Here is a 108,815-nt window from a genome sequence, read left to right as displayed (position 1 = left end):
GGCGGGGAGACCGCCATCGACCTGCTGCCCCTGCTCGACTGGGACCGGCTGCGTGCGGCCGAACCGACCTGGGTGGTGGGCTACTCGGACATGTCGACCGTCATGACCCCGCTGACCCTCCTCACGGGAACGGCGACCGTGCACGGGAACAACCTCCTGGACACCCCCTACCGGGTGCCGGAGGGGCTGGTGTCCTGGCTCGACGTCGTCGCCGCGCCGCCGGGCCACCGCTTCACCCAGATTCCGCCGGAACGGCACCGGGCCACGGGGTGGGACGACTACGCGGAGCACCCGGACGTCCGCACCTTCACGCTCGACACCCCGGGCCGGTGGACCCGGCTGGACGGCAGCGGCGACGTGGACGTCGAGGGTCGGCTCGTCGGGGGCTGCATCGAGATGCTGAGCAACCTCGCGGGCACGCCGTACCTCGACGCCTCCGCCTTCGCCAGGGCGCATGCCCCGGAGGGGCTTCTCGTGTACGTGGAGGCCGGCGGCGACGACGCGTTCGCCATCTGCCGCCATCTGCACGGGATGCGGCTGGCCGGATTCTTCGACGCGGCCAACGCCGTACTCGTCGGCCGGACCTCGGCCCCCGACACGAGCTCGCTCACCCAGCATCAGGCCGTGACGGACGCGCTCTCGTCGCTGGACGTGCCGATCGTCGCCGATGTCGAGTGCGGCCATGTGCCGCCGTACCTCCCTCTGGTCAACGGGGCGCACGCCCGGGTCGTGCACACGTCGACGCGCAGTGAGCTGACCCAGACGCTGGACTGACCGCCGGGCCGAGCGTCGTACCAGGACACCGTGCCGGGCCGTGGCGTACACCCCTGCGGCCTGGCACCATGCATGCCCATGAGTGAACCCGGTGATCCCGAAGCCGCGTCGGCCCAGGCCGGCCGCCTGGTGCGTGAGCTGTACCCCGAGGCGCTCGGGGCCGTTCTCGGCGGGTCGGCCGCGCAGGGCCGGGCCACGGCGAACAGCGACCTCGACATCGGTGTGCTCCTGCCGGACTCCGCCGGAAGCGGCCGCCGCGTGGTGCGCCACGAGGGCCGCCAGGTGGAGCTCTTCCTCAACGCCGTGGGCGACGTGCCCGGCTTCTTCGCGTGGGACAGGGCCCGGCGGCGGGCGACCGTCGTCTTCGTCTACGCCCAGGGCGTGACGCTTGCCGACCCGTCGGGGCATGTGGCCGACACGTGCCGGCTGGCCGAGGAGATCGTCGCCCTGGGGCCACCGCCGCTGACGGCGGACCAGTGGCGCCACGGCCGCTACGTGCTCACCTGCTACCTGGACGACCTCGTCGACACCTCACCGACGAGCCGTCATGAGCAGCTCGTCCTCTCCGACCATGTGCTGCGGGAGGCCGCCGCACTCGTCACCGCCCATCGCGGTGCCTGGACGGGGATCGGCAAGTGGCTGCCCCGTCGGCTGCTGGCCGCGGATCCGGTACGGGGCAAGGCCCTGCTGGACGGCCACCTGGCCGTGGCGGAGCGGGCCGATCCGGTGCCGTTGGCCGCTGCGGCCACCAAGTTGCTGGAGGCGGTCGGCGGGCCGCTGCGCGAGGGGTACGCGCATCGGTGGGAGGCCTTCGAGGCGGGAGGCGGCCGGGCCGCCCCGCGTCGGGTCGCGCAGGACGTGGAGGCTCCGGCAGGCGGCGAGCCGGGCCGGTGACGCGGTGTCGCTCCGGAGCTCGACGCGAACTCCAGCTCTTCACGCACGCTCATGACGGCGACGCCACGGACGCCGATCCGCCCGCCGACCAGGACCGTGTCACCGGCGGCCGCGCCCATGATGCGCCCTCCTCGGATCGGCCCGTTTCAGGATCTCCGGCCGGCAGCCTGTTTCCTGGATACCCCGAGCACGCCCCGGCCGGTAAGGGCGGTATGGCCCTGTTGCCCGCGCACACCTGCCGGGGGCGGGACGCGGCACGCGGGTGGCTGGTTCGGATCATGTGAGGCCGCGCCGGCCCTAGCATGGCCGGATGAGCCGACTACCCGACCCCCACGCCCGGCGTTCCGTCCTCCGCCTGCTGGGCGGCGCCCTCGTGACCGTGCCGCTCGCGGCCTGTGGCACGGAGTCCGGTCCGCCCGCGCCGTCGCCCGCCGGAAAGGCGGGCGGATCGCCCTCGGCTGCGGAACGGGACGCCGGGCGCGCCTTCTCGGCACTGGAGAAGGAGTACGCGGCGCGGCTCGGTGTGTACGCCGTCGACACCGGGACCGGGCGCACGGTCGCCCACCGTGACGGGGAGCGGTTCGCGTACGCCTCCACGTTCAAGGCGCTGGCGGCGGGGGCGGTGCTGCGCGAGCACGGGATGGGCGGGCTGGAGCGGGTCGTGAGGTACCGCCGTGAGGATCTGGTCGAGCACTCCCCCGTCACCGAGAAGCACGTGGCCACCGGGATGAGCCTGGGCGATCTGTGCGACGCCGCTGTGCGCCACAGCGACAACACCGCGGGCAATCTGCTGTTCGACGCGGTCGGCGGGCCGCGGAAGCTGCAGGCCGTGCTCGCGGAGCTGGGGGACGACGTGACCCGGATGGAGCGGCGGGAGACCGAACTCAACGAGTGGTCTCCCGGCGCCACCCGCGACACCAGTACGCCCCGGGCCCTGGCCGAGGACCTGCGGGCGTTCGTCCTGGGCGATGCCCTCGGCAAGCCCGAGCGGGCCCGGCTCACCCGGTGGCTCCGGGACAACACCACCGGCGGCGAGCTGATCCGGGCCGGGGTCCCGCAGGGGTGGACCGTGGGCGACAAGACCGGGGCGGGCAGTACCTACGGGACGCGCAACGACATCGCCGTGGTGTGGCCGCCCGGTGCGGCGCCGCTGGTGCTGGCGGTGCTCTCCAACCGTGAGGACGCGGACGCCGCGTTCGACAACACTCTGATCGCGAGGGCGACGTCCGCCGCCGTCGGCGCCCTGACCGGGCAGAGCACTCCTTAGGGCACGGCTCCGGTCTCGGCGAGCACGGCGTCGATCTCGCCGAGGAAGTCGTCCAGGTCGCCGGGGTTACGTGAGGTGATGAGCGACCAACCCTCGGCGTCGTCGCGGACCACCGGCTTGTCGACCCAGGTGCCGCCCGCGTTGGTGATGTCGGTCCGCAGCGAGGCGTACGAGGTCAGCGTCTTGCCCCGGACGTAGCCGCCCTCGACCAGCGCCCACGGCCCGTGGCAGATCGCGGCCACCGGCCGGCCGGAAGCGGTGAACGAGCTGACGATCCGGGTGGTGGCCTCCTCCAGGCGCAGCGAGTCGGCGTTCAGCGTGCCGCCCGGGACCAACAGGAGGTCGTACGCGGCGGGGTCGACGTCGTCGAGCGTGAGGTCGGGCCGCACGGTCTCGCCGGGATCCCGGTCGCCGACGAGGGTGCGGATGTCGTCGGTGGAGAGCGCCGCGACGCTGACCTGCGCCCCGTGCCCACTCAGATGCTTCACGGGGACGACGAGTTCGTCCTGCTCGACCCCGTAGTTGGTGACGATGGCCAGGATCCTGCGGTCGTCGAGAGCGGTGGTGGACATGGACTGCTCCGTTCCTCCGGTGTCGTTCATACGGTCGTGTCGTCGGCACGGCCCACGGGGGCGCGCCCGGCCGTGATCCGGACGCATTCGGCGACGGTGTCGCGCAGGCTCCCGGTCCGCGCCAGGATCTCGCGCTGGATCCGTGCCCCGTTCCCGCGCCGGTCCACGGCGGCCAGGGCCTGCTCCGCGGCTTCCAGGTCGCCGCTGTCCTCCAGGGCTTCCCGCACATGGGCCAGCAGGGCCCGCAGGACGTCGGGGGCGGGCTCCGGCCGCAGGGTGCGGGGGTGGATCAGCCGGTCCTCCAGGCCCGACCGGCCCGCCTGCCAGGAGGCCACGCGGAGCAGGGAGGTGCTGGTGCCCGGGGGTGGCTTCCCGGCCCGCCACTCCCGTGCGGCCGTCTCCACCAGCCCTCGTGCCAGAGTGGCCAGCAGCACGGTGTCGGCCGGGTCCAGGCAGACGTCCGCGATCCTGACCTCCACTGTGGGGTAGCGGTGCGAGAGGCGCGCGTCGAAGTAGACCATCCCCTCGTCCCGGAGCACCCCGGTGCCGACCAGGGACCGCACCTGGGCGTGGTACGCCTCCGCGGAGCCGTGGACGTCCACCGGTCCGGCCGACGGCCACCGCCCCCACACCCGGCTGCGGTAGCTGCTGTACTGGCTGTCCTGCCCCTGCCAGAACGGGGAGTTGGCGCTCAGGGCGAGCAGGACGGGCAGCCAGCAGCGCACCCGGTCGAGCACGGCGACGCCCTCCTCGTCCGAGTCCACCGAGACATGGACGTGGCAGCCGCAGGTCAGCTGCTCCTGGGCGGTGAGCCCGTAGCGCTCCGCCATCCACCGGTACCGCTCCCCCGTGCCGATCGTCGGGCTGACCGGGAGCGGTGAGGTGCCCAGGGCCGCCACCGCGGCCCCGGCTTCGGCGGCGTGCCGTACCGCCTCGGCGCGCCACTGGTGGACCGAGGCGGCGAGTTCACCCAGGTCCGCGTACGGCCGCGTGGAGAACTCCAGTTGCTGGCGGTGCAGTTCCGGCTCGAAGGCCGACTCTCCGGCCGCGTCCTTCTCGGCGATCGCCAGCACCGCCGAGGACAGAGCCCGTGGCTCTCCGCTCGCCGTGTCGACCAGCAGCAGTTCTTCCTCGACACCCACCGTGCGGGCCACAGCGCTCCCTGTTCGACGATCGGCGGCGGTCAGGCGGAGAGGACGGAGTCGTCCTCGGGCCGGGCTCCGGGCAGCCGGTGACGGGCGGCGACCAGCGCGCTGTCGACATCACCCGTGCCGGTCGACACGCACAGCGTGTACGCCACGTCGTCCATGCGCTGCCGGGCCTCCTCGCCGCCGTTCTCCGCGTGCAGCACGCGGAGAACCTCGTACTGCTCGATCAGGTTGCGCAGTACCGTGGGGTGGGCCATCAGCATGCGGGCCATCCTTTCGCCGGATTCGCCGGGTGACGTCTCGCCGCCCGGGTGGGGCAACACCCCGGGTACCCGCACGTGGGCGAGCCACACACCAGGGGCGCGGAGTCCGCCGCTCCGTACCGTGCGACGCGCTCCGGACCGGTGCCCGGAGCTCCCAATATGGCCGGGCGCCGCGGGCCCCGCATCTTCTTCCGCAGCGTGGTGGCGCGGGAGGCCGGGCCAGGTGTCCGGAGCCTCACCGCGCCGGTGACTGCTTCGCCCGGCAGCGGGTACCCAGCAGAGCGCACCACCAGCCCCCGGTCGCTCCGGGGCAGTACGAAAGGAAGCTCTCATGACCGACCGCAGGCCGGAAGGCACCGCCTACACCGGGGCTTCCGGCAGCCCGCCCCCCGTACCGGCCGACATGCCGGACCAGCAGACCCAGGAGGGTGAGGACGCTCTCGACATACCGGTGCCGGACCGGGTGGCCCGCGAGGGCGGACAGCCCGAGCTGGACGAGGCCGGCGCCGGCCGGAAGGCGCCACGCAACGCGGGCGCGCACCCCGACGAGCACCCGGCCCCGGACGAGTCGACGGGCTAGCGCGGACCGCCCTTCACGCACGACATGCCGGTGCCCCGGCCCTGGGAAGGGGCCGGGGCACCGGCATGGCGTGCGTGCTCAGTGGCGTCCGCGCGCACTGCTCGACGCGCCCCCGAACAGCCTGGCCAGGGCCCGGAAGGGGAGCGTGACCACGGTGGCAACAGCTCCTCCGACGGACCGGAGCACATCTGCGATGGCCTTCAGCATGAGTCGCCCTCCATCCTCGCCCGGAAGCTTCCAGGACGTTCGGTTCGAGAGCCACCGCGTACCCGGTCCGCACCGCTCCAACCGGACCTGCGCTCGACGGGAGACGCGCCGTCGCCCGCGCGGCCCGCCGTGCCACCCGCTGTCCGTCCGGTTTGATCTCCGGGTATCCGCGCCGACGCCGTACGTGGCGGGGGGCCGGTCTGGGCGCCCCGTTCTTCGGCCGGCTCACCGGACCCATGCCGATCGCGTCTCTCTACGCGATCGGGGCCGCGGCCGGCGGAATCTCCGGGCCGCCGCTGTTCGCCGGTCTCACCGGGAGCGGCGTGGTCGCCGACGCCGTCATCGCCTTCCGCGTGGGGGCCACCCTGATGGTGGCGGCGGGCGCGGTCGCGGTCTTCTTCGCGGTGGCCGCCGAGCAGCGGCCCCTGGAGGACATCGCCACCCCGCCGTCCGCCGCCCGGTCGGATGAGGGCGATACCCTCCGCCGACCTGCGGCCCGGAACGCCCCGGAGCCCCGGAGCGGGTGCGCTCCGGGGCTCCGGGGTCGGTCAACCCGGATCAGGCGGTGGTGATGTTCTCCGCCTGCGGGCCCTTCTGGCCCTGGGTGATGTCGAAGGTCACCGCCTGGCCCTCCTGGAGCTCACGGAAGCCGGTGGAGTTGATGTTGGAGTAGTGCGCGAAGACGTCGGGACCGCCGCCGTCCTGCGCGATGAAGCCGAAGCCCTTTTCCGAGTTGAACCACTTGACGGTTCCGCTGGCCATGCCCGTACCTCTCAGCAGTGAACGGATCCGCACCGCGCGGACCCGGAGGTGATCGCCCTGGTTCTCAGGCACTGCACAGCAAAACGCCCGCGCCAGGCGCGGGCAGGTACTGCGAACCACGACATCTTCCGGCGACGCTACACGGCGGGATCACTCCTCACCAGAGAGCAACGCCATTTTGCTGTGGATCACCTTCGTCGTCACCGGCTCGTACCACACCGACTACCGTCCGTTCAGGGGCCGTCGGCGCCCCGGGCGACACCGCGCGCCCACAGGACAAGCGGCAGTTGGAGGGGCAGCCGGGCGTAGGCCGCGACCCGCTGCGGCCGGGGCCGGTGACGCCAGTCGACGGCCATCTGCACATTGGCCGGAAACACTCCGACGAGGAAGCCCGCGGTCGCCCGGGCGGCGGCCACCCTGGTCCGGGGGTGGGCGAGGCCCGCGGCCAGGGCGAGTTCGACCACTCCGCTGACATACGTCCAGGTACGGGGCTCTCCGGGCAGGATCCGGGGCACGGTGCCGTCGAAGACCTTCGGGGCGGCGAAGTGGAGCACCCCCGCTCCGCCCATCAGCCCGGCGAGCAGGACTGCGGAACGCGTCTGTCGGGACATGCTTCTCCTTCGGCGACGGGACTTACTTCCGAGTAAGTTACGGGTTCCCGGCGCGCCGCGCACCCCTTCAGGGCGCCAGCAGCCGCCAGAGCGTCAGCGCTCCCACACCGCAGACGAGCAGCCCGGCGATCAGGGCCAGCGTGCCCCGCCGCACGTTGTCGGGCTGGAAGCCGCCGAGCACGCTGAAGCACAGCCGGAACCCGTGGGCCACGGCCGGCACCCCGCACGCGGTGACGGCGAACCCGGCCGCGATGGCGTCCCACTGGTCCTCGAACGCCCGTTGGTACGGCCCCGGCTCCCGGGTGGCCAGGACGTATCCGGCCGAAGTGAGCAGGGCGGCGGGGAATGCCACCAGGCCGAAGAAGACGGTCAGTCGCCGGATCACCGGAACGACCCCCTGTCCACGGGGAAGCGGGAGAGGCGTTCACGGACCGACCTCTTCAGCCGTTCCTCCCACCGGTCCCGCTCGGCGACATGGGTGAACAGCTCCCGCATCCGGTTCACCTCTTCGACCATGGTGTGTTGCTCCTCCGCTAACCGCCGGTTCAGCGGCCGTTCGATCCGCAGCAGGAGGGCGACGCAGGCCGCGAGCGAGAGCGCCGCCACGGTCAGGCCGGCCACGACGAGCACGCCCCCGGGGCCGTCGCCCGTGGCGGCGGCGAGTGCCAGCACCGCCGGGATCAGCACCGCGAGGGAGGCCGACGCGATCCGGGGCCGGCGGACCCGGCGCCGCCGGGCGCTCAGGGCCTGGACGCCGGCCAGTCGCCGTTCCGCCGCCGCCAGCGTCCGCAGGAACGCCGCTCCGCCGTCGATCGCGGCCATGTCAGTCCCCGTTCCGCTGCGTGATGAACGACTGGAGTTCCTGGCCGAAGTGGGTGCGCAGCGCGCCGATCTGCGCGTCGTCCAGCTGGGAGGTCCGCACGGGCAGCCCCGGAAGGAACTGGTGACGGATGAGCCGGGAGGCCATCGGGAGGACGGACAGGCGCAGCGACGTCTCGCTCTCCAGGTCCCGCACGAGGGCGGCGAACGGGGACTCGCGGCGGGCCCGCCCGGGGATGTAGTGGTCGCGCGCCTCGTCGAGCCGGTCCCAGTACAGATCGCTCTTGGACACCGCGACGATCAGCCGGCGCAGCCGCTTGGCCAGCTGCCCGTCGATGATCGCCTCGACCAGGAGACGGAAGTCGGCCGCCTCCTTGCGGCGGTGCCAGTTCCGTACGGCTTCCCGGTCGACGGTGCCGTCGGCGGCGAGCGCCTCCTGGACGTCGCGCTGGGAGGCGCGCTGCCAGATCCTGTTGTGCCCCCAGCAGACGACGTGGACGATGCCGTGCGGGGAGGCCTCGCCCCGCATCGTGTCCTGCAGGGCCTGTTGGCGCTGGGTGGACAGCTGCCCCGGGATGACGGTGACGGCGGCCCGGGTGCGGCGGTTGCCGGAGCGCAGGACCGTGGCGTGCTTCTCGATGTCGGGGCTGCGGGAGCTGTCGCTGTCGCCCGTGCGGATCGACTGTATCAGCGCGTCGTACAGGACGGTCTTGCCCGCCCCCGCCTCGCCGGTGACGGCGATGGGGTTGACCGAGAGGCCGAGCCGTCCGTTCAGGGTGGCCACGCCCGGCCCGGCCCCCTGGCCGCCGCCGTCCACCGCGTGCCGGACGCTCTCCCACCGTGATCGGGTGTTCTCCCAGACGTCGGGCACGCGCGCAGCTCCCCCGGGTAGGCCGATGGGGAGATCCTATCGATCAACTGGACTCGTTGCGCCGGCACTTGCGGGATTCCGCGCATGTGGGAGAGGCCCGGGTGCGCCGGGTGCTACTGGATGAACCGGGGCAGCCAGCGTGCCTGGTAGTCGGGGTGGCCCGCGTACTCGGCGGCGAGTTGCCTCACGGCGAAGCCCAGGCCCACCGCGCGGCCGGAGCGGAAGTCCTCCGCCGGGCGGTCGGTGTCCAGGTCGGCCACCTCGACGTACTCGCCGACCATGACGCGGTTCGTCTCGATGCGCTCCAGGGTCCGCGCGGGGTTCTGGAGGGCGATGTGCTCGTCGAAGCCCCGGCCCCGCACCGTGAACGCCACCCCGCCGGTGCGGTCGTGGACCTCGCCCGGCACGTCGGCCGGGCACCGCCATCGGTCCCCGCCGGCGGCCAGTGCGACGTCTTCCTCGTCGGCGAGCCGGGCCCGGACGAAGGCCACCATGTCTGCGTTGCCGGCCATTGGATGCCGCTCCCTTGCGCTGATGGATCTCTGCACTCGATACGGGGAGCATTCTGGTGGACCGGACGCGGCGCGATCCACCTCCGCATCCGGTTCACCCCACCGTGTCCCCCGCGTCGCTCCCGGCCAGGTCGGCGAGGACCTTGTACAGGGGTTCGGTCTCCCGGCGGCGGTACTCCTGTACCGCCCAGCCGTTGCCGTCCGGGTCGGTGAAGTACATGAAGGTCGCCCCGTCCTCGGGGGTGTACCGCTGAGGCTCGGAGACCTCGACGCCCCGGCCGACGAGTTCGGCGTGCGCGGCGGTGATGTCGGTGACGCAGAGCTGGAGGCCGTGGTACGTGCCCGGCTGCGGGGTTCCGGTCGGGTTGGGCAGTCCGTCGGTGAGGGCGATCGAGCAGCCGGATCCGGGCGGCGTCAGCTGGACGACGCGGGCGCCCTCCATCACTTCGGCGTCGATGTCGACGTGGAAGCCGAGCTTGTCCCGGTAGAAGTCCCGGGCCCGGTCGACGTCGGTCACGGGAAGCACGATCACTTCGAGGGTCCAGTCCATGGGTCAGCGCCCTTTCGCGGGTCGGTCGGTGTCCGGGCCGGACGATGGTTCGTCCGGGTCGTGCCGTGGTTCGTCCAGGTCGGGCCGTGGCGTGTGCCGGTCGGGCCGTGACTCCTCCGCTGCACCGTCACCCGTCCCCGATGCGGCCGCTTCCGCTTCCCCGGTGAGCGGCGTCGCACCGCCCTGGAGGCGGGCCAGGTCGGCGGGCCGGACCTGGATGACGAACAGGGCGACCAGGGCGGCGAACACGGCGAAGCAGGCGGCGACGACGAAGGCACTGGAGACGCCGGAGGTGAGGACCTCGTCGCCCCAGGGCGGTGGCAGTTCGCCGGTCCTGCGGAACTCCAGGAGCTGGGCGGGTGTGCCCTCCTGGAGGAATCGCGGCACCTGGTCGGTCGCCTCGTTGCGGCTGGCCGTGCCGAACGTCGTGACCAGGATCGACAGCCCCAGGGAGCCGCCGACCTGCTGGGTGGCGTTGAGGATGCCGGAGGCGGCACCCGCCTCCTTCGGAGCGACGCCCGACACCGCCATCAGGGTCAGCGAGACGAACTGCATGCCCATGCCGAAGCCGAACACCAGCATCGGGCCGAGGATCGAGCCGAGGTAGGAGCTGTGGACATCGGTCAGCGTCAGCCAGCCGAGGCCGACGGCGGCCAGGAGCGCGCCCACCACCATGAAGGGTTTGGGGCCCCACCTGGGCAGCAGCTGGGAGGCCAGGCCCGCGCTGACCGCGATGACGGCGCTCACCGGCAGGAAGGCGAGGCCGGCCCGCAACGGGCTGAAGTCGAGGACGTTCTGCACGAAGAGGGTCAGGAAGAAGAACATCCCGAACATCGCCGCGGCGAGGCTGAGCATCATCGCGTAGGTCCCGGCGCGGTTGCGGTCGCGGAACATCCACAGCGGTGTGATGGGCTGTCTCGAGCCGCGTTCGACCATGATGAACACCGTGAGGAGCACCACGGCGGCCGCGAACGAGCCGAGGGTGAGCGGATCGGTCCAGCCGTCCTCGGAGGCGCGGATGAAGCCGTAGACGAGCAGCACCATGCCGACCGTCGACGTCAGGGCGCCGACGATGTCGAAGTGGCCCGGACGGCGTTCGGACTCGGGGATGTAGCGGGGGGTCGCGACGGCGATCAGCAGGCCGATGGGGATGTTGACGAACAGCACCCAGCGCCAGTCGAGCCACTCCACCAGCATCCCGCCCGCGAGCAGTCCGATGGCGCTGCCGCCCGCCGAGACGGCGGCGAACACCCCGAACGCGCGGTTGCGTTCGGGGCCCTCGCGGAAGGTGGTGGTGATCAGCGACAGGGCGGTGGGCGAGGCGATGGCGCCGCCGACACCCTGGAGGGAGCGGGCGGCCAGCAACTGCCAGCCCTCCTGGGACAGTCCGCCGAGCAGCGAGGCGAAGACGAAGAGGAGCACGCCGAAGACGAAGACCCGGCGGCGGCCGAGGATGTCACCGAGGCGTCCGCCGAGCAGCAGCAGTCCGCCGAAGGTCAGGGTGTAGGCGTTGACCACCCAGGAGAGGTTCTCGGTGGAGAACCCCAGGTCCTTCTGCATGTGCGGAAGCGCGATGTTGACGATGGTGACGTCGAGCACCACCATCAGCTGGCAGGAGGCGATGACCAGCAGCGCCAGTCCGCTCCGGTGCCGGTCAGTGGTCCTTGCCGCATCCGCGGGGGTCACGTGGGAGCCCGTCATAGTGCAGTTCGTCTCTCGTGCCGAGGGCAGTGAACCCCAGGGAGTGTCTGACAGTTCCGCGTGGGGCGGCCGGTCCCTGCGTCGGTCGGATGAACGCCCGCGTTCACCCGACGTTATGACGGAACCCGGAGCCTCGCCAATCGGGCCGTCGGAGGCCCGCGCGGGCCCTTCGCTTCACTGGAGCGCGTGGACCGCGATACGGAAGACGGCGGGCGCCCGGTGGGCCGCGGCGACGATCAGCCGCCCCGAGGACGGGTGGCCGGCGGCTCCCAGCAGAGCCGCGGTGAGCAGGCGGTAGCGTCGTGTGACCTGGGCCCACCGGCGGGGGTAGTCCTCGGGCCGACCGGTGGTCAGGCAGTCGACCGCGGCCGTCGCGGTGGCCACCGCGAGGGCGATGCCCTCCCCGGTCAGGGCATCCACGTAGCCCGCGGCGTCGCCGACGAGCAGGACGCGCCCGGCCCGCCGGCCCAGTGCCCGCTGACGCAGCGGACCGGCCCCGCGTACGGGGGTGGCCCCGGGGGCGGCCGCGAGCCGGGCCGCGAGGGCCGGGAAGGCGGCCAGGTGCTGGTCGTAGGAGCGGCGGTCGCGGCTCAGGACGGCCACCCCCACCAGGTGCTCGCCGACCGGGGTCACGTACGCCTCGCCGTGCCGGGACCAGTGCACCTCGACGTGGTCCGTCCACGGGGCGAGCGGGTAGTGGCGGCGCAGACCGTAGCGGCCGGGCCCGGGTACGGGCCGGTCGAGGCCCAGGGCGCGGCGCAGCGGCGAGTGGAGCCCGTCGGCGGCGATGAGCCAGCGCGCGGTGAGTCCGGCGGCGGTGACGGTGTGCTCGTCCTGGTGGATCTCCCCCACCTTTCCGGCGACGACGCGCACGCCGAGGGCGGCGGCCCGCTCGTGCAGGGCGGTGTGGAGTTCGGTGCGGCGGACGCCCGCGCCGGGGCCGCCCCGGAAGGCCGCCTCCGCGCTGCGCCGGCCGTCGGTGTAGCGGATGCCGCGCAGTTCATGGCCGGTGACCCGGACGCCGAGGTCGCGCAGGGCCGCGACGCCTCCGGGCATGATGCCCTCGCCGCACGCCTTGTCGACGGGGGCGGTGCGCGGCTCGACGACCACCGCCTCCATGCCCGCCGACGCGGCCCGGATCGCCGCGGCCAGTCCGGCCGGTCCGCCGCCGGCGACCAGGACGTCGATCACGCCGTCGCGTCCACGGCCGGGAGACGGGCCAGTGCCCGGTCCTCGCACCGGATCCGTACGGCCATGAGCGCGGCGTTGAGCACGGTGAACACGAGGGCGGTCACCCACGCCCCGTGGACCAGGGGCAGCGCGAGGCCTTCCGCGGCGACGGCGACGTAATTGGGGTGGGCCATCCACCGGTAGGGGCCGCCGATGACGCGGGGCAGGCCGGGGACGATGATGACGCGGGTGTTCCAGCGGGGGCCGAGCGCGCGGATGCACCACCAGCGCAGCGCCTGCGCGGCCACGACGGCAGCGACCATCGTCCAGCCGAGGACGGGCAGGAAGGGGCGTTCGGCGAGCCGGACCTCCGCCAGGCAGCCCACCAGGAGCACGGTGTGCAGGGCGACCATCGCCGGATAGTGCCCGCGGCCCGACTCGGCGCCGCCCCGGGCGAGGCTCCAGCGGGTGTTGCGGCGGGCCACGACGAGTTCGGCGAGGCGCTCGGCGGCGACGGCCAGCACCAGGAGGGTGTACCAGGTCATGCGGGCTCCCGTTCACGGTCGGGTTCGGGCGCGGGGGGCACGGGTGGCGGGCCGCCGGGTCCCTCCGGCCTACCAGCGCAGCAGCACCAGTTCGCAGCAGAATCCCGGGCCCATGGCCAGCAGCAGCCCGGGGGTGCCCGGCTCCGGCCTGCGCTGTTCGATGGTGTCCCGCAGGACGTGCAGGACCGAGGACGAGGACAGGTTGCCGACGTCGGCCAGCGAGCGCCAGGTGACGTCGAGCGCGCCGTCGGGCAGATCGAGGACCTCGATGACGGTCTCCAGCACCTTGGGTCCGCCCGGGTGGCACACCCAGTGGGCGACGTCCTTCGGTTTGAGGCCGTGCTCGTCGAGGAACTCCCGTACGTCGTCCGCGAGATAGCGGCGGACGACGTCGGGCACCGCCGGGTCGAGGACCACGGAGAAGCCGGTGGAGCCGATGTCCCAGCCCATGACGTGCTCGGTGTCCGGGTACATCCGGCTGCGGCTGGCCACGAGCTCGGGCCCGGCGACGGCCCGGCGGCCGCCGAGGGCGACCACGGCGGCCGCTCCGTCGCCGAACAGCGCGGTCGCCACCAGGTTGGCGGGCGAGGAGTCGTGGCGCTGGAAGGTGAGGGAGCAGAGCTCGACCGACAGGAGCACGGCCACGTCGTCGGGGTGGCCGAGGAGGTAGTCGTGCAGCCGGGCCGTCCCGGCGGCTCCGGCGACGCAGCCGAGACCGAAGACGGGCAGCCGTTTGACGTCCGACCGCATCCCGAGGCGGGCCACGAGGCGGGCGTCGACGGAGGGGGCGGCGATGCCGGTGACGGAGGTGAACATCAGCAGGTCGACGTCGCTGGGCCGCAGCCCCGCCGCCCGCAGCGCGCCGCGTACGGCCTGGCCGCCGAGGTCGACGGCGGAGCGGATGAACACGTCGTTGGAGGCGCCGAAGCCGTCGAGGCCGCGGTAGGCGTCCAGGGGCAGCACGGTGTGCCGGGTGCGGACGCGGGCGTTCTCGTGGAGCCGGTCCAGGACACGGCGGTCGGCGTCGGGCGGCAGGCAGGTGCGGGCCACCATGTCGGTGACCTCGCGTTGGGTGTGGCGGTGGGGCGGCAGAGCCCCGTGAACCGCGGCGATGCGGGTCATCCTGCCTCCTGCTTCGGTGGCGTCATGACCCCATCCTGCCCACAAAGAGTGATGAATCGGCGCAAAAGACCCGCCCGGTCGCCGCATTGACAGGGCACCAGGCCCCTACGATCGCCCGATGGACGCCACGGACAGGGTGAGCCCGGTCGGAGCGGGGGCCGCGGGGGCGCAGCCGGCCGGGGCGGGGCGACGGGGCCGGGTCGTGGGGCTCGCGCTCGCGTGCCACCCGGGGCCGGCGCTCGCGGTGACCGCGCTCGCCTGCGCCCTCGCTCTCGGCTCCGGTCTCGGCGGCCCCCGCTGCGCGCTGGTCACGGTGGCGGTTCTGACCGGCCAGCTCTCGGTGGGCTGGTGCAACGACGCGTACGACGCACGGCGTGACGCCCGCGCCGGCCGCCGAGGAAAGCCCGCGGCCGACGGCACGGTCGGGCCGGGCGCGGTGTGGGCCGCGGCGGCGATCGCGCTCGCCCTGTGCGTACCGCTCTCGCTGGCCTGCGGGGCCCTCGCCGGTACGGTGCACCTCGCCGCGGTCACGGCCGCCTGGCTCTACAACCTGCGGCTCAAGGCGACCGCCCTGTCCTGGCTGCCGTACGTGGCCGGATTCGCCGCCCTGCCGGCAGCCGCCGCGCTCTCCATGCCCGGCGGACCGTGGCCCCGGTGGTGGACGGTGACGGCCGGGGCCCTGCTCGGGTTCGCGGCGCATCTGGCCGACACGCTCCCGGACATCGCGGCGGACCGGGCGGCCGGGATCCGGGGCCTGCCGCACCGGCTGGGCGACCGCGGGACCCGGCTGCTGCTGCCGCTGCCGCTGCTGGGCGCCACGGCGGTGCTGGCGTTCGGACCGCCCGGACCGGTGGACGCCGGGGGTGCGGCGGCGCTCCTGCTGGCCGGTGCGGCGGCGTTCGCGGGCCCGGCGCTCGGCCGCCGGTGGCGCAAGGCCGCGCTGGCCGGAGCGGTGGCCGTGGCGGCGGTGGATCTGGCGCTGCTGCTGGTCCGGGGCGCGGCCGCGGTCTGAACGGGCGCCGCCGGCAGCAGTACGCCCCTTTCACGTCCCGGCCGGCGGTTCGTCGCCGGTCCGGGAACGCCCCTGCGCACCAGCTGATTCGGTGCCGTCACGGCTCTGGGAAGTGCAGGGTCCCGGGGCTACCCTCCGCGCATGATTCCCACGGTTGTCTGGGGTACCGGCAACGTCGGCCGCGCGGCGATCCGCGCCGTCGAGGCCCATCCGGCACTGACACTCACCGCCGTCCTCGTGCACGATCCCGCCAAGGTCGGCCGCGACGCCGGGGAACTCGGCGGTCTCGGGCGCACGCTCGGGGTCGCGGCCACCGACGACATCGCCGCCGTCCTGGCCGCCGGCCCCCGGGCGGTGGCCTACGCGGCGTCCGGCGACATCCGCCCCGACGACGCCCTGGCCGACATCGGCCGGGCGATCCGGGCCGGCGCGGTGGTCGTCACGCCCTCCCTCTATCCGCTCTACGACCAGCGCAACGCCCCGCCGGAGCTGCGGGACCCGCTCCTGGCCGCCGTCGCCGAGGGCGGCGGCTCCCTCTTCGTCTCGGGCGTCGACCCCGGCTGGGGCAATGACGTCCTGCCCCTGCTCGTCAGCGGTCTCGGCACCGAGGTGGACGTGATCCGCTGCCAGGAGATCTTCGACTACTCCACGTACGAGCAGGAGGATTCGGTACGCCATCTGATCGGCATGGGACACCCGATGGACTACGAGCCGCCGATGCTGGCCGAGAGTGTTCCGACGATGGTGTGGGGCGGTCAGATACGTCTCATGGCGCGGGCGCTGGGCGTCGAGCTCGACGATATCCGCGAGACCCTGGACCGCCGGGCGCTGGAGAAGGAGGTGCCCACCCGCACGATGGGCGCGTTCGCGGCGGGCACCCAGGGCGCCGTGCGCTTCGAGGTGCAGGGCATCGTGGGCGGCGAGCCCCGCATCGTCATCGAGCACATCACCCGGATCCATCGCTCGTGCGCCCCGGACTGGCCGTCCCCGCCCGACGGGGTGGGCGCGCACCGGGTGGTGATCGAGGGCCGTCCCCGTATCGAGGTGACGGTCGAGGCCTCCGACGAGGACGGGAACCGGTCCGCGGGCGGGAACGCCACCGCGGTGGGGCGGCTCGTCTCGGCGATCGACTGGCTGGTGGACGCGGAGCCGGGCCTGTACGACGCACTCGACGTCCCGCTGCGGCCTGCGGTCGGCAGGCTGGGAAGGAGACCGGCATGATCATCGATATTCCGGAGGGACAGGAGCCCATCGGTTACGTATGGGGGGAGATGGTCCCCGGCATCGGCATGGCCGCCGCCACGTTCTCGATGTCCGTGTACGAGCACACGACGCTGGGGCTGCGGGAGTTCGAGGCCGCCAGGCTGCGGGTGGCGCAGATCAACGGGTGCCTGTTCTGCCTGGACTGGCGGACCGAGCGGGACGGGACGAAGGTCGAGGAGGAGTTCGCGGAAGCGGTGACCCGGTGGCGTACGACGGACGCCTTCGACGCGCGGACCCGGCTCGCGGCGGAGTACGCCGAGCGGTACACGCTCGACCATCACGGTCTGGACGACGCCTTCTGGAAGCGGATGACCGCGCACTACAGCCAGGCGGAGATCGTGGAGCTGACGATGAGCATCGGCTCGTGGCTGGCGTTCGGGCGGCTCAATCACGTGCTGGGGATCGACGCGGTGTGCGTTCTGCCCGGTCACGGGTGACGGGCGGGCACCCACGGACGGAGTCCGGGGCCGCCGGGTTGGCACTCCCGGCCCCGGGCTCTTTCGTGGGCCGTCTACAGATCGGTCGCGATGATCCGTTCGATGTTGCGCTCGGCGAGCGCGGTGATGGTGACGAACGGGTTCACGCTGGTGTTGCCGGGGATCAGGGCGCCGTCGATGACGTACAGACCCGGGTAGCCGTGCAGCCGGCCGTAGTTGTCGGTGGCCTTGTCCAGTACCGCGCCGCCCAGCGGGTGGTAGGTGAGGTGGTCGCCCCAGATCTTGTACACACCGAAGAGGTCCGTGCGGTAGATCGTCCCCTCCTTCTGGTTGATCTTGTCGAAGATGGTCTTCGCCGCGTCGATGGACGGCTGCTTCCACGCCGTCTGCCAGTTCAGCTCCGCCTTCCCCGCCGCCGCGTTCCAGGTGAACCGGGCCCGGTTGGGGTTCTTGGTGATCGACAGGTAGAACGAGGCCCACGTCTCGATCCCGGTGGGCAGCGGAGCGACTTCGGCGAACGCTCCGCCGGCGTCCCAGTTGTCGATGCCGCCGGTGGGGATGGACGACTGGACCTTCCCCGTCGGGTCCCAGAGGTGGTTGGCCCGGCCGCACATGACGTTGCCGTTGTCGCCCCAGCCCTTGCCGACCTCGTCGTTGAGGAGAGGCAGGGCGCCGGTGGCCTTGAGGCCGACGAGCAGCTTGCTGGTGCCGACGCTGCCCGCGGCGAAGAACACCTTGTCCGCCGTGACGGTCTTGGTGACGGTGGTCCGGCCGCCGGTGTCCAGCTGGTCGATGAGCACGGTGTAGCCGCCGCCGGGGGCCGGGGTGACCGTGGTGACCTTGTGGAGCGGGGAGATGGTGACCCGGCCGGTGGCCTTGATCCGGTCGATGTAGGTCTTCTGGAGCGATTTCTTGCCGTAGTTGTTGCCGTAGAGGATCTCCGCGTCCAGGGCCGACTTGGGGACGGTCCCGGCCGCCTCCTGCTTCATGTAGTCCCAGTCGTAGACGGCGGGCACGAAGAGGAACGGGAAGCCGGAGCGCTGGGCGTGCTTTCGGCCGACCCGGGCGTACTGGTAGCAGTCGACGGTGTCGAACCAGGCGGGATCGATGGTGGTGACGCCCAGCCCGCTGTTGGCGCGCGGGTAGTAGGTGCTGTACATCTCCTCGGCGTTCACCGTCGGGAGGATGGCGCCGAAGTTCTCCCGGCGCGGGGTGACGGCCATGCCGCCGTTGACCAGCGACCCGCCGCCGACGCCGCGGCCCTGGTAGACCGTGATGCCGGCGAACTCCTCGGCGTCCAGGATGCCGGTGCAGCGGTTGACGTCCTTGTCGATGGGGAAGCCGAGGAAGTTGCTCAGCGGCTGCTTGGTCCGGGTCCGCAGCCAGAAGGAGCGGTCGTCCGGCTTGGTGGTGTTGGCGAAGATCTTGCCGTCCGCGCCCGGGGTGTCCCAGGCCATGCCCATCTCGACCATGTGGACGTCGACACCGGACCGGGCGATCCGGAGGGCGGCCACGGAGCCGCCGTATCCGGTGCCGATGACCAGGACCGGTACGTGCGCCCCGGAGCCGATCGGCGCCGCCGCCGCACGCACGCTCGCCCACGAGGGTGCGGTGGTCCCGGCAAACGCCGCGACCCCCAGAAGAGAACCTGTTCCTGCGATGAATCTTCGACGCGAGACGCCCTTGGACTCGTCGTCCTGCATGGTAGCGTCACTCATGTGACATCCCTCACTCTCGACAGAGTGCAACAGGTTCTACTGTCGATCGCGTGGTAAGTCATTAGAAACCTGGGGGTAACTTCCCGGTACCGCCCGGCATGCCGAAGGGGCCCCGGACCATGGCCGTGCGGTCCGGGGCCCCTTCGGCTCGGGCGCGGATGATCAGTAGGCGCCGAAGACGTTGTCGATCGAGCCGTAGCGGTCCGCGGCGTAGTTGCACGCGGCCGTGATGTTGGCGACCGGGTCGTAGCTGTCGGTCGAGGTGCCGGGCACGTGGTAGGCCTGGAAGGTCGGGTCGATGACCTGGAGCAGGCCCTTGGAGGGGGTGCCCTTGACCGCGTTGGAGTCCCAGTTGTTGATCGCGGCCGGGTTGCCCGAGGACTCGCGCATGATGTTGCGGTGGATGCCCTCGTAGGTGCCGGGGATGCCGTGCTCGGCCATGACCGCGAGCGACTCCTTGATCCAGCCGTCGAGGTCGTTGGTGTACGCGACGGCCTTCCCGGCGGCCGGAGCGGCCTTCGCCACCGGGGCGACTTCGGTGCGCTCAGAACGGTCGGCGCGGTCCGCCGCGGCACCGCGCGCGGCGGAAGCGGAAGCCTTGGAGGCCTTGGCGTCCGACGGGGCTGCGGCCTTGTTTCCGAGCGTCAGCTTGATACCCGGGTGAATAAGGTCGGGGTTCTCTCCGACGATCTTCCGGTTGCCTTCGTACAGCTTCTTCCAGCCGCCGCTCACGGAATGCTCACGGGCGATCTTGGAAAGCGTTTCGCCGGCCACCACGGAATGCTGGGCGGGCGCGGCCTTCACGGCGGAATTCGCCGGTGCGGACAGCGCGGCGGGGGCCACGGCCTGCTGCGGCGCCGTTGGGGCGGGGGCCGCGAAGGCGCTGGTGGCGCCGATCACCGGGAGGGCGAGAACGGCTCCACCGGTGGTCACGGCGGCGATGCCGCGGCGCAGCGAGTTGGACTGGGGACGGCGGTGCTTACCCTGTGCGGGCATGGGGGATTTCCTCTCCGGCGCCTGCGAGGTGAGCTGTCGGGTTCAGACGGGAGATGTCTGGCCGCACGGTCGTGCGACTTCACCCCAAGCCGTTCCGGTTACGGTTCGGCGACTTACCTGGGTCCCCCGCTCCTGCCGTACGTGAGTGGGTTTCGGATTCCCGGACGGCGGCAGGATTCGGCGTTCCATCCGGATTGACGGTGACCGTAGGCGAGAAACACCGAGCAGAACAAGCCCCGCATTCCGAATTCCCTTTTCCGCGCAAGATCGAATGGTGGAGTTCCCGGATCGGGCCGCGCCGTCGCGGCGTCAACTTTCTTCGCACAGAAGGGAACCGATGGATCCACTTCTGCGTCCGCACCCTCGGACGTGATGCTCACCACTCGCTCGCGGCGATGGCGAAAACAGGCCCAGGCAAATACAGCAAAAGGCCCACTAATCCCTTTACGGATAGGTGGACCAAAAGAGCCAAATCGACCATATAGGCATAGCAAAACGGACCAATCAGACACCCTGGACGAGGCCGGTCGAGGGGCGCGCGGGGCGATCGCTTACGGTGTGGGGTGGAGAGTGGTAAGCCGACCCTTACCTCCGACGTACGCTCTACCTGCCCGCGTTCGCCCGCCCCGAAGGATCACCACGCCATGACACGCCCCGTCCGCGTCGCCATTGTCGGAGCCGGCCCTGCCGGTATCTATGCTGCGGACGCGCTGCTCAAATCCGAGGTCTGCCAGGACCCGGGGGTCTCGATCGACCTGTTCGAGCGCATGCCCGCGCCCTTCGGTCTGATCCGTTACGGCGTGGCCCCCGACCACCCGCGCATCAAGGGCATCGTCAAGGCCCTGCACCAGGTGCTGGACAAGCCCCAGATCCGGCTCTTCGGGAACGTCAGCTACCCGCACGACATCGGCCTGGACGACCTGCGGTCGTTCTACGACGCGGTGATATTCTCCACCGGCGCCGAGGCCGACCGGGCGCTCGACATCCCCGGCATCCAGCTGGACGGCTCCTACGGCGCTGCCGAGTTCGTCTCCTGGTACGACGGGCACCCCGAGGTCCCGCGCACCTGGCCGCTCACCGCGGAGAAGGTCGCCGTCCTCGGCGTCGGGAACGTGGCCCTGGACGTGGCCCGTGTCCTGGCCAAGACGGCGGACGAGCTGCTGCCCACCGAGATCCCGGACAACGTGTACCAGGGCCTCAAGGAGAACAAGGCGCTGGAGGTGCATGTGTTCGGGCGGCGTGGCCCGGCGCAGGCCAAGTTCAGCCCGATGGAGCTGCGGGAGCTGGACCACTCCCCCAACATCGAGGTCATCGTCAACCCCGAGGACATCGAGTACGACGAGGGCTCCATCGCGACCCGCCGGGAGAACAAGCAGGCCAACATGGTCGCGCAGACCCTGGAGAACTGGGCGATCCGTGACGTCGGCGACCACCCGCACAAGCTGTTCCTGCACTTCTTCGAGTCCCCGGTCGAGATCCTCGGTGAGGACGGCAAGGTCGTGGCGCTGCGCACCGAGCGCACCGAGCTGGACGGCACCGGCAACGTCCGGGGCACCGGTCAGTTCACCGACTGGGACATGCAGAGCGTCTACCGCGCCGTCGGCTACTACTCGGAGGAACTGCCCAAGCTGCCCTTCGACGTGGTCTCCGGCACCGTTCCGCACGAGGCGGGCCGCGTCATCGCCGGGGACGAGCACATGGCCTCGGTCTACGTCACGGGCTGGATCAAGCGCGGTCCGATCGGCCTGATCGGGCACACCAAGGGCGACGCCAACGAGACGGTCGCCTGCGTTCTGGAGGACCGCGCCGCCGGCCGGCTGGCCGAGCCGGCCACGCCCGCCCCGGAGGCCGTCGAGGCCTTCCTGGCGGACCGCGGGGTCCGCTACACGACCTGGGAGGGCTGGCACAAGCTGGACGCCCACGAGCAGGCGCTCGGTGCCGCCCAGGGCCGTGAGCGGATCAAGGTCGTGGAGCGCGAGGTCATGCTGGAGGCCTCCGGCGCCTACGTGCCGGCCGAGCACCCCACCGACGCCTGATCGACGAAGCCCTCTCTAAGGGCTGTCCCGGGCTGCCGCCGAGCGGCCCGGGCCCGGCCCCCTGAACGTGCGCCACAGGTCGGGGCCGGGCGCACGGGACGTCGCGGGCCGCCGGACCTTCGGGGCCTTCGCCCACCGGGCGGCCAGCAGGAGCGCGATGTCGTCGGGGCGGTCGATGGCCGCCCTCGCCTCTCCGATGACGTGGTCGGCCGTATCGGCCAGGGGGACCGCGCCGATGCGTTCGACGGTGGCGCGCAGCCGCTCGATCCCCTCGTCGATGTCCGTGCCGGGGCGCTCGATCAGCCCGTCCGTGAACAGGGCGAGCATCGCCCCCGGTTCGAGCCGCATCTCCGTGACCGGGTAGGTCGCGTGCCCGTCGATCCCGAGCACGATGCCGCCGGGCAGGTCCAGGACCTCCGTCCGGCCGTCGGGCTGCCGCAGCACGGGCTGCGGATGCCCCGCCCGTACGGCACGGGCCACACCGGTCACCGGGTCGAGGGCGATGTAGCAGCAGCTCGCGAACTGCCCCGGATCGAGGTCGATGAGCAGCCGGTTCGTCCCGCTCATCACCTCCTGCGGATCGTGGTTGCTCAGCGCGAACGCCCTTACCGCACTGCGCAGTTGCCCCATGGTCGCGGCGGCGGAGACACCGTGGCCCTGTACGTCGCCGATGATCAGGGCGAGTTCGTGGCCGGTCTCGATGACGTCGTACCAGTCGCCGCCCACGTCCATGCCCTGGGTGCCGGAGAGGTAGCGGCCCAGCGTGTCCACGCCGTCGATCTCCGGCAGCCGGTGCGGCAGCAGGGCGCCCTGGAGTCCGCGGGCGAGGGCCGACTCGCTGTCGTAGCGCTGGGCGCGCTGCAGGGCCTGGGCGATGAGGCCGGCCAGGGCCGTCAGTACCGTACGCTCCTCCGGGCTGAAGCCGCGCGGCCGGTCGAAGCCGAGGATGCAGGAGCCGACGGGCCGCCCCGAGGCGATCAGCGGCAGGAACGCCCGCGCCCCGACGTCCGCGTCGATCGGGATGCCCGGGTAGGCCTCGGCGAGGCGCTGCATGGACTCGAAGAAGATCGGCCGGCCGGTGGTCAGGGTCTCCACCCCGGGGATGCTGACGTCGAGCCCGACCCCGTCGAAGCGGTCGAGGAACCCCTTCGGGAATCCCGTCTCCCAGGCCAGCTCGAGATGACGCTCGTTCAGCAGGTAGATGGCGAGCTGACGGCCGCCGAACGCCGGCAGCAGCTCCTCCGTGACCACCGCGGAGACCTGGCGGGCCGTGACCGCCTCGGTCAGTGCGATGGCGAGGGCCACCGGCCGGTACAGCGCGGAGGAACGGTCGGCGGTCGAGCCGATGCCCAGTCCCGGTGAGGTGACGGAGCCGGGGGCGTAGGCCGGCTGGTCGGTCGCCTGGAGGACGACGCTCACCCCGTAGTGGTCCGGGTACAGGGACACCGACAGCCAGCGCGAGGGCGGGCGCCGGGCGAGGAAATGGACGGGCTCGTCGGCGATCAGGGCCGCCCGGTAGTGGTCCTCGTAGGCCTCGTGCCCGAACCATGGCAGCGCCTGCCACACGACATGGCCGATCAGCTCCGCGCGGGAGTGGCCGAGCAACTCCTCGGCGAGGCGGTTGGCGTACGTGATCCGGCCGAGCCGGTCCAGCGAGAGAATGCCCCGGGGCAGCCGGTCCGCGGCCTCCGGCACGACGGGCCCCGCACCGAGGTCGACCAGGAAGCCACTGAGATGACCGGCCGACGCATCGCCGTCCGGGTGGGTCCAGCGGCCGGACAGCTCCAGCAGATGGGACCGGCCGTCGGGGCCGCGCAGCCGCATCCGGCGGACCACCGGCTCGGCCGACTCCACCGTCTGCCGGGCCAGCGCCCACAGCCCGTACACGTCCTCCGGGACCAGCCGTTCGGCGATCGCGTCGATGGTGCCCGGGAAGTCGGCGGGCGCGAAGCCGAGGATCGCGCAGAGTTCGTCGGCGGCGACCTGCCCGGAGTGCAGGTCCCAGTCGAAGTGGCAGACCCGCACCGGGGGAGCGGTGGCGGCGGGCAGTTGCACGGGGACCGGCTCGGTCTCCCATCCGCAGTCGATCCCCCGCCGCTCCAGATCGGTGAGCGCGCCGCCGAGCCGTTGCCCGAGGCGGTGCAGCCGTTCGCCGTCGGCGGGAGCGATGGGCCGGCCCGGTGTCGAGGCCCGCAGGACCGCCAGCACGCCCATGCTTCCCCGGGGTCCGGTGATCGGCACCCACAGCGAACCGAACGGGAACGGCAGCCCGGCCATCAGCTGCGGGAACCGGCGCATGGACTCCTCCGCGTCGGAGAGCAGCACGGGCCTTCCCGAGCGGTAGGCCTCGGAGACCGGGAAGGGCCGGTTCACATGCATCCGCCACCAGGGCCGGAACAGCGGGCCCGGCAGTCCGGCGAGCATCGCGAGCCGCAGCAGTCCGGGCGTCCGACTGCGCAGGTAGACGCCGCCCGCGTAGCCGTCGGTCGACTCGACGGCACTGACGAGAGCCTGCGCCAGGACGAGGGACAGCTCGTCGGGTGCTCGGGCACCGTCGTATCCCCCGGCCGCGGTCCCGTTTCCGGCGGGCAGGGGATGCCGGGGCGTATCGTGCCGGGTCACACAGCCAGCATGCTCCCGATCCGGGGTACCCCGCACCTCCGGCGTCCGGCCGCCCCGCCGGCCGCACGCGGAGTGCCGGTGTCGGTGGAGCTTGGCGACGGCGGTGCGGGTCGTCTTCTTGAACCCCTCCAGCGGTGCGCCGTCGAGATCGCCGAGCTGTCCCCACTCGACGGCGGTCACCGTCCGGCCGTCGCGGCCCACGGAGTAGAGCCCGATGCCCGTGGAGCCGATCTCCGGGTAGGACGTGTCGATGCTGTAGACGTGCGCGCCCTCCTCGACGTTCACGGGAAGTCCCGGTGGCGGGTGCCGGCCGCCGGGGCGATCCCGGTGGTGCACACGGACCCTTCCTCGGGCACTCCCTGGCGTACCGGGCCGGCCGTCCGTGACGGACTCCGGGAAAGCCGGGTCCTGACGAGGGCGACCCGCGTCGCGGAGGCGTGCGGGGACGGATGCGCCCATGCTGGTGACACGCGCGGCGGAACCGGTGCCGGCCGCGGACGTACCCGGTGGAGGTGCCGATGGACCCCGTCACCGCCCTGCGGCGGATCGCCTTCCTGCTGGAACGCTCGCAGGCCGCCACCTATCGGGTGAAGGCCTTCCGTACGGCCGCCGCCGCCGTGGACGCGATGGCCGCCGGGGAGGCCGCCGAGCGGGTGGCCGCGAAGTCCCTGGAGCAGGTCGCCGGGATCGGACCCCGCACGGCCGAGGTGATCCGCGAGACTCTGGCCGGAAGGACGCCCGGGTATCTGGACCGGCTGGAGAAGGAGGCCGCGGCCGAGCCCTCCGTCGAGGGAGGCCAGGAGCTCCACGCCCGGCTGACGGGCGACTGCCATCTGCACTCGGACTGGTCGGACGGGGGCAGCCCGATCGAGGAGATGGGCCGGACCGCCGCGGAGCTGGGGCACGCGTGGGCCGTCCTCACCGATCATTCGCCCCGGCTGACGGTGGCACGCGGCCTGTCGCCGGAACGGCTGCGGGAGCAGCTCACTGTGGTGGCGCGGCTCAACGAGGAGTGGGCTCCGTTCCGGCTGCTGACGGGGATCGAGTGCGACATCCTGCCGGACGGTTCGCTCGACCAGGAGGACGAGCTGCTGGAGCGCCTCGACGTGGTGGTGGTCTCCGTCCACTCGAAGCTGCGCATGGACCCGGAACCGATGACGCGGCGCCTGGAGGCGGCGGTGCGCCATCCGCGGGCGAATGTGCTCGGCCACTGCACGGGGCGTCTGCTGGCCGGGCGGGGCCGGCCGGAGTCGCGGTTCGACGCGGACCGGGTCTTCGCGGCCTGCGCCGCGGCGGGGACTGCGGTGGAGATCAACTGCCGGCCGGAGCGGCGGGATCCGCCACGGCGGCTGCTGCGCACGGCCGTCGCGGCGGGGGCCCTCTTCGCGATCGACACGGACGCGCATGCCCCGGGGCAGCTCGACTGGCAGCGGTCGGGTTGCGCCCGCGCCGAGGAGTGCGGGGTCCCGGCGGACCGGGTGGTGACGACCTGGAGCGCGGAACGGCTCCTGGAGTGGGCCGGCTGACCCGCGCCCGACCGCCCCCGGAGGTCTGCGTGTCCTTCGGAGGCGGGCGTCGGCCTGGCCGGGGCTACTTCTCGGGGTAGACGTCCCCGGCCGCCATGGCGCTCTGCTGTTCGCTCCGGTCCCGGATCGTCCGGGACTTCTTCTCCAGCCGCTCGCGCTCGTGCGGGTCGCTCGCGCGCTCCGCGGCCTCGGCGAGCTGCTGGGCCTTCTCACGCATCTGCCGAGCCAGGTCGGCGGGTTCGTCCGAACCGCTCATCACCACTCCTTGGACGCTGGGGACCTCCAGGGCGTGTCCAGCGAACACGCCCCGGGGGCCTGTCGTCAAGATCCCGTCGTCGCCCGTCGGCCGGGAAGGTGACGACGGGCTCCAAGGCGTTCCTGCGCCTTGCGATGCACCGCACCGGACGCCGCGGCCTGTCCGACCCTGATCCGCCGGACACGCCCTGACCCCAGGGAACCAGTGACCGGCCGCCTCCGCATCCCGCACGACCGGGGTCCGGACCCCGGGATGCGCGACCGGTCAGGCGGGCTGCCTGCCCAGGCGCCGCAGGAGTGCGCGCAGCCGGGGGTGGCGCGCGTGCGCCTCCGCCGAGCGGCGGCCCAGCTCATCGCCGAGGCGTTCGGTGCGCTCCTCGATGTCGAGTTCGGCCAGCACCCGGTCGATCTCGGCGAGGAGCGCCCCGTGCAGCTGCCACTGGCGCGGGTGCTCCTGGACGTCCTCCAGCAGCAGGTCGGCCACCCGGTCGCGGGTCGCGCGGCTGCGGACGAGCGCGTCGGCGAGCCCGTCCTCCGCCGCCTCCGCGTCGGCGGCGAGCTGCGTCGTGACCAGGACGGCGAAGCTCTCGATCGCCTCGGCGAGGTGGCCGAAGAGTTCCTGGAGCAGTTCCGTCACGTCGGCCGGGAACAGCGACTCCTCGGTACGGGCCTTCGCCAGGTCGGTGAGGGTACGGGACAGGACGCGCAGGACGACGGCGCAGATCTCCAGCGTGTCGAGCCCGGTGCGCAGGACGACCCGGTGGAGCAGCCCCTGCCTCACCCTGGGGTTGAGGGTGAGACTCTCCTCCGCCTGCCGCAGCGAGGCGTCGACCTCCACGATGTCGTGGTCGAGCTTGCGGGCCTCGTGCAGCCGGGCGGCGGCCCGGGACACGGGGTAGTTCCCCTCCACCTCTTCGCCCATGCTGCGCAGCATCGCGCCCATCCGGGCGGCCAGCGATTCGATGGAGGAGCCGGCCGAGCCGACCCAGACGGGCGGGGCGAGGAGCAGGTTGAACAGGAGTCCCACGACGGCGCCGATCAGCGTCTCCCACACCCGGTCCCAGGCGGTGTCGGCGACCTGCGAGACGCCGAGGACCAGCATCGCGCTGATCGCCACCTCGGGCACGAACTCGTTGACCCGTACCAGCCGCCCGATCATCAGCGAGGTGAAGATCGTGAGGCCGAGGCTCCACCAGCTCAGCCCGACCAGGGAGCTGAAGGCGATGGCGATGAGGACGCCGACGACGACCGAGTTCACCCTGCGGACGCCCGTGGTGAGCGTCGCGTAGAGAGTCACCTGGACGACCAGGAGCGCGGTGAGGGGCGCGGTCAGCGGGGCCGGTTCGGGCAGCGCCCAGACGGCCACGGAGTAGGCGATGACGGCGGCCGCCGTCGAGCGCAGCGTCTGCACCCCGGCGGGTTCGGTGGTGCGCTGCACGAGCTTGACGACGGGGGCGGAGACTCGGGGCATTCCCTGAAGGTGCCCCGAATCGCCTCCCCGCAGCGCTCCCGCAGCCCGGGCTCCGCCGTACGGCCCCGTACCTGGCGGCACGGCGGACGGCGTGCGCGGAGGCGCGGTCGGAGAGACCCTGGAGGCATGGCTGCTTCGTCGAATCCCCCAGGAGAGACACCGCCGGCCGAGGGCTCCATCAGCGAGGCCCACGAGGAACGCGCGGACGGAGGGCTGTGGGAGCACCCCGGCGTCTGGAGCGCCCTGATCGTGATCGGAGCTCTCGTGGTCGCCGGATTCTTCCTCGCCCGGATCTTCGGTTACGGATGAGTGGCGGGGTCTTCGCATCGGCGCGCCGGATCACCGACGCGCTGCTGGAGGAGTGCGGGCGGACGTATGCGGCGGAGGCGGGGATCCGGCTGCGCGACACTCCGCAACCGCTCTACCAGCTCCTGGTGCTGAGCCACCTGCTGAGCGCCCGGATCCGCGCCTCGGTCGCCGTGGCCGCCGCACGGGCGCTGTTCGCGCACGGCATGCGGACCCCGCGCCGGATGGTGGAGGCGACCTGGCAGCAGCGCGTGGACGCGTTGGGCGAGGGCGGCTACCGCCGCTACGACGAGCGGACCTCCACCCAGCTCGGGGAGGGCGCGCGTCTCGTCCTCGATGTCTGGAAGGGCGACCTGCGGCGACTGCGCGCGGAGGCGGACGGCGACGGAGAGGTGTTGCGGGCGGGGCTCCGACGCGTCCGGGGGATCGGACCGGCCGGGGCCGACATCTTCGTACGCGAGGTGCAGGCGATCTGGCCGGAGACCGGGTTCTGGGCCGGCGCCAAGGCCCTGCAGGGGGCCGAGCGGCTCGGTCTGCCCACCTCCCCCGGCAAGCTGGCCGATGTGGCACGCGACCGGGACCGGGCCACGTTCGCCGCGGCGCTGGTCAGGGCGGCCCTGGACCGCGAGATCGTCGAGAGGGTCCGGGAGGCCGCGCGCCGGAAGGAGTGAGCCCCGCCGGGAGCGGCCCCGGAAGGCCGGGCGAACCGCACAGGCACCCCGAGCGGACCGCGCGGACTCGCGAAGACGCCCGTGCCGTACGTGTCGGCACGGGCGCCTCGCTTCTCTCAGCGGTCGGAGGCTGCCCGCGACGCGCGCGCCAGGGCCTCCTCGCGGCGGGCCTCGGCCTGTTCCTTCCTGCCCTCGGCCTTCAGCCGCTCGTCCTCGAGGGCGATGCCGTCCGATTCCTTGATCATGCCTTTGAGCCTCCGCGCCTTGGCGCGGGCTATGTCGGTGCTCTTTCCCACAGCTGCCTCCATGCCGCGAGGGAGATACGCGCTCCTCCCTCCACTATGCATACCCGCGGGGCAGAACGCAGTGGGTCACAGGAGCGGATCCTCGTCCTCGTCCGCTCCGCCGCCCTCGACCCGCAGCGCGAGGTCCTGGAGGACGTCGGCCGATGACACGTCGGTCTGCCCGGAGTCGTGGACCTGGGCCAGCATCGTGAAAGCGAGGGTGAAGGCGCTCACGAGCTGTTCGACCGCACCGCCGACCTCGCGCCCGACGACGGTGACCACTTCCTCGACGGAGAAGTCGTCGGGGATGGCGATGTGGGGCATCGTCTCGTTCAGCAGGGCGGTGACGGCGCCCGCTCCCGCGTCCAGATCTTCCCGTTCGAGGTCCGCCTCCAGCAGACGCTGCATTTCGCGCGCCTCTGTGAGGATGCCGATCACGCGCTTCACGACTTCCCGTTGCTCCATGGGCGCGAGCATAGGGCGTGCGACCCGGTCGCAACGTCCGGTCGAGTTGGCTTGCGCCCGGTTGTCGCAGCGCCGCAGCCGAGCCAGTACGCGGTGTGGCCCCACACCGCACTGATCGTGGACGTGGAGGGCCGGGCCACACCGGGGCCGCGTCCTATCCGCGTGGCGGAAGCTTCTTGCGCGAGCGGTTCTCCAGCATCGCCCGGCGGATGCGGGCCGCCGCGGCGTGGGCGTGCTCCGGGGTCGCGGTGTGGTCGGCGACCGAGGTGACGAAGCGGTGCAGCGGCTGCCGGCAGTGGGTGCACGGGGTGTCGGTGGTGACGTGGTAACCGTCCTCGCACTGCGGGTCGGAGCACGAGCCGGGCATCAACAGCTGCTCGGCGATGTCCTGGGCGCTCCAGCGGCGGCGGCCGTCCTCGTCCTTCTCGTTGAGGGCGTGGGCCCAGCGCAGGTTCCAGCGGCGTTCGATGCGTTCACGGAGGAGACTGGCGCTGCGGTTCGCCAGTTCCTGGTGGATCAGGTCGTGGACGGTGCTCGGGACCCGGCCGCCGAGCGCCTGGAGGAGCTGTTGCGGCAGCGCCTGGAGGACATAGCCGCGCGGGTTGCTCTTGGCGCTCTCCCGCCAGCGGTCGCAGGAACAGGTTCCGTCGGGCCGTTTCGGGGCGTGGCAGCGTCCGCACAGGCCGCGGCATTCGGCGCACAGCCCTCCGTCGAGCCCGTCCAGGTGGGGCGCGGGCGCCCGGCCGCAGGCCTGGCAGCAGGCCGCGCACGGCCCGCAGAGCCGCTCGTTGCCCGCCTTCGTCGTCCAGGTCCGCATCTGGCACCGGCAGCAGAGGCCGGTGTTGCAGTACTCGTGGTGGGCGGCGCCCGAGTGCCGTCCGGAGGGCGGAAAAGACATCTGCCCATTGTGCGGTATGTCCGGGGGCGCCGCGGACCGGCCGCCGGGGCCGGGGTCAGGGGTGGAGGCCGCTGACCAGGTCGGCGGTGGCGACGATACCGTCGTGGATGGTCGGCGCCATGCTCGTACTGGCCATGAGGAAGCCCAGCAGGGCGCAGACCAGCGCGTGCGAGACCTTCAGTCCTCCGTTGCGGAGGAAGATCACCGCCAGGATCGTCAGAAGCAGCACCAGTGAGATCGAAATGGCCATGGCCAACCTCCTCCGCCGCGCCGGATTTGCGGCTTTCGGCCGCCAGTGTGGCGCAGCGGAGGGGCTGTTCGGTGCACTCGCTTGTCCGCCGAACGGGTACTTCCGGACCGGGAGGTGTTACGGGGTCGGGGCACCGTTCCCGCGAGCGCGGAGGAAGTGTTCGAGTCCGGCCAGGTCGTCGGTGTTGAGGTGGTCGACCCCGGCGGCGAGCAGTTCGGACCAGACGGCCTCGCGTTCGGGTCCCGGCAGGTCGGGCGTGGCCCAGAAGCGGATACGGCGGCCCTCCCGGTGGGCGGCGGAGACGAGGGTGCGGAGCCGGTCGCGCTCGGCCCGGGGGAAGGGTCCCGCGCCGAGCCAGCCGAAGCTCTGGGTCCAGTTGGCGCTGACGAGCGGGGCGAACGAGGCGGGGGCCGCGGTGCCGAGGTCGTCGAGGCGGCCGTCGTAGAACGCGTAACGGGTGCGCTGCGCCTCCATGGGGGCGCGGGCGGCGCGGTCGCCGGAGATCACCGGGGTGACCGCCCCCGGGTGGACGCGGCCGTGGCTGTAGCGGGTGAGGATGTGGCGGTGGCGGCGCAGTTGCCGGTCCAGCTCCTGGTAGGCGGCGACCCCGTCGGCCTTGATGTCGATGAGGAGCTGCAGTGGGGCGCGGTGGTGCGGGTGGACGCCGCCGTGCCCGGCGCGGACCAGAGCGGCGAGCGGGTCCAGGTAGAGCGAGGCGAGGGTGCGGGTGGGGTCGAGCTCCGCGGGCTCGTGGGCGACGAGCAGGTCGCCGTCGACGAGGAAGACGTCCGCCTCGACGCTGGTGAACCCGTGCGCGAGCGCGTCGAGCAGCGGCCGGGGGTGCAGGTAGTCGTTGTGCGCGTGGGCGTGGCGTAACGGACGCGGGCCGCGCGGGCGGGCGGGCGCGGCGACCGCCGTCGCGGTGGGGACGGCGATGCCCACGGCGGCGGTGGCGAGGGCGACCGTGAGCGCGCGGCGGCGGGTGAGGTGGGCCATGGGGACTCCCTGAGCGGCGGACGGGCGGGGTGGACGGTCGCGTCGAGTATGGAGTCGCACCGGCCCATTTGGGCAGGTACCTGCCAAGAGTTGGCGCGAGCGTCGCCTTCCGGTCGACCGCGCCGCATCCGCTGTTCGCCGCCTCCGCTCGCGGGGGCGCTCCCGGTGCGCGTGAGGTGCTCAGCCCGCCGCGACGCGTTCGCGTTCCGCGGGTCCGGCGTTCCGCTCGCCCCAGCGCACCGTACGGTCGCACCAGCGCTCCAGCAGCACCCGGTCGTGGCCGACGGCCAGCAGGGCGGCCCCGGACTCGGAGCGGTAGCGCTCGACCACGGCGACCAGAGCCGCCGTCGTGGACGCGTCGAGCATCGCGGTCATCTCGTCGCAGATCAGGAGCCGGGGCTCCAGCACCAGGGCCCGTGCCAGACAGGCGCGCTGGAGCTGGCCGTCACTCACCGCGTGCGGGCGGCGTTCCAGCAGTTCCTCGGAGAGGCCGACCAGTTGGGCCAGCTCCGCCACCCGCCCGGGGACCTCCCGGCGGCGCCCGGTGGACCGCAGCGGCTGGGCGATCAGTTCGCGCAGGCTGAGCCGGGGGTCGGCGGAGAGCCGGGGCTGCTGGAAGACGACGCCGACCGCGGTGCGCTGCTCGCGCGGGGCCCGGTGCCGCCAGCCGCGTATCACCGTGCCGTCCAGGGTCATGGTGCCGGCGTCCGGGCGGTGCAGGAGGGCGGCGACCCTGGCCAGGGTGGACTTGCCGCAGCCGCTGGGGCCCAGCAGCCCGACCGCCTCGCCCGCCGCGACGTGCAGGGAGACATCGCGGACGACGGGGTCGCGGCGGTCGTATCCGGCGGTGATCCGGGTCAGCTCAAGCATCGGCGGCCTCCTTGAGGGGGTGCGTCCGGCCGGTCAGCGCGTGGTGGCAGGCCAGGTCCGCAGCGAAGGCCGGCCGTTCGCCGGTGCAGCGGGCGTCGGCGTACGCGCAGCGGGCGGCGAAGGCACAGCCGTCGGGCAGCGCACCCAGCTCCGGCGGCATCCCGGGGATCGGGGCGAAGTCCCGCTCGGGCAGGGCGTCCAGCAGGCCCTTGGCGTACGGGTGGCGGGGGCCGGGTGCGCCGAAGAAGCGCGGGGCGCCGGCGATCTCGACGATCCGGCCGGCGTACATGACGGCGACCCGGTCGGCGATGCGTTCGGCGGCGGCCAGGTCGTGGGTGATGATCAGCAGCGCCCGGCCCTCGTCGGTGTGCCGGCGCAGTTCGTCCACCGTCCGCTCGACGAGGTCCCGGTCGAGTCCGGTGGTCGGTTCGTCGGCGAGCAGCAGCGGGGCGTCGCCGATCAGGGCGAGGGCGGTCGCGGCGCGCTGGGCGAGGCCGCCGGACAGCTCGTGCGGGTAGCGGTCGAGGTGGCCGTCGGGGAACGAGGCGCGGGCCGCCGCCACCACAGCGGCCTCGCGCAGGACGCTCCCCCGCACCCCGGTCAGCTCGCGCAGGCTCTCCTCCAGCTGGGACCGGACGGTGCGCACGGGGGTGAGGTGGGCGGCGGGGCTCTGCGGTACGAGGCCGATGCGCCGTCCCCGTACCGTGCGGGCGAGGGTGCGCTCGTCGGCGGTGAGCAGGTCCGTGTCCCCGCCGAGCACCGCGCTGCCGGTGGTGGTCGCGTTGGCGGGCAGCAGTCCGAGCAGGGCGGAGGCCAGGACGGACTTGCCGCAGCCGCTCTCGCCGACCAGGGCCAGGCACTCCCCCGGTGCGACGGAGAAGCGGGCGTCGGTGACGGCGGCGATGTCCCGGCCACCGCGCATCCGGAAGCGGACGGAGAGGTCTCGGACATCGAGGACGGGCACACCGGTGTTCTCGCGGGCGTCGGTCACAGCATCAGCTCCGATTTCCGGCGCGGGTTGATCCGGTCGCGCCAGGCTCCGGCGAGCCCCGCGAGTGCGAGGGTCGGGATGATCAGGAAGAGGCCGGGGAAGAGCGTCGGCCACCAGTCCCCCGCGAGCAGCGAACCGCGCGCGGACTGGACGAGGTTACCGAGGCTCGCCTGATGGGCCGGGAGCCCGAGCCCGAGGAAGGAGAGCGCGGACTCGTGCCACATCGCGTGCGGCACCATCAGCACCGCCGCCAGACCCGCCTGTGGGAGCACACCGGGCAGCAGGTGCCGCACGATGACCCGGGTGCGGGAGGCGCCGCCGGAGACGGCCGCGTCGATGAAGGGGCGCGAGCGCAGCGAGAGCACCTCCGAGCGGACGATCCGGGCGGTGGACAGCCAGTGCGTCAGGGCGACCGAGACGATCACCGGCCAGACGCCGGGCCGGAACATCGCGACGATGAAGATGCCGAGCAGCAGGTGCGGCACGGAGGACAGGGCGTCGACGACCCGCATCACGACCCGGTCCGTCCAGCCGCCGAACGCCCCGGCGAGCGCGCCGATCGCGGTACCGATGACGGTGGCGGTGAGGGCGGCGACGAGGCCGACGAGCAGCGAGACGCGCAGGCCGTAGACGCAGCGCAGCAGGAGGTCGCGCCCGACGTCGTCGGTGCCGAACGGGTGGGCCCAGGACGGCGGGTCGAGTTTGTTGGCCAGGTCGACGGCCTGCTGGTCGAGCTGGGCCAGCGGCGGCACGACGAGGACGGCGAGCGCGACGGTGACGACGATCGTGGCCGAGGTGACGATCCGGACGCGGCGGGTGGTGCGGCCGGGGAGGGCGAGCGTGGTCTCAGCCATCGAAGGCCACCCGGGGGTCGGCGAGTCCGTAGAGGAGGTCGGAGAGCAGGTTGCCGAGCAGGACGGCGGCGGTGGCGAGCACCGTGAGCGCGGCGAGCAGGGAGAAGTCCACCGAGGTCGCGGCCTGGACGGTGGCGGCGGCGATGCCGGGCCAGCTGAAGACCGTCTCGACGAGCAGCGCCCCGGTGATGAGTTCGGGGACGCGGGAGCCGATCAGGGTGAGCATCGGCAGCATCCCGGACCGCAGGGCGTGGCCGAGGAGCACGGTGCGCTCGCTGAGCCCTCGGGCGCGGGCGCCGCGGACCGGGTCCTCGGCGAGGGCGTCGGCGACGCCTTGGCGTACGTACAGGAAGAACCACGGCAGCTGGGAGATGCCGAGGACCGCCGCGGGAAGCACCAGGTGCGAGGCGACCTGGCCGAAGGTGACGACGTCGCTGGCGGCGTCGGTGAGTCCGCCGGCCGGGAGGACGTCCAGCTTCAGGGCGAAGAACCAGATGGCGAGCAGCCCGAGCCAGAAGGCGGGGGCGGCTTCCAGCGTGTACGCGGCGGAGCTGACGCACCGGTCGAGCCAGCCGCCGGGCCTGCGGGCGGCGAGGACGCCGAGGCCGGTGCCGAGCAGGATCGCGACGAGGAAGGCCGTGGCGGCGAGCAGGACGGACCAGCCCATGCGTTCCGCGATGACGTCGGCGACCGGCTGGCGCATCACGCTGGAGTCGCCGAGATCGCCCTGGAACGCGGAGGTCAGCCAGTCCCACCAACGGGCGACGAGCGGCTGGTCGACGCCGAGGTTGGCCCGCAGCTGGTCGAGGTTCTCCTGCGATGCGGTGAGTCCGGCGGTGCCCGCGTAGGCCTTGACCGGGTCGAAGGGGGACGCCGCGGCGACGGCGAAGACGCCGAAGGTGACGACGCCGAGGACGGGGACGGCGAACAGGGCCCGCCGTCCCGCCATCCGCGCCATCGGCCCCCAGGGGAGGCGGTGGGTCACTTGCCCGCGCTCCCGGTCTTCCACTTCTCGACGTTCCACCAGGGGCCGGAGGCCAGCCCGTGGTCGTGCGGCTCGACCTGGGTGGTGAGGGAGCCGAAGCGGTCGTCGACGACGTAGAGGTGGTCGATGTGGGTGAGGAAGGTGTAGCCCGGGTTCTTCACCAGCTCGCGCTGGACGGTGTCGTACGCCTTCTTGCGCTCGGCCTTGTCACCACTCCTGCGGCCCGACTCGATCGCGGTGTCCACGGCCTCGTCGTCGTACCAGGCCATGTTGTTGAAGCCGTCGCCCGCGAGGGAGGACTTCAGCAGGGTGTACTGGTCGAAGTCCGGGTCGGCGGGAGAGCCGCCGCCCGCGAGGACGGCGTCGTGCTTCATCCGGGGCTGGATGACCTCCCAGGTACCGGCCTCGGTGCGGATGTCGATGCCCGCCTTCTTGGCGTCGGAGGCGTAGGCGAGGGCGTGCTCCTGGCGGAGCTTGTCGCCGCTGAGGTACCAGAGCGGGAAGGCGGCCCGCAGGCCGTCCTTGACCCGGACGCCGTCCTTGCCGGGCTTCCATCCGGCCTCGTCCAGGATCTTCTTCGCGGCGGCGAGGTCGTGGGGGCGCTCGGTGCCCTGGGTGAACCACTCGCTGTCGGTGGGGACGGGCCCGTAGGCGGGCTTGCCCGCGCCGTTGAGGATGGCGTCGACCATGGTCTCGCGGTCGACCGCGATGTCGAGGGCGCGGCGTACGGCGGTGTCGCCGGCGACCTTGTTGTGGGTCGGGAGGGTCACCGTGCGGTAGTCGTAGGTGGTGGCGGCGTACGTCTTCTTGCCCTGGTCGTCCGCGAAGCCCTTGGCGAGGTTGGGCGGCAGGATCGCGCCGTCGAGGTCGCCGGAGCGCAGCCGGGTGGCGCGCACGTCGTCGTCCTTGATGATCGCCATGGTGAACTTCTTCACCTCGGGTTCGCCGCCCCAGTAGTGGGGGTTGGCGGTGAAGCTGAGTTTCTCGCCCTTGGACCACTTGGTGAGGACGTAGGGCCCGGTGCCGATGGGGCGGGTGGTGAAGGCGCCGGTGTTGACGTCCTGCCTGCCCGCGATGTGCTCGGGGGCGATGGGCAGGACGGTTCGCTGGGCGAAGGGCGCGTAGGGGTACTTGAGGGTGAAGACGACCGTGTCCTCGCCCTTCGCCGTGACGTCCTCGACGGCGTCCAGCTCGGTGCGGGAGGCGTTGTTGGTCCTCTCGTCGAGGATGGTGCGGTAGGTGAAGACGACGTCCTTGGCGCCGAACGCCTTTCCGTCGCTGAACTTCACGCCCGTGCGCAGCTTGTACGTGTACGTCAGGCCGTCGTCGCTGACCTCGGGGAGCTCGGCGGCGAGGGCGGGGCGGAGCTTCATGTCCGCGTCCAGGGCGAGCAGTCCGTCGAAGATCTTGGAGTTGCCGTCCTTGCCGTAGCCGAGCAGCGGGCTCAGGCTGTCGGGCTCGTAGGCGATGGCGACGACCGCCGAGGTGGTTCCGGTCCCGGAGCCGCTCTTTGCGCTGTCCGGGTTCGAGCAGGCTGCCGCGGTCAGGGACAGGGCGGTCGCCAGCGTGGCGGCGACCGCCACCCGTATCGATCGGGCCGTCATACTCTGCACATCCCTGTTGAAGATCGGCTGTTATTGCGAGCAGTGTGCAATTAAACAGCACGTAAAGGACCCCGGTACACCCCGCCTCGACAGGCGAGACGAGTGCACCGGGGCCGGTACGGCAGGGGATGGCCTCTCAGGGGTCCGGCCCCGCCCGCCTACAGTGAAGCGTCGGCCAGGTCGATGGTGAGCACGTCCTCGTCCCTCGTCCGGTGGTCGATCGTGATCGAGCCGGCCGCGCCTGCATAGGCTGCGGTCCCTCCGGTGATCGCGAAGACGTGGGACCACGGCTGGGCGTTCACCGGGGACTCGGTCACGGCGGGAAGCGGCCGCTGGAAGGCCGTGGCAGCCGTGATCAGGCCGTCGTCGAGGCTCAGGACCAGCGTCGCCAGGACGAACGAGCCGTCCAGACCCACGGCGACAGGCAGGCAGTGCGCGTTCTCGGTGCCCACGCTGTCGCCCTGCGCGTCCGACAGGTCGTACCGGACGAAGTACGGGACGCCGGCCGTGAGGACGTCCGGGATGTTCGCGCCCGTGCGCCTGCCGGTCAGGACGACCCGGCGGGCCGCCTTTCGCGCCGCGTGGGCGGCCCCGCCCGCCCCCACGACCAGTCCCCCGGCGATGGTCGCCGCCGAGGTCAGCTGCAGTACGCTCCTGCGATCCATGTCCGTCATCGCCTGCCTCACACCCTTGTCCGTCGTGCCCCCGAGCGCACGCGCGCCCCACGGACAAACGCCCACCGGGGCGGAACGGATCGCCCGGCACGCGCACACCACCGGAATGGACGAGCGGACCGGTGCGAACGAAGGCGATCGAGCGCTACGGGGCCGGCAGCTCCGCCAGCTCCGCGACGGCCTGACGATGGCTGCCCGCCGTGCCGTACGCGATCGAGTCGGCCTTGGCGCGCTTCAGATACAGGTGCGCGGGGTGTTCCCAGGTCATGCCGATCCCGCCGTGCAGCTGGACGCACTCCTCGGCGGCGTGGACCGCGACGCCCGAGCAGTACGCCTGGGCCACCGCGACCGCGAGCGGGGCGTCGGGGCTGTCGGTGGCCAGCGCGTCGGCGGCGTTCCGGGCGGCGGCGCGGGCCGATACCACCTCCAGCCAGAGCTGCGCCATCCGGTGCTTGAGCGACTGGAACGAGCCGACCGGCCGGTTGAACTGGTGGCGTTCGCGGGTGTACCGCACGGCCTCGGTCAGGCACCACTCGGCGAGGCCGAGCTGTTCGGAGGCGAGCAGTCCGGCTCCGGCGAGCAGTCCGCGCCGTACGGCGCCGTCGCTCGCCTCCGCGTCGGCGAGCAGGGTCCCGGCCGCCCCGGTCAGGGTGACGGCGGCGAGCGGGCGAGTCAGGTCGAGCGGGACGAGCGCGTCCACGGTGACGCCGGGGCCCGAGGCCTCGACCGCGTACAGGCCCTCGGCGGTCGGCACCAGCAGCACGTCGGCCACCGCCGCGTCGGCGACGCCGCGCACGGTCCCGTCCAGCGACGTGAGGGCCGCGTCGGCCCCGGCGGGCGGGGTCGCGAAGGGCACGGCGAGCACGGCCGTACGCTCGCCCGAGGCCAGCTCGCGCAGGAGCGCGGCGGCCGGTCCGTCCTCCCCGCCCAGCGCGAGCAGGGTCTCGGTGGCCACGACGGAGCTGGTCAGGTACGGGGCGGGGGCGACGCTGCGGCCCAGCTCCTCCAGGACCACGGCGGCCTCGCGGTGGGACGCCCCCTGGCCGCCGAGCTTCTCCGGCACGAGGAGTCCGGCCGCGCCGATGCCGCCGGCGAGCGAGGCCCACAGCCGCGGGTCGTACGGCGTGTCGGACTCGGTCGCGGCGATCACCGTCGGCGCGTCGGCCCGGTCGGCGAGGAGGGCGCGTACGGCGGAGCGCAGGTCCTCCTCGTCCCGCGAGTAGAGCAGGTCGGGGGTGGCGGGGGGCTGGGTGGGCGCGGTCATCGGCTCAGGTCCTTCCAGGCGACGTCCTTGTCGTTGCGGGGTTCGGAGGGCAGGCCGAGGACGCGCTCGGCCACGATGTTCAGCAGGACCTCGCTGGTGCCGCCCTCGATGGAGTTGCCCTTGGAGCGCAGATAGCGGTAGCCGGCGTCCCGTCCGGTGAAGTCGACCAGCTCGGGACGGCTCATGGTCCAGTCGCCGTACAACAGGCCTTCGTCGCCGAGCAGTTCGACTTCCAGGCCGCTGATCTCCTGGTTGAGCCGGGCGAAGGCGAGCTTCATGCCCGAGCCCTCGGGGCCGGGCTGTCCGGCGACGAGCTGCTGGCGCAGCCGCTCGCCGGTGAGCCGGGCGACCTCGGCCTCCACCCAGAGAGCCAACAGGCGCTGGTGGGTGTCGGGGGTGCGCAGTCCGGGGCGTTCGCGCCAGGTCGTCGAGACCGGGCCGATCATGCCGCCCTCGCGCGGGATGCGGGAGCCGCCGATGGAGACGCGCTCGTTCATCAGCGTGGTCTGGGCGACCTTCCAGCCCTCGCCGACGGGGCCGAGGCGATGACTGTCGGGAATGCGGACGCCGGTGAGGAAGACCTCGTTGAACTCGGCCTCCCCGGTGATCTGGCGCAGCGGCCGGACCTCGACGCCGGGGTCGGTCATGTCGCAGATGAAGTAGCTGATGCCCCGGTGCTTGGGCAGGTCCGGGTCGGTGCGGGCGATGAGGATCGCCCAACGGGCCAGGTGGGCGCTGGACGTCCAGACCTTCTGGCCGTCGACGATCCAGTCTCCGGCCTCGTCCTGGACGGCCCGGGTGGCGAGGGCCGCGAGGTCGGATCCGGCACCGGGTTCGCTGAACAGCTGGCACCAGACCTCCTCACCCACCCACAGCGGGCGCAGGAAGCGCTGCTTCTGCTCGTCGGTGCCGAAGCCGAGGACGGTGGGCGCGGCCATGCCGAGGCCGATGCCGATGCGGCGCGGGTCGTTGTCGGGCGCGTCGGCGGCGGCGAGTTCGGCGTCGACGGCCTGCTGGAGGGAGCGGGGCGCGTCGAGTCCGCCGAGGCCCACCGGGTAGTGGACCCAGGCGAGGCCGGCGTCGAAGCGGGCCTTGAGGAACTCGGTGCGGCCGGTGGTGGCGGGCGGGTGCGCGGCGAGCAGCTCGCGGGTGCGGCGGCGGACCTCGGCGGCGTCGACTGCGGGGCTCATCGGGCGCCTCCGGGCAGGACGACGATGCGGCCGGTGCTGGTGCCGTCGGCGACGCGCTGGACGGCGTCGGCCGCCCCGGCCATCGCGACACGCTCACTGACCAGGGGTTTGACGATGCCTTGCTCGGCCAGCTCGGTCAGCTCGTCGTGGCAGGCGCGGACGGCCGCCGGGTCCTTGGTGTTGTAGAGGCCCCAGTGCAGTCCGACGACGGAGTAGTTCTTCACCAGGGCGTGGTTGAGACCCGGGGTGGGGATGACGCCGCTGGCGAAGCCGACGACGAGGATGCGCCCCTCGAAGGCGATGCACTTGACGGACTTGGCGTACGCGTCGCCGCCGACCGGGTCGTAGACGACGTCCGCGCCGCGCCCCCCGGTGGCTTCCTTCACGGCGGCGACGATGTCCTCGCTCCGCCGGTCGACGACCAGGTCGCAGCCGAGCTCCCGGGCGACGGCGGCCTTCTCCGGGCCGCCGACGACGCCGATGACCTTCGCGCCCGCCGCCCTGCCGAGCTGGACGGCCGCGCTGCCGACGCCGCCGGCCGCCGCGTGGACGAGGAGGGTCTCGCCGGGCTGGAGGCGGGCGCGGCGGTGCAGGCCGAACCAGCCCGTCTGGTAGCCGATGTGGAGAGCGGCGGCTTCGGCGTCGTCCAGTGCGTCGGGGGCGGGCAGCAGGGCCGCCTCGTCCGCGACGACGTGGTCGGCGAAACCGCCGTGCGGCAGGGCCGGGGTGGCGAGGACCCGCCGGCCGTCCTCGGTCGTGCCGCACACCTCGACGCCCGGGGTGAACGGCAGCGGCGGCCGCACCTGGTACTGGCCGCGGCAGAGCAGGGCGTCGGGGAAGTTGACGTTCGCCGCGCGGACCTCGACGAGCACCTGCCCGTCGCCGGGCGTGGGCCGGTCCGTCTCCTCCAGCCGCATCACCTCGCCCGGCTCGCCGTTCCGGTGCACTCGCCATGCCTGCATGAGGGGCCTCCACAACACTGTCGGCGTCAACCGCTGCCGCGGTCGGCATTCCACTGCTCGCGACCACTGCTCGCGCTACCACTGCTGCGCCGCATACTAAGCGGTCGCTTGCCGATCTGGGAACACCCGGCCCGCACCCCATGGGCCTCAGCCGCGCTTCGGCTTCGCCCTCACGTGCATGCGCTCGCCCTGCGGGCCGAACAGGCTGAGGAACTCCACCGTCTCGTCCTCGGCCGGGCCGAACCAGTGCGGCAGCCGGGTGTCGAACTCGGCGGCCTCCCCCGGCTCCAGCACCAGATCGTGTTCGGCGAGCAGCAGCCGCAGCTTTCCGGAGAGCACGAACAGCCACTCGTACCCCTCGTGGGTGCGCTGCTCCTGCGGGCCGCCGCTGCCGGGCTCCTGGATCAGTTTGTAGGCCTGGAGGCCGCCCGGCCTGGCGGTCAGCGGCAGCATGGTACGGCCGTGCTGCACGATCGGCTTGGCCCGCACCCGGGGATCGCCGACCGGCGTGGCGCCCACGAGGTCGTCGAGCGGCACCTCGTGGGCGCGGGCGATCGGCAGCATCAGTTCGAGGCTGGGGCGACGGCCGCCGGACTCCAGCCGGGAGAGCGTGGAGACGGAGATGCCGGTGGCGGCCGAGAGTGCGGCGAGGGTGACTCCGCGGTCCTTGCGCAGTCGGCGCAGGCGGGGGCCGACCCCGGAGAGGACGGTCTCCAGTTCCGGGTCGTCCCGGTCGTGTTCCTTCATGCGGCCATTGCAGAATCGGCAAGCCGGTTTGTCAATACGGTCAGTGAGCGAAGACCTCGAAGGCGACCGCCGGCCGGCCGCCGAACTGCTCGGCGGCGGCCTCCACCATGCCCGTCAGGAAGGTCCGGCAGTACCGCTCCGGATCCTCCTGGGTCAGCGCCTCGATGTACGTGCGGTGTTCCAGCAGCGACCGGACGGAGCGTTCGAGACCGGCCGTCGCATCGACCGCGTGGGTGGGCCGGTCGCTGCCCGCCACCGCGGTCCAGCGCACCCCGTCCCACGGCTGGAGCCCCCGCTCGCCGAGTTCCGGGAAGATCCAGCGGTTGCCCGCGTCGGCGACGGCGTCCAGCGTGGCGCGCCCGACCGCGCGGTGGTCGGGGGTGTTCCAGGCGACCTGGCCCCAGGTGTCCCGGTGGTTGAGGGTGACCACCAGCTCTGGGCGGTGGCGGCGGATGGCCGCGGCGATGTCGCGGCGCAGCCCGGTGCCGTACTCGATCACCCCGTCGCGGTGGTCCAGGAACTCCACGGTCCGCACGCCGACGACGGCGGCGCTCGCCCGCTGCTCCCGCTCGCGCACCGGGGCGCACTCCTCGGGCGGCAGGGTGTCGATCCCGGCCTCGCCGCGGCTGGCGAGGAGGTAGACGACCTCGCGGCCGCCGTCGGTCCACTCGGCCACGGCGGCGGCCGCCCCGTACTCCAGGTCGTCGGGGTGGGCGACCACGGCCAGGGCGCGCTGCCAGTCGACGGGCATGGGTTCGAGTCGCTGCGACGTCATACCGGCAGGCTACCCACGTACAGTCATGGCGGCAGGCTGTCCGCGTACGGTCATAGCGGCCGAAGCGCGGGGCTTGACCGGCCGGGGCCCGTCGGCCGCCCCCGGCATGCGAGGCTGGAGCCCGGTGGCGACCGCCGCGAACGCGGCCCGACCCGGCCTGTCCGAGTCGGGTGGAAGGGACCTCCTCCCACCCGCCGCCCCGGCGAACGAAAGGAAACCCGCCCGTGCCCAGCCCCGCATCCCTCTCCCCCGCCCAGGCCGCAGCCCGTCTGGAGGAGTTCACCGTCATCGACGTACGGGCTCCGGGCGAGTACGCCGCCGGGCACGTCCCCGGCGCCCTGAACATCCCGCTCGACAAGCTGCCGGCCGCGCTGCCCGCGCTCAAGTCCGCCTCCGCCCGCGGTTCCCTGCTGGTGGTGTGCGCTTCCGGGGTCCGGTCCACGCGGGCCTGCGAGATCCTCGCGGGCGCGGACATCGAGGCTGTGACGCTGACCGGTGGGACGTCGGCGTGGGAGGGCGACGGCCGGGGCCTGGACCGGCCCGAGGGTGCGCGCACCACCTGGCCCATGGAGCGTCAGGTACGGCTCGCGGCGGGCTCGCTCGTGGTGGCGGGGCTCGTGGCGGGTATCCGCTTCCCGGCGGCGCGCTGGCTGTCGGCGGGCATCGGCACGGGCCTGGTGTACTCGGCGGTCAGCAACACCTGCGGGATGGCCGCGGCCCTCTCGAAGCTGCCGTACAACCGGGCCCCGCGGGCCACCGGCGACCTGCACGCCACGCTGGAGGAGCTGCAGCGCTGATCCGGCGGGGCCGGCCGGCCCGCGACCGGCCGGCCCCGGGGCGGGCGCGGAGACCGGTGCCGGCCCCGGGGCGGGCGCACGGACCCGGCCGGTCAGGCCTCGTCGCGCACCAGCGCCAGCAGCCGGTCCAGGACCCGGGGACCGCCGGCGCGCAGCCCGTCGTGCTCGTACTCGTTCGTCACCCAGGTCCGCAGCCCCCGGATCGCCGCCGCCGTGCGCAGCGAGTCCTCGGTGTCGACGTACATGTCGTCGTGGTAGACGGCCGCCGCGACCGGGACCTCGTTGGCGGCGAGCCGCTCGGGGTCGTAGAGCACGGGCCAGTCGGTGCGCCGGGCGAGCAGTTCGGCGGTCTCGCGCAGTGGGCGCAGCGCCGGGTCGACGTCGAAGTGCCAGGGGTGGATGGTCTCGCCCGTGAAGAGGACGGGGCCGTCGCCCGCCAGTGCCGCCGCCGCGTCGAACTGCGGGAACTCGGCCCGTACGCGTGTCGCGGCCCAGGCCGTGGCGCGCTCGCCCTGCCCGTAGATGGCCTCGTGCAGCAGGGCGTACAGCGGGTGTCCGGCAAAGGAGGCGGCGGTGCGCATCGCTTCCTGGAAGGCGTCGGAGAGTTCGGTGCCGTGCGGGGTGCGGACGAAGGCGTTCTCCAGCAGGTAGTGGAGCTGGTGGCTGCCGCTGCCGGAGCCGAGCATGATGCCGAGGGACTGGAAGCCCTCGGGCGTCAGCCGGTGCCCGGCGCTCTCGGGCCGGTGTTCGGCGAGGTACGCGGCGATGGCGCGGGCACGCTCGACGTCCTGGGGGTAGCGGGCGTAGTGAGCGGCGACCTTCCGTTCGATGCGCGGGTACGCGGCCCGGTAGACGTCGTCCGCGTGCGCGTCCAGCGAGGGCAGTCCGCCGGTGATGAGGACCGCCGCGAGGCCCTCGGGCGCCGAGGACAGATAGCGGACGGCGCAGAAGCCGCCGAAGGACTGGCCCAGGACCGTCCAGGGCGCTCCGCCGGTGAGCTGCGGCCGGATCAGTTCGCAGTCGCGGACGATGGAGTCGGAACGGAAGTGGGCGAGGTAGTCGGCCTGCTCGCGCGGGCCGCCGCGCACCGGGAGGGTCTGCCGGTTGGCCGGGGTGGAGAGTCCGGTCCCGCGCTGGTCGAGGAGGAGCACCCGGTGGTCGCGCAGGGCCCGGCCGAGCCAGGCCTCGGTGCCGACGAAGCGGCGCGCGCCGAAGCCGGGGCCGCCCTCCAGGTAGACCAGCCAGGGCAGTTCCTCACCGGCCCGGGAAGCGGCGACCGCTTCCCGGCCGTAGACCTCGATCTGCTCGCCGCCGGGGTCGCTGTGGTCGAGGGGCACGGTGAAGCGCCGGTCGGTGAGGACGACGCCGGGCTGCCGGTAACTGCTCACGGGGAACTCCTGAATCCGGGGTGCGGGCTGATCCGGGCGAAAGGGCCAGTTCAGCACATGCCCTCCCCGCGAACGGCCGAGGGGCCCGTGCCCCGGACGGTCCCGGCCCGTGTGCGCGGCGGCCGGGTCACTCCTACCGTGCAGGCATGATCCGGTTCGAAGAGGTCGGCAAGGTCTATCCGGACGGGACGACGGCGGTCGACGGGCTGTCCTTCGAGGTGGCGGAGGGCGAGCTGGTGACCCTGGTGGGGCCTTCCGGCTGCGGCAAGACGACCACGATGATGATGGTGAACCGGCTGATCGAGCCGACCTCGGGCCGGATCCTGGTGGGCGGTGAGGACGTCGCCGGGATCGATCCGGTGAAGCTGCGCCGCCGGATCGGCTACGTGATCCAGCAGGTGGGCCTCTTCCCGCACCGAACCGTCCTGGACAACACCGCGACCGTGCCGGCGCTGGTCGGCTGGAAGCGCGCACGGGCCCGGGAGCGGGCGGCGGAGCTGCTGGACCTGGTGGGCCTGGACCCGAAGACGTACGGATCGCGCTATCCGGCGCAGCTCTCCGGCGGCCAGCGCCAGCGGGTGGGCGTGGCGCGGGCGCTCGCGGCGGATCCGCCGGTGCTGCTGATGGACGAGCCGTTCGGGGCGGTGGACCCGGTGGTGCGGGAGCGGCTGCGACACGAGTTCCTGGCCCTCCAGCAGCGGGTGCGCAAGACGGTCCTCCTGGTGACGCACGACATCGAGGAGGCGGTGCGGATGGGCGACCGGATCGCGGTGTACGGGGCGGGGAGCATCGAGCAGTTCGACACCCCGGCCGCCGTGCTCGGCACCCCGGCGACCCCGTACGTGGCCCGGTTCGTGGGCTCCGACCGGGGGCTGAAGCGGCTGTCGGTCACCGCTATCGAGCCGGAGGACCTGGAGGAGCCGCCGGTGGCCCTGCTGGAGGAGCCCGCCCGGGAGGTGGCGGCCCGGCTGGTTGCGGCGGGGGCCCGGTGGGCGGTGGTGCTGAACGGCGGGGGCGAGCTGCACGGCTGGGTGTCGGCGGACGCGCTGCGGTCGGCCGGGGAAGGGGCGACGGTGGAGGGTCTGGCCCGCCGGATGGACGCGTGGGTCCCGGTGGGCGCCCCGCTGAAGCAGGCGTTCAGCGAGATGCTCCAGCACGACGCGGGGTGGGTGGCGGTGCTGGACGGGACCCGGTTCCTCGGGGTCCTCACGCCGGCGAAGCTGCACGAGGCGCTGCGCCGGTCGGTGGACGCCGACGCCCAGGGGGTGGGCCGCGAGGAGGTGGAGTTCGACTCCGTGGCGGACGCGTAGGGGACGACCCGCCCCCCCTTGCCCGCGTTACACATGACCCGCGTGCGCAGTCATTGTTCACGCTCAGTAACCGTCGTACGCCGAAGACTCCGGCGGCGACGCGCACCGCTACCCGTACACCGCTCCACCGGAAGGCCGTCCCAGGTCCACCGCCACCACCGTCACGCTCGACAGCGGCGTGACCGTCTCCGTCCCCGATCAGCGACCGCGGTGGTAGCTGCTGCCGTCCCGGGGCCGGACCAACAGCCCTGCGACGACCAGATAGCGGCGCAGCGCGGAGCAGTCCTCGTGGACGGTGAGCAGCGCCTCGTTCACCTCGCGCTCGGTGTAGGAGCGCTCCCGCTCGAACAGCGTGTCGGCGAGGTGCACGAGCAGCTGTTCCCGCCGGGCTTCCTTGCGTGGGATCGCGACCAGGCGCCCGTGCGAGAAGAGCGACTCCACCGGGTGCGTACGAGGGGTCCGCGACAGCGGCGGGAGACTCTCTTCGAGAGGCGTGGTGGGCATGACCGGAAGCGTCGCAGGCTTCCCGAGGACGGGCAACGCGTTTTCCGCGTTGCCCGTCCTCGCGTTGTCAGATGCACGTTGACAGACGCACGTTGACAGACCTGTACCGCCCGGGTTGTGATGGGACACGTGCAGCGTGACGTCGGCCAAAGAGATCTGGGCCGGCCGGCGGTCAAGCCAGCACCTTCTTCCAGGGATTGACGTCATGAGCTCACTCATCGCCCCCTGCCTCTGAGCATCACCGCCCCTGAACACTCCGCCGCGGGCACTCCGCGACGCCGGGCCCTCGTATGCCCGCATTCCTTCCAGGAGACCCAGACCTCCATGCCCCATGCCTTTCAGCAGTCCGTCATCACCGAGTTCCGCGCCGACGCGGGGAAGGTCGGCGGCCCCTTCGAGGGCTCCGATCTCCTCCTGCTCACCACCACCGGCGCCCGCTCGGGGAAGCCGCACACCACGCCGCTCGGATACGTACGCGACGGCCGTCGGCTCCTCGTCGTCGCCTCCAGCCTCGGCGCACCGCTCGACCCCGACTGGTACCGCAATCTCCTCGCCCATCCCACCGTCCGGGTCGAGCTGGGGGCCGAGGAGTTCCAGACCCTCGCCGTGCCGGCCGAGGGAAAGCGGCGCGACGAACTCTTCGCCCGGGTGGTGGCCGAAGCGCCCGGCTACGCGGAGTACCAGGACACGACCGACCGGGTGCTGCCGGTCGTGGTCCTCGAACTCCCCGATCCCGATGTGACGTCCCCCGCGATCACCTCCCTCGCCGGCAAGCTCGTGGAGGTGCACACCTGGCTGCGCGCCCAACTGCTCCACGTACACGCGGAGACCGAGGCGCACTTCGCCGCGCGGGCCGCCCACCAGGGGGCCGGGGAAGTGCCCGCGGCACCTCTCGGGCTGCAGATCCGGCAGCGCTGCCTGGCGTTCTGCCAGGCGCTGGAGTTCCATCACACGGCCGAGGACAGCCATATGTTCCCCACGATGGAGGGCTACCACCCCCACCTGATGGACGTCTTCGACCGGCTGCGGGAGGAGCACCACCGCATCGGGGAGCTCCAGTCGGCGCTCGCCGCCCTGCTGGCCGATGTCGCCATCGCGGAGCCGGACCGCTTCCGCGCCGAACTGACCCGGATGACCGAGGAGCTGACGGCCCACCTCGACTACGAGGAGGAGCAGATCCTGCCGCTCCTGGCCGATGTTCCCTGGCCCCCGGCGGCGCCGGCCGCGACCGCCTCCTGAGGTCGGGGACCTCTCAGTCCTTCGGGAGGAGCTTCTTCGACTCCAGGTAGGTGCGCGCGACGTCCTCGGGCAGCCTGCGCCAGCTGTCGACCTGTTCGTTCATCGATGCCAGGTCGGTGGTGGTCAGTACGGTGTTGAGCCGGTCGAGGGCGTCGCGCACCCCGGTGCTCCCGGCGCGGGCGCGGTTGACGACGGGGACCACGTGGTCCGCGTTCTGGAGGTTCTCGTCGTCCTCCAGCAGGACCAGGCCGAACTGGTCCAGCGTGGCGTCGGTCGTGGTGGTCAGCACCATCTGGTCCTGACCGTTCTGCACCGCCTGCTTCGCCTGGGTGGTGCCGACGCCCTTCGGGTCGACGGCGACGATGTCGATGCCGTACGTCTCGCGCAGGCCGGGGGCGCAGTAGGGCCGCTGGACGCATTCGTCGCCCGCCGCCAGCCGTACGGGAAGCTTCGCGGCGCCGACGTCGCTGAGGGTCTTCAGGCCGTGCTTCTTCGCGTACGCGGCGGTGACCGCGAAGGCGTTCTGGTCAACGGCCCGGCCCGGGTCGAGCACGGTCAGCCCGCGCGGGGCGGCCAGCGCCCGGAGCGCCTTCATGGTGGCGGCGAGGTCGGGCGATCCGACGGGGGCCGCGTCGGCGCCGTCGGCCTTGGCGTTCAGCCAGTCGGCGAAGGTCGCCGCGTATTCCGCGACGACGTCGATCTGGCCGTTCTCCAGGGCGGGTTCGTAGATCTCCCGGTTGGTGACGGAGATGATGCCGGCGGAGTATCCGGCGTTCTCCAGGAGCAGGGCGTACATCTGGGCGAGCAGGTCGCTCTCGGTGAATCCGGCCGAGCCGACGGTGAGTTCCCTGCTGTCGCCGGGCGGTGCGGTCACCTCGCCCTGGTTCTCCAGGCTGGGGCCCGTGGTGCAGGCGGTGGCGGCGAGGAGCAGCAGCGCGACGAGGCTCCGGCGGGCGCGGTTCACGCGGTCTCCGGTCCGCGCCGGGGCGCGAGGCGCTGCCCTGCCTCGAAGAGGCCTTCGACGAGGAGGGCGAAGACCGCCACGAGGATCGCTCCGGCCACCACCTGCGGGGTGGCGGCGAGGTTGAAGCCCGCGGTGATGATCCGGCCCAGGCCCCCGCCGCCGGCCAGCGCGGCGAGGGTGGCGGTGGCGACGAGCTGCACGGCGGCGATGCGCACGCCGGTGAGGATCAGCGGGAGCGCGAGCGGCAGTTCCACGCCCAGCAGCATCTGGCGGCCGGTCATGCCCATGCCCCGGGCGGCCCGGACGACGTCCCGGTCGACCTCGCGCATGCCGACGTAGGCGTTGGTGAGGAGCGGCGGCACGGCGAACAGCACGAGCGCGATGATCGTCGACCACTGGCCGTACGTCCCGATCGGTGTGAGCAGCAGCAGGACCAGCACGGCGAAGGTGGGCACGGCCCGGCCGATGTTGGAGAGGTTGACGGCGAGCGCGCCGCCCTTGCCGAGGTGGCCGAGGACGAGGGCGACGGGCAGCGCGATCAGGCAGCTGATGAGCAGGCAGACGACGGTGAGGAAGAGGTGTTCGCCGAGCCGGTTCCAGACGCCGTCGGGGCCGGACCAGTGGGCGGCGGTGGTGAGCCAGGACCAGGTGTCCGAAAGCGTGTTCACGGCCACCTCCCGTTCCGGAGCGTGTTCATGCCCGCCTCCGGGTCCAGGGCGTCAGCAGGCGGCCCGCTCCCAGGAGCAGCAGGTCGGCGGCGACGGCGATGACGACGCACAGGACGGAGGCGGTGAGCACCTGGGCCTTGAAGTACGTGTTCATGCCGGAGTAGATGAGGTTGCCGAGTCCGCCGTGGCCGACGACCGCCCCGACGGTGACCAGGGAGACCGCGGAGACGGTGGCGATGCGCAGCCCGGCCATCGCCGCGGGCAGGGCGAGCGGGAGTTCCACGGCGAGCACCAGGCGCAGCGGGCCGTACCCCATGCCGCGGGCGGCCTGCCGGGTCTCCTCGGGGACGGCCCGGAGCCCGGCCAGGATGTTGCGGACGAGCAGCGTCAGGGAGTAGAGGACGAGCCCCGCGATCACCAGCGCGGCGGAGAGTCCGTACAGCGGCAGCAGGAGCGAGAACATCGCCAGCGACGGGATCGTGTACAGGATCGTCGTCAGGCCGAGCACCGGCCCGGCCGCCCAGCGCCACCGGCGGGCCGCCAGGGCAGGCGGGACGGCGAGCACCACGGCGACGGCCACCGCGGCGGCCGTCAGCTGGAGATGCTGGAGCACCGCCTCCACGAGGATCTCGCGGCGGCTGGAGAGATAGGCGCCGCAGATCCACTCGTTGCGGGCGAGGCAGTCGTCCGGAGGCGCCATCACCTGTTCATTCGAGCGCGACAGCAGTGCCGTCGCAGGTCAGGGGCGGCCGTTCGGGGTGTTTGAGCGAGTGCTCACCGCTCTGGTGGCGTCCGGGCTCACAGGGGTTGAGCACTCATCCAAGCACTACGGCGGACTGTTCGGCTGGACCTTCGAGCCCGGCCCCTCGGACGGCGGCGGCTTCGCGATCACGGCCCCCGGGACTCCGGGCGGTGGGCACGGCGGCGACCTTGGCGCCGGGCCGTACGTGTTCTTCCGGGTCGACGGCCTGGGCGCTGCCGTGTCCAAGGTCCGTGAGCTCGGCGGCACGGTGGACGAGGAGTGCCTCAGGGCCGACGACGAGGAGTCGGCCGCCCGGTTCGGGCGCTCGCGGTTCTGCCGTGACGACCAGGGTTCCTCGTTCGGCCTGCACGAGCCGCCGGCAGCCGCCCGACGCGCACGAGTCACCGCACACGTACCCGTACAGCGCGAACAGGAGCTTTCGGCACACGTGCGGACGCGGGAGCGCGATCGGAAGCGAAAGCGGAACGTCCTGGGCCGTGCGAGCAACCCTCCATGCCCTGCTGCCGTCTTGATCCATGACAGGACGGTTCGCCGCGTGTGACGAGCGGCGTCCAACCCCCACATGATCCGGGCCGGTACGACCGGGGCGACTATTCCCTCCGTGTATACACAGAGGGAATAGTCGCCCCGGTGCGGGCCCGGCAGCGCGCGGAAGGCACCCATGCAGACCAAGGCACTGGCGCCCGAGTACCAGGGAGCTCTCACCAAGATGTCGGTGAACGCCTCCCTCACCGACGTACTCGCCGAGGGAGTACGCCACCTGAGGCAGGCCGAGCTCTCCGGATCGCAGGAGGAGGTGGCGCGTTCGGGCCTCGCCGTGGCCGAGGCGCACCGCAGGCTCGGGCAGGTGGCGGAGGCCGACCGGGCCTGGAAGGCCAGCTACCGGGCCGCGCGGTCGGCCGGGAACACCGGGGCGATGGCCTGGGCGCTGTGGAGCGGCGGCACGCTGGCGCGGCAGCGCGGCGCGCTGCGGCTCGCGTTCCGGCTGCTGGGCCTCGCCGCCGAGCTGGGGAAGCAGGGCGGCGACGTGGTCGCCCGCGGCTACTCCCTGGCCGGCCTCGCCGAGACCGGACGGATCCAGGGCGACTACGCCACCGTCGCGACGCTGCACGAACAACTGCTGGCCGAGGCCCGCGCCCGGGGCGAGGCCCGGCACACCGTCTGGGCGCTGGAGGGCATCGCGCAGATCCACCGCAACACCGGTTCGCTGGACACGGCGCTGGAGATGTTCGAGGAGGCGGCCGTCCTGGCGGGCGACGCTGACGACCGGCGGGGCCGGGCCTGGGCGCTGCGCGGCATCGCCGACATCGTTTCCCTCCGGGACGGGGCGACCGGGCGGGCACTCGGCCTGCTCTCGGAGGCCGAGGTCACCTGCCGTGAGATGAAGCTGTCCAGCGCCCTGGCGTACAACCACAAGATGCGGGCCAATGTGCTGTTCCGGGCCGGACGGTACGAGGAGGCCCGCGCGGTCTACGAGCAGGCGCTCGGCGAGTTCCGCGCGATGGACGAGCCCCGGGGCGAGGCGCTGTCCTCGCTCGGACTGGTCAAGGCGCGGGCCAGGCTCGGCCGGGACCGCGACGAGACCGCCGCCGAGCTGGACGAACTGCGTGGCAGACTCAGCCGGATCGGACTGCTGAACGCCCGGGAGATGGTCGAGAAGGCGTACGCCGAACTCGGCGTGGAACAGGCCGTGGCGGCCGGGGGGGACGAGCGCCGATGACGCTCTCCACGACCCGACGGGCGAGTGCGCCGCAGATACTGGACCGGTGCCGCGAGCTCGTGCGCCCGGCCCTGGTGCGGTCGGTCGGACGGCTGCACCCCTGGCACGCGGAGACGGCGGCCTTCTCGCTCGGCTGGAGCGGGACCGGCGGCGAGCCGGTGCCCGGATCGCAGGGCAAGGGCGTCCGCCAGGCGCTCGCGGTGCTCGGCGCGGAGGCCGCGGGCGGCAGCGGGGCGGAGGCGGTGCCCGGCGCCGTCGCCGTCGAGCTGATCCACACCTTCTCGCTGATCCACGACGACATCATGGACGGGGACGAGACCCGTCGCCGCCGGCCGACGCTCTGGAAGGCGTACGGCACCGGCCCGGCGGTCCTCGCGGGGGACGCCCTGTTCGCGCTGGCCGTCTCCACGCTGGCGGAGGCTCCGGGGCCGGGTGGCCCCGCGGCGGTGCGGCAACTGGCGGGCGCGCTGGGCGATCTGGTGCACGGTCAGGCGCAGGACCTGCTGTTCGAGTCCCGGCCGTGGACCGGGCCCGGGGCGGTCCTGCCGCACGAGTACCGGTCGATGGCGACCCTCAAGACGGGCTCCCTGCTCGGTTGCGCGGCCGCCCTGGGCGCCGTGCTGGCGGGCGCCCCGGCGGGCACCGTCGAGGCGCTGGACCTGGCGGGGCGGCATGTGGGAGTGGCGTTCCAGGCGGTGGACGACCTGCTCGGGATCTGGGGCGATCCGCAGGTGACCGGCAAACCGGTGCACAGCGATCTGCGCCGGCTCAAGAAGACGTACCCGGTGCTCGCGGCCCTGTCCGCCGACCACCCGGCGGCCCGGCGGCTCGATGCGCTGCTCGCCTCCGCCGGACCGGTCGACGACCTGGCGGCGCGCCGTGCGGCCGAGCTGATCGACGAGGCCGGCGGGCGGCGGGCCACGATCGCCGAGGCGCAGGAGCACCTGGCCGCGGCCCGCGCCTGTCTGGACCGGGTGCCGCTGGCCGAGGAGGCGCGCGCGGATCTGCTGACGCTGGTCCCGTACCTCGTGGACCGCACCGGCTGACCCGGGGCCGCCCGCCGGAAAACGGCGGGCGGCCCCGATCCGTCCTCGGGCACGATGGGCTCCGCGAGGCGCTCCCCCCAGGGCGTTCGCCCGCGTATCCGCGCCTGTGACGACGTAAGGACTCCCCCGGTATGACCGCCCTCCCCGCCCCCGTCCCGGCGCTGCTCGTCATCGACGTCCAGTCGGCGTTCGTCGCGGGTGACGCCGCCGTGCCCGACGCGCCCCGGCTGCTGGACCGGGTGACGGATCTGGTCGGGCGGGCCCGGGAGGCCGGGGCGCTCGTCGTGCATCTGCAGAACGACGGCCCGGCCGGGGAGCCCGACGAGCCGGGGACGCCCGGATGGGAGCTGCACCTGCCCGTGCGCACCGGCCCGGCCGAGACCGTGATCCGCAAGAGCGAGGACGACGGTTTCGAGGGGACGTCGCTGGAGGCCGAGCTGACGGCGGCGGGCGTCCGGTCGCTCGCCGTGTGCGGGGTGATGTCGGAGATGTGTGTGCTGGCCACCGCCCGCCGGGCCCTGGAGCTGGGCTACCGGGTCGTCCTGCCGCACGACGCCCACGCCACGTACGACATTCCGGCCGCGCCGGACATCAGTGACGTGGTCCCTGCGGCGATGGCGTCGCGGGTCGCGGAATGGGCGCTGGGCGACGAGGTGGAGCTCGTGGCGCGGGCCACGAACGTCACTTTCAGCACCGCGGGAACGGCGTGATCGGCCGGTAGATGGTGACGCCATCCGGTGCGGCGATCGGCGGTGCGAGGTACGCCGCAAAAAGGTGACGGTATGACCGGCGGGATCCGTACGGAGCGCCGCCGCCATTCCGTGCGGCAGCCCTCCACAGGCCCTTTCGCCACTTGCCCGAAAAGGGCTCGCGGCCATGCGCCGGCCTGTTGCGCGACCACTCGAACGGCCCCCCGACAGGCGTAATCCCCCTGTGGTCGTATGAGCGAGTCACGCGCACGATTTCGCCACATATCTGCCAAAGTGCACTTCGGCTTTACTCACCGGATTGAGCGAAGAGAGCCGTGCGTGCTGCACATGCGTCGTACTGAAGAAAGACAATTGACGGTCCTTCATTTGGTTCAGCCCGTGGACGGCGGAGTGGCCCGGGTCGTCACCGATCTCGTCAGGGCCCAGGCCGGGTCCGGGCTGCGCCCCGTGGTGGCCTGTCCGCCCGGCAGTCCGCTGGCCCTCGGGGCTGCGGCAGCGGGCGCCGAGGTCCACGACTGGTCCGTCACCCGTGCCCCCGGGCCCCGGCTGGCCGGTGAGGTCGCCGCCGCGCGCCGGATCGTCCGCGCGAGCCGCCCGCACGTGGTGCACGCCCACAGCGCCAAGGCAGGGCTGGCGGGCCGGATCGCGGTGCGCGGCCGGGTCCCCACCGTGTTCCAGCCGCACGCCTGGTCGTTCGAGGCCGTCGGCGGGCGCACCGCGGAACTCGCGCTCGGCTGGGAGCGGTTCGGCGCGCGCTGGGCCGATCACATCCTGTGCGTCAGCGAGTCCGAACGCCGTACCGGACAGGAGGCGGGCATCGCGGCCCGCTGGTCGGTCATCCACAACGGCATCGACCTCGACCGCTTCCGTCCCGGCGGCCACGCGGACCGGGCGGAGGCCCGCGCCTCGCTGCCCCTGCTGGACGGTGTCGACCGGGACGCTCCGCTGGTCGTCTGCGTCGGCCGGCTGACCCGGCAGAAGGGGCAGGACGTCCTGCTGCGGGCCTGGCGCCGGATGCCGGTGGCCGGGGCCCGGCTGGCCCTGGTGGGCGACGGGCCGGACCGGGGCGGACTGGAGGAATCGGCCCCGTCCAGCGTGCTGTTCACCGGTGCCTGCGAGGACGTACGGCCGTGGATCCACGCGGCGGACGTCCTCGTGCTGCCCTCCCGCTGGGAAGGCATGGCCCTGGCCCCGCTGGAGGCGATGGCCTGCGGCCGCGCCGTCGTGATGACCGACGTGAGCGGGGCGCGGGAGAGCCTGCCGCCCGGCCACGAGGACCACTGTCTGGTGCCGCCGGAGGACCCGGCGGCACTGGCCGCGGCGCTGACCGCGCTGCTCACCGACCCGGAACTGCGCGAGGCGGTGTCCCGCCGGGCCCTGCGCCACACCCGGGCGGCCTTCGACGTCCGACGGACCGCGGGGGCGGTTGCCGGTCTCTACCAGGAACTTGTCGGCATGTCCGGCCCCACGACGAGGAAGCGCACCGAGCGATGACGATGGAGAGTGCACCGGTTCCCGGCGCCGGCCAGGCCACAGCCGTACAGGCTCACACCGTTCATCCGCCGCGAAGAAGCGGTGGCGGTGCGCAGGCGCAGCCCGGCGAGCGCCGGGCCGTCCGGTACGGCCGTCCCGCACCGCTCCTGTGCGCGGACGCCCTGGCCCCGGCGGTGACGTTCGCCCTGGTCGTCCCGGTCTCGTGGCCGTGGCCGCTGGTGGCCGTCCAGGCGGTGGCGCAGGTGCTGCTCTTCGCCCGACGCGGCCTGTACCGGATGCGTTTGTCCTCCTCGGTCCTCTCCGAACTGCCCGCGCTCCTCGGTCTCGCCCTTCTCCAGTGGTACGTGACCATGGAGGTGCTGGACGCCTGGGCCCCGCAGCAGGCGATCGACTGGGCGGTGCTCGCGTACGGGGCGGGCGTGCAGACCGCGCTGACCTGCGCGGGACGCGCGGCCGTGTACCGGGCGCGGCGGCGGTCCGCCGCCCGCCGCCCGCTGTCCACGCTGGTCGTGGGCCAGGGGCCGCCGGCCCGTCAGGTGACGGCGGCACTGTACGACCATCCCGCGTACGGGCTGCGGCCGGTCGGTCTGGTCGCCGCCCCCGCGGCCGGGGACGAGAAGCAGACGACGGGTTCCGACACCAGGCCGCTCCCGGTCCTGGGCTCGCTCCAGGAGGTGGGGCGGGCCGTCGTGCAGAACAGCGTGCGGCACGCGGTGTTCACTGCGCCGCCCGAGGCCACCCCGGACGGGGCCGCTCTCTTCACCCTGCTCACCGGACACGGCTGCCGGGTGTGGCTGGTCACCGGGCCCGGAGCCGTCGCGGGCCCCCCGGTGGGAGGCCGCCCCGATCACCTGTGGGGCTTCACCGCCCAGCCCCTGCACGACGTGGCGAACCATCCTCTCGGCCACGGGGTGAAGCGGGCGATGGACGCCGTCCTGGCCACGGCCGGACTGCTGCTGGCGGCCCCGGTGATGGCGGCCTGCGCCCTGGCCGTGCGGCTCTCCGACGGACCGGGCGTGATCTTCCGGCAGGAGCGCGTCGGCCGCCATGGACGTCCTTTCGTCCTGCTGAAGTTCCGCACGCTGCGGCCCGCCGACGTCCAGGAGTCGGCCACCCGCTGGAACGTCGCATCCGACGGGCGGATGAGCCGGGTCGGCCGTGTGCTGCGCCGGACCTCCCTCGATGAGCTGCCGCAGCTGTGGAACGTCCTGCGCGGCGACATGAGCATGGTCGGACCCCGCCCCGAACGCCCCTTCTTCGTGGCGCAGTTCAGCCGCGCCTATCCCGGCTATCAGGCCCGCCACCGGATGCCGGTCGGCATCACGGGTCTGGCCCAGGTGAACGGGTTGCGGGGTGACACCTCGATCGAGGAGCGGGCCCGCTTCGACAACAACTACATCGAGACCTGGTCGCTGTGGCAGGACGCGTGCGTGCTGGCGCGGACCGCGGGCTCCCTGTTCCGGCTCGGAGGCAGCTGATCATGGCCGCCGTCCTGACTCCGCCCGCGCCGACGCCGTCAGCCGGGCCCCGCACCGTCTCCCGTCCCTCGTGGGGCGGTTGGCGCAGCCGTTGGCCGCTGCTGCCGCTGGTCGCCACCGTCCTGCTGCCCGCCCTGCCCGCCCTGCCCCACGGGCTCTCGGGCGGGGGCGGCGGTCCGGCGGTCGGACCGGCCGACCTGGCCTCGGGCCTCGCGGTGCTCGTGTGCGTGGGACGGCTGCTGTATCTGCGCCGGCGCCCGCTGAGCGCCGCCGCCGCGCTGGTGCTGGGGCTGCCCGCCGTGGGCTTCACGGTGGCCACGGTCACGGCGGCGGACCCGGCGGCGGCCCTGCCGGGGCTCGTGCGCTATCTCCAGGTCTTCGTCCTCGTACCGATCGCCGTGTGTCTGCTCCTCCGGGACGCGCACGGGTTCCGGATCGTCGCCGGCTCGCTCGTGCTCCTGGCGGTGGTCCAGGGCATCACGGGCGTCCATCAGTACGTCACGGGGACCGGCGCCTCCTACATGGGCGAGGACATCCGGGCGGTCGGCACCTTCGGGCCCAGTGACGTCATGGGGATGGCGACCGTCGTCGCCTACGGACTGCTCGTCGCCGCGGCCTGCGCCCTGCGCACGCCCGGCGACGCCCCGGCCTGGCTGCGGCCGGCAGCCGCCGTCCTCGGCGTCGCGCTGATCGTGCCCCTGACGCTGTCGTTCAGCCGGGGCGTGTGGATCGCCACGGCCGCCGCGGTGCTCGTCGCCCTGGCGCTGACCGGGCGGCGGCAGGCGCTGACGTCACTGGCCGTGCTGGGCGCGGCCGGGTTGGTGGTGGTCGGCGGGTTCGGCATCGGCTCCGAGATGATCGCGGACCGGGCCGCCAGCGTGACCCGGGTGACCAGCACCCCGGACCGGTCGGTCGGCGACCGCTACGCGATGTGGAGCGCGGCGGGCGCGATGTGGCGCGAGCAGCCGGCCGCCGGGGTCGGCCTCAAGGGCTTCCCCGTCCACCGTGACGGACACGCCTCGATCGGGCTCTCCTCCGGCAGCGACACCGCCGGGGCGGGCCAGGAGTTCCGCCGGCAGGCGCTCCTGTCACCGCACAACATGTATCTCCTCGTCCTCAGCGAGCAGGGCCTCATCGGCCTGACCGCGCTGGTGGGCAGCTGGGCGGCGATCCTGGTCGGCGCGATCCGCAGACTGCGCGTCGCCCGCTCGCGCGGACACACGGCCCTGGACTGCGGCCTGGCGGCGGTGGCCCTGATGACCTGGCAGAGCGTCAACTTCCTGTACGCGGACATCGGCGGGCCCACCACGGTGCTGAGCGGCGTCATCCTGGGGCTGGCCGCCTGGTGGGCACTGGCCGAGCCGGACCGGGTGAGCGCCGCATGAGCGACACCGGTACGGGGACGGAGGCCGAGCCGCGCCCGGCGGACACGGCACCCGTCCCGACGCTGCTCCCGGCGCCTGGGGCGGGGCCCGAGGGACCAGTCGCCCCCGGCACCGCGCCGGAGACGGACAGCGGCGAGGCGCCCCGGCTCGGGTCCTTCCTCGCCCGCGCGGCGGCGGGGACAGCGGTGCTGACCGTGCTGGGGGCCGTCCTCGGTCTGGTGCGGGACCAGGCCATCGCCCGGTACTTCGGGGCGAGCGACGCCAGCGACGCGTTCCTCATCGCCTGGACCGTGCCCGAGATGGCGGCGACGCTGCTGATCGAGGACGGGATGGCGCTCCTCCTCGTCCCGGCCTTCAGCCTTGCCCTGACCCGACGCGCGGCGGGCGAGGGGGGACCCGGTCCCGACCCCGTACGGGATCTGGTGGCGGCCACGCTCCCCCGCCTGTTCCTCCTGCTCTCCGGCGGCGCGGCCCTGCTGATCGCGGGCGCCCCGTGGTTCGTGGGCATGCTGGCCCCCGGCCTCGCCGATCCGCGGCTCGCGGTGGACTGCACCCGGCTGACCGCGGTCACCGTCCTCACCTTCGGGATCACCGGCTACTTCAGCGCCGCGCTGCGCGCGCACCGCAGCTTCCTGCCGCCGGCCGGGGTCTATGTCGCGTACAACCTCGGCATCATCGGGATGACGCTGGCCCTGCACGCGGCGTGGGGGGTACGGGCCGCGGCGGTGGGGGTCGCGGTCGGCAGCGTACTGATGATCCTGACCCAGCTGCCCCTGTTCCTGCGGCTGGTGCCGCCCGGGCGGCCCCGGCTGCCGAGGCTCGGGCGACGGAAGCGGCGGGCCGCGCGGACCGCTCCGCTGCTGGGGTTCGCGGTCCTGGCCCCGGTGGTCCTGTTCGTGGTGAGCCGTCAGTCCCAGGTGCTGGTGGAGCGCTTCCTCGCTTCCACGCTGCCGGCGGGCGCGATCTCGCATCTGAACTACGCGCAGAAGGTCGCACAGATGCCGATGGTGCTGTCGCTGATGATCTGCACGGTGACCTTCCCGGTGGTCGCGCAGGCCATGGCCGCCGGGGACCGGGAGAAGGCCCGGCGGCGGGTCGAGCGGGACCTGGCGCTGGCCGGGATGGTGGTGCTGCTCGGCACGGCGGTCGTCCTCGGCTACGCGCCCCGGATCATCGAGGTGCTCTTCCAGCGCGGCGCGTTCGACGTCTCGGACACCGACTCCACCGCCCAGGTGATGCGGGTGTACGCGCTGGGGCTGCTGGGGCACTGTCTGGTCGGCGCGCTGAGCCGGCCGTTCTTCTCGTCCGGGCGGCCCACCTGGTTCCCGGCGTTCGCCATGGGCACCGGGCTGCTGGTCACCATGGGGGCCGGGTACGCGCTGACGTACCGCTTCGGCGTGAACGGCATCGCGACCGCCAACGCGATCGGGATCAGCACGACGGCGCTGCTGCTCCTCATGGGCCTCGGCCCCCGGGTGGTGCCGATCCGGACTCGGGCCGTCGCGCTGTCGCTGGGCCGGCTCACCGGGGCGTCGCTGGCGGCGGGCGTGGCCGGCTGGGCGTGTGCTCCCCTGGTGCCCGACGCGTTGCTGAGTCTCGCCGCCGGGTGTCTCCTCGTCCCCTCCGTGTTCTTCCTGACCGGGCTCGCCCTGCGTTCGCCCGAGGTCGTATCCCTGCTGGCACTCACCCGACGGAGGTTCCTTGATGGCCGCTGAATCCTCGGCACACTGCGCCGACGCTCCCTCGTCCCGGCTCCGCCCGCACACCCGCCGTCAGCCATGGATCCTCACGTACCACTCGGTGACGGACCCGAGCGACGATCCGTACGGCATCACCGTCTCCCCCGAGCGCCTCGACGAGCAGCTGTCCTGGCTGCGCAGCCGGCGGCTGACGGGGGTGGGGGTGTCCGAGCTGCTGCGCGCGGGGGCGGCGGGGCGGCGCGGGCTGGTCGGGCTGACCTTCGACGACGGGTACGCGGACTTCCTCGGCGAGGCACTGCCGGTGCTGCGCAAGCACGGCTTCCGGGCGACGGTCTTCGTGCTGCCGGGACGGCCGGGCGGGGTCAACGCGTGGGACCCGCTGGGTCCGCGCAAGCCGCTGCTCACCCACGAGGACGTCCTGCGGGTCGCCGCCGCGGGCATGGAGGTCGGCTCGCACGGCCTGTACCACCAGGACCTGACGGCGCTGCCGGACGAGGAGCTGCGCCGGGAGGCCGTCCACAGCCGGGAACTGATCGGCGATCTCACCGGCACGCTCCCGGAGGGCTTCTGCTATCCGTACGGGATCCTCGACCGCCGGGTCACGGAGGCCGCGCGTACGGCCGGTTACGGCTACGCGTGCGCGCTGGCTCCCGGCCCGCTGCTCAGCCGGTTCGCCCTGCCCCGCACCCACATCAGCCAGGCGGACCGGGGGGTGCGGCTGTGGGCGAAGGATCTGCGGCACGGGCTGCGGCAGGTGGCGGCGCCCGGTACGGGCTCGCGGGTCGCCGGGCCGGTGCGGACGGGCGGCCCGCGGTGAGGGCGCTGCACGTCATCACCGGGCTCGGGGTCGGCGGCGCCGAGCGCCAGCTGCGGCTGCTGCTGCGTCATCTGCCGGTGGAGTGCGACGTCGTGACGCTCACCAACCCGGGGGCGGTGGCCGAGGAGCTGCGGTCCGACGGGATCCGGGTGACCCATCTCGGGATGCGCGGCAACCGGGACCTGTCGGCCGTCGGAAGGCTGGCCCGGCTGATCCGGGACGGCCGCTACGACCTGGTCCATACCCATCTGTACCGGGCCTGTGTGTACGGCAGGATCGCGGCCCGGCTCGCCGGGGCCCGGGCCACCGTCGCGACCGAACACTCCCTGGGGCGCGCCGAGATCGAGGGCCGCCCGCTCACCCGGGGCATCCGTGCCCTCTACCTCTCCACCGAACGCCTCGGCTCGGCGACCGTCGCCGTCTCCTCCACCGTGGCCGGCCGGCTGCGGGACTGGGGGGTGCCCGCCGACCGGATCCGGCTGGTGCCCAACGGGATCGACGCGGACCGGTTCCGCTTCGACGGGGAGCGGCGGGCGTCCGTCCGGGCGGCCCTGGGCATTCCCGAGGAGGCGTTCGTCGTCGGCGGGGTCGGGCGGCTGGTGCCGGGCAAGCGGTTCGACGTGCTGATCCGCGCGGTCGCCGCCCTGCCCGAGGCGCGGCTGCTGCTGGCCGGGGACGGACCGGAGGCGGGGGCTCTGCGGGCGCTGTCCCTGCGGCTCGGTGCGGTGGACCGGATCCGGTTCCTCGGGGAGTGCGACGAGGACGGGGACGGCCCGGTCCCGGGTGTGCCGGCGCTGCTCAGCGCCCTGGACGCCTTCGTCTCCACGTCGCGAGAGGAGTCCTTCGGCCTCGCCGCCGTGGAGGCGCTCGCCGCCGGACTGCCCGTGCTCCACGACGCCTGCCCGGCCATCGACGACCTGCCCGCAGCCCACGCCCCGGGGGCCACCCGGATCGCCGGGAGCCCCGAGGAGCTGACGGCCCGGCTGCGGCAGCGGATACAGGCCCGCGGGGACCGGCAGCCGCCGCCCCGGGCCGTCGGCCATTACGACATCAGGCGCAGCAGCGAGCGCCTGATGGATGTGTACGCGTACGCCCTCGACACCGCCCCACCGAACCGGAGAGCCCTTTCATGACCGAGTCACCCGAGCAGCAGCGACATGTCGTCGTCCGTCGGCTGCGCACCGCCCTCACCCGGCTTCCGCACTGGTGGCCGCTGCCCGTCTGTGTGCTGATCGGCACCGCGTCCGGACTCTCGTACGGTGCGCTCGCCGCGCCGCAGTACGAGGCCACGAGCTATGCGATGGCGGTCGCCGAAGGGGAGACGGACCCCTCGGCGGCACTGGGGTACGCCCAGTCGTACGGGCGGCTGACGACGAGCGACGCGACGCTCTCGTACGCCCAGGGCGCGGCCGGCGAGCCGTTGCGCGAACTGCGGTCCCACGTCCGGTCGGAGACCTCGCCCGACTCGCCGATGATCGCGGTGACGGGCACGTCCGAGGACCGGCACCGGGCGGCCGACATCGCGAACGCGGTCATCGAGGCCGTCGTCGTGAGCAGCGGCCACGTCTCCGAGGACACCGGGGTGAAGCTGATCAAGTTCACCCATGCGATGACGCCGGACCGGCCGGTCTCACCGTCGGTGCCGCTGGGTAGCGCCGTGGGGGCGGCGGCGGGCGGTCTGCTGGGCGGTCTCGTGCTGCTGGTGCGGCCGCGCCGGGCCGGCTGGAGCGTCTCGGCGCAGGTGCCCGGCCCGACGGCCGGGGGCGGCAGCGTCGCCCAGGACGAGCGGGAGCTCGTCCGATGACGGCGCACCGGGCGGGCAGCCTCGCCGTGACCCTGTGCCGGGACTTCCGGGAGTTCGGCGCGCTGGCCGGGGAGTGGGACGCGCTGCACCGCCGCTGCGCCACCGCCACCCCGTTCCAGAGCCACGCGTGGCTGCACTCGTGGTGGATCTCGTACGGGCAGGAGGGCCGGCTGCGGGTGCTGCTGGTCCGCCGGTCGGGGCGGCTGATCGGGGCGGCCCCGCTGATGCTGGTGCACCGTCCGATGCCGCTGCTCGTCCCGATGGGCGGGGCCATCTCCGACTTCTTCGACATCCTCCTGGACGAGGAGGAGGCCGGGTACGCGGTGGGGGCGCTGGGGCGCGGTCTGGACCGGGCTGCCCGGCACACCGTGGTGGACCTGCGGGAGGTCCGGCCGGACGCGTCCGCGCAGTTGCTGTTCGGGCGGTGGCCGGGAGCCAGGAGCCGGCTCACGGACTCGACGTGCATGGAGCTTCCGGCCGAGCCGCTGGCCGACCTCGTGGCCCGGCTGACGGGCTCGCGGGGGCAGCGGCTGCGCTCGAAGCTGCGCAAGGTCGACGCGCTGGGCGTCGAGGCGCACCGGATCCCGCGGGACGGGGTGCCGGCGGCGGTCGGCACGCTGCTGCGGCTGCACGAGCGGCAGTGGGAGGGCCGGGGGGTCAATCCCGAGCATCTGCGGGCGCGGTTCTCGGACCATCTGATCCGGTCGGTGGGGCGGATGGTGGCGGACGGCACCGCGGCCATGACCGAGTTCCGGCTGAACGGCGAGGTGGTGGCGTCCAACCTGTCGTTGCAGTCCGGGCATCTGACGGGCGGCTATCTGTACGGCGCGGATCCGGCGCTGCGCGAGCGGAAGGTGGATGTGTCGACGATGCTGCTGCGCGAGGTCGCCCAGCAGGCCTCGGACGCCGGGCGCGAGGTGCTGAGCCTGCTGCGCGGTGCGGAGAGCTACAAGAACCACTGGGGGCCGGTGCCCGTGGTCAACCAGCGGCTGCTGCTGGCCCGCCCGGGGCTCGAACCGCTGCTGCGGCTGCGCGAGTCGCAGGTGGCGGTGCGGGAGCGGGCGGTGGAGACCGTGAAGGCCCGGTTCCCGGCGGCGCGTGACTGGCGCGAGCGGCTGACGGGGCTTCCGGTGATCGGGCGCTGACGCGCCGGGCGTACGCCGGGCAGGGGCGTCGGAGATATCACCTATGAGGTGTTCCGTTACCATCCGGCGTCTCCCGCGTTGACAGGGGGTGCGGGCCTCGCGTCCGCAGCACACCCCCTTCTTTACAAGGAGTTCTGAATGTCTCGTATGACGAAGGTCGCCGCGGTCATGGCGGGCACCGGCGCCCTGATCGCCGGCGGCGCCGGCATGGCGTCCGCGGACGCCGGCGCGCAGGGCCTCGCGGCCGCCTCCCCCGGCGTCGGCTCGGGCAATGTGGCCCAGCTCCCCGTGCACGTGCCGGTGAACCTCTGCGGCAACACGATCAACGTGGGCGGTCTGCTGAACCCGGCCTTCGGCAACACCTGCGTCAACGCCGACGGCGGTCACCACGACAAGGGCGACTACGGCTACGGCCGCTGATCCCCCGTAGTTCCGGAAGGGCCGGCTCCCTCCTCGCGGAGGGAGCCGGCCCTTCCTTCGTCCGGGCTCAGGCGTAGCGGTAGGTCTTGCTGTGGTCGAGGAGTTTCCTCGGGGTCACTCCCCACGGGGGCATCGCCTCGTCGATGCCGAAGACGTAGTCACGGTCCGGTCCGGGCGAGGCGGGCTTGCGGCCCGGTAGGTAGGCGGACTTCGGGTGGGCCTTGCGCCACCGGTCCCACAGCAGGTCGATGAAGGAGTGGTGGAGCCAGAACACCGGGTCCTCGGGGGAGGCCGCGCCCGCCATCGGACCCCCGACCCACTGGTGGACCTGGTTGTGGAGGCCCACCGTGCGCACACCCCGGATCCCCCATCCCTCGATGCGGTTGCGGAAGCCCTCGGTGCTGATGCTGTTCCAGGGCTGCGTGTCGTAGACGGGGTCCTTGAGCGCCCGTGCCACGTCGTTCCCGGTGGGGAGGGAGACCGGGTTTCCGCCGGGCCTGCCGAAGTTGCGGGTGAGGTAGTGCTCGTCGGTGACGCCCCTGCCCACGCTCCAGTTGCCCGCGTCGTAGGCGAACGCTCCGGTGGTGACCTGGCGGTCGCCGGGCCTGCCGTTGCCGCCGAGGAAGTCCTCCGCCCACAGGGATGAGGTCGGCTTGTTGTCCCGGGTCCAGTCCCAGTAGGGGACGCTGACGCCCGCGTCGACGCCCTGGAGCGCCTTCTCGAACTCCAGCAGGTACTGGCGGTGCCAGGGGAAGAACGAGGACGTCATGTGCGCCGGACGCGGCCGCCTCTCGGTGTCCATGACGTAGTACTCCCGGTGCATGACGACGAAGTCGTCGTAGCGGCCCGAGCGCTTCAGTTTCAGGATCGCGTCGACGAGTCGGCGCTTTTCGGTGCGCGTGAGGTCGCGCTGGTTCTTGCGGGTGTACACCGGTGCTGGTCCTCCTGGTTCACATGCGGTGTGTGGCGGGGTGCGCGAGTCCGGCGGCGCCGAGCTCGTCGACGGCGGCACGGGCCGTCTCCAGCAGCGTCGGGTACGACTCGTAGTGCCGAACGTCGCTCAGATAGGTGCCGTCCGCCCGCCTCATGACGTGCAGCGGCCTGCCGTCGATGCGGATCTCGGTGCCGGGTTCGGCGGCGACCAGCACGCGGTCGTCGTCCGAGGCCGCGGCGGGGACGACGGCGGTCGCCGTCCCCCGGATCTCCCGGCCCCGGTACATCTCGGCGAACTCTTCCGTCGTGGCTCCGGGGCCTGCTCCGGGCGCCTCGGGCGCCGGCGCGGGCCGGGCCGCGGTGGCCTGCTCACGGTCGAGCAGCGGGATCAGGGCGCCTGCGGTGCCCGTGACCACGGCTGCGGTGAAGGCTCCGCGCAGGACGATCCGGCGGGAGGGAACGCGGGTGCCGCCCGGTTTCGCGGGGGTGGGGCTCATGAGATGACTGCCTGCCTCTCGTTGACTCGACTCGTTAACTCGTCCGAGTTGCCTCTGATGGCGATGTTGACAACGAGGCGATGGCGAAACAGTTCTCGTGCGTGCGGCGTACGGCCCACTCGCGGCGGTCACGTTGGGTCAAACGCGTGAGGGCGCGGGGCCATCAGGCGCTACGGGCCGCGTCGGGCGGCCTCCTACGGCCGGTGGACCGGAACATGGCCGGGCGAACCGTGGAGGTGATGGGCATGACCGTTCCGTACCAGCTGTCCGGGGACCGTGTACTGCGCGCGGCGGACGTCGATCTGGCCGACCCGGCGTTCTGGCGGTTGCCGCGCCCCGAGAGGCTCCGGGCGTTCGCCCTGCTGCGGGAGCTGGACGCGCCGGTCCTGTTCACTCCACGGCCCGGTACCGCGCGCACCTCCGGCAAGCCGTTCCACGCCCTGGTGCGCCATGCCGACGTGCGGACCGCGAGCCGCACGCCCAAGGTGTTCGCGAGCGCCCCGGGGGTCACCACCCCGGAGCCGGCCGGCTGGGCGAAGGCGCTGTTCGGGAACTCGATGGTCAACATGGACGGGCCCGAGCACGCGGCGCTGCGCCGGATCATCTCGCGGCGGTTCACCCCGCGGCTGCTGGCGGACGTCGAGGAGAACGTCGGCCGGCTCGCCGGGCGGCTGGTGGACGAGCTGATCTCCGAGCGGCCCGGGGACTTCATGCCGTCGGCGGCCTCACGCCTGCCGCTGGAGGTGATCTGCGACCTGATGGGCATCCCGCAGGCGTACCGGGCGCGGATCGCGGAGCAGATCGACCACGCCTCGGAGCACGTCGGCGTCGAGCGCCGGGGCCGGGCCCGGCTGCGGATTCCCGGCCGGGGGCTGGCGTCCCTGGCCCGGATGCAGTGGGTCATGGGGCGCCTCGCCCGGGAGCGCCGCCGGCACCCCGAGGACGACCTGGTCTCGGCGCTCGTGCGGGCGGACGTCGACGGCGAGGCACTGTCCGGGCGGCAACTGGGGGCCTTCTTCTCGCTGCTGCTGGTGGCCGGGGTGGAGACGACCCGTAACGCCATCGCGCACGGGCTGTTCCTGATCGACCGGCATCCGGAGCAGCGGGAGCTGCTGCGGTCCGACTTCGACCGGTACATCGGCGGCGCCGTCGACGAGATCGTCCGGCATTCCACGCCGATCATCCAGTTCCGCAGGACCGTCACCACTGCATGCGAACTCGGCGGCCGTACGTTCGTTCCGGGCGAGAAAGTCGCCCTCGTCTACGCGTCGGCCAATCGCGACGAGACGGTTTTCACCCATCCGGATCGCTTCGACATCACCCGGTCGCCCAATCCCCATCTGGGGTATGGCGGCGGGGGCCCGCATCACTGTCTGGGAGCTCATCTGGCCCGCCTCGAAATGACAGCGCTGTTCCGGGAACTGATCGACCGAAGGCCCGTCATGCGGAATCTGGGAGATCCGGAACTGGTCGATTCGAATTTCGACAACCGGGTCGGTTCGCTGCCGTTCACGTTCGGCCCCACATTCACCTGAACAGCACACCTGCAACGCCGAATACGATAAATGGCCCCCTGCGCATGCCGCCGTTGCATGATGATGAAACTCTCTCTATCAGGCCGAACCGGCCGAAATTCACCGCAGCCAGGAGGAGTAATGCCGGCAAAGCGCCGTCTCATCGTTTCGTGCATCGCGGCGGCTGCTCTCAGCCTCCTGGCCGGTGGCGGCATCGCGGGCCAGTCGCCGCCGGGCGCCGATTCCGTCGACGGTGCCGCCCCCGGCCCGCCGGGGTCCGGGAGCGGCACGGCGCACGGCGCGTATCTGGACTACGGGCCCGCCGGGGTCAGCAGGATGGCCGAGTTCTCGCGCTGGCTGGGCGGGGCGGAGCTGCGGGTGGGGCATACGTATCTCCCGGGCGATCTGTGGGTGAACATCGAGGGCGCACCCGCTTTCCTCGACGCGTGGGCGGACTGGAGACAGGCGGACCAGGACCGGATGTTCGTCCTGAACGTGCCGATGCTGGAGCGCAACGAGGAGCGGGTCCCGGACGACGAGGTCCGCACCCTGCTCCGGAAGGGCGCGGCCGGGGACTACGACCAGCACTTCACGCGGCTCGCGCAGCGCCTGGTGGGGCTGGGCGTCCCGGACACCGTGATCGTGCTCGGCTGGGAGATGAACGGCACCACGTACACCCATCGGTGCGGACCCGATCCCGCGTCCTGGAAGGCGTACTGGGAGCGGATCGTCACGGCGATGCGCGCGGTGCCCGGTCAGGAGTTCCGCTTCGACTTCACGCCGAGCCGGGGGCGGGACGCGGTGCCGTGGACCGAGTGCTACCCGGGCGACGACGTCGTCGACATCATCGGGATGGACTCCTACGACCAGCCCCCCGGCGAGACCTTCGACGACCAGATCACCGACCCGTACGGGCTCCAGAAGCACGTCGACTTCGCCGCGGAGCACGGCAAGCCCATCTCGTTCCCGGAGTGGGGGCTCTTCCGCAACGGCGACAACCCGGAGTACATGCGGCGGATGCTGGAGTGGATCGCCCGGCACGAGCCGCTCTACCAGACGATCAGTGACTACTGCCCGCACGGCGTCTGGCAGTGCAAGAGCAATCCGCGGTCGTCGAAGGTGTTCCGGACGATGCTGACGGAGATGGCCGCGCCCGCCGAGCCCGGATCCGGCCCCACGCCCACACCCACACCCACGCCCACGGATCCGGCCCCGTCCCCGTCGGTCCCGTCGGTTCCGTCGGTTCCGTCGGTCCCGTCGGTCCCGCCGTCCCCGGCGGCTCCCGCGCCCGCGCCCGCGCCGCCGGAGACCGGGGCGCCGCCCACCCGCGGGTGGTGCGTCACCGTGCCGTTCGGCGACTGGCTGGGCCCTTGGCTCAAGGAGCGCGAGATCTGCTTCCGCTACTGACCTCGGGCATGGAAACGACTCCGGCCCTCCTGTCGGGGCCGGAGCCGTCCACCCACACGGGTCCAGCGCGGGGGCAGGGGGACGAGCAACCGCTTGTCACCACCACCAACGCGGGCACCGCCCGCTCCGTCACGCCGCCGAACGAGGGACAGCCCCCGCCCGGACCGCACACACCGGGCGCGGCGGGCGCACTCCGGGGCGACGCGCGACCATGGAAACCTACAGAGGGTGGTGAGGTGCAATGGCATCCGCCGATGAGGGCTCCCCGGCGGAGCCCGGCCCGCTGTCCTCCGGGGACGGGCGGGGAAGGACGCGCATGGCCGACGACGCGGCGGCGGTGATCGCCGGGGACGGCACGGTCATCGCCTGGACCCGTGGGGCCGAGGCGCTGCTCGGGTATCCGGCGGCCGAGGTGGTGGGCCGCTCCGCCGCGCTGCTGCTGACGGGCCCCCCGGACACCTCGCGGACCGCCGCGGTGGCCGCCCGCTGCCGGGCCGGGTCGGGGTGGAGCGGGCTTCTCCCCCTGCGGAGCCGGGACGGCCGGTCGCTGGACATCGACGTGCGGGCCACCGCCTCGTTCCAGATCGCCGGGCGGGAGGGCTTCCTGGTGTCCGGGCGGGAGCTCACCCCGCACTGGACGATGAGCGGGTCCGTGCTCGACGACTTCCTGACCCGGTCGCCCGCCGGGATGGCGGTGCTCGACCCCGACCTGCGCTATCTCTGGCTGAACGACACCCTGGAGCGGTTCGGCGGCGTCCCCCGGGAGCAGCGGCTGGGACGCCGGCCGGGCGATGTGCTGCCCGGAGCGCTGGCGACACCCATCGAGCGGCTGATGCGGCAGGTCCTGTCGACCGGCGAGGCGATCACGGACTTCGAGTACCTGGGCTGGAGCTGGGCCGATCCGCACCGCCGACGGGCGTACGCGAGCTCGTTCTTCCCGCTGGCCGACGCCCAGGACCGGCGGATCGGCATCGGGTACCTGGTCCTCGACGTCACCGACCGGTGGAACGCGCGCCGACTCCTCTCGTTGGTGAACGAGGCCGGATCGAGTATCGGCAGCACCTTGGACGTACAGCGCACGGCGCAGGAGCTCGCCGATTTCGCGGTGCCCCGGTTCGCGGACTTCGTCTTCGTCGACCTGCTGGAGACCCCGCTCGGCGGCGACCGGCCGGGGGCGGCGGCCGAGGGCGAGCGGCCGGCCATGCGCCGGGCGGGCATGAGCTCGGTGCGGGAGGGCTGCCCGGAGGGAGTCGTACGGGTCGGGGAGACGGTCGACTTCGTGCCGCCGCACGACACGCGCTTCCTCCTCGACGGCGCCCCGGTCCTGCTGCCGGTCCTCGACCCGGACGGCAACGGGTGGGCGGGGGAGCAGCCGGCGCGGGCCGACCGGATCCGGGAGTTCGGGCTGCATTCGATGATCTCCGTACCGATGCGGGCGCGCGACACCGTGCTGGGGCTGACCACCTTCATGCGGTCGCAGAATCCGGTGCCGTTCGACGAGGACGACGTGGCGCCCGCCCGGGAGCTGGTGGCGCGTGCTGCCGTGGCGGTGGACAACGCCCGCCGCTACACCCGGGAGCACAACGCGGCGCTGGTGCTCCAGCGGAGCCTGCTGCCGCACACGCTGCGTGGCGGGACGGCGCTGGACGTGGCGTCGTCGTACCTTCCGGCGGACGCGAAGGACGGGGTCGGCGGGGACTGGTTCGATGTGATCCCGCTGTCCGGCGCCCGGGTCGGTCTGGTCATCGGCGATGTCGTCGGGCACGGCATCGGGGCCGCCGCGACCATGGGCCGGCTGCGCACCGCCGTACAGACGCTGGCCGACATGGACCTCCCTCCGGACGAGCTGCTGGCCCGCCTGGACGATCTCGTCCTGCGGCTCAGCGAGGAGGAGCCGGCGGCTGGCCCGGCGGAGCGGGGCGGTACGACGGTGGTGGGGGCCACCTGCCTGTACGCCGTCTACGATCCGGCGAACGGCAGTTGCACCATGGCGCGGGCCGGCCATCCGCCGCCGGTGGTCGTCACACCGGACGGGGCGGTCACCTTCCCCGACCTGCCCTCCGGGCCGCCCCTGGGGCTCGGCGGGCTGCCCTTCGAGTCCCTGGAGATCGAGCTGCCCGAAGGGAGCCTCCTCGGTCTCTACACCGACGGGCTCATCGAGGGGACCGACAAGGACGTGGAGAGCGGAATGGTCCGGCTGGGCCGGGCGGTGTCCCGGGGCGGGCTGCCGCTGGAGGACCTGTGTCCGGCGGTGGTCAAGGAGCTGCTGCCCGTTCCGCAGCCGGACGACATCGCCCTGCTCCTCGCCCGGACGCACGTCCTGAGCCCCGAGCACCTGGTCTCCTGGGACGTGCCCGTGGACCCGGCGGCGGTCGGCGAGACCCGGGCCAGGGTCTCCCGCCAGCTGGAGGCGTGGGGGCTGGCGGAGCTGTCGATGACGACGGAGCTGATCGTCAGCGAGCTGGTGACCAACGCGATCCGGTACGCCTCGGGGCCGGTCCGGCTGCGGCTGCTGTTCCAGTCGGCGCTGACCTGTGAGGTGTCCGACACCAGCAACACCTCGCCGCGGCTGCGGCACGCCAGGACGACGGACGAGGGAGGACGCGGGCTGTTCCTCGTCGCGCAGCTCGCCCATCGGTGGGGCACGCGCTACACCTCCCGGGGGAAGATCATCTGGGCGGAGCAGCATCTCCCCTGACCGGCCCTGATCGACAACGCCCAGGAGCCCCCTCCCCAGGAGCAGGCCGACACCCCCGCCTGGAGCGGGCCGACACCCGCTAGGAGTGGGCCGACGCCTCCTCGCGGGCGAAGAGGCGGGTCAGCGGTCCGCCGGCCCGGATCAGCTCGTCCCAGGTGCCCTCCTCGACGATGCGCCCACCGTCCAGGACCGCGATCCGGTCGGCCCTGCGGACGGTGGCCGGGCGGTGGGCGATCACCAGGGTCGTCCGGGTGGCGGGGTCGGCCGAGAGCGCCCGGGCCAGTTCCGCGTCGCCGCGGTGGTCCAGATGGGCCGTCGTCTCGTCCAGGACGAGCACGCGCGGGCCGCTCAGCAGCCCTCGGGCCAGGGCGACCCGGGCGCGCTGGCCACCGGACAGAGTCGCCCCTCGCTCGCCGACGGCGGTGTCCAGCCCGTCGGGCAGGGCGTCGGCGACGAGGTCGACGCCGCAGATCCGGGCCACCGCGCCGACCTCGTCCGCCGTGGCGTCCGGAGCGCCCAGGCGGAGGTTCTCGGCGAGGGTGCCGTGGAAGAGCGGGGCCTCCTGCCCGACCACGGACACGGTGGCGCGCAGCTCCTCCTCGGTGAGGTCCCGCAGGTCGACGGGGTGCGCCGGGTCGGGGGGCACGAGCTCCACGGCGCCGGCCTCCGGGTCCCAGTACCGCGCCAGAAGGTGGGCGCAGGTCGACTTGCCCGCCCCGGACGCTCCGACGAGGGCCACGGTCTCGCCAGGCCGGACGGTCAGGTCGACGCCGTCCAGAACGGCCTCTCCCCCGTAGCCGAACCGTACGCCGCGCAGCCGTAGCCCCAGCGGTCCCGCCGGTACGGGGCGCGGGGCGGTCGGCGCGGGTGCTCCCGCGGGGGCGTGCACGGCGGCCCGGACCCGTGCCGCGGCGGCGCGCAGGCCGCCCGCCCGGCCGAGTGCGGCCGCCGATTCGGCGACCGGGGCGAGGGCGCCCAGGGCGAGGGCCATGGCGGCCGGGGCCCACGCCCCGTCCAGACGTCCGGCGGACGCGGCGTGGGCGGCGGACGCCACCACCCCGATGACGGCGGCGACGACCAGCAGGTCTCGGGCCGCGGCCGCACCGGTCTCCCAGGACTGTTCGGCGCGCTGGGCGCGGGCGAGCCGGCGTCCGGCGGACCGGAGCCGGGCCCGCCGGCGGTTCAGTGCCCCCGCCATCAGGAGTTCGCGCAGCCCGTCGACGCTCTCCACGGTCTCGGACGACACCTCGGCGAGCGCCCTCCGGGTCGTCGCCCCGCGCTCGGCCCGCCCGCGCGCTTCGAACAGCGGCGACCAGATCAGGAGCAGCGCGGCGGGCACGACGGCGAGCAGCAGCCAGGGTCCGAGGGCCGCCAGCACGGTGGCGGACACCGCGAACACCACTCCGGATGCCAGGAGTTGGGCGATGGCGTGGGCGTAGAAGAACTCCAGTGCCTCGACGTCCCCGAGCGCGGTGGCCGCGAGGTCGCCGCTGCGCCGGCCCGCGATCCGGGCGGGGGCGCTGCGGGCCAGACCGTCGAAGACCCGGACGCGGAGTTCGGCGAGGACCCGGTAGGCGAGGTCGTGCGAGAGGTCCATCTCCCGCCAGGTGGCGAGGGCCCGGAGCAGGACGAGCCCGGCCAGGACGGCGACGGTCACGGGGGTGGGCGGGCGGTGCTCGGTGACGGCCGTGCCCACCGTGTACGCGGCGAGGGTGACCAGGGCGACCAGGGCCGCCTGGTCGACGAGGGCGGCCAGGCAGGTGCGCAGCACCGTGGTGCGGTGCGCGCCGAGGACCGGGAGGAGGGAGCGCAGGGCGCCGGTGGCGGCGTCGTCGGCGGTCGCGGTGACGGAGGGGCCGGGCAGGGGAGGACGGGCGGGACCGGCCGGGCCGGTGACTGGGGTCGGGGTCGGGGTCATGCGGCGTGCTCCTCCTGTGCGGTACGCCCGGCCGCGACGAGCGAGGCGTAGACGCCGCCCCCCGCGAGCAGGGTGGTGTGGTCGCCCGCGGCGGCCACACGGCCCGCGTCGAGGACGACGATGTGGTCGGCGTGGCGTACGGCGTCGAGCCGGTGGGCGACGACGATGCAGGTACGGCCGCGGCCGGCGGCCGTCAGTTCCCGCACGATGCGCGCCTGCCCGCGTTCGTCGACCGCGCTGGTCGCCTCGTCCAGGATCAGGACCGGGGCGTCGGCCAGCAACGCCCGGGCGAGGGCGAGCCGTTGGCGCTGACCACCGGAGAGGGTGGCACCGCGTTCACCGACGAGGGTGGCGTAACCGTCCGGCAGCCGGGCGATCTCCTGGTCGATCCCGGCGGTGCGGGCGGCGGCGCGGAGTTGTTCGTCCGTGGCCGCCGGGCGGGCGATGCGCAGGTTCTCCGCGATCGTGCCGTGGAAGAGGTAGGTCTCCTGCGAGACCACGGCGATGCCCCGGCGCAGCGAGGCGAGGGTGTACGCGGCGGTGTCCGTCCCGGCCACGGTGAGGCGGCCCCGGTCCGGGTCCCGTTGCCGCAGCAGCAGGCTCAGCAGGGTCGACTTCCCGGCCCCTGACGGACCGACGACGGCGGTGGTGCGCCCGGGGGCGGCGGTGAAGCTGACGCCGTCGAGCGCGGGCCGGCCACTCCCCTGGTGGGTGAAGTGCACGTCCTCGCAACGGATTTCGGGTGCGTCGCCCCAGGCCGCGACCTTGTTCCCACGGTCCGGCACGGCGGGTTCGGCGGTGCGCAGTGCGGCGATCCCGTCGGCCGCGGAGACCCCGAGGTAGCCGGCGTGCCACTCGCGGGAGAGGTCGCGGACGGGGCGGAAGCATTCGGAGGCGAGGAGAAGCAGGAGGTACGTACCGGTGGCGGCGGTTCGGCCGGTGGCGGCCGAGGAGCACGCCACGAGTACGGCGGCGACGGTACCGCCCTGGACGGCCAGGTCGGTGAGGCCGGTGTCGACGAGCGAGACCCGGAGTTTGGCGACGGTGGTCCGGTGCAGCGCGGCCGACCGCCGCTCCAGCCGTTCCCGTACGCGGCCCACGGCACCGGTGGTGCGCAGGGTCGGCATCCCCTGGAGGGCCTCCAGGTAGTCGGCGGCGAGGGCTTCGTAGGAGTCCCAGTGCTCCTTGCCGCGCCGGGCGAGCAGCCGGTCCCACCAGCGCGGACCGAAGAGGGCGAGCAGCAGGGCGGGGCCCAGCGCGAGGGCCGCGTACGGCTCGACGAGCGCGACGGCGACGAGCAGCAGTGGAGGGACGGCACAGGTGATGAGTGCTTGGGGCAGATAGCGCGAGACGTACGCGTCGACGCCCTCGACGCCGTCCACCAGCGTGGCGCGCACGGCTCCGGCCCGCGCACCGGTGATCGCGGTGGGCCCGAGCGCGCCGAGCCGCCGAAGGAGGGTGTCGCGGAGCCGTACCCGTACGGCGGCCCCCGCCGTGACGGCGGTCAGGCGCTGGGCGCGGCCGAGGGCGGCGCGGACCAGGACGACGGCGATGACGGCCGTGAGCAGCGGGGCGAGGGTGGCCGTCCCGCCCCGGGCGATCCGGGAGAGCACGAGGGCGAGCAGGACGGCCTGGGCGAGGTGGGTGGCGGTGACCGCCGCGAGCAGTGCGGTGGCGAGGCCGAGCGGGCGGCGCGCGGTGCTCGCGGCGCGCAGGAGTTCGGGGTGGAGCATCATGGGCGTACTTCCTCGCCGGGCGGGGCCGTCGGGGGCGACGGGGTCGGGTGTCGGGTGCGGGGTGCCGGTTCTTGGGTGCCGGGTGCTGGGTGTCGGGGCCGGTCGTGGGTGCCGGTGTCGGTCGTGGGGTGCCGTGGCCGTCGTTGCGTGCCGGTGTCGGTCGTTGCGTGCTGGTCGTCGGGCCGCTTCCGGGTTACGGAGGTGAGGCGGGTTCCGGTGCGCCCCCGGGGGCCGGGGAGCCGCCCAGTGCCAGGCCGTGCACGATCCAGTCGCGCCCGGGGGCGTCGCCGAGAGCCGCGCCCAGGTCGGCCTGCTGCCAGGATCCGATGGGCCGTGCGCGCAGGCCCAGTGCGGTGGCCTCCGTCTGGGCCGTACCGACCGCGTATCCGGCGACGAGGTGGCTGCTGCGAACAGCGGCCGACGGGGCGTCCTCGGGACAGCCGTGGGCGAGGAGCACCGCACCCGCGGTGCCGATCCACTGCTGGCGTGCGGCCCAGCGGGCGAGGGTGGGACGCGCGTCGCCGGAGGCGCGGATGCCGAGGCCCCGGCAGCCGGGCCCCGCCGCGTACAGGGCCGGGACGGTGCCGCCGACCGCCGCGGTCCAGGCGGGTCCGGCGGGCCGTGCTGTCCGCACGGTGGCCAGGATCCGGGCGAGCGCGTCGTGGCCGGGCGGATGGTGCAGCTCGTCGGGCGGGGCGCTCCGGCGCGCCTCCAGGACGCCGTCGGTCACCGCTCCCGGGCGCGGGGCCGGGTGCCAGGTGCCGCCGGGCAGCTCGGGGGCTCCTGCGATGCGATGCAACAGGTGTCGTGCTGCGGCGAGTTCGCGGGGCGGAGCGGTCTCGGCGCCGGGTCGCGGCGCCGGGGCTCCGGCACGGGGCAGGGCGGCCCAGGCGCTCAGCAGCCCGTCGGCGCCCACGGGCCCGCCCGGGGGCGTCAACCGGACTGCGGCGAGCGGCAGTTCCGGCTCGGTGCCGGGCCAGACGTCCTGCCAGTCCGGGGCACGGGGCAGTCCGGCGGCGGCGGACAGCAGGGCGCCGTCCGCGTCGAGGGAGACCCGGACGTCGACGGCCGGGGGCCCGGCCAGCGCCAGGGCGGCGGCGGCGTGCCCCGTGTCCAGCAGCAGCAGCGGCCAGGCCCGGTGACCATAGTGGGCGACGGTGCGGGACGCGGCCGCGGTGAGGACGACGAGGGCGCCCGGGGGTACGTCGGCGGGGGCCGGGCCGCGCGGATGGGCGCGGTGGGTGCGCGGGTCGTAGCTGTAGCGCCCGGGCGGCAACGAACAGCCCGGCCCGAGCAGCAGGTGGGCGCGCACCGGGTGGAGGGCGCCCGCCGAGGGAACCGGTCGCAACCGGCCCGGGGTGCCGGTGGGCGCGGCCAGGGACAGCCGCAGCACGCGGTCCAGGTCGATCACGGCCCCGAAACCTGGCCCTGCCCCGAACCCGCTCCCGGACAACTGCAGCCCAGGACCACCCCAGGGGAACGGGCGCTCCGGAACGCACGGGGAAGGGTCAGGAAGCCGCGGCGACCGGGCGTCCGCGAGCGCCTGGCGCAGGAAGGCCGGCGCGGGGCGCTCAGGGCGGGCCACGGGAGCGACGCCGCCGCCGGGAACCGGCCCCGGGGAATGGGCGGAAGAGGGCGCGTCCGGCGACGCGGGAGCGGGTCCGGCGACGTCGGCACGTGGCCCGTCGGGCGCCCCGGAGGCGGACGCGGTGGGCGGGGTGGGCCGTGCGGCACGCGCACCGTCGGCAGGCGCGTCCGGCGGCACCGCGCGCACGGAAACGGGCGTGGCCGGCAGCACGGCGCGCACCCCACGTGCGGGCGCAACGGCTCGGTCCGGGGTTTCGGGCATGGCGGTGCGCTCCTTCACATGTGCGGTGGCGGGGCGAGGGTGAAGTCCTCCGGGGCGGAGGGTGGTTGGGTGCGCCAGCCCCGGGAGAGCGCCGCCGCCGCGAAGCGCGGGCAGCCGAAGTAGCCGAAGGCAGCGGGCGAATTGGGGATCAGGCCCGAGACCAGGACACGGGCGACGCGCAGCGTGGTCTCGGCGACGTCCTCCGTGGTGAGGTCCGCGGTGATCACCCGGTGCCCTCCGGCGGCGAGCGCAGCATCGAGCGCGGCACGGCTGCCCGGGGCGATCGCGGCGACCGGGACCGTACCGAGGGCGGGTTCGGTGAAGCGGCGGGTGAGCGGGGCCATCCGGTCGTCCAGCCAGACCTGGACATGGGCGCCGAGGTCGCGGACGGCGGCGAACTCGGGCCCGCAGTCGTCGAGGTAGCGCCGGTCGGCGCGGTGGTCGAGGTAGAGGCCGCGGGCCAGCATCCCGGCTTCGACAGCCCGGTACACCCAGCCGTCGGCGTCCACTGCGCCCTGTGTGAACACCCAGGTGTGCACAGCTTCCAGCACCGCCTTGCGGGCCGCCTCCGCCGGGTCGTACCGGCAGGCGAACCCCGCCGCGTAGATGCCGCGCCCGGGATCGTGCACGAGGGCCGCCACGCAGGGGGCGAACTCGGAGGGCATCTCCACGATGTGCACGCCCAGCCCGCAGCCGGCCAGATCCTCGGTGAGGCCGGGAACGCTTGCCAGGTCGATGCCCCGGGTGGGCCCGTCCAGGTGCCACCACAGTTCCAGCGCGTCGCGCTCGACGACTTCGAGGAGCCCGCGCTCCACGGCGTCGTCGAGGCCCTGCCCGGTGGCGATGCCCGCGTAGTTGAGGTGGTGGGTTCGGGGCAGTGAACGCAGTTCGCCCTGACGCCAGTTGAGGTGGGTCAGCGCGACGGGGGCCCAGCAGGGTTCCCCGCTCTCGACCGCCCGGGTCCACAGCACCGGTGTGTCGGGAGTGAGTTCGGCGTACGGGAACCCCGGGCGGTCGTACTGCCAGGCGGCGTACGTCGGCAGAGCGCCGGGCCCGTAGAAGCGGTGGCCCTCGGCGGTCAGTTCGGCGGCGGTGGCCCGCCGGGGCTCCTGGGGGTGGCCGGGCGGCGGTAGGCGGTTGCCGCAGTAGCGCTCGACGGCCTCGGCCACCGCGGCGATCCACGCGCCCCGGGGGTCGCCGAACGTGGTGCCGAGCGAGACCCGGTCGGCGGGCCAGGCGCCGAGGCGGCGGGCGTCGGCGACGTCCGCGGTCATCGCGGTGTAGCGGGGCGGCGCGCCGGTGGGGTGCTCGACGGGCGCGACGGCCCGGATGATCCCGCTGACGGGATCGACGAGGGCTTCGAGGGGCAGGGCGCTGGTCAACGGCATATCTCCGGTACGGGCTCGACGTAGCGGCGTCGGGCGACGACGGGCAGGTGGAGGGCGCTGCCCCGGGGGTTCACGGTGCGGCGGGACGGGGCGAGCCGGGTGGAGGTGACCGGGTCCTCGCCGGTGTGCGGGTTACGGGCGTGGGCGGGGAAGTGGTGCCCGGCGATCTCGGCCCGCAGCCGGGTCCCGGCGGCCAGCCGACGGCCCAGCGTGCCGAGCGGCACGGTGATGTCCGCGGCTTCGCCGGGCGGGCCGGTGCGCCGGACGATGCCGAAGGCGAGCGGATCCGCACGGCCGGACGGGTCGAGCGCGGTCAGGCGTACGGCCCAGTCGGCGCAGGGCGTGTCGGCCGTGACGTTGATCCGGGCGACGGCGGCTCCCGCCAGGTCGAGCGGGCGCGGCAGCGGCGGCGAGAGGAGCAGACAGCGGTCGGCGAGGCCGCCGCCGGCCGGGACGGTGAGGTCGTCCGAGCGCACGGGCTGGTCCGGGTCGGCACCGAACTCGGCTCCGTGGAGCAGCCGTAGACCGGTGGGCGAGCCGAAGGGCCAGGCAACGGTGTGGGCCGGTTCGGCGGCCGGGGGCGGGACGGGGACGCGGGCGTGGCCGGTGATCGCGGCTCGAGGGGTGCTCCGCACCCGCGTGCTGTGCCAGCGGCCGCTGTCGCCGAGGGCGATGACCCCGTGCCGCGTCGGCTCCAGGCGGCCGGCGAGCGCGGCGCGGGCCCACCGTACGTACAGCGCACCGAGGTTGACGCGCGCTCGGGCCGGTGCGGCCGGGTCGGCGGTGAGGCGGTGGCCCCAGGGGCCGAGCAGCAGACGGGCCGGACCGCCCCAGCCGTGCCACAGGGCCACGGTGTCCTCGGCGAAGGGGTCTCGGGTGCCGCCGACGGCGAGCAGCGGAAGGCGGGAGGTGGCACCGAGCTCGACGAGCCGACCTCGCCCTCGGTCGGCCCAGAGCCCACGCCAGGACGGCAGTTCGCGCCCGAGGGCCCCGGCCAGCCGCTCCCCCAGACGGGCGACCGGGAGGTGTTCGAGCAGCCGGGGGTCATCCGTCAGGACGCGGGCCAGGGCGTCCGGGTCGGAGTCGCGGCGGTCGCCGTGGGCCGCCCACCAGCCGGCCCGGGCCCACAGCCGCTCCGGGCCCCCGGGCTCGCGCGCCGTCTCGGTGAGCCCGAGCGCGGGGACGGCGGCGATGACGGCGTCGGGGACTCCGTCGCGGTGGGCGTCGTCGGGAATCTTGTCGCGGAGGACCTCGTCGGGGGCGGCGAGTGCGGTGACGAGGGCGCAGTGCGCGGCGTATGAGGCACCTGCGGCGACGACCTCTCCGTTGCTCCACGCCTGTGCGCGCACCCAGGCGACGGTGGCCGTGCCGTCCGCCCTCTCGTGTCCACGGTAGGGGTGCCACTCCCCCGGTGAGCCGTGGCGGCCACGTACGTCCTGGGCGAGGGCGGCGAATCCGTTCGCCGCCCAGGCGCGCAGCTCGGCGCGGTGGGCGTCGCGCCCGTAGGGGGTCCTGATCACGACGGCGGGACGCGGCCGAGACCCGTCCGGGAGGCATACGTCGGTGGCGAGCGGGGTGCCGTCGGGCGTGGGGACGTGCACGGTACGGGCGTTCACGGGCGCGTCTTCGCGGTGCCGGTCCCGGGGCGCGTCCCGCCCTGCGTCGGGGCGGGCAGAGGCGCAACCTCCGGGACCGGGAGCACGGGGTGCTCGGTGACCGTGAGGTCGCGCAGGTCGATCCGGCGAAGCCGGCGACGTGCCGGGAGGCCGGCAGCCCCGCCCGGTGCGACTGCGACCGCCACTCCGGCTTCGGCTTCGGCTTCGGCTTCGGCTTCGGCTTCGGCTTCGGCTTCGGCCCAGGCGATCAGATCGGCGGTGAGGAGTGCGGCGATCAGAGCTGCGGAAGCCTCGGTGGGGTGCGGTCCGGTGTCGGGGGTGCGGTGTCCGGCCCAGTACGCGGCGAGTTCGCGATGGGCGGCGGTGGCCGCGAGCCTGCGCAGTCGGACGTGCCGCGAGGTGACGTCGCCCGGGGCCGCCGCAAGGGGTTCGGTCCAGCTGTGCGCGCCCTCACGGTGGCAGCGCAGCCAGGCGACGCCTCGCCCGGGCAGCCGGTCCGCCGTGTCCCAGAGCCCTTCGGGCACGGGTGAGTCGAGGCACCACACCACGGCGACGCGCCCTTCGGTGCGGTGGTCCGGGGTCGCCCGGGCGAGCTCCGCCACGCGGTCCGGGGTCGTCAGGTGCACCTTGGCCCCTTCCGCCCCGGCGCAGCGCGCCACCGGGCCGGTGAGCACGGGGTCGCCGAGGACGTGGACGGTACGGCCGGCGAGCGGAGCCCGGGGCGGGGCGGACACCGCGTGTCCACCGGCCTCGAACGCCTCGACGAGCCGGGCGAGTCCGGTGGCGTGCGGGTCTTCGCCCGGCGCCCCCTCCCCCGCCAGCCGGCGCACCAGGGCTTCGCCGTCGACACCGCCGGTGTCGATACGCAGGAACTCCCCTCCGGAGGTCCGGAGCACGGGGCCGGCACCGGGGACGGTGACGATCCCGGTGCCGGGAGCGAGTCGACTGCGGGTCACGGAATCCTCCGGTGCGGGAATGCGGGATGCGAGGACGGGGGACGGGTTGTTCGAGGACTGAACGGGGCGGACCCGCCCGGGATGTGACCGGGCGGGCCCGCCCCCGCGGTACCGGGGAGACCTGCCGTCAGCGGCAGGCTTCGCTCACTTCTCGGCCGCGGTGTCGGCCTCGACGGCGTCGTCGAAGGGGTTCTCGACGAGGGCGTTCGAGTGGGTGGCGGACAGGTGGGCGAGCTGGCCCTGGTCGGCGATCGGGCTGAACACCTTGTTCTGCTCCATGAGTTGACGTCTCCATTCGGTCGGATCGGATGGGTGTGTGTCGCGGCGATCGTGCGTGCCGCAGCACAGACACTAATGAATATGATTTTCATTCCGCAATAGCTGGAGCGGATCGAGAGGGTGATCTGGGTAACAGACGGGCCAGCCACCCTCGCTGTCGATCCCCACCCGGCCGTCCACGCCGAGGACTTCGGCCAGCAGCTGCCGGGTGACCACCTCGGCCGGGGGCCCGTCGGCGGCGACGCGGCCCTCGCGCAGCGCGACGATCCGGTCGGCGAACCGGGCGGCGTGGTTGAGGTCGTGCAGCACCATCACCACCGTCAGCCGGCGCTCCGCGCGCAGCCGTACGACCGTCTGGAGCACCTCCAGTTGGTGCCGCAGATCGAGATACGTGGTCGGCTCGTCGAGGAAGAGCACGCGGGCGTCCTGGGCCAGCGCCATGGCCAGCCTGACCCGTTGGCGTTCGCCCCCGGACAGGGCGTCCACCGGCCGGTCGGCCCAGGCGGTGACACCGACGTCCGCGAGCGCCCGGGACGTCACCTCGTCATCACCCTCCCGCAGCATCCCGAGCGGCCCCCGGGCGGCATAGCGCCCTTGACGTACCAGTTGACGTACCGTCAATCCTGGTACTGAAGGCGCCGATTGATGGAGCAGGGCGACGCGTCGGGCGGCAGTGCGGCGGGGCAGCCGCGCCACGTCGTCACCTTCGAGCAGAACCCGCCCGCCACTCGGGGTGAGCAGTCCGGCTGCGAGCTTGAGGAAGGTGCTCTTGCCACATCCGTTCAGACCGATCAGGGCGACCAGTTCGCCGGCGCGGATCCTCAGGTCCACCCCGCGCAGAACCATGCGCCCGGGGTAGCCGAAGGCCAGCCCCTCCGCCCGGACGACATCCGGGCCGGACTCCGCCCCCGGAACCGCGCCCGAGTTCGGATCCGGCTCCGTATCAGGGCCGATCGCCTTCCCCGGGCTCACGTCCACCGGTCCGGTCAGTTCTTTCGCCATGCCACCCTCCTCATCCGCTCTCTCCCACTCCCACTGCCGCCTCCACTCCTGTCGACGTGGCACCTCTGTCTCTCGCCCCGTCATCGCTCGTCCGCCCGCCTCCGCGCGACGACCATCAGCAGTCCCGCCCCCACGAAGGTGGTCAGGGCGCCCACCGGGAGGGTCAGCCGGTCCGCGTCGAACGCGGTGGCCAGCAGCCGGGACAGCACTTGGGCGGCGGCGTCCGCCCCGCACACCACCGCCGCGCCGAACAGCGCGGCGCCCGGGAGCGTGACGCGCAGGTCGGCGCCGAAGACGGCCAGCGCCAGATGGGGCACCAGCAGCCCTACGAAACCGAGCGCGCCCACCGCCGAGACGGCGCCGGCCGTCAGCGCCACCGCGCACACGAGCGCCGCGCCCCGGCCCCGGCCGGTGGCCAGACCCGCGGCGGCGGCCTGTTCGTCGCCGCAGCGCAACAGGGTCAGCGGCCCGGCGAGCAGCCAGGCCGCCGCGCCCCAGAAGGCGGCCCACGGCCAGAGGAGATTCCAGTGCTGCCAGACCCGGCCCTCGGTGGAGCCGATCAACCACTGGACGACGCTGCCGAGTTCGCCAGGGGCCACCAGGAGGACGACGGCGGTGAGGCCGGCGAGCACCGCCGACACGAGGACCCCGTAGACGGCGGTCTGTTCCGGGTCGCCCCGGTCCCGCCCGGTGAGCAGCCACAGCAGCCCCGCTCCGGCGAAGCCGCCGAGGCAGGCCGCCACGACCACGGCCGTGGGGGATTCCCAGCCCGCCAGGCCGAGACCGGTCGCGGTCACCGCGCCTAGCACCGCACCGGGGGTGACGCCGGTGACCTCGGGTCCGGCCAGCGGGTTGCGCAGGGCCGACTGGAGCACGAGCCCGGCCACTCCGAGGCAGGCCCCGGCGACCAGCGCCACCAGCAGCCGGGGCAAGCGCAGTTGGAGCACGATGTGCTCGGCGGTGGGGTCGTCGCCGCTCCCGAGCAGCACGGCCCGTACGCCTTCGGGCGTGACGCCCCGGCCGGCGAACAGATCGGCGCAGGCCACCACGGCGACGAGCAGCGCCAGGCCGCCCAGCCGGACACCCGGTGCGCGCAGAGCGAGGCGGGCACGGCCGGCCCGTCCGGGCACGGTGTCGATGAGCGTCATCGTTCCGCCTTCCGCAGGACGGGAACCGGGACGTTTGACGGACCCCCCGGTACGGACAGGGCCACGGGCCCCCGGTCCCGGGCGGGCCGCCTCCCCCGCTTCAGCAGCACGACCCCGACCGGCACCCCGACCAGGGCGGTCCAGGCGCCGACGGGCGTCTCGACCGGGGCGAGTGCCAGCCGGGCCGGCTGATCGGCGCACAGCACGACGACCGCGCCGCACACGGCGGACCGGACGAGCCACCCGGCCGCACCGCCGTCCGGGCGAAGACGGCGGGCGAGGTGCGGGGCGAGGAAGCCGACCCAGGCCACCGGCCCGCAGACCGCGACGACGGGGGCGATGAGGACGACGGCGATGCCCAGCGCGGCCACCCGCGCCCGCTCGACCCGTACGCCCAGGGCACGGGCGTCGTCGTCGCCCAGCCGCAGCACACCGAGCACCGGCACGCACAGCACCAGCGCGGGGACGGCCACGGCGAGCCAGGGCAGCAGACCGCTGACGTCGTCCCAGGTGCGGGCGGACAGACTGCCCAGCAGATAGCGGTAGATGAGCTGGAGGTCGAGCTGGTCGGCCATGACCATGAGCACCAGCAGCCCCGCCTGGAGCGCGGCGGCGACGGCGGCTCCGGTCAGCAGGACGGCCGAGGGACTCCGCCCGAATCCGGCGGCGACCAGGGTGAGCAGACCGCCGAGCGCCGCCCCGGCCAGGGCGAGGAACGGCTGCAGTCCGAGAGGGACGGCGAGGGCCAGGACCAGAGGCGCGGCGACGCCCAGGGCGGCCCCGGAGGAGACCCCCAGCATCTCCGGCACGGCCAGCGGGTTGCGCAGGGCCTCCTGGAGGACCAGGCCCGCCGCGCCCAGGCAGGCGCCGGCGAGCAGCGCCAACACCAAGCGGGGCAGTCGTAGTTCGGTGACGACGAGCCCCGCGAGCCCGTCGGCCCCCAGCGTGGCCGGGAGCCTGGCGGGCGGGACGTACGGCGTGCCGAGGCTGAGCGCGCAGACCGCGCTCGCCAGGGCCGCCGCGCCCAGGCAGAGCGGTGCCACGGGCGGACGCCTCACCGCAGTGCGGCCGTCGCCTCGTCGAGGACGACGCCCAGGGACCGGGTGCCGCGCCCCTTGGCCCACACCTCGGAGTCGACCTCGATGACCTTGCCGTTCTTCACGGCCGGGATCCGTGACCAGAGCGGGTTCTCGGCCAGTTTGTCGGAGAGCTTGCCGTCCGGCGCACCGAAGGAGAGAGTCTCCACGAACAGGACGTCGACATCCCGGGCGAGGATCTCCTCCAGGCTGTAACTGCCTTCGACGCCCCGGCTCTTCCAGGGGTAGTGGGAGATCTTCGGGAACAGTCCGGCGGCCACATCGGTCTCCGGGGTGGCCACGCCGAAGTTCTCGTCGCTGCCGTAGACGATCAGCGCGGTCTTGTCACTCTTCGTCTTCTCCGCCTGTGCCAGGCGGGTACGGAAGGCCTTCTCCGCCTTCTCGCCCTGTCCGGTGCGGCCGGTGAGCGCGGCGAGGTCCCGCAGGTAGCCGACGCTGTCCTGCCAGGATCCGGGCTGGACCGGCCAGAACGTGGTGGCGCCCTTCAGTGCGGGGGCCAGCTTGCCGTGGGTGTCGTCCAGGCCGATCACCAGGTCGGGGCGGTGGGACAGGATCGCCTCGACCTCGGGGCTGAGGAAGCCGCCGGGCACGACCGGTATCTTCGCCGCCTGCTCCTCGCCCAGGAACTTCGGGTGCGCCAGCACCTGGGAGTTGGTGGCGGTGGGGGTCATGCCCAGCTCGACGAGGATGTCGTCGCAGAGGGCGACCAGGCAGACGATCTTCTCCGGGGGCTTCGGCAGGGAGACCGTGACGCCCTTGGCGTCGGTGATCCGGGGGGCGGCCTCGATGGGCCGCACCTCTGTGGTCGTACGGGATCCGGCCCCGTTCCCCGGAGCGGCGGCCGGCTCTCCGGTGCCGGTCTCCTCGGTTCCGCAGCCGGCCAGCAGGCCTCCCAGTACGGCGATCGCGGCCCAGCGGCGAACTCTCAGCGCGGTTCGTGGCATCGACGGTCCCTCAACGTTCCTGTGCGGTCCCGGGGATGCGGCAGCGAAGGCGGCGGAGCCCCGGGAACGATCCCCGCCACAAGCCGAAACCTTACACATGATTATCATTTCCATTAAAACAGCGGGGTCCCCTACCGATTGCAGGAGTTCGCCATGCCGCACGCCCCCACCCCCCATCCCTCACCCCACGCGCCGCCGCGCCTCCTGGTCGCCGACCACGTCGCGGGGCGGATCAGCCTGCTGGACCTCCCGGACGGCACAAAGCGGGCGGAGCTGAAGCACCGGCACCTCGCCGAGCACGCGGGGTTCCTCGCCCTGCCGGGCGACCTCACCGCCTTCGTGGACGACCGGGCGGGTGAGCTGCTGGTCCTCGACCCCTACGGCCCCGGAGCGGGCCGGCCGCTGGTCCGGCGGCGGATACCGGTCGCGGTACCCGCCGAACATCTGGCGGCGGATCCCGGTGGGCGGTACCTGGCGGTGACCACCGGCCTCGGCTGCAACGAGGAGGCCTGGACCGGACTTCTGACGGCCGTCGACCTCGACGCGCCGGACGGCGCCGTCGCCGTACGCGTACGGGGGCGCACCGGCGAGCCAGGGGTCACGGTCCTCGGCGGACCGTCCCCGCTCGTGGTGCTGCGCCACCGGGAGCCGGGCGAACTACTGGTCCACCGGCACCGCGACCTGATGCGTTCGGCTCCCGCCTGTCCGCCGGCGGACCCGGTCCGGCGGATGGCCCTGCCGGACGACGACGGGCACGGTGACGCCCACGACCCGCTCACCGGGCGGGTGTTCGCCGCCGCGGGCTCCGGGGTGCACCGCGCACGGCGGAAGGGGGACGGCCTCGTGCCTGAGGCGCCCTTGTCCTGGTCCGCCGACGGGCGTTTCGGCGGGCGCGGCTACTACCTGCGGCTCGACCCCGTGCGGCGCATGCTCTGGTCCTGCGTGCGCGGCGGATCAGGTGACCCCGGGCAGTGGCCGGACTGGTCCAACGACGCGTGGTGGCACCACCTCGACACAGGCGTCACGGGCCGGCTGGAGCTGGGCCCCGGGCTGGTGTTCCGGCTCGCGGTGACCGCACGCCACATCGCGTACACCCGGGTCCACCCGGACGGCGACGAGCTCATCCTCCTCACCGCGCCCTCGGCCCCCGGATCCCGCCCGGAGGCCGGCGCACGGCTACCGCTGCCCGCCATGTCCGGTGCACCCCGCCGCGGCGGGACTCCCTGGGACGGCGTCCAGCGGCGGGCCGTCGCCGCCTCCCCCGGCGGGGGCCTGGTCGCGGTCAGCCGGGGAGGCCATGGCGAGGTCCATGTCTTCGACGCGGACCGGACGGACCTGCTCACGACCCTGACCGTCCCGACACCCCTGGACGACGGCGGTCACCTCACGCTCGTCACGCCCGGGGACGGAGCGCACGCCGATCCCGTCGGCCGCTGAGAGCGACGTCGCGGGTGGTGGCGCAGCGGGACCGCCGTACCACCACCCGCCCCTGACGGCCGGACAGCCTTCACCAGGAGGACTTGGTCACCCCTGGCAGGAAGCCCGCGTGGGCCTGCTCACGCATCCGGACCCGGGAGAGGCCGAACCGGCGCAGATACCCTCGGGGCCTGCCGTCGACGCTGTCCCGGTTGCGGACCCGCGTGGCACTGGCGTCGCGCGGCTGGCGCCGCAACTCCTCGACAGCGGCGACGCGTTCGCGCTCCGGAGTACCGGGCCGGCGGATGATCTCCTTGAGCTCCGCCCTGCGGGCCGCATAGCGCTCGACGATCTCCCGGCGCCTGTCGTTCCGCGCGATCTTGCTCTTCTTCGCCATCAGACCTTCCCTCCCCGCGCACGGATGCGCGCGACCGCGGCCTCGATGCCGATGCTGTCGACGGTCTTGATCGCCCGGGCACTCAGCGTGAGGCGCACGTAGCGCCCCTCACCGGGCAGCCAGTAGCGCTTGCGCTGGACATTCGGGTCGAACCGGCGGGACGTCCGACGGTGCGAGTGGGAGATGTTGTTGCCGAATCCCGGCTTCGAGCCGGTCAGTTGGCAATGGGCGGACATGAAAGTTACCTGCCTCTCCTTCGACGCATCCATTATTGAAAATGGAAACCATTGCCATATAGTAGCGCCCATGGCTCGCAACGAAGTACGCCCGGTCATCAAGCTCCGCTCCACCGCGGGGACCGGCTACACCTACGTCACCCGCAAGAACCGGCGGAACGACCCCGACCGGATGGTGCTGCGCAAGTACGACCCGGTCGCCCGCCGCCATGTCGACTTCCGCGAGGAGCGCTGAGGCCCACCGCACCACTCCCGGCCCACGACCCGCACACCCCTGAAGCCCAACCCCCGAGGACACCGCCATGAAGCCCGGAATCCACCCCTCGTACGGCCCCGTCGTCTTCCGCGACAAGGCCGCCGACTTCGCGTTCCTGACCCGTTCGACCATGACCAGCGACCGCACCGTCGCCTGGGAGGACGGCAACACCTACCCGGTGGTCGACGTGGAGATCTCCTCCGCGAGCCACCCCTTCTACACCGGCACCGCCCGCGTCCTGGACACCGCCGGACGCGTGGAGCGCTTCGAGCGCCGCTACGGGCGCGGTGAAACCCGGTGAGCGGGCACCGCACCAGACTGCCCGTCGTCATCGTCTGCGGCCTGCATTCCGAGGCGCGCCACGACGTGGTGGAAGGGCTACTGCGGGATGTTCCGCACAGCGTCGCGCTCCACTACGACCTGTCGACGGCCACCGGTGGGACGGTCCGCCGATCCCTGCGGGACGCCGGCGGCGAGCTGGCCTCCAGCGAAGCACCGCTGGTGAACGAATGCGCCTGCTGCGCGCTGCGCGAGGACCTCGTCCCCGAACTCGAACGGCTCGCGGAGGACGGGGTGACCCGCCTCGCCGCCCTGGAGCTCTGGGACTCCGTCGAGCCGAAGTCCATGGCCGAGGTGATCGCCGCGCACACCGACGCCGCCGAGGTGACGAACGTGTTCGCGGCGGTCGACCCGACCCTCGTCCTGCCCTGCCTCTCCAACGGCGACGATCTGGCCGAGGCCGGTCTCGCGGCGGCGCCGGCCGACCGGCGGACCATCGGCGACACCTGGGCCCGGCAGGTGGAGTACGCACCCGTCCTCGCCGTGTCGCCGAGCCCGGCGGCCGACGACGAGGACCGCGCGCTGATCCGCCAGCTCCACCCGACGGCTCGTCAGGCAATAACCGGATCAGCCGAGTTGGCACGGCTCGCGTTCGCCGGATTCGACGTGGAGGCGGCGGCCGCGGGCCAGCACCCGGCCTGCGCGCTGCTGCCGCAGGAGGCGGAGGAGGCCGGGGTGGGCACGCTCGTCTGGCGGCGGCACCGGCCCTTCCACCCCGAGCGCCTCCTGGACGCCCTGGAGGACCTGAGCTGCGCGGCGGCCCGCAGCCGGGGCAGGTTCTGGCTCGCGGACCGGCCCGACACCCTGCTCTCCTGGGACGCGGCGGGCGGCGCCCTCTGCGTGGAGAACACCGGCCCCTGGCTCGCCTCGCTCCCGGACGCCGCCTGGTCCATGGTGCCGCCCTACCGGCGGGCGGCCGCCGCGCTGGACTGGCATCCCGAGCACGGCGACTGCTGCCAGCACCTGGTCTTCGTCTCCCCCGGCCTCGACCGCGACGGCCTGACCGGGCTGCTGGACTCCTGCCTGCTCACGGACGAGGAGTACGGCTCCGGCCGGGAGGCGTGGAAGAACCTGCCCGCCGCGTTCGACGAGCTCCTCGACCCGGTCCACTGACCCGGCCCGTAGCGCCGCGCCCGCCCCCGTAACCCCGTAAACCGCAACCCGTAGCCCTCCGTAACCCGTAGCCCGTAACCCACCGAACACGAGGAAGCCTCATGGCACGTCAGCCGGACCCCCGCAAGCCGCTCAAGAGCCGGCCGAACCCCCTGGACGCCGCCAGGATCACGTACATCGACTACAAGGACACCGATCTGCTGCGGAGGTTCATCTCCGACCGGGGGAAGATCCGCAGCCGGCGCGTCACCCGGATCAGCGCCCAGCAGCAGCGCCAGGTGGCCGCGGCCGTCAAGAACGCCCGCGAGATGGCCCTGCTCCCGTACGCCGGACCGGCCGCGGGCAAGTAGCGCGACGTCGCCCCTGCGGCGGGGACGCGCCCGCCGCTCGGGACGCAACACGGTGGCAGCCCGGAGAACATGGACGCATGGGCGCGGTGAACCGCTCTACGGGATGGCCGTCGCGCTGGCCGTCGCCTTCCTGATCTCGCTGCGCCATCCGGGGACCCGGGTGACGCAGGAGTCCTCCGGTTGGCGAAGGACGGGCCCGGTATCAGGCGGGCCTGGTGACGAACCGACCGGGGCGGGTCGCTGCCGGCCGCGGCGGAAACGGCTGGGGCGACCACCTGCTCCCGGTCGTCGTGGACGGGGCGCGTGCGGGGCACGCCGGGTGGGGCGGGACGCCGGAACCGGTCGGGCGGGGACGGTGTGGATTTCCGTCACCCCGGCGTCGGCACGCCCCGGTGAACCAGATGGATCAGAAGGCGAACACGGCGTTGTCGTTCATGCTGCCCGCCATCTCGCATGCGTTGCCGTACGTGGCGCTGAACCGGACCGGCTTGCCCTGCCAGACACCGTGGGCGGTCACCACGACCGGGTCCCACTGGCGGGTACAGGTCCGGTTCGACGGGCCGGCGGTCAGTTCGGAGAACTTCCCCTGGACAGCGGCCAGTTCCTCGCATGCCGCGGCGGGAGCAGGGTGCGTCCCCTCGGCGGTGGGGGCGCAGGCGAGGGTGACGGCCCGCTCCACGGTGGCGGTCAGCGGGTCCTCGCCACGGGCGACGGTGAGGACGAGCGCGGAAGGCGCGTAGAGGCTCTCCGCCTTCGCCGGCGCAGCCTGCGCGGTGGCGGTCGCGAAGCCGCCGAGCAGAAGGGCGCTCGCGGTGACGGTTGCGAAGATGGCGTGAGGGTTGCGTCGCATCGGTGAAAACTCCTCGGTCGGGTGCCTGATTGCGGTCAGGAGTCTTACGCATGCGGAAAGTAAGCGCACATCGACGGCCAGCTTCCAGCCGCAGACGAACACCCGAACCGACCGAATGGTCATTCGGGCAGCTCAGGCACCTCGCGCAGGCCGTCCAGCATATGGACAGGCTTCGGCGGTTCAATCCGAAACAACCATCTGACCTGCAAATATGCCGAAACACCTCGATGCGCCAAACCGCCGCTTCGGCCGGAAAGGACCGCCATCCGGGACCCCCGGCCCGGGTCGCCCCCACTCGGCCGCCCTCTCGGCGCGAATGCCGGCCGATCGTCGAGCCGTTTCACGGATCACACGGAGGACGGAATTCCGGATCCCCCTTGACCGGGCAAAGCTAGGCTAGGCTAACCTCACATTCGTGATCGTTCCTGCCCTCGACCGAGGAGACCCACCGCCGCGTCGGCGCTCCGCGCCCGCTGCCGGTGCCCCCGCCGCGACCGCCGGTGCCGGGCCCGGTGCGGCCGTGTCCGGCGCGGCCGGTGAAGCCGGTCTCGACGCCCGTGACATGACGGTCGCGTACGACCGCACCGACGTCGTGCACGGGGCCGACCTCGTGCTCCCACGCGGTCGCGTCACGGCGCTCATCGGGCCGAACGGCAGCGGGAAGTCCACCCTGTTGCGGGCCGTGGCCCGGCTGCACGAGGCCCGTACCGGCACCCGTGACCGTGGCGGCCGGGGCCGGGGACGCCGGGCCCGTCGACGCCCTCGCCCTGTCGCGCTCCGACTTCGCCCGCCGCGTCACCCTGCTCGCGCAGAGCCGGACCGCACCGGCCGGGCTCAGCGTGCGCGACGTGGATCAGCTCGTCCTCCAGGTCGGCGTGGCGGGTGAGGAAGCCCAGCGTCTCCAGGTCGTCGGGGGCGCGGGCGGTGCCGAAGCCGGTCCGCTCCAGGCCCTGGCGGAAGAACCGTTGCTCCGCCGCGTCGCACGGACCGGCGGGCCGGACGTCAAGGCCGTCGGGTCCCAGCAGGCGCAGGAAGCGGGTGATGCTGGTGGTGCCCCCGAGCGGTACGACCACCACGCCTTCGGCGGTCAGGGTGCGCCCCTGGCGTTCGGCCAGGGCCTCGACCGCCGCCCGGTCGCTGACGCCCTCGACGAGCACCACGGTGTGCAGGCCCAGGCCGGCCGCGAGGTCGCGGGCGGCCCCGGCCTCGGCGGGCGCCGGTGTGGCCCGGGCGCCCGCGGCCCAGGCGATGACCGTCTGCCGGAAGCGCGTCGCTGTGTCCACGGAGCCGGTCTCGCACCGTGACCGGCAGGGCCGGCAGGGGTTCTCGCGGACGTGGACGAGGGGGCACGTACGTCAGCGGGACGCGGGCGGCTTCCGCGTCAGGTACAGGCCGACGCCCAGGGCCAGTGCCAGCACACAGCCGGAGAAGGTCAGTCCGGCGTTCCTGAGTCCGATGCCCACGGTGAGGGCGCCGACGCCGACGACGGGCAGGGAGATGCCCAGGTAGGCGATGACGAAGAAGGCGGACACGGTCGCGGCCCGGTGCTCGGGCGGCGCCGCAGCGCTGATCGCCGCCACCGCGCCGCGGAACGCCAGCCCCTGGCCGAGGCCGCCGCAGAGCGCACCGGCCACGAGCAGCGGCAGTGCGGCGAACAGCAACGACGCGCCCACCAGCACGAGTCCGCCGACCAGGACGAAACAGCCGCCCGGCAGGGCCAGGCGCTCGCCGACCCGCCCCATGAGCGCCTGCCCGGCCGTCGAGGCGAGGAAGACGGAGAAGACGACGAGTCCGGTCAGCGCCAGGTTGTGGACGTCGAGCGTCTCGGCCACGAACGCGGGGGCGACCGCGGTGAAAAGACCCAGCAGGGAAAACCCGGCGAAGGCGGCCAGCGCCGAGGCGGCGAACACGCCGCGCATTTCGGGCGGGACGGCGAGCCCTTGCGGCCGCAGCCGGAAACCGCGGACGCGGAAGGTGACCGTCTCGGGCAGCAGGCAGGTCAAGGCGGCGGCGACGGCGATCAGTGCCAGGTGCACGACGAAGGGGAGCCGCAGGGGCCAGGGGGCGTATTCGGCGAGCAGTCCCGACAGGAGCGGGCCGCACCCCAGGCCGCCCATGTTCGCGGCGGTCGCGGCCAGCCCGGCCCTGGCCGCGCGCCCCGGCGGGGCCAGCTCCATCACCGTGACCGTCGCCGCGCCGCTCAGCAGTCCGGCGGCGAACCCGGAGAGGAGACGGCCGGCGAACAGGGCGGGCAGCGCGCCCTCGAAGATGAAGCAGAGGGCGCTGGCCGACGAGAAGCCCAGGGCGGCCAGGAGGACGGGCCGCCGCCCCGCCTCGTCGGAGACGTTCCCGGCGAGCAGCAGGGTGGCGATCACGCCGAGGGCGTAGACGGCGAACACCACCGTCACCATCAGCTCGGAGAAGCCGAGCTCTTCCCGGTAGAGGCGGTAGAGGGGTGTGGGCAGCGTGGTGCCCGCCATGCCGATGGCGAAGACGGCCGCGGCGGCCGGGTAGCCGAGTCGCCTCTTCGGGCGGGTGGGTCCGGTCGCCCGGCTCATGCGGCGGAGGCGTCGTCCGGCTGGGCGGCGGGCGTGATGTGGGTGAGCACGCACAGCCAGCGGCCGTCGCGCCGCAGGAAGACGTCCGTGACCCATTCGTCGGCGTCGAAGCGGCGGCCGTCGTAGTGGGCCGTGTTCGTGATCCGTGCGGTGGTCGTGGCGCTGTCCCCGTGGACACGGACCCTCGGCGTGCTGATGGCGCACATCGCCGAGTGGGTCAGGTCGCCGGACTCGACGTAGCCGAGGAACGTGGCCCGGTCCGTGATGCCGGACTCGGAGACGATGACCCACTCGTCCGCCATGAAGGCCCCGATCCGCGTCACGTCGTTCGAGACGATCGCGGCGGACCACTCCTCCACCAGGGCGGCGAGCCGGGCCTGTGGCACAGGGTCCTGGCCGTCCTCGGCACCGTTCGGCGGCGGCCCGGAGCCGGCTCCGCTGTCTTCCATTTTTTGAGCGTAGCCGTGGGGCACGGGGGCCGCAGTTCATGGGCGGCCGGGCGGCCGGCCAGGAGCCGAACGCGCGGCGCACCGGTGCTGCGGTCCGGGTGCGCCCACCGTTCGCGGAGCACCTGACTTCGAGGCGAAGCGGTGCGTCACCTGCCGATGGAACCGTCGGCCTGCTCGCGGAGGATGTCGGCGTGGCCCGCATGGCGAGCCGTCTCTTCGATCATGTGCACCAGCACCCACCGCATCGATCGCACGGCGCCCGCTTCACCTGCCGCCCGAGCACAGGGCCGGCCCAAGTCGTCACAGCGCTCGATGATCTCGCCGGACCGTTCGACGGCACCGCGATAGGCAGCGAGGAGACTCTCCGCGCTGTGCACCCGCCGCGGCCCAGCACGACGGGGAAGGGCGCGCCGAGGTCGTCCATGCCAATCTGCGTCCGCTGCGCCGCACAGGCAGGGCCGCGAGGCGATGGTCCCCGGCAAGGGGGCCGAACGGTCCACACCGGCGCACCACGGCGGGCTTGCGGCCCGCCCGCGTGCCATCATGGAAGCACCCATAACCGGCGAGAACCGCAGGCGTGCGGCAGGCGGAACCGTGAACGGACCCGGCATCGACTACGAGGCCGTCTTCCAGGCCCTTCCCGCCGGCGTGGCGCTGCTGACGCCGGACCTGGTGTACGTGGACGTCAACGGGGCGTTCTTGTCGCTGTCCGGGCGGACCCGCAGTCAGCTCATCGGCCGCTTCCTGTTCGACGTCTTCCCCGACAACCCCGGCGACGCCGCCGCGTCCGGCATGCGTAACCTGTACGCCTCGCTACGCCGGGTAGCGGCGAGCGGGGAGCCCGACACGATGGCCTTGCAACGCTACGACGTGGAAGACCCCGACCGGCCCGGAGTGTGGCAGGAGCGGTACTGGAGTCCGGTCAACGTCCCCGTCCTCGCCCCCGACGGCAGCGTGGCCCTGCTGCTGCACCGGGTCGAAGAAGTCACCGAACTCATCCGCGCCCGGGGCGGCCGGCCGGAGGGGGACCGCGCGCGGGTCCTGGAAGCCGATCTCTACACCCGCGCCCGCGAACTGCAGGAGGTCAACGAACGCCTCCGCAAGGCCCACGCCCGCGAACGCGAGGTCGCCATCCACCTGCAGGAGGCGATGCTGCCCGCGCCCCGGTCGCTCGGCCATCACCGCGCCGCCGTACGCTACCGGCCCGCCATGGGCGCGCTGAACGTGTGCGGCGACTGGTACGACCTCGTCGACCTGCCCGGCAGCGGCCGGAGCGCTGTCGCGGTCGGCGATGTGGTCGGCCACGGCCTGCGCGCCGCCGGTGTCATGGGCCAGCTCCGCAGCGCCCTGTCCGCGGCCTCCCGCGTCGCAACCGGCCCCGCCCAGGCCCTGGACGTCCTCGGCCTGTACGCCCGCTCCGTCGAAGGCGCCGAGTCCACCACCGCCGCATCCGTCTTCATCGACTGGAACACCCGCACCCTCACCTACAGCAGCGCCGGCCACCTCCCGCCCGCCCTGTGTCACCCCGACGGCACCGTCACCTTCCTCGACCAGGCCACCGACCCGCCGCTCGGCGCCCGCCCCGAACACCTCCCCCGCCCCCAGGCCCAGACCGCGTTCACCGACGACTGCGTCCTCCTCCTCTACACCGACGGGCTCGTCGAACGCCGCCACGAGGACATCGACACCGGCCTCGCACGCCTCGCCGACTCCCTGACCCGGCACCGCCGCACCACCGACCCCGACACACTCGGCGACGCACTCCTGGCCGACCTGATCCCCCCAGCCGGCCTCACCGACGACACCGCCCTGATCGTCATGCGGCTGTGACCCCGGCAGGCACACGCGCGACCAGCGACGCCCTCCCTCGCGCCGCTCCTGCAGGCCGCCTCGGTCCGGGCCCTGTCGCCCATGCTGGGCAGCCAGGTCACGGCCGGACCGCTCCATGCCCCCAGGGCGTGTTTCGAAGGTCCCGCCTGCTCACCGCACCCGCTGCCCTCGTGGCCCTCGATGCCGCCGGGGCCACGCCGCGGGCCCAGGGCGCGGCCGGCCGGAACGGTGGCGCCTGTCCGGAATGCGGTGGGGGCCGTGCCCGGTGACCGTACGGCCGTGCCGACGCTCCTGCGCGGAGCGGTGAGCGCGAAAGACTGCGGCAACAGGGCCTCCTGGTGATCGGTCCGGTTCGCACCCCCGAACTACCAAGAGGCCCTGCTGTCATGCGGCGGCCCTCGCACGATCACCCGATCAGGAACCCTGTTCGACCAGACCAGCCCCGTCACTGATAGGCGGATGGCGTCTCAGACGCGGTCCCGCCGCGAACTCGAAGCTGAGAGGTCTCTCTTTGTCGACTGCCCACAATTCGCTGGATCAGCGTGGACGCGGATTCGATCGTTGCCCATCACGCGCGACGCGACAGACGCCACGCCCCTGCTCCATGCACGGGACCTCCTTGCGGGCGGAGCCTGAGCCGACTCACTCCAGGCGCGACGACATGGCGCGGACCGCCAACAGGTAGCTGACCATTCGTCAGCGAAGTCAGCATCGCGTCAGCACTCGTTCCGCCGGACGTCTCACCACACCCTGCTCCACATGGGACTCGAACCCAAGATCCGCAGCGCATGCCAAGGGCCAAGTGAGCAGCTGCGAGTCGCCCAGAAACGGAACCCGTCCGAAGCCAGCCAGCCTGAGGTCAGTTCGGGCGATAACCCCAGCTCAACGCACCCTCCCTCGCGCCTTCAGCGGCATCGAAGGCAGCTCCGGGGCCGGAAGCGGAGGACCGTCGTAGCCCTTCACCTCACCGAACCGGGCGCCGTTCATCCAGTCCTCACGGGCCTGGGCGATCTCCTCGTGGGACCGTCCGATCCAGTTCCAGAACATCACGAGCTCCTCCTCGAACGGCTCGCCGCCCAGGAGCATCAGTCCGGCGTCGGAGACGGCACGCAGCGGCAGTTCGGTGCGGCCACAGCCGAGGTAGAGCATCGAGCCGGGCAGTACGGGGACGCCGTCGACCTCGGCCTCGCCGGACATGGACAGGACCGCGTACTCGAAGTCGGGGTCCAGGGGCAGGCGGGCCTCAGCGCCCCCGGTCAGGGTCACGTCGGCGCCGACGATCGGGGTGTACGCGGTGCCCGGCGAGGCCGTCCCGTCCAGTTCGCCCAGGATGACGGTGGCGGCGAGGCCGGGGGCGGTGACGACGGGCAGGTCCGTGTGATGCTGGAAGTGCGGCTCCACCTTGCGGTGCGCTTCCGGGAGCGCCACCCAGAGCTGCGCTCCGTGCAGCAGCCGGGCGTGTTCCTTCGGGCTCTCCTCGGAGTGGCTGATGGCGCGGCCCGAGGTCATCAGGCCCAGCTCACGGGGGCGTACCGTCTGCAGGCTGCCGAGGCTGTCCCGGTGGAGGACCTCCCCGTCGTGGAGCCAGCTGACGGTCTGGAGGCCCATGTGGGGATGCGGCGGGACCTGCATTCCGGGCTCGTCGGCGATGTCATCGGGTCCGTAGTGATCCACGAAGGCCCAGGCGCCCACCATGCGCCGGCCGAGATTGGGCAGCAGACGGCGGACCTCGGTGCCCTCGCCGAGCTGAACGCGGCGGGGGGCGAGAAGCTCACGGACGGGCTCGGCGACGACGAAGCCGCGCCCTCCGCAGACGGAGGGAGTGGCCTGGCTATCGAGATTGCTCATGGCGCTCAACCTATTCCCGCGAGGGCGCGGAGCAGCGGGTCCCACGCCAGAATTTTAGTGGAATGCTCAACCATTGCGGGTTGTTGTGATGGCTGAACGTACGGCGGGGCGGTCCGGAGGCGGGCCGCACCATACGAAGGAGGACACGTGAGCGAGACCGAGACCTACTACGAGTTCGGCACCGCCGCCGACCGGTGGGACCGGGCGCAGATGTTCTTCGAGGCCAAGGAGTACCTGACGGCCGCGCGGATCCTGGGCGGACTCGTCGAGGAGGTACCCGAGCAGGTCGCGCCGCGGCTGCTGCTGGCCCGCTCCTACTACCACTCCGCCCGGCTGGGCAAGGCGGAGGAGGAGCTGCGGGTCATTCTGGAGCTCGACCCGGTGGAGAGCTACGCGCGCCTCATGCTGGGCCGGACGCTGGAGCGCCAGGGGCGGATCGCCGACGCGACGCCGCACCTGCGGATGGCCGCCGCCCTCACGGGTGACTTCGGCCCCGGAGCCTCGCACTCCTGAAGCGCCGCACCACCTGCCGGGCCCGCACCCTTCGGCGCGGCCCGGTCTCCTTCACCCGCCGATACGGGCATCGGACAATGGGATCTCCAGGATGAAGAGGTTGGAGGATGCACGGATCCAGGAGTGCCGCATCACGCCGGGCGCGATCGGCCGCGCTCATCCGGCTGGTGGTGGCGGCCTCGGCCGGCTCTCCGGGGTTTCGGTGACGGGGGTCCGGTGGGACTCCAGCGCCGCCACGGGAGGTGTGCGCATCGCCGGTGAGTTCATCAGCCGGTAGAGGTGCGGTTGTCGAGGGCGAAGGCGACGTGGCTGTCCCAACCCCGGCGCAGGACCTCCACGGCGTCCGTCGTCTCACCGCGCTCCCTCTCCGTCACCAGGTACTGCTCGAAGCCGTGGTCGACGACCGCCGACAGCAGCCCTTCCTTGTCACCGAAGTGGGGGTGGAGGGCCGGAGCGCCCACCTTCACCATCAAGCGGCACGGCGACGCTTTGACGATGCCGCCGTCGGCCCGCAGCACCTGCCCGTTGCCCCAGCGGACCGGCGAGAGGGGCGACCACCTCGGCCATGTCCTGCGGGGTCCCCAGCCGCTCCAGCGGCGGCTGGGGACCGGCCGTCCGCGCGATGGTCTCCTCGTCCTTTCCGTCCAGGAACAGGGCGGCGGCCCGTTGCGTGCGGTCCGCTCAGTTCACCGCACTCGCGGTACGGGGCGTCGTGGCACGCACGGCGGGCGTCAGGAGCCGTTCGGTGAGATGGCCGAAGACGAGGCCGAAGACACTCCACAGCGTCGCCTGGACCGCGAGCGTCGAGAGCCGGAACTCCCACAGCAGACCGGCCGGGAAGTCCTTGCCCACCTCGTCGAAGGAGGGCAGGAAGGCGTAGGCGAGGCCGGTCAGCAGGACGAAGCCGGCGACGGCCGCGATGGTCGCGTTCCAGTTGCCCAGGCGAGGAGCGAGCCGGCGGCCGATGATGACGGTGGCGACGGCCATGAGCACGCTGAGGGCTACCATCAGGAAGAACAGGGCGGTGCGCTTGCCGATGGTGTCGGGATCGCCGACGGCGGGCGGGTTCGCCGGGTACTTCAGGAACGGCACGACATAGACCGTGAGCAGGGCGGCGCCCGCGATCAGCGCCGCCGTGGCCCGGGGGCCGAAGTCGCCGATGCGGCCCAGCGCGTAGCAGAACACCAGGGCGGCGATCCCGCCCACGGCGACGCCGAAGACCAGGACGCCGGTGGCGAGTCCGCCGGTCGCCTGCAGGGTGCGGCTGACCAACTCCTCGCCGCCGCCGTGGTCGTGACTGTGGGTCTCTTCGAGGGCGATGGCCGCGTCGACCTGGGACTCACCGAGGAAGTAGGCGACGGCGAGCGCGAGCGCGCCCGCGATCAGGCCCGCGAGCATGCCGCGCACGAGCAGAGCTCTGACAGATATGGAGTTCACGATGGTTTCCTGATTTCTCTGGCTTCCCTTGTCCGCTGATTCCCTGGTTCCGCAGGTGACTCAGTGGCAGGGGAAGCCGAGCAGGTGACGGCCGTCGTGAACCCACTCGTGGACGCCTTCGCCCGAGATGAGCGCGGTGGCGCCCTGTTCGGCGCCGACGAAGTACAGCAGTACGAGCATGAGAATGCCGAAGAAGACCGCCCACGGGGCAATGGCCTTCGCCGAGATCGGAGTGATCACGGATGTCCCGGATGCGGGAACGGCGGACTGTGCCATGGCAGTACCTCCTGTGGGAACACGCGTCCCTGTCGTGGTGCCTGAGACGAAGGTGCCGGGTCTGACTTCCCCGCACGGATGCGGGGACACAGTGGCGCGACCGTGCCGGATTCTCACCGGACTTCCGTCACACCCTCGTCATGGTCGACGTGACCATACCGCCTGTACGCGGGCACCGCCATGGTGCAATCTGCGGAGCCGCTGAGCACGGATCCCCTGGGGCGACAGGGCTTTGGGGCCCATGGTGAAGGAAGCAGGAACATGACAGTACGGGTGATGCTGATCCCACCGGCGATGAACGCGGCGCTGCGGGAGGCCCGCTTCGACGGCGACGCTCCGCTGGACCGGTCCGGCCGGGAGCGCGCGCGGGCGGCGGCCGGCGCGGTGCCGGGAGCCGTGCTCGCACTGAGCGGACCCTCCGAGCGGTGCCGCGAGACCACCGCGGCGCTCGGCCTGGCGGCACGGGCCGAACCGGCCCTGGCCGGCTGGAACCTGGCGCGCTGGGCCGGCCGCCGCCTCGACGATGTGGCCGCCGCTGAGCCCGAGCGGGTGACCGCCTGGCTCGGCGACCCCTCGGCGGCTCCGCACGGCGGCGAGTCGCTGCACGACCTGATCGGAAGGGTCGGCGGGTGGCTGGACTCCCTCGGCGGACCGGACGCACCCGGCACGAGCTTCCTGGCGGTGGCCGAGGCCGCCGTCGTCCGGGCGGCGGTCGTCCATGGCCTACGGCTGCCGGCCGAGGCGTTCTGGCGGCTGGACGTCGCCCCGCTGACGCTGACCGAACTCAGTGGGCGGTCGGGCCGGTGGAACGTGGGACTGGGTCGCCCCCTGACCGCTCCCCCGGCCGGCTGAGCGGCACGATGCGCCGCTTGCCCGGGCAGGTGACGGTCACACCCGTCGCTCCCCCGGCCCTCCGAACGTCACAGCGCTTCTCTGTCCCGCCAGTCGGGCCGGACCAGCACGGCCGTGGCGACGATTCCGTCCTCGACCCGCCACAGCCCGTGCAGCGTCGTCGGCAGCGCCGGGTCGGTGAGCAGCAGACGGGCGGTGAACGCGCCATCGGCGGTGGTACGGCCCCGAAGACCGTCACCGCCGTCCGGGCTGTCCGGGCTGTCCGGGCTGTCCGGGCTGTCCAGATCGTTCGTCCAATGGAACGTCAGGTCGGCCTGGATGAAGTCGAGTTCGATGCCGGTGACCGGATACCAGGTCTTGAATACGCTCTCCTTGGCGCTGAACAGCACCCGGTCCCAGTGGATGGCGTCCGTGCCTTCCGGCAGGGGCGGACCGATCCGCTCGCGTTCGGCGGGCAGCGTCACCAACTCCCGTACACCGGTGGGGAGCGGGGCGTGCGGCTCGGCGTCGATGCCCAGCGACAGGACGTCCTCCGCACGGGCCAGCGCAGCCGCCCGGTACCCGGCGCAGTGGGTGAGGCTGCCGACGATTCCCTCGGGCCACAGCGGTCTTCCGCGGTGTCCGTGGAGCACCGCCACAGGCGGCAGGCCGAGTCCGGCCATGGCCCGCCGGGCGCAGGCGCGGGCCGTCGCGAAATCGTTCCTGCGTTTGGCCACGCTCTTGGCGATCAGCGCCTCCTCCTCCGGGAAGAGGGTTCCGTCCGGGACGCTCTCGGCGCGGGTGGCCGCGCAGGAGACGTCGGCGGGGAGCAGCCGCCCGATCACGAGGTGCCTCCGGGGGTGCGCCGCTGCGCGGTCGGTTCGGCGTCGGTCCGGGCCGGTGGGGCGGGTTCGCCCTCGTACGGGAGGATCTGCCGCAGCAGGCCTCGCGGGTGCCCCCTCTCGCGCCACTCCCTGGGGTAGCCGATGGAGACCTCCTCGAAGCGCACCCCGTCGTACCAGGTCGTACGGGGGATGTGGAGGTGGCCGTAGACCACGGCGGTGACGTTGAAGCGGCGGTGCCAGTCGGCGGTCAGTTCGGTGCCGCACCACTGGGCGAACTCCGGGTACCACATCACCGACGTGGGTTCCCGGACGAGCGGCCAGTGCCCGGCGAGGACGAGGGGTATCCCGGGGTCGTGCTCCGCGAGCCGGCGTCCGGTCGTGGCGACCCGGGCGCGGCACCAGTCGTCCCGGGTCGGATAGGGGTCCGGGTGCAGGAGGTATTCGTCGTTGCAGACGATGCCGGACTCGTGCGCCACGGCGAGCGACTCCTCCTTCGTGTGCGTTCCAGGGGCGCGGAAGGTGTAGTCGTACAGGAGGAAGAGCGGCGCGATCGCCACCGGTCCGTCCGGGCCCGGCCAGAGCGGGAAGGGGTCTTCCGGGGTCGTCACCCCGAGGTCCCGGCACAGCTCGACGAGGTGGTCGTAGCGTGCCTGGCCGCGCAGTTGGACCGGGTCCTTGTTCAGGGTCCACAGCTCGTGGTTGCCGGGGGTCCAGATCACGTGGGCGAAGCGTTCCGCGAGGAGTCCGAGCGCCCACCGGATGTCGTCGGGCTGCTCCGCGACGTCGCCCGCGACGATCAGCCAGTCCGCGTCGGACGTCGGGTGCAGGGACTCCACGAGGGGCCGGTTGTCGGTCACCGCCGCGTGCAGGTCGCTCACGGCCAGCAGACGGCCCGCGCCCTGCTGTCGGTGCCCGTCGCCGGGGGCGGGCACGGCGGCGGGGGCACCGTGCGGTGCGGGGTCGCTCGGAGGGGTCATGGGCGCTGGTTCCCGATCTGTCGGCAGTGGTCCGGCTCCGTCCGCACGGTGGGGAGCCGCTGGGAACGTAGCCTCTCACGCTCCCCTCGCGGTTCCTCGGGGGTTTCGGACGGCGGGCCCGTCGGCCGGGCGTGTGCCGTCAGCCGGCCTCCTCACGGCGGGAGTTCGTTCACCGCACCGAGTGCGTCGCCGACGGTCGTGTAGTCGAGGGCGATGAAGTTGCGGGTTGGCGGTCGGTTCGGCACTCACCCGCCCAGCCTATGCGGAATATCAGCTTTTATGCATGAATGGTGACATTCAGGAGCTGAGGAGCCCGCCGTGCACTCCGTACACCTGGCCGTGCTGATGACGAGTCACGACCGCCGCGCGCGGACGCTGTCCGCGCTGCGCGCCCTTGAGGAGCAGCGCGGGCTCCCCACCGGGGCGACGGTCGGCGTGCACCTCGTGGACGCCGGCAGCACCGACGGTACGCCGGAGGCGGTCCGGCTGCGGCATCCGGCGGTGGAGGTCATGTCGGTGGGCGCGGACGTCCCCCGCAACCAGGCGCTGCGCATCGCGAGCCGGAACAGCCGCAGCGGCGGCGGGGGCGGCGGCCCGCTCGGCGTGGCACCGGGCGGTCCGAGTCATCCGTGGACGCATCAGCTGTGGCTCGACGACGGGGTCGAACTCTTCCCGGACGCCCTGGTGACGCTGTTGCGCACGGCGGAAGCGGCCGGGTCCGCCGCGGTCGTCGTCGGCGCGGTGCGGAACGCGTACGGGGACACGGTGTACTCCGGGCGGCGGGGCAGGTCCCTGGCGCTCGTCGAACCCGGCGAGCACCGGCCCGAGCCCTGCGACACGTACGACGGTCGGGTGGTCCTGTTCTCCCGTGCCGTGTACGACCTCGTCGGGGACCCCGACAAGGTCTTCCGGCACCGGATGGGCGACTACGACCACGGCTGCCGCGCGCGGCGGGCCGGCGTGAGCGCGTTCGTCGCCCCGGGGCACGCCGGCGAGTGCGTGGGCGGACCGGCCGGTCCCGCCTCCCGGGAGCCGGGGATCGGCGTCCGGGAGGCGCTGCGGCGGGTGACCTCCGTGCGGGAGCTGCCGCCCCGCCAGTGGTGGGTGTACTGCCTGCGGCACACCTGGCCGTGGGCGCCGTATCTGATGGTCGCCCCGTACGCGCGCACCGCGGCCCGCGCCACACTCGGGCGGCTGCGGAGGTGAGCAGGGGCCGGGCGGCGTCAGCTTCGCTCGGCGGCGACCGCGGCTTCGGCCGCGGGGCGACCGGTGGGCGGTGGCGGCACCGTGGGGCGCCCCGCCGCGGTCCTGGCGGTGCCGCCGGACGCGCCCTTCCCGGGAGCGGAGCCCGTACCGCCCGGTGCGGATTCGGGGGCCGTACCGCCCTGTGCGGATGCGGCCGTGGGGATCGCGGTGCCGGTGGCGTGCGCCGTCGTACGCCGGAGGGCGGTACGGGGCGGGGCCGTGCGGGACGGTACGTACACCGGGATCCTCAGCAGGGCGGACACGGCGGCCGCCGTCCCGGCCAGCGGCAGGAGGAGGAGCGCGGGGTGCAGCAGCTCCGCGTACACCAGCGTCCCGGTCGTCACGGACACGCCCGCCCAGAGGGCCGGCAGGATCGCCGTGCCCGGCACGGTGACGCGGAGCCGGCGCAGGCGGTGCGCGATGTGGTCGTCCGTGTCGCGCAGCAGGGAACGCGCGGCGCGGCGGCGGGAGATCAGGACCAGGGCGGTGTCGGCGAGGGCCACCGTCGCCATGGCCGGCAGCGCCGCCCACGCGGCGCGGCCAGGCGGGGCGGCCACGTGGATCAGCGCGCCGGACGCCGCCAGCGCGAATCCGGTGAACTGGGCGCCGGACGCGCCGAGCCGAAGGCGGGCGGGATGCCAGTTGTGGAGCAGGAAACCGGCGAGGCCCGCCGCCAGGGTGGCCGGAAGCAGGGCGAGGGCGGTGCTGCCGTCGACGGCGGCGCAGGCGAGCAGCCCGGCGGCGGTGACCACGCCGACGGCGGTCAACAGCCCGTCGGTGTGGTCGAGCAGGGCGAACGCGTTGGTGACGAGGACGATCCAGAGCACGGCCAGGACGCCCGCCGCCGGTGACAGTCCGGCGAGGCAGACGACGAGGACCGCGGCGGCCGTCTGCACGGCGAGGCGGAGGCCTCCCCACAGGGGCTTCAGGTCATGGACGAGACCAAGGGCGGCCACGGTCCCGGCCCCGGCGAGCAGCCCCGCGACGGAGCCCGCCGAGTCGTCCGCCGCGCCGAGCCACAGGGCCCCGCCGGCCGCCGCGCCGACGCCGAGCACGGCTGCCGGGCCGCCGGTCCCGCGCAGCGCCCTGACCCGTGGCGCACGCCCGGCCGGTTCGTCCGGGACGTGGGGGCGGAACGCCGCGCGGCGGGCACCCTTGGCGAGTGCGACCGTGATGAACAGCGCGGCCACACCGGAGGCGATGATCCCCAGCACGTTCACCTGCCCTGCCTTTCCTCGTTCATGACCCGCGGCGCGGGACGCCGGGCGGCCGGTGGAACGGCGGCAGCCCGGTCCCGGCCGGCGGTGGGTCGGGGGACACAGGACGCCACCCGGGTGGCGTTTCTCCCCAACCTACGGGCCGATGTCCCCATTCGCCCCAAATAACACGAAAAGGGCTGCATATTGTTCTGTTGCCCGGACCCGGGAGGTCCCAAGCCGAACGGCCCGAGTCACTCAAAGCGTCCTGCTGCGGACCGCGTTGACAGCCGGTGTGGGTGGACGAGCCGTCAGCCCGGGACATGCCGGTCGGCGTTGCGCTCGGCCGCCGCGTGCCACCAGCGAGGTGGAGGAGGGCGGCCGGCGATCGCTGCGGTGGACTGATCGGGGTGCAGGCCCAGGACACGCAACGCGTCGGCGCCGACCCGGACGGCGTACCAGCCGCGCCGGCGCCCGTCCGCGCCGACGCCGCAGGCGAGATCGACGCGGATCAGCTCCCCGGCGAAGGGCATCCAGTCGATCCCGCGGTCACGCAGTCAAGCGCGGAGGGCTGCTGGGGGGCGTGGGCAGCCCGGCAGGCTCTCGCACGACACGACGGTCACCCATTCGGCGGCGGACGTGGATGCCGCCGGAGATCTACGACCTGCCGCAACACGGCACGCTCAACATCCACGACTCGCTGCTGCCCGCCTACGCGGGTTTCTCGCCGCTGATCTGGGCGCTCATCAACGGCGAGCCGGAAGTGGGCGTCACAGCCCACCTGATGGACGAGGAGCTGGACGCCGGCGACATCGTCGTCCAGCGGGCGGTGACGGTCGGACCGACGGACACCGCAACCGACCTGTTCCACCGGACGGTCGACCTGATCGCGCCTGTCACGATCGAGGCTCTCGGCCTGATCGCCTCCGGGCAGACCGAGTTCACCCGCCAGGACCGGTCGAAGGCCAGCTTCTTCCACAAGCGCGCCGAAGAGGACATCCGCATCAACGCCCGTCGAAACTCCGGTGGCCATCGCCCAGTGGGAGCGGCTGCGCGAGGTCTGCCTGAACCTCGGGCAAACCGTCGACACGATCCAGCGCCACGTCGGACGGGTACAACGTGGTCCTGCCGCAGAACGCGACGGAGCTGGCCGGGCAGTTGCGCGAGCGCGGCTTCAACCCGGTCGGTGTGGACCTCTCGGAAGTCCTCAAGGCGGGCGGCAGCGTGAAGTGCTGCACCCTGGAGCTGCGCCGGAACGCCTGAACGGACGGCCTCCCCGCGAGAATCACGTGAGGAGGCCGCCGGGGCGTCGCTACCGTGGGCGCATGACCACCGAGACCCGGACCTTCCCTCCCCGACCCCTGCACGCCGTCAAGGCCGTGTACGCCCGTCAGGCAGGCTGTCCGTCCTCCTTCGCCCTGGCGGTGGCGGACTTCGAGCCCTGGGTGGAGGGGGTGCAGTTCGAGACGGCGGACACGAGTACGGTGCCGGGCTGGTCGGCCGCCGAGGTGGCCGAGCTGCACGAGGCCTTCGGCGCCGGCGTACGCGAGGAGCTGGCGGCCCTGGATCCCGGCACCACGGTGGCCGTCGCGGTCGTCCTGCGGTCCATCAAGGTGCACGAGGTGGACACCCATCCCCGCGCGTTCCGCCAGGCGGGGCGCCAAACCGTCCGGAACGCGTTGGCGGAGGCGTACGGCCCACCACCGACCCCCTGGCCGAGGCTGCCCTGAAGCCGGGGCCCCGGCCCCGCCGACCGACCGCACACGCCCGCGACCGCCCGCCACTGCCTCCATGGCCACCCGAGCGACCACCGGGGAAAGCTGGGCTGCACGTCGCCCATCAGGGCCGGCAGGTCGCGCCCCGGACCGCTCGCCGGGAACAGGGCCGTCAGCGCGCCCGTGGCCGGCGACCTCCGACCACCACCGGCGGAAGGAGGCAGGAGACGTCCTGGTTCCTTCCGCAGCAGCTCCAGTCGCCGCCTTCGGCGTCACCTCCGGACAGGCTCTGTCCGGAGTCGTGGGCCCGCTCATCGAAGTGCCGTTGCTGATCGGACTCGTGCACGTCGCGCTCGCCTGGCGACGCACGTTCGCGCTCGATGCGGTGATGACGGCCCCGTGACGGCGGCCCCGTGACGCGGCGCGACCGGCCGGCGATCCCGTACGCGAGGCAGCGCGGGTGAACCGGCCGTCACGTGATGGCGGGGCTCCGGCGCTCGACGAGAACGACGTCGCGCCACACGCCGTGCTGACGTCCGATCCGCTCCCGGACGCCGATGACCCGGAAACCGGCCCGCTCGTGAACGGTGAGGCTGGCGGCGTTCTCCGGGAAGATCCCTGACTGGATGGTCCAGATCCCGGCCCGCTCGGTGGAGTCGACCAGCGCCTTCAGCAGGGCGGAAGCGATCCCGCGGCCGCGCGCGGTGGGGTCGACGTAGACGGAGTGCTCGACGACACCCGCGTACGCGCACCGGTCCGAGACCCTGCTCGCCGCCACCCAGCCCAGCACCGCACCGTCCCCGCCGAGGGCGACGAAGCGGTGGCCGGGCAGCTTCGTGGCGTCGAAGCCCTCCCAGTCGGGCGGGCCGGTCTCGAAGGTGGCGTCGCCCTCGTCGATACCCGCCTGGTAGATCGCCAGCACCTGCTCGGCGTGGACCGACGTCAGCGGCACGACCACGACGCTCGACACCCCACTCACCGCTCCCACCCCGCTCACCCGCTCATCGCCGCCCGCCCCGTCCCGTCGTCCTGGCGGTCAGGCGGCCGCGCGCAGCGTCAGCAGCCGGCCCATCCCGGCGAGCACCGAAGGTTCGACCCGGTAGTAGACCCAGGTGCCGCGCCGCTCGGACGTCAGGAGGCCGGCCTCCTTCAACTTCTTCAAGTGGTGGGACACGGTGGGCTGGGAGACGCCGACATCGGAGATGTCGCACACGCAAGCCTCGCCACCCTCGTGCGAGGCCACGGCGGAGAACAGCCGCAGGCGCACCGGGTCGCCGAGAGCCTTGAACATCCGGGCGGCCCTCTGCGCCTCGTCGGCGGTCATCGGGCGCTCGGTCAGTGGCGGGCAGCACGGCACCACGCCCTGGCCGTCGGCGGGCTCGATCAGCGGCAGCACCTTCGCATTCGGCATGCGTCTATGTTGACACATGTCGAACCAGGGCGGCCAGGGGTCAGCCGGTCCGTGGGAGGCGACCCACCCCACAGCCTTGTACCTCGTAGGGGTACAAGGCTCGATGGGATCAGCGGGGCGAACGGCTCACAGCCGCCTTTCGGAGGCCGAAGACAGCGGCTCCGAGGACGAGAACCGCGGCGCCGGAGATCACGGCGCTGAGGGGCAGGGCGAAGGCGAGGACCACGCAGCCGGTCAGGCCGATGACGGGGACGAGGCGGTTCGGTCGCCCTTCGCCGGGAGTGAGGGTCAAGGCGGAGGCGTTGGCGACGGCGTAGTACGCCAGCACACCGAAGGAGGAGAACCCGATCGCTCCGCGTACGTCGGTGGTCGCGGCGAGCACGGCGACGAGAGCGCCGACGGCGAGTTCGGCGCGGTGCGGGACACCGAAGCGGGGGTGGACGGCGGCCAGGGCGTGCGGCAGGTGATGGTCGCGGGCCATGGCCAGGGTGGTGCGGGAGACGCCGAGGATCAGCGCGAGCAGGGAACCGAGGGCGGCGACGGCGGCGCCCACGCGGACGACGGGGACGAGCCACCCGGCCCCCGAGGCGCGTGCGGCGTCCGTCAGCGGTGCGGTCGCGTCCGCCAGGCCGCCCGGGCCCAGTACCGCCAGGGCGGCGCCGGCGACGAGGGCGTAGACGGCGAGGGTGATGCCGAGCGCGATCGGGATGGCGCGCGGAATGGTACGGGCGGGATCGCGGACCTCCTCGCCGAGGGTGGCGATGCGGGCGTACCCGGCGAAGGCGAAGAACAGCAGACCCGCGGACCGGATGACCCCTCCGGCGTCGGCGTCCGAGCCGATACGCACCCGCCCCGCCTCCGCACCGGACGAGGTCAGGGCGGCGATGGTCACGGCGGCGAGCACGGCCAGGACCACCGCGACGATGACCCGGGTGAGCCGCGCGGACTTCTGCACCCCGGCGTAGTTCACCGCGGTCAGCGCCACCACGGCGGCCACCGCCACCGCGCGTTCCTGACCGGGCCACAGGTATGCGCCGACCGTGAGAGCCATGGCCGCGCAGGAGGCGGTCTTGCCCACGACGAACGCCCAGCCGGCCACGTAGCCCCAGAAGTCGCCCAGTCGTTCGCGGCCGTAGACATAGGTGCCGCCGGACCGGGGATAGCGGGCGGCCAGCCTCGCCGAGGACGTAGCGTTGCAGTAGGCCACGACCGCGGCCAGGGCCAGGGCGAGCAGCAGTCCCGAGCCGGCGGCCTCCGCCGCCGGGCCCAGCGCCACGAAGATCCCGGCCCCGATCATCGATCCCAGGCCGATCACCACCGCGTCGAGCACGCCCAGGCGGCGCCGCATCCCGCCCGCACCCTCCGCGACCCCCACCGTGTTCACGCGCACTCCCTCTCGTCCCGCACCACGATCCCAGCGCACCATAGCCGAGCCGGATGCCGGGCCGGGGTCGCGCACCGGCGGTCCAGTTCGATCCCGCTCAACGCCCTTGACCACTCGTCGTCACCGTCGAATGATCAGGAGCTCGACGGCAGGTCGAGCACTACCGTGCCGCGCCGGGTCGCCGCGACGAGCACGCCGTCCGGGGCAGTGGGGCCGACGGTTGTCCGGCTCTCCGGGAGCAGGGGTGCCGGTGCCGGGAGAGCCGCCGTCGGGACGGCCACGACAATCGCCGACGGCGGCTGTCCCGGCACTCGGCTCGTCATGCCCCACAGCCGGTGCAGGGGCTTGAGTCCCTACCTCGCAACGTCTCCAGCAGCCGCCGCAGAGCACACACCGTGGATGACTTCTCCGAGCCAGGCCCTTAGAGCTCGTAACACGATCTTGTTGCAACGGCCTGGTAGGCCGTGACCAGTGCGATGATTCGGCCGTTCGTGAGGTGTGGGTAGTCAACCGTGGATC

General features: G+C 73.3%; 112 protein-coding genes, 8 pseudogenes and 2 riboswitches (1 of these 122 running past the window's edge). Of the genes and pseudogenes, 46 read left to right on the top strand and 74 right to left on the bottom strand.

Features of this window, described 5'->3' with window-relative positions; genetic code table 11:
- The 3 genes from IG90_RS0117810 to bla all read left to right on the top strand — a co-directional run.
- A protein-coding gene (locus IG90_RS0117810) for a S66 family peptidase (RefSeq protein WP_033894332.1) crosses the window boundary here: on the top strand, nt 1-774 show its 3' portion. The gene continues 255 nt to the left of window position 1, outside the view; 774 of the gene's 1,029 nt are visible here — the last part of the coding sequence; the start codon falls outside the window, past its left edge; the stop codon is at nt 772-774.
- 78 nt (nt 775-852) lie between these two features.
- Nucleotides 853-1,668: a nucleotidyltransferase domain-containing protein gene (locus IG90_RS0117805; RefSeq protein ID WP_063739487.1), complete on the top strand. Its 816-nt coding sequence runs from the start codon at nt 853-855 to the stop codon at nt 1,666-1,668.
- Nucleotides 1,669-1,978: 310 nt separating this feature from the next.
- Nucleotides 1,979-2,935, top strand: a complete 957-nt coding sequence (bla, locus tag IG90_RS0117800) for a class A beta-lactamase (protein WP_030585009.1) — start codon at nt 1,979-1,981, stop codon at nt 2,933-2,935.
- On the opposite strand, the gene IG90_RS0117795 is transcribed toward bla, so the two are convergent.
- Genes IG90_RS0117795 through IG90_RS0117785 form a run of 3 tightly spaced genes read right to left on the bottom strand, consistent with a single transcriptional unit; the run spans nt 2,932 to nt 4,918 of the window.
- Complete coding sequence (locus tag IG90_RS0117795) at nt 2,932-3,507, bottom strand: DJ-1/PfpI/YhbO family deglycase/protease (protein ID WP_030585006.1); 576 nt, start codon at nt 3,505-3,507, stop codon at nt 2,932-2,934. The two genes, bla and IG90_RS0117795, sit on opposite strands and share 4 nt — an antisense overlap.
- 26 nt (nt 3,508-3,533) lie before the next feature.
- Nucleotides 3,534-4,661, bottom strand: a complete 1,128-nt coding sequence (locus tag IG90_RS0117790) for a glutamate--cysteine ligase 2 (protein ID WP_051860113.1) — start codon at nt 4,659-4,661, stop codon at nt 3,534-3,536.
- Nucleotides 4,662-4,690: 29 nt separating this feature from the next.
- Nucleotides 4,691-4,918 (bottom strand): DUF5133 domain-containing protein, encoded by a 228-nt coding sequence (locus IG90_RS0117785; RefSeq protein ID WP_030585000.1) that lies wholly within the window; start codon nt 4,916-4,918, stop codon nt 4,691-4,693.
- Between the two features lie 331 nt (nt 4,919-5,249).
- Here IG90_RS0117785 and IG90_RS0117780 point away from each other — a divergent pair, with 331 nt between their 5' ends.
- Nucleotides 5,250-5,498, top strand: a complete 249-nt coding sequence (locus IG90_RS0117780) for a hypothetical protein (protein ID WP_030584997.1) — start codon at nt 5,250-5,252, stop codon at nt 5,496-5,498.
- A 78-nt stretch (nt 5,499-5,576) separates the two neighbouring features.
- Here IG90_RS0117780 and IG90_RS46680 read toward each other — a convergent pair whose 3' ends face one another.
- Nucleotides 5,577-5,705, bottom strand: a complete 129-nt coding sequence (locus IG90_RS46680) for an LPFR motif small protein (RefSeq protein ID WP_267958692.1) — start codon at nt 5,703-5,705, stop codon at nt 5,577-5,579.
- 236 nt (nt 5,706-5,941) lie between these two features.
- Between IG90_RS46680 and IG90_RS0117775 the strand changes: the two genes are divergently transcribed.
- Complete coding sequence (locus tag IG90_RS0117775) at nt 5,942-6,277, top strand: hypothetical protein (RefSeq protein ID WP_030584994.1); 336 nt, start codon at nt 5,942-5,944, stop codon at nt 6,275-6,277.
- Here the strand turns inward: IG90_RS0117775 and IG90_RS0117770 are convergent.
- From IG90_RS0117770 to IG90_RS0117720, 11 genes are all read right to left on the bottom strand, one after another.
- Nucleotides 6,264-6,467 (bottom strand): cold-shock protein, encoded by a 204-nt coding sequence (locus IG90_RS0117770; protein WP_003964323.1) that lies wholly within the window; start codon nt 6,465-6,467, stop codon nt 6,264-6,266. The two genes, IG90_RS0117775 and IG90_RS0117770, sit on opposite strands and share 14 nt — an antisense overlap.
- Nucleotides 6,468-6,700: 233 nt before the next feature.
- On the bottom strand, nt 6,701-7,078 hold the full coding sequence (locus IG90_RS0117765; protein WP_030584991.1) for a DoxX family protein: 378 nt from the start codon (nt 7,076-7,078) through the stop codon (nt 6,701-6,703).
- A gap of 67 nt (nt 7,079-7,145) precedes the next feature.
- Complete coding sequence (locus IG90_RS0117760) at nt 7,146-7,463, bottom strand: hypothetical protein (protein ID WP_030584988.1); 318 nt, start codon at nt 7,461-7,463, stop codon at nt 7,146-7,148.
- Entirely contained in the window at nt 7,460-7,900 is a 441-nt protein-coding gene (locus IG90_RS0117755; RefSeq protein WP_030584985.1) for a hypothetical protein, read from the bottom strand. The genes IG90_RS0117760 and IG90_RS0117755 overlap by 4 nt, the downstream gene beginning before the upstream one ends.
- A gap of 1 nt (nt 7,901) precedes the next feature.
- Nucleotides 7,902-8,768 (bottom strand): hypothetical protein, encoded by an 867-nt coding sequence (locus tag IG90_RS0117750; RefSeq protein WP_030584981.1) that lies wholly within the window; start codon nt 8,766-8,768, stop codon nt 7,902-7,904.
- A gap of 113 nt (nt 8,769-8,881) precedes the next feature.
- Nucleotides 8,882-9,280 (bottom strand): DUF6221 family protein, encoded by a 399-nt coding sequence (locus tag IG90_RS0117745; RefSeq protein WP_030584978.1) that lies wholly within the window; start codon nt 9,278-9,280, stop codon nt 8,882-8,884.
- Between the two features lie 94 nt (nt 9,281-9,374).
- A complete protein-coding gene (locus tag IG90_RS0117740; RefSeq protein ID WP_030584975.1) occupies nt 9,375-9,830 on the bottom strand; it encodes a VOC family protein in 456 nt (151 codons plus the stop codon).
- Between the two features lie 3 nt (nt 9,831-9,833).
- Nucleotides 9,834-11,531 (bottom strand): MFS transporter, encoded by a 1,698-nt coding sequence (locus IG90_RS0117735; protein WP_030584970.1) that lies wholly within the window; start codon nt 11,529-11,531, stop codon nt 9,834-9,836.
- 174 nt (nt 11,532-11,705) lie between these two features.
- Nucleotides 11,706-12,722 (bottom strand): NAD(P)/FAD-dependent oxidoreductase, encoded by a 1,017-nt coding sequence (locus IG90_RS0117730; RefSeq protein WP_030584967.1) that lies wholly within the window; start codon nt 12,720-12,722, stop codon nt 11,706-11,708.
- Complete coding sequence (locus IG90_RS0117725; RefSeq protein WP_030584964.1) at nt 12,719-13,246, bottom strand: isoprenylcysteine carboxyl methyltransferase family protein; 528 nt, start codon at nt 13,244-13,246, stop codon at nt 12,719-12,721. The genes IG90_RS0117730 and IG90_RS0117725 overlap by 4 nt, the downstream gene beginning before the upstream one ends.
- 69 nt (nt 13,247-13,315) lie before the next feature.
- Nucleotides 13,316-14,368 (bottom strand): type III polyketide synthase, encoded by a 1,053-nt coding sequence (locus IG90_RS0117720; RefSeq protein ID WP_030584961.1) that lies wholly within the window; start codon nt 14,366-14,368, stop codon nt 13,316-13,318.
- A gap of 118 nt (nt 14,369-14,486) precedes the next feature.
- Between IG90_RS0117720 and IG90_RS0117715 the strand changes: the two genes are divergently transcribed.
- The 3 genes from IG90_RS0117715 to IG90_RS0117705 all read left to right on the top strand — a co-directional run bounded on the left by IG90_RS0117715 (nt 14,487) and on the right by IG90_RS0117705 (nt 17,080).
- On the top strand, nt 14,487-15,380 hold the full coding sequence (locus IG90_RS0117715; protein WP_030584958.1) for a UbiA family prenyltransferase: 894 nt from the start codon (nt 14,487-14,489) through the stop codon (nt 15,378-15,380).
- Between the two features lie 141 nt (nt 15,381-15,521).
- Nucleotides 15,522-16,601 (top strand): NAD(P)H-dependent amine dehydrogenase family protein, encoded by a 1,080-nt coding sequence (locus IG90_RS0117710; protein WP_030584956.1) that lies wholly within the window; start codon nt 15,522-15,524, stop codon nt 16,599-16,601.
- Complete coding sequence (locus IG90_RS0117705; RefSeq protein ID WP_030584953.1) at nt 16,598-17,080, top strand: carboxymuconolactone decarboxylase family protein; 483 nt, start codon at nt 16,598-16,600, stop codon at nt 17,078-17,080. Before IG90_RS0117710 ends, IG90_RS0117705 begins: the two co-directional genes overlap by 4 nt.
- A 74-nt stretch (nt 17,081-17,154) precedes the next feature.
- On the opposite strand, the gene IG90_RS0117700 is transcribed toward IG90_RS0117705, so the two are convergent.
- Nucleotides 17,155-18,798 (bottom strand): GMC oxidoreductase, encoded by a 1,644-nt coding sequence (locus tag IG90_RS0117700; RefSeq protein ID WP_030584951.1) that lies wholly within the window; start codon nt 18,796-18,798, stop codon nt 17,155-17,157.
- A 162-nt stretch (nt 18,799-18,960) separates the two neighbouring features.
- Nucleotides 18,961-19,794, bottom strand: coding sequence for a transglycosylase SLT domain-containing protein (locus IG90_RS0117695; RefSeq protein ID WP_030584949.1), 834 nt, complete (start codon nt 19,792-19,794; stop codon nt 18,961-18,963).
- Nucleotides 19,795-19,797: 3 nt separating this feature from the next.
- Nucleotides 19,798-19,956: riboswitch (cyclic di-AMP (ydaO/yuaA leader) on the bottom strand.
- 482 nt (nt 19,957-20,438) lie between these two features.
- Here IG90_RS0117695 and IG90_RS0117690 point away from each other — a divergent pair.
- Nucleotides 20,439-21,830, top strand: a complete 1,392-nt coding sequence (locus IG90_RS0117690) for an FAD-dependent oxidoreductase (RefSeq protein ID WP_030584947.1) — start codon at nt 20,439-20,441, stop codon at nt 21,828-21,830.
- A 15-nt stretch (nt 21,831-21,845) separates the two neighbouring features.
- Here the strand turns inward: IG90_RS0117690 and IG90_RS0117685 are convergent, their stop codons facing one another.
- Together IG90_RS0117685 and IG90_RS46910 are read right to left on the bottom strand one after the other, a co-directional pair.
- Nucleotides 21,846-24,452 (bottom strand): SpoIIE family protein phosphatase, encoded by a 2,607-nt coding sequence (locus IG90_RS0117685; RefSeq protein WP_411572630.1) that lies wholly within the window; start codon nt 24,450-24,452, stop codon nt 21,846-21,848.
- An 84-nt stretch (nt 24,453-24,536) separates the two neighbouring features.
- Nucleotides 24,537-24,832 (bottom strand): annotated as a pseudogene (locus tag IG90_RS46910) (hypothetical protein); the annotation flags it as partial.
- Nucleotides 24,833-24,970: 138 nt separating this feature from the next.
- Here IG90_RS46910 and IG90_RS0117680 point away from each other — a divergent pair.
- The gene (locus IG90_RS0117680; protein WP_030584943.1) at nt 24,971-25,978 is read left to right on the top strand and encodes a PHP domain-containing protein; all 1,008 of its coding nucleotides are present in this window, start codon (nt 24,971-24,973) and stop codon (nt 25,976-25,978) included.
- A 64-nt stretch (nt 25,979-26,042) separates the two neighbouring features.
- On the opposite strand, the gene IG90_RS0117675 is transcribed toward IG90_RS0117680, so the two are convergent.
- The gene (locus tag IG90_RS0117675; protein WP_030584941.1) at nt 26,043-26,234 is read right to left on the bottom strand and encodes a DUF6381 family protein; all 192 of its coding nucleotides are present in this window, start codon (nt 26,232-26,234) and stop codon (nt 26,043-26,045) included.
- Nucleotides 26,235-26,498: 264 nt separating this feature from the next.
- Nucleotides 26,499-27,704: an FUSC family protein gene (locus tag IG90_RS0117670; protein ID WP_030584940.1), complete on the bottom strand. Its 1,206-nt coding sequence runs from the start codon at nt 27,702-27,704 to the stop codon at nt 26,499-26,501.
- A 126-nt stretch (nt 27,705-27,830) separates the two neighbouring features.
- Between IG90_RS0117670 and IG90_RS0117665 the strand changes: the two genes are divergently transcribed.
- Nucleotides 27,831-28,013, top strand: coding sequence for a DUF6480 family protein (locus IG90_RS0117665; RefSeq protein ID WP_030584939.1), 183 nt, complete (start codon nt 27,831-27,833; stop codon nt 28,011-28,013).
- Entirely contained in the window at nt 28,010-28,681 is a 672-nt protein-coding gene (locus IG90_RS0117660; RefSeq protein WP_030584938.1) for a hypothetical protein, read from the top strand. The genes IG90_RS0117665 and IG90_RS0117660 overlap by 4 nt, the downstream gene beginning before the upstream one ends.
- 116 nt (nt 28,682-28,797) lie before the next feature.
- Here the strand turns inward: IG90_RS0117660 and IG90_RS0117655 are convergent, their stop codons facing one another.
- The 16 genes from IG90_RS0117655 to IG90_RS0117580 form a co-directional block, all read right to left on the bottom strand.
- Nucleotides 28,798-28,977: a hypothetical protein gene (locus IG90_RS0117655; RefSeq protein ID WP_030584936.1), complete on the bottom strand. Its 180-nt coding sequence runs from the start codon at nt 28,975-28,977 to the stop codon at nt 28,798-28,800.
- Between the two features lie 75 nt (nt 28,978-29,052).
- Entirely contained in the window at nt 29,053-29,442 is a 390-nt protein-coding gene (locus IG90_RS0117650; protein ID WP_030584934.1) for a hypothetical protein, read from the bottom strand.
- Between the two features lie 142 nt (nt 29,443-29,584).
- On the bottom strand, nt 29,585-30,328 hold the full coding sequence (locus IG90_RS0117645; RefSeq protein WP_030584932.1) for a hypothetical protein: 744 nt from the start codon (nt 30,326-30,328) through the stop codon (nt 29,585-29,587).
- 55 nt (nt 30,329-30,383) lie between these two features.
- Entirely contained in the window at nt 30,384-30,578 is a 195-nt protein-coding gene (locus IG90_RS0117640; RefSeq protein WP_030584929.1) for a hypothetical protein, read from the bottom strand.
- A 117-nt stretch (nt 30,579-30,695) separates the two neighbouring features.
- The gene (locus IG90_RS0117635) at nt 30,696-31,574 is read right to left on the bottom strand and encodes a phosphatidylinositol-specific phospholipase C/glycerophosphodiester phosphodiesterase family protein (protein WP_030584926.1); all 879 of its coding nucleotides are present in this window, start codon (nt 31,572-31,574) and stop codon (nt 30,696-30,698) included.
- 180 nt (nt 31,575-31,754) lie between these two features.
- Nucleotides 31,755-32,444, bottom strand: coding sequence for an ABC transporter ATP-binding protein (locus IG90_RS0117630; protein ID WP_030584923.1), 690 nt, complete (start codon nt 32,442-32,444; stop codon nt 31,755-31,757).
- Nucleotides 32,437-33,435: an ABC transporter ATP-binding protein gene (locus tag IG90_RS0117625; RefSeq protein ID WP_030584920.1), complete on the bottom strand. Its 999-nt coding sequence runs from the start codon at nt 33,433-33,435 to the stop codon at nt 32,437-32,439. The genes IG90_RS0117630 and IG90_RS0117625 overlap by 8 nt, the downstream gene beginning before the upstream one ends.
- A complete protein-coding gene (locus IG90_RS0117620; protein WP_030584917.1) occupies nt 33,432-34,289 on the bottom strand; it encodes an ABC transporter permease in 858 nt (285 codons plus the stop codon). The genes IG90_RS0117625 and IG90_RS0117620 overlap by 4 nt, the downstream gene beginning before the upstream one ends.
- Nucleotides 34,282-35,247: an ABC transporter permease gene (locus IG90_RS0117615; RefSeq protein WP_030584914.1), complete on the bottom strand. Its 966-nt coding sequence runs from the start codon at nt 35,245-35,247 to the stop codon at nt 34,282-34,284. The genes IG90_RS0117620 and IG90_RS0117615 overlap by 8 nt, the downstream gene beginning before the upstream one ends.
- Before the next feature lie 23 nt (nt 35,248-35,270).
- Nucleotides 35,271-36,878 carry an ABC transporter substrate-binding protein gene (locus tag IG90_RS0117610; protein ID WP_030584911.1) on the bottom strand — a complete coding sequence of 536 codons (1,608 nt, stop codon included), beginning with the start codon at nt 36,876-36,878 and terminating at the stop codon, nt 35,271-35,273.
- A gap of 158 nt (nt 36,879-37,036) precedes the next feature.
- Nucleotides 37,037-37,552, bottom strand: coding sequence for a hypothetical protein (locus IG90_RS0117605; RefSeq protein ID WP_030584908.1), 516 nt, complete (start codon nt 37,550-37,552; stop codon nt 37,037-37,039).
- Between the two features lie 145 nt (nt 37,553-37,697).
- Nucleotides 37,698-38,816, bottom strand: coding sequence for an acyl-CoA dehydrogenase family protein (locus tag IG90_RS0117600; RefSeq protein ID WP_030584905.1), 1,119 nt, complete (start codon nt 38,814-38,816; stop codon nt 37,698-37,700).
- On the bottom strand, nt 38,813-40,006 hold the full coding sequence (locus IG90_RS0117595) for an acyl-CoA dehydrogenase family protein (protein WP_030584902.1): 1,194 nt from the start codon (nt 40,004-40,006) through the stop codon (nt 38,813-38,815). Before IG90_RS0117595 ends, IG90_RS0117600 begins: the two co-directional genes overlap by 4 nt.
- On the bottom strand, nt 40,003-40,968 hold the full coding sequence (locus IG90_RS0117590; protein ID WP_030584898.1) for an NADPH:quinone oxidoreductase family protein: 966 nt from the start codon (nt 40,966-40,968) through the stop codon (nt 40,003-40,005). Before IG90_RS0117590 ends, IG90_RS0117595 begins: the two co-directional genes overlap by 4 nt.
- A gap of 147 nt (nt 40,969-41,115) precedes the next feature.
- The gene (locus IG90_RS0117585; protein ID WP_030584895.1) at nt 41,116-41,715 is read right to left on the bottom strand and encodes a helix-turn-helix domain-containing protein; all 600 of its coding nucleotides are present in this window, start codon (nt 41,713-41,715) and stop codon (nt 41,116-41,118) included.
- A 40-nt stretch (nt 41,716-41,755) separates the two neighbouring features.
- A complete protein-coding gene (locus tag IG90_RS0117580) occupies nt 41,756-42,490 on the bottom strand; it encodes a PIG-L deacetylase family protein (RefSeq protein ID WP_030584892.1) in 735 nt (244 codons plus the stop codon).
- Nucleotides 42,491-42,714: 224 nt separating this feature from the next.
- On the opposite strand from IG90_RS0117580, the gene IG90_RS0117575 reads away from it, so the two are divergent.
- Complete coding sequence (locus tag IG90_RS0117575) at nt 42,715-43,287, top strand: rhodanese-like domain-containing protein (protein WP_030584889.1); 573 nt, start codon at nt 42,715-42,717, stop codon at nt 43,285-43,287.
- Between the two features lie 92 nt (nt 43,288-43,379).
- Here IG90_RS0117575 and IG90_RS0117570 read toward each other — a convergent pair whose 3' ends face one another.
- Nucleotides 43,380-44,675, bottom strand: a complete 1,296-nt coding sequence (locus IG90_RS0117570; RefSeq protein ID WP_030584886.1) for an alpha/beta fold hydrolase — start codon at nt 44,673-44,675, stop codon at nt 43,380-43,382.
- 146 nt (nt 44,676-44,821) lie between these two features.
- Between IG90_RS0117570 and IG90_RS0117565 the strand changes: the two genes are divergently transcribed.
- Complete coding sequence (locus IG90_RS0117565; RefSeq protein ID WP_030584884.1) at nt 44,822-45,985, top strand: ATP-binding cassette domain-containing protein; 1,164 nt, start codon at nt 44,822-44,824, stop codon at nt 45,983-45,985.
- Nucleotides 45,986-46,183: 198 nt separating this feature from the next.
- Here the strand turns inward: IG90_RS0117565 and IG90_RS0117560 are convergent, their stop codons facing one another.
- On the bottom strand, nt 46,184-46,489 hold the full coding sequence (locus tag IG90_RS0117560) for a DUF2087 domain-containing protein (RefSeq protein WP_051860112.1): 306 nt from the start codon (nt 46,487-46,489) through the stop codon (nt 46,184-46,186).
- A 324-nt stretch (nt 46,490-46,813) separates the two neighbouring features.
- Between IG90_RS0117560 and IG90_RS0117555 the strand changes: the two genes are divergently transcribed.
- The gene (locus IG90_RS0117555; RefSeq protein ID WP_030584878.1) at nt 46,814-47,728 is read left to right on the top strand and encodes a nitroreductase/quinone reductase family protein; all 915 of its coding nucleotides are present in this window, start codon (nt 46,814-46,816) and stop codon (nt 47,726-47,728) included.
- Nucleotides 47,729-47,741: 13 nt separating this feature from the next.
- Here the strand turns inward: IG90_RS0117555 and IG90_RS0117550 are convergent, their stop codons facing one another.
- From IG90_RS0117550 to IG90_RS0117540, 3 genes are read right to left on the bottom strand one after another with little or no spacing between them, the layout of a single operon-like run.
- Nucleotides 47,742-48,692 carry an ABC transporter substrate-binding protein gene (locus IG90_RS0117550; protein ID WP_030584875.1) on the bottom strand — a complete coding sequence of 317 codons (951 nt, stop codon included), beginning with the start codon at nt 48,690-48,692 and terminating at the stop codon, nt 47,742-47,744.
- Complete coding sequence (locus IG90_RS0117545; RefSeq protein ID WP_030584872.1) at nt 48,689-49,360, bottom strand: ABC transporter permease; 672 nt, start codon at nt 49,358-49,360, stop codon at nt 48,689-48,691. Before IG90_RS0117545 ends, IG90_RS0117550 begins: the two co-directional genes overlap by 4 nt.
- Before the next feature lie 25 nt (nt 49,361-49,385).
- A complete protein-coding gene (locus IG90_RS0117540; RefSeq protein WP_030584869.1) occupies nt 49,386-50,063 on the bottom strand; it encodes an ABC transporter permease in 678 nt (225 codons plus the stop codon).
- A 67-nt stretch (nt 50,064-50,130) separates the two neighbouring features.
- Here IG90_RS0117540 and IG90_RS0117535 point away from each other — a divergent pair, with 67 nt between their 5' ends.
- The 13 genes from IG90_RS0117535 to IG90_RS0117475 all read left to right on the top strand — a co-directional run bounded on the left by IG90_RS0117535 (nt 50,131) and on the right by IG90_RS0117475 (nt 63,842).
- A complete protein-coding gene (locus IG90_RS0117535; RefSeq protein ID WP_063739486.1) occupies nt 50,131-50,664 on the top strand; it encodes a VOC family protein in 534 nt (177 codons plus the stop codon).
- 120 nt (nt 50,665-50,784) lie between these two features.
- Nucleotides 50,785-51,843: a tetratricopeptide repeat protein gene (locus IG90_RS0117530; protein ID WP_030584862.1), complete on the top strand. Its 1,059-nt coding sequence runs from the start codon at nt 50,785-50,787 to the stop codon at nt 51,841-51,843.
- On the top strand, nt 51,840-52,889 hold the full coding sequence (locus IG90_RS0117525) for a polyprenyl synthetase family protein (RefSeq protein ID WP_030584859.1): 1,050 nt from the start codon (nt 51,840-51,842) through the stop codon (nt 52,887-52,889). The genes IG90_RS0117530 and IG90_RS0117525 overlap by 4 nt, the downstream gene beginning before the upstream one ends.
- Nucleotides 52,890-53,020: 131 nt before the next feature.
- Nucleotides 53,021-53,599 carry a cysteine hydrolase family protein gene (locus IG90_RS0117520; protein WP_030584855.1) on the top strand — a complete coding sequence of 193 codons (579 nt, stop codon included), beginning with the start codon at nt 53,021-53,023 and terminating at the stop codon, nt 53,597-53,599.
- A gap of 318 nt (nt 53,600-53,917) precedes the next feature.
- Nucleotides 53,918-55,093: a glycosyltransferase gene (locus IG90_RS0117515; RefSeq protein ID WP_078585287.1), complete on the top strand. Its 1,176-nt coding sequence runs from the start codon at nt 53,918-53,920 to the stop codon at nt 55,091-55,093.
- On the top strand, nt 55,090-56,571 hold the full coding sequence (locus tag IG90_RS0117510) for an exopolysaccharide biosynthesis polyprenyl glycosylphosphotransferase (protein WP_030584848.1): 1,482 nt from the start codon (nt 55,090-55,092) through the stop codon (nt 56,569-56,571). The genes IG90_RS0117515 and IG90_RS0117510 overlap by 4 nt, the downstream gene beginning before the upstream one ends.
- A gap of 2 nt (nt 56,572-56,573) precedes the next feature.
- Complete coding sequence (locus tag IG90_RS0117505) at nt 56,574-57,956, top strand: O-antigen ligase family protein (RefSeq protein WP_030584844.1); 1,383 nt, start codon at nt 56,574-56,576, stop codon at nt 57,954-57,956.
- On the top strand, nt 57,953-59,671 hold the full coding sequence (gene murJ, locus IG90_RS0117500; RefSeq protein ID WP_030584841.1) for a murein biosynthesis integral membrane protein MurJ: 1,719 nt from the start codon (nt 57,953-57,955) through the stop codon (nt 59,669-59,671). Before IG90_RS0117505 ends, murJ begins: the two co-directional genes overlap by 4 nt.
- Nucleotides 59,661-60,473 carry a polysaccharide deacetylase family protein gene (locus IG90_RS0117495; protein ID WP_030584838.1) on the top strand — a complete coding sequence of 271 codons (813 nt, stop codon included), beginning with the start codon at nt 59,661-59,663 and terminating at the stop codon, nt 60,471-60,473. Before murJ ends, IG90_RS0117495 begins: the two co-directional genes overlap by 11 nt.
- Nucleotides 60,470-61,606 carry a glycosyltransferase gene (locus IG90_RS0117490; protein ID WP_030584834.1) on the top strand — a complete coding sequence of 379 codons (1,137 nt, stop codon included), beginning with the start codon at nt 60,470-60,472 and terminating at the stop codon, nt 61,604-61,606. Before IG90_RS0117495 ends, IG90_RS0117490 begins: the two co-directional genes overlap by 4 nt.
- Entirely contained in the window at nt 61,603-62,277 is a 675-nt protein-coding gene (locus IG90_RS0117485; RefSeq protein ID WP_030584831.1) for a YveK family protein, read from the top strand. The genes IG90_RS0117490 and IG90_RS0117485 overlap by 4 nt, the downstream gene beginning before the upstream one ends.
- Nucleotides 62,274-63,422, top strand: a complete 1,149-nt coding sequence (locus IG90_RS0117480) for a GNAT family N-acetyltransferase (protein ID WP_030584827.1) — start codon at nt 62,274-62,276, stop codon at nt 63,420-63,422. Before IG90_RS0117485 ends, IG90_RS0117480 begins: the two co-directional genes overlap by 4 nt.
- Nucleotides 63,423-63,560: 138 nt before the next feature.
- Entirely contained in the window at nt 63,561-63,842 is a 282-nt protein-coding gene (locus IG90_RS0117475; RefSeq protein WP_030584825.1) for a chaplin, read from the top strand.
- 67 nt (nt 63,843-63,909) lie between these two features.
- Here the strand turns inward: IG90_RS0117475 and IG90_RS0117470 are convergent, their stop codons facing one another.
- Together IG90_RS0117470 and IG90_RS0117465 are read right to left on the bottom strand one after the other, a co-directional pair.
- A complete protein-coding gene (locus IG90_RS0117470) occupies nt 63,910-64,773 on the bottom strand; it encodes a tyrosinase family protein (RefSeq protein ID WP_030584822.1) in 864 nt (287 codons plus the stop codon).
- Nucleotides 64,774-64,792: 19 nt separating this feature from the next.
- Nucleotides 64,793-65,272 carry a tyrosinase family oxidase copper chaperone gene (locus IG90_RS0117465; RefSeq protein ID WP_030584819.1) on the bottom strand — a complete coding sequence of 160 codons (480 nt, stop codon included), beginning with the start codon at nt 65,270-65,272 and terminating at the stop codon, nt 64,793-64,795.
- Nucleotides 65,273-65,517: 245 nt separating this feature from the next.
- Here IG90_RS0117465 and IG90_RS0117460 point away from each other — a divergent pair, with 245 nt between their 5' ends.
- The 3 genes from IG90_RS0117460 to IG90_RS0117450 all read left to right on the top strand — a co-directional run bounded on the left by IG90_RS0117460 (nt 65,518) and on the right by IG90_RS0117450 (nt 70,891).
- Entirely contained in the window at nt 65,518-66,807 is a 1,290-nt protein-coding gene (locus IG90_RS0117460) for a cytochrome P450 (RefSeq protein WP_030584817.1), read from the top strand.
- A gap of 120 nt (nt 66,808-66,927) precedes the next feature.
- Complete coding sequence (locus IG90_RS0117455) at nt 66,928-68,193, top strand: glycoside hydrolase family 26 protein (RefSeq protein WP_030584814.1); 1,266 nt, start codon at nt 66,928-66,930, stop codon at nt 68,191-68,193.
- 241 nt (nt 68,194-68,434) lie between these two features.
- On the top strand, nt 68,435-70,891 hold the full coding sequence (locus IG90_RS0117450; protein ID WP_030584810.1) for a SpoIIE family protein phosphatase: 2,457 nt from the start codon (nt 68,435-68,437) through the stop codon (nt 70,889-70,891).
- Between the two features lie 79 nt (nt 70,892-70,970).
- Here the strand turns inward: IG90_RS0117450 and IG90_RS0117445 are convergent, their stop codons facing one another.
- From IG90_RS0117445 to IG90_RS0117395, 11 genes are all read right to left on the bottom strand, one after another.
- Nucleotides 70,971-72,809, bottom strand: coding sequence for an ABC transporter ATP-binding protein (locus IG90_RS0117445; protein WP_030584808.1), 1,839 nt, complete (start codon nt 72,807-72,809; stop codon nt 70,971-70,973).
- Nucleotides 72,806-74,545 (bottom strand): ABC transporter ATP-binding protein/permease, encoded by a 1,740-nt coding sequence (locus tag IG90_RS0117440; RefSeq protein ID WP_030584806.1) that lies wholly within the window; start codon nt 74,543-74,545, stop codon nt 72,806-72,808. The genes IG90_RS0117445 and IG90_RS0117440 overlap by 4 nt, the downstream gene beginning before the upstream one ends.
- A gap of 193 nt (nt 74,546-74,738) precedes the next feature.
- A complete protein-coding gene (locus tag IG90_RS0117435; protein ID WP_033894343.1) occupies nt 74,739-76,130 on the bottom strand; it encodes a nitroreductase family protein in 1,392 nt (463 codons plus the stop codon).
- 278 nt (nt 76,131-76,408) lie between these two features.
- The gene (locus tag IG90_RS0117430; RefSeq protein ID WP_030584801.1) at nt 76,409-77,776 is read right to left on the bottom strand and encodes a YcaO-like family protein; all 1,368 of its coding nucleotides are present in this window, start codon (nt 77,774-77,776) and stop codon (nt 76,409-76,411) included.
- Nucleotides 77,773-79,398 carry a CocE/NonD family hydrolase gene (locus IG90_RS0117425; protein ID WP_030584798.1) on the bottom strand — a complete coding sequence of 542 codons (1,626 nt, stop codon included), beginning with the start codon at nt 79,396-79,398 and terminating at the stop codon, nt 77,773-77,775. Before IG90_RS0117425 ends, IG90_RS0117430 begins: the two co-directional genes overlap by 4 nt.
- Nucleotides 79,395-80,354, bottom strand: coding sequence for a hypothetical protein (locus IG90_RS0117420; RefSeq protein ID WP_030584796.1), 960 nt, complete (start codon nt 80,352-80,354; stop codon nt 79,395-79,397). The genes IG90_RS0117425 and IG90_RS0117420 overlap by 4 nt, the downstream gene beginning before the upstream one ends.
- Before the next feature lie 144 nt (nt 80,355-80,498).
- Nucleotides 80,499-80,633, bottom strand: a complete 135-nt coding sequence (gene amiA / locus IG90_RS45915; RefSeq protein ID WP_006129278.1) for a streptamidine family RiPP — start codon at nt 80,631-80,633, stop codon at nt 80,499-80,501.
- 72 nt (nt 80,634-80,705) lie between these two features.
- A complete protein-coding gene (locus IG90_RS0117410; RefSeq protein ID WP_030584793.1) occupies nt 80,706-81,635 on the bottom strand; it encodes an ABC transporter ATP-binding protein in 930 nt (309 codons plus the stop codon).
- An 80-nt stretch (nt 81,636-81,715) separates the two neighbouring features.
- The gene (locus IG90_RS0117405) at nt 81,716-82,783 is read right to left on the bottom strand and encodes a FecCD family ABC transporter permease (protein WP_030584791.1); all 1,068 of its coding nucleotides are present in this window, start codon (nt 82,781-82,783) and stop codon (nt 81,716-81,718) included.
- Entirely contained in the window at nt 82,780-83,841 is a 1,062-nt protein-coding gene (locus IG90_RS0117400; RefSeq protein WP_030584790.1) for a FecCD family ABC transporter permease, read from the bottom strand. The genes IG90_RS0117405 and IG90_RS0117400 overlap by 4 nt, the downstream gene beginning before the upstream one ends.
- On the bottom strand, nt 83,838-84,824 hold the full coding sequence (locus IG90_RS0117395) for an ABC transporter substrate-binding protein (RefSeq protein WP_030584787.1): 987 nt from the start codon (nt 84,822-84,824) through the stop codon (nt 83,838-83,840). The genes IG90_RS0117400 and IG90_RS0117395 overlap by 4 nt, the downstream gene beginning before the upstream one ends.
- A 153-nt stretch (nt 84,825-84,977) precedes the next feature.
- Between IG90_RS0117395 and IG90_RS0117390 the strand changes: the two genes are divergently transcribed.
- A complete protein-coding gene (locus IG90_RS0117390; protein WP_030584784.1) occupies nt 84,978-86,261 on the top strand; it encodes a hypothetical protein in 1,284 nt (427 codons plus the stop codon).
- A gap of 70 nt (nt 86,262-86,331) precedes the next feature.
- On the opposite strand, the gene rpsN is transcribed toward IG90_RS0117390, so the two are convergent.
- Complete coding sequence (rpsN, locus tag IG90_RS0117385; protein ID WP_030584781.1) at nt 86,332-86,637, bottom strand: 30S ribosomal protein S14; 306 nt, start codon at nt 86,635-86,637, stop codon at nt 86,332-86,334.
- A complete protein-coding gene (gene rpmB, locus IG90_RS0117380; RefSeq protein WP_030584778.1) occupies nt 86,637-86,873 on the bottom strand; it encodes a 50S ribosomal protein L28 in 237 nt (78 codons plus the stop codon). Before rpmB ends, rpsN begins: the two co-directional genes overlap by 1 nt.
- Before the next feature lie 70 nt (nt 86,874-86,943).
- Between rpmB and rpmG the strand changes: the two genes are divergently transcribed.
- From rpmG to rpsR, 4 genes are all read left to right on the top strand, one after another.
- Nucleotides 86,944-87,108 (top strand): 50S ribosomal protein L33, encoded by a 165-nt coding sequence (rpmG, locus tag IG90_RS0117375; protein ID WP_003964410.1) that lies wholly within the window; start codon nt 86,944-86,946, stop codon nt 87,106-87,108.
- 67 nt (nt 87,109-87,175) lie between these two features.
- Entirely contained in the window at nt 87,176-87,430 is a 255-nt protein-coding gene (locus IG90_RS0117370) for a type B 50S ribosomal protein L31 (RefSeq protein ID WP_030584775.1), read from the top strand.
- Nucleotides 87,427-88,581 (top strand): CobW family GTP-binding protein, encoded by a 1,155-nt coding sequence (locus IG90_RS0117365; RefSeq protein WP_030584773.1) that lies wholly within the window; start codon nt 87,427-87,429, stop codon nt 88,579-88,581. Before IG90_RS0117370 ends, IG90_RS0117365 begins: the two co-directional genes overlap by 4 nt.
- 101 nt (nt 88,582-88,682) lie before the next feature.
- Nucleotides 88,683-88,931 (top strand): 30S ribosomal protein S18, encoded by a 249-nt coding sequence (gene rpsR, locus IG90_RS0117360; protein WP_030584770.1) that lies wholly within the window; start codon nt 88,683-88,685, stop codon nt 88,929-88,931.
- A gap of 406 nt (nt 88,932-89,337) precedes the next feature.
- Here rpsR and IG90_RS0117355 read toward each other — a convergent pair whose 3' ends face one another.
- Nucleotides 89,338-89,781: a subtilase-type protease inhibitor gene (locus IG90_RS0117355; RefSeq protein WP_030584767.1), complete on the bottom strand. Its 444-nt coding sequence runs from the start codon at nt 89,779-89,781 to the stop codon at nt 89,338-89,340.
- Nucleotides 89,782-90,343: 562 nt separating this feature from the next.
- On the opposite strand from IG90_RS0117355, the pseudogene IG90_RS45910 reads away from it, so the two are divergent.
- Nucleotides 90,344-90,475, top strand: a pseudogene (locus tag IG90_RS45910) (ATP-binding cassette domain-containing protein); the annotation flags it as partial.
- Here the strand turns inward: IG90_RS45910 and IG90_RS0117350 are convergent.
- The 4 genes from IG90_RS0117350 to IG90_RS47100 form a co-directional block, all read right to left on the bottom strand.
- Entirely contained in the window at nt 90,420-91,064 is a 645-nt protein-coding gene (locus IG90_RS0117350; protein WP_233435997.1) for an ATP-dependent endonuclease, read from the bottom strand. The pseudogene IG90_RS45910 and the gene IG90_RS0117350 sit on opposite strands and share 56 nt — an antisense overlap.
- Nucleotides 91,065-91,136: 72 nt before the next feature.
- A complete protein-coding gene (locus IG90_RS0117345; RefSeq protein ID WP_030584759.1) occupies nt 91,137-92,339 on the bottom strand; it encodes an MFS transporter in 1,203 nt (400 codons plus the stop codon).
- Nucleotides 92,336-92,788 (bottom strand): nuclear transport factor 2 family protein, encoded by a 453-nt coding sequence (locus IG90_RS0117340; RefSeq protein WP_030584756.1) that lies wholly within the window; start codon nt 92,786-92,788, stop codon nt 92,336-92,338. The genes IG90_RS0117345 and IG90_RS0117340 overlap by 4 nt, the downstream gene beginning before the upstream one ends.
- Nucleotides 92,789-92,934: 146 nt before the next feature.
- Nucleotides 92,935-93,330: a mycothiol transferase gene (locus tag IG90_RS47100; RefSeq protein ID WP_411572629.1), complete on the bottom strand. Its 396-nt coding sequence runs from the start codon at nt 93,328-93,330 to the stop codon at nt 92,935-92,937.
- 52 nt (nt 93,331-93,382) lie between these two features.
- Between IG90_RS47100 and IG90_RS0117330 the strand changes: the two genes are divergently transcribed.
- A complete protein-coding gene (locus tag IG90_RS0117330) occupies nt 93,383-94,618 on the top strand; it encodes a PP2C family protein-serine/threonine phosphatase (RefSeq protein WP_030584753.1) in 1,236 nt (411 codons plus the stop codon).
- An 882-nt stretch (nt 94,619-95,500) separates the two neighbouring features.
- Here the strand turns inward: IG90_RS0117330 and IG90_RS0117325 are convergent.
- A complete protein-coding gene (locus IG90_RS0117325) occupies nt 95,501-96,466 on the bottom strand; it encodes a pirin family protein (RefSeq protein WP_030584750.1) in 966 nt (321 codons plus the stop codon).
- Nucleotides 96,467-96,613: 147 nt separating this feature from the next.
- On the opposite strand from IG90_RS0117325, the gene IG90_RS0117320 reads away from it, so the two are divergent.
- Nucleotides 96,614-96,979 (top strand): tetratricopeptide repeat protein, encoded by a 366-nt coding sequence (locus tag IG90_RS0117320; protein ID WP_030584747.1) that lies wholly within the window; start codon nt 96,614-96,616, stop codon nt 96,977-96,979.
- A gap of 213 nt (nt 96,980-97,192) precedes the next feature.
- Here the strand turns inward: IG90_RS0117320 and IG90_RS39500 are convergent.
- The 4 genes and pseudogenes from IG90_RS39500 to IG90_RS0117305 all read right to left on the bottom strand — a co-directional run.
- Nucleotides 97,193-97,449, bottom strand: a pseudogene (locus IG90_RS39500) (TetR/AcrR family transcriptional regulator); the annotation flags it as partial.
- A 21-nt stretch (nt 97,450-97,470) separates the two neighbouring features.
- Nucleotides 97,471-97,642: pseudogene (locus IG90_RS45905) on the bottom strand (3-ketoacyl-ACP reductase); the annotation flags it as partial.
- Between the two features lie 18 nt (nt 97,643-97,660).
- Nucleotides 97,661-98,416 carry a CbtA family protein gene (locus tag IG90_RS0117310; protein WP_030584745.1) on the bottom strand — a complete coding sequence of 252 codons (756 nt, stop codon included), beginning with the start codon at nt 98,414-98,416 and terminating at the stop codon, nt 97,661-97,663.
- Between the two features lie 60 nt (nt 98,417-98,476).
- Nucleotides 98,477-98,692: a CbtB domain-containing protein gene (locus IG90_RS0117305; RefSeq protein WP_030584742.1), complete on the bottom strand. Its 216-nt coding sequence runs from the start codon at nt 98,690-98,692 to the stop codon at nt 98,477-98,479.
- 15 nt (nt 98,693-98,707) lie between these two features.
- Nucleotides 98,708-98,845, bottom strand: a riboswitch (adenosylcobalamin (AdoCbl) riboswitch).
- 108 nt (nt 98,846-98,953) lie between these two features.
- Here IG90_RS0117305 and IG90_RS0117300 point away from each other — a divergent pair.
- The gene (locus tag IG90_RS0117300; protein WP_030584738.1) at nt 98,954-99,544 is read left to right on the top strand and encodes a histidine phosphatase family protein; all 591 of its coding nucleotides are present in this window, start codon (nt 98,954-98,956) and stop codon (nt 99,542-99,544) included.
- Nucleotides 99,545-99,612: 68 nt separating this feature from the next.
- Here IG90_RS0117300 and IG90_RS0117295 read toward each other — a convergent pair whose 3' ends face one another.
- Both IG90_RS0117295 and IG90_RS0117290 read right to left on the bottom strand, forming a co-directional pair.
- Entirely contained in the window at nt 99,613-100,368 is a 756-nt protein-coding gene (locus IG90_RS0117295) for a 4'-phosphopantetheinyl transferase family protein (protein ID WP_030584734.1), read from the bottom strand.
- Nucleotides 100,365-101,345, bottom strand: coding sequence for a metallophosphoesterase family protein (locus IG90_RS0117290; RefSeq protein WP_030584731.1), 981 nt, complete (start codon nt 101,343-101,345; stop codon nt 100,365-100,367). The genes IG90_RS0117295 and IG90_RS0117290 overlap by 4 nt, the downstream gene beginning before the upstream one ends.
- 318 nt (nt 101,346-101,663) lie before the next feature.
- Between IG90_RS0117290 and IG90_RS0117280 the strand changes: the two genes are divergently transcribed.
- Nucleotides 101,664-102,551, top strand: coding sequence for a glycosyltransferase family 2 protein (locus tag IG90_RS0117280; RefSeq protein ID WP_030584728.1), 888 nt, complete (start codon nt 101,664-101,666; stop codon nt 102,549-102,551).
- 17 nt (nt 102,552-102,568) lie between these two features.
- Here IG90_RS0117280 and IG90_RS0117275 read toward each other — a convergent pair whose 3' ends face one another.
- Nucleotides 102,569-103,810, bottom strand: a complete 1,242-nt coding sequence (locus IG90_RS0117275; RefSeq protein WP_030584725.1) for an MraY family glycosyltransferase — start codon at nt 103,808-103,810, stop codon at nt 102,569-102,571.
- Nucleotides 103,811-104,097: 287 nt separating this feature from the next.
- Nucleotides 104,098-104,319 (bottom strand): hypothetical protein, encoded by a 222-nt coding sequence (locus tag IG90_RS0117270; protein ID WP_030584722.1) that lies wholly within the window; start codon nt 104,317-104,319, stop codon nt 104,098-104,100.
- A gap of 101 nt (nt 104,320-104,420) precedes the next feature.
- On the opposite strand from IG90_RS0117270, the pseudogene IG90_RS42040 reads away from it, so the two are divergent.
- From IG90_RS42040 to IG90_RS42030, 4 genes and pseudogenes are all read left to right on the top strand, one after another.
- A pseudogene (locus IG90_RS42040) lies at nt 104,421-104,795 on the top strand (methionyl-tRNA formyltransferase); the annotation flags it as partial.
- A gap of 86 nt (nt 104,796-104,881) precedes the next feature.
- Nucleotides 104,882-105,049 (top strand): annotated as a pseudogene (locus IG90_RS45900) (amidinotransferase); the annotation flags it as partial.
- Nucleotides 105,050-105,111: 62 nt separating this feature from the next.
- Nucleotides 105,112-105,516, top strand: coding sequence for a hypothetical protein (locus IG90_RS0117255; RefSeq protein ID WP_030584717.1), 405 nt, complete (start codon nt 105,112-105,114; stop codon nt 105,514-105,516).
- Between the two features lie 241 nt (nt 105,517-105,757).
- Nucleotides 105,758-105,904, top strand: a pseudogene (locus tag IG90_RS42030) (ACR3 family arsenite efflux transporter); the annotation flags it as partial.
- A 69-nt stretch (nt 105,905-105,973) separates the two neighbouring features.
- On the opposite strand, the gene IG90_RS0117245 reads toward IG90_RS42030, so the two are convergent.
- The 3 genes from IG90_RS0117245 to IG90_RS0117235 form a co-directional block, all read right to left on the bottom strand.
- Complete coding sequence (locus IG90_RS0117245; RefSeq protein WP_030584714.1) at nt 105,974-106,480, bottom strand: GNAT family N-acetyltransferase; 507 nt, start codon at nt 106,478-106,480, stop codon at nt 105,974-105,976.
- 57 nt (nt 106,481-106,537) lie between these two features.
- The gene (locus tag IG90_RS0117240) at nt 106,538-106,912 is read right to left on the bottom strand and encodes an ArsR/SmtB family transcription factor (protein ID WP_030584711.1); all 375 of its coding nucleotides are present in this window, start codon (nt 106,910-106,912) and stop codon (nt 106,538-106,540) included.
- Between the two features lie 109 nt (nt 106,913-107,021).
- On the bottom strand, nt 107,022-108,260 hold the full coding sequence (locus IG90_RS0117235) for an APC family permease (RefSeq protein ID WP_051860120.1): 1,239 nt from the start codon (nt 108,258-108,260) through the stop codon (nt 107,022-107,024).
- Nucleotides 108,261-108,554: 294 nt separating this feature from the next.
- On the opposite strand from IG90_RS0117235, the pseudogene IG90_RS43560 reads away from it, so the two are divergent.
- A pseudogene (locus IG90_RS43560) lies at nt 108,555-108,641 on the top strand (IS5/IS1182 family transposase); the annotation flags it as partial.
- Nucleotides 108,642-108,815 lie beyond the last annotated feature (174 nt).

The organism is Streptomyces anulatus, from assembly GCF_000721175.1.
Taxonomy (GTDB): domain Bacteria; phylum Actinomycetota; class Actinomycetes; order Streptomycetales; family Streptomycetaceae; genus Streptomyces; species Streptomyces anulatus_C.
Note: the sequence above shows the minus strand (reverse complement) of the source record. Positions and strands in the feature narration are given on the sequence as shown.

Coding starts and splice junctions, on each gene's coding strand:
- IG90_RS0117805 (WP_063739487.1), top strand. CDS start 853: ATGAGTGAACCCGGTGATCCCGAAGCCGCGTCGGCCCAGGCCGGCCGC.
- IG90_RS0117450 (WP_030584810.1), top strand. CDS start 68,435: ATGGCATCCGCCGATGAGGGCTCCCCGGCGGAGCCCGGCCCGCTGTCC.
- amiA (WP_006129278.1), bottom strand. CDS start 80,633: ATGGAGCAGAACAAGGTGTTCAGCCCGATCGCCGACCAGGGCCAGCTC.
- IG90_RS0117465 (WP_030584819.1), bottom strand. CDS start 65,272: ATGAGCCCCACCCCCGCGAAACCGGGCGGCACCCGCGTTCCCTCCCGC.
- IG90_RS0117410 (WP_030584793.1), bottom strand. CDS start 81,635: ATGGCGAAAGAACTGACCGGACCGGTGGACGTGAGCCCGGGGAAGGCG.
- IG90_RS0117565 (WP_030584884.1), top strand. CDS start 44,822: ATGATCCGGTTCGAAGAGGTCGGCAAGGTCTATCCGGACGGGACGACG.
- IG90_RS0117345 (WP_030584759.1), bottom strand. CDS start 92,339: ATGAGCCGGGCGACCGGACCCACCCGCCCGAAGAGGCGACTCGGCTAC.
- IG90_RS0117785 (WP_030585000.1), bottom strand. CDS start 4,918: ATGCTGATGGCCCACCCCACGGTACTGCGCAACCTGATCGAGCAGTAC.
- IG90_RS0117560 (WP_051860112.1), bottom strand. CDS start 46,489: ATGCCCACCACGCCTCTCGAAGAGAGTCTCCCGCCGCTGTCGCGGACC.
- IG90_RS0117705 (WP_030584953.1), top strand. CDS start 16,598: ATGATCATCGATATTCCGGAGGGACAGGAGCCCATCGGTTACGTATGG.
- IG90_RS0117290 (WP_030584731.1), bottom strand. CDS start 101,345: ATGACCCCTCCGAGCGACCCCGCACCGCACGGTGCCCCCGCCGCCGTG.
- IG90_RS0117740 (WP_030584975.1), bottom strand. CDS start 9,830: ATGGACTGGACCCTCGAAGTGATCGTGCTTCCCGTGACCGACGTCGAC.
- IG90_RS0117255 (WP_030584717.1), top strand. CDS start 105,112: ATGACCACCGAGACCCGGACCTTCCCTCCCCGACCCCTGCACGCCGTC.
- IG90_RS0117480 (WP_030584827.1), top strand. CDS start 62,274: ATGACGGCGCACCGGGCGGGCAGCCTCGCCGTGACCCTGTGCCGGGAC.
- IG90_RS0117355 (WP_030584767.1), bottom strand. CDS start 89,781: ATGCGACGCAACCCTCACGCCATCTTCGCAACCGTCACCGCGAGCGCC.
- IG90_RS0117780 (WP_030584997.1), top strand. CDS start 5,250: ATGACCGACCGCAGGCCGGAAGGCACCGCCTACACCGGGGCTTCCGGC.
- IG90_RS0117485 (WP_030584831.1), top strand. CDS start 61,603: ATGACCGAGTCACCCGAGCAGCAGCGACATGTCGTCGTCCGTCGGCTG.
- IG90_RS0117675 (WP_030584941.1), bottom strand. CDS start 26,234: ATGAGCGGTTCGGACGAACCCGCCGACCTGGCTCGGCAGATGCGTGAG.
- IG90_RS0117390 (WP_030584784.1), top strand. CDS start 84,978: ATGCCGCACGCCCCCACCCCCCATCCCTCACCCCACGCGCCGCCGCGC.
- IG90_RS0117610 (WP_030584911.1), bottom strand. CDS start 36,878: ATGACGGCCCGATCGATACGGGTGGCGGTCGCCGCCACGCTGGCGACC.
- IG90_RS0117640 (WP_030584929.1), bottom strand. CDS start 30,578: ATGGCCATTTCGATCTCACTGGTGCTGCTTCTGACGATCCTGGCGGTG.
- IG90_RS0117665 (WP_030584939.1), top strand. CDS start 27,831: ATGGCTGCTTCGTCGAATCCCCCAGGAGAGACACCGCCGGCCGAGGGC.
- IG90_RS0117510 (WP_030584848.1), top strand. CDS start 55,090: ATGACGATGGAGAGTGCACCGGTTCCCGGCGCCGGCCAGGCCACAGCC.
- IG90_RS46680 (WP_267958692.1), bottom strand. CDS start 5,705: ATGCTGAAGGCCATCGCAGATGTGCTCCGGTCCGTCGGAGGAGCTGTT.
- rpmG (WP_003964410.1), top strand. CDS start 86,944: ATGGCTCGCAACGAAGTACGCCCGGTCATCAAGCTCCGCTCCACCGCG.
- IG90_RS0117650 (WP_030584934.1), bottom strand. CDS start 29,442: ATGCTCGCGCCCATGGAGCAACGGGAAGTCGTGAAGCGCGTGATCGGC.
- IG90_RS0117555 (WP_030584878.1), top strand. CDS start 46,814: ATGCCCCATGCCTTTCAGCAGTCCGTCATCACCGAGTTCCGCGCCGAC.
- bla (WP_030585009.1), top strand. CDS start 1,979: ATGAGCCGACTACCCGACCCCCACGCCCGGCGTTCCGTCCTCCGCCTG.
- IG90_RS0117325 (WP_030584750.1), bottom strand. CDS start 96,466: ATGAGCAATCTCGATAGCCAGGCCACTCCCTCCGTCTGCGGAGGGCGC.
- IG90_RS0117585 (WP_030584895.1), bottom strand. CDS start 41,715: ATGAAGGAACACGACCGGGACGACCCGGAACTGGAGACCGTCCTCTCC.
- IG90_RS0117600 (WP_030584905.1), bottom strand. CDS start 38,816: ATGACCGCGCCCACCCAGCCCCCCGCCACCCCCGACCTGCTCTACTCG.
- IG90_RS0117395 (WP_030584787.1), bottom strand. CDS start 84,824: ATGCCACGAACCGCGCTGAGAGTTCGCCGCTGGGCCGCGATCGCCGTA.
- IG90_RS0117715 (WP_030584958.1), top strand. CDS start 14,487: ATGGACGCCACGGACAGGGTGAGCCCGGTCGGAGCGGGGGCCGCGGGG.
- IG90_RS0117440 (WP_030584806.1), bottom strand. CDS start 74,545: ATGATGCTCCACCCCGAACTCCTGCGCGCCGCGAGCACCGCGCGCCGC.
- rpsR (WP_030584770.1), top strand. CDS start 88,683: ATGGCACGTCAGCCGGACCCCCGCAAGCCGCTCAAGAGCCGGCCGAAC.
- IG90_RS0117405 (WP_030584791.1), bottom strand. CDS start 82,783: ATGACGCTCATCGACACCGTGCCCGGACGGGCCGGCCGTGCCCGCCTC.
- IG90_RS0117775 (WP_030584994.1), top strand. CDS start 5,942: ATGCCGATCGCGTCTCTCTACGCGATCGGGGCCGCGGCCGGCGGAATC.
- IG90_RS0117690 (WP_030584947.1), top strand. CDS start 20,439: ATGACACGCCCCGTCCGCGTCGCCATTGTCGGAGCCGGCCCTGCCGGT.
- IG90_RS47100 (WP_411572629.1), bottom strand. CDS start 93,330: ATGGCACGCGGGCGGGCCGCAAGCCCGCCGTGGTGCGCCGGTGTGGAC.
- IG90_RS0117460 (WP_030584817.1), top strand. CDS start 65,518: ATGACCGTTCCGTACCAGCTGTCCGGGGACCGTGTACTGCGCGCGGCG.
- IG90_RS0117520 (WP_030584855.1), top strand. CDS start 53,021: ATGACCGCCCTCCCCGCCCCCGTCCCGGCGCTGCTCGTCATCGACGTC.
- IG90_RS0117765 (WP_030584991.1), bottom strand. CDS start 7,078: ATGTCCCGACAGACGCGTTCCGCAGTCCTGCTCGCCGGGCTGATGGGC.
- IG90_RS0117240 (WP_030584711.1), bottom strand. CDS start 106,912: ATGCCGAATGCGAAGGTGCTGCCGCTGATCGAGCCCGCCGACGGCCAG.
- IG90_RS0117270 (WP_030584722.1), bottom strand. CDS start 104,319: ATGCCCTTCGCCGGGGAGCTGATCCGCGTCGATCTCGCCTGCGGCGTC.
- IG90_RS0117305 (WP_030584742.1), bottom strand. CDS start 98,692: ATGGCACAGTCCGCCGTTCCCGCATCCGGGACATCCGTGATCACTCCG.
- rpsN (WP_030584781.1), bottom strand. CDS start 86,637: ATGGCGAAGAAGAGCAAGATCGCGCGGAACGACAGGCGCCGGGAGATC.
- IG90_RS0117370 (WP_030584775.1), top strand. CDS start 87,176: ATGAAGCCCGGAATCCACCCCTCGTACGGCCCCGTCGTCTTCCGCGAC.
- IG90_RS0117580 (WP_030584892.1), bottom strand. CDS start 42,490: ATGACGTCGCAGCGACTCGAACCCATGCCCGTCGACTGGCAGCGCGCC.
- IG90_RS0117620 (WP_030584917.1), bottom strand. CDS start 34,289: ATGGCTGAGACCACGCTCGCCCTCCCCGGCCGCACCACCCGCCGCGTC.
- IG90_RS0117605 (WP_030584908.1), bottom strand. CDS start 37,552: ATGACGGACATGGATCGCAGGAGCGTACTGCAGCTGACCTCGGCGGCG.
- IG90_RS0117630 (WP_030584923.1), bottom strand. CDS start 32,444: ATGCTTGAGCTGACCCGGATCACCGCCGGATACGACCGCCGCGACCCC.
- IG90_RS0117455 (WP_030584814.1), top strand. CDS start 66,928: ATGCCGGCAAAGCGCCGTCTCATCGTTTCGTGCATCGCGGCGGCTGCT.
- IG90_RS0117700 (WP_030584951.1), bottom strand. CDS start 18,798: ATGAGTGACGCTACCATGCAGGACGACGAGTCCAAGGGCGTCTCGCGT.
- IG90_RS0117745 (WP_030584978.1), bottom strand. CDS start 9,280: ATGGCCGGCAACGCAGACATGGTGGCCTTCGTCCGGGCCCGGCTCGCC.
- IG90_RS0117710 (WP_030584956.1), top strand. CDS start 15,522: ATGATTCCCACGGTTGTCTGGGGTACCGGCAACGTCGGCCGCGCGGCG.
- IG90_RS0117595 (WP_030584902.1), bottom strand. CDS start 40,006: ATGAGCCCCGCAGTCGACGCCGCCGAGGTCCGCCGCCGCACCCGCGAG.
- IG90_RS0117755 (WP_030584985.1), bottom strand. CDS start 7,900: ATGGCCGCGATCGACGGCGGAGCGGCGTTCCTGCGGACGCTGGCGGCG.
- IG90_RS0117590 (WP_030584898.1), bottom strand. CDS start 40,968: ATGCAGGCATGGCGAGTGCACCGGAACGGCGAGCCGGGCGAGGTGATG.
- IG90_RS0117795 (WP_030585006.1), bottom strand. CDS start 3,507: ATGTCCACCACCGCTCTCGACGACCGCAGGATCCTGGCCATCGTCACC.
- IG90_RS0117645 (WP_030584932.1), bottom strand. CDS start 30,328: ATGTCTTTTCCGCCCTCCGGACGGCACTCGGGCGCCGCCCACCACGAG.
- IG90_RS0117495 (WP_030584838.1), top strand. CDS start 59,661: ATGGCCGCTGAATCCTCGGCACACTGCGCCGACGCTCCCTCGTCCCGG.
- IG90_RS0117445 (WP_030584808.1), bottom strand. CDS start 72,809: ATGACCCCGACCCCGACCCCAGTCACCGGCCCGGCCGGTCCCGCCCGT.
- IG90_RS0117300 (WP_030584738.1), top strand. CDS start 98,954: ATGACAGTACGGGTGATGCTGATCCCACCGGCGATGAACGCGGCGCTG.
- IG90_RS0117670 (WP_030584940.1), bottom strand. CDS start 27,704: ATGCCCCGAGTCTCCGCCCCCGTCGTCAAGCTCGTGCAGCGCACCACC.
- IG90_RS0117525 (WP_030584859.1), top strand. CDS start 51,840: ATGACGCTCTCCACGACCCGACGGGCGAGTGCGCCGCAGATACTGGAC.
- rpmB (WP_030584778.1), bottom strand. CDS start 86,873: ATGTCCGCCCATTGCCAACTGACCGGCTCGAAGCCGGGATTCGGCAAC.
- IG90_RS0117770 (WP_003964323.1), bottom strand. CDS start 6,467: ATGGCCAGCGGAACCGTCAAGTGGTTCAACTCGGAAAAGGGCTTCGGC.
- IG90_RS0117660 (WP_030584938.1), top strand. CDS start 28,010: ATGAGTGGCGGGGTCTTCGCATCGGCGCGCCGGATCACCGACGCGCTG.
- IG90_RS0117505 (WP_030584844.1), top strand. CDS start 56,574: ATGGCCGCCGTCCTGACTCCGCCCGCGCCGACGCCGTCAGCCGGGCCC.
- IG90_RS0117725 (WP_030584964.1), bottom strand. CDS start 13,246: ATGACCTGGTACACCCTCCTGGTGCTGGCCGTCGCCGCCGAGCGCCTC.
- IG90_RS0117720 (WP_030584961.1), bottom strand. CDS start 14,368: ATGACCCGCATCGCCGCGGTTCACGGGGCTCTGCCGCCCCACCGCCAC.
- IG90_RS0117530 (WP_030584862.1), top strand. CDS start 50,785: ATGCAGACCAAGGCACTGGCGCCCGAGTACCAGGGAGCTCTCACCAAG.
- IG90_RS0117475 (WP_030584825.1), top strand. CDS start 63,561: ATGTCTCGTATGACGAAGGTCGCCGCGGTCATGGCGGGCACCGGCGCC.
- IG90_RS0117695 (WP_030584949.1), bottom strand. CDS start 19,794: ATGCCCGCACAGGGTAAGCACCGCCGTCCCCAGTCCAACTCGCTGCGC.
- IG90_RS0117340 (WP_030584756.1), bottom strand. CDS start 92,788: ATGGAAGACAGCGGAGCCGGCTCCGGGCCGCCGCCGAACGGTGCCGAG.
- IG90_RS0117680 (WP_030584943.1), top strand. CDS start 24,971: ATGGACCCCGTCACCGCCCTGCGGCGGATCGCCTTCCTGCTGGAACGC.
- murJ (WP_030584841.1), top strand. CDS start 57,953: ATGAGCGACACCGGTACGGGGACGGAGGCCGAGCCGCGCCCGGCGGAC.
- IG90_RS0117235 (WP_051860120.1), bottom strand. CDS start 108,260: ATGCGGCGCCGCCTGGGCGTGCTCGACGCGGTGGTGATCGGCCTGGGA.
- IG90_RS0117635 (WP_030584926.1), bottom strand. CDS start 31,574: ATGGCCCACCTCACCCGCCGCCGCGCGCTCACGGTCGCCCTCGCCACC.
- IG90_RS0117615 (WP_030584914.1), bottom strand. CDS start 35,247: ATGGCGCGGATGGCGGGACGGCGGGCCCTGTTCGCCGTCCCCGTCCTC.
- IG90_RS0117735 (WP_030584970.1), bottom strand. CDS start 11,531: ATGACGGGCTCCCACGTGACCCCCGCGGATGCGGCAAGGACCACTGAC.